This window comes from Pseudochelatococcus contaminans (assembly GCF_014195635.1).
Classification (GTDB): domain Bacteria; phylum Pseudomonadota; class Alphaproteobacteria; order Rhizobiales; family Beijerinckiaceae; genus Pseudochelatococcus; species Pseudochelatococcus contaminans.
The window spans coordinates 455,563-567,511 of the sequence record NZ_JACICC010000002.1; the positions used below are offsets into that span (position 1 = coordinate 455,563).

General features: G+C 62.5%; 102 protein-coding genes (1 of these 102 cut by a window edge). 32 read left to right on the forward strand and 70 right to left on the reverse strand.

Annotation, left to right across the window (positions count from 1 at the left end; translation table 11 throughout):
• Positions 1 to 1,067, reverse strand: the 5' portion of a protein-coding gene (locus tag FHS81_RS06090; RefSeq protein WP_183751148.1) for a PHA/PHB synthase family protein. It extends 748 nt beyond the left edge of the window; the window shows 1,067 of its 1,815 coding nt (coding positions 1-1,067); its start codon is at positions 1,065 to 1,067; its stop codon lies off the left edge, out of view.
• 406 nt (positions 1,068 to 1,473) lie between these two features.
• Here FHS81_RS06090 and FHS81_RS19255 point away from each other — a divergent pair, with 406 nt between their 5' ends.
• Both FHS81_RS19255 and FHS81_RS06100 read left to right on the forward strand, forming a co-directional pair.
• The gene (locus FHS81_RS19255) at positions 1,474 to 3,435 is read left to right on the forward strand and encodes a DUF47 family protein (protein ID WP_183751149.1); all 1,962 of its coding nucleotides are present in this window, start codon (positions 1,474 to 1,476) and stop codon (positions 3,433 to 3,435) included.
• On the forward strand, positions 3,432 to 5,018 hold the full coding sequence (locus FHS81_RS06100; protein ID WP_210281563.1) for a PEP/pyruvate-binding domain-containing protein: 1,587 nt from the start codon (positions 3,432 to 3,434) through the stop codon (positions 5,016 to 5,018). Before FHS81_RS19255 ends, FHS81_RS06100 begins: the two co-directional genes overlap by 4 nt.
• Before the next feature lie 21 nt (positions 5,019 to 5,039).
• Here FHS81_RS06100 and FHS81_RS06105 read toward each other — a convergent pair whose 3' ends face one another.
• From FHS81_RS06105 to pstS (FHS81_RS06130), 6 genes are all read right to left on the reverse strand, one after another.
• Complete coding sequence (locus tag FHS81_RS06105) at positions 5,040 to 5,780, reverse strand: hypothetical protein (RefSeq protein WP_183751150.1); 741 nt, start codon at positions 5,778 to 5,780, stop codon at positions 5,040 to 5,042.
• A gap of 638 nt (positions 5,781 to 6,418) precedes the next feature.
• Positions 6,419 to 7,441 (reverse strand): phosphate ABC transporter substrate-binding protein PstS, encoded by a 1,023-nt coding sequence (gene pstS, locus FHS81_RS06110; protein WP_183751151.1) that lies wholly within the window; start codon positions 7,439 to 7,441, stop codon positions 6,419 to 6,421.
• 10 nt (positions 7,442 to 7,451) lie between these two features.
• On the reverse strand, positions 7,452 to 8,273 hold the full coding sequence (pstB, locus tag FHS81_RS06115) for a phosphate ABC transporter ATP-binding protein PstB (protein WP_183751152.1): 822 nt from the start codon (positions 8,271 to 8,273) through the stop codon (positions 7,452 to 7,454).
• 21 nt (positions 8,274 to 8,294) lie between these two features.
• Positions 8,295 to 9,197, reverse strand: a complete 903-nt coding sequence (pstA, locus tag FHS81_RS06120) for a phosphate ABC transporter permease PstA (RefSeq protein ID WP_183751153.1) — start codon at positions 9,195 to 9,197, stop codon at positions 8,295 to 8,297.
• A gap of 11 nt (positions 9,198 to 9,208) precedes the next feature.
• On the reverse strand, positions 9,209 to 10,177 hold the full coding sequence (gene pstC, locus FHS81_RS06125) for a phosphate ABC transporter permease subunit PstC (RefSeq protein ID WP_183751154.1): 969 nt from the start codon (positions 10,175 to 10,177) through the stop codon (positions 9,209 to 9,211).
• A gap of 169 nt (positions 10,178 to 10,346) precedes the next feature.
• Positions 10,347 to 11,378, reverse strand: a complete 1,032-nt coding sequence (gene pstS / locus FHS81_RS06130) for a phosphate ABC transporter substrate-binding protein PstS (protein WP_183751155.1) — start codon at positions 11,376 to 11,378, stop codon at positions 10,347 to 10,349.
• A gap of 463 nt (positions 11,379 to 11,841) precedes the next feature.
• Here pstS (FHS81_RS06130) and mgtE point away from each other — a divergent pair, with 463 nt between their 5' ends.
• Positions 11,842 to 13,221 (forward strand): magnesium transporter, encoded by a 1,380-nt coding sequence (mgtE, locus tag FHS81_RS06135; RefSeq protein ID WP_183751156.1) that lies wholly within the window; start codon positions 11,842 to 11,844, stop codon positions 13,219 to 13,221.
• A 10-nt stretch (positions 13,222 to 13,231) separates the two neighbouring features.
• Here the strand turns inward: mgtE and bioB are convergent, their stop codons facing one another.
• The 5 genes from bioB to hemN form a co-directional block, all read right to left on the reverse strand.
• Entirely contained in the window at positions 13,232 to 14,287 is a 1,056-nt protein-coding gene (gene bioB, locus FHS81_RS06140; RefSeq protein ID WP_183751157.1) for a biotin synthase BioB, read from the reverse strand.
• Positions 14,284 to 14,883 (reverse strand): biotin transporter BioY, encoded by a 600-nt coding sequence (locus FHS81_RS06145; protein ID WP_183751158.1) that lies wholly within the window; start codon positions 14,881 to 14,883, stop codon positions 14,284 to 14,286. Before FHS81_RS06145 ends, bioB begins: the two co-directional genes overlap by 4 nt.
• 234 nt (positions 14,884 to 15,117) lie before the next feature.
• Positions 15,118 to 15,786, reverse strand: coding sequence for a GntR family transcriptional regulator (locus FHS81_RS06150; RefSeq protein ID WP_183751159.1), 669 nt, complete (start codon positions 15,784 to 15,786; stop codon positions 15,118 to 15,120).
• Positions 15,787 to 15,845: 59 nt separating this feature from the next.
• Positions 15,846 to 17,285 carry an aldehyde dehydrogenase family protein gene (locus FHS81_RS06155; RefSeq protein ID WP_183751160.1) on the reverse strand — a complete coding sequence of 480 codons (1,440 nt, stop codon included), beginning with the start codon at positions 17,283 to 17,285 and terminating at the stop codon, positions 15,846 to 15,848.
• A gap of 178 nt (positions 17,286 to 17,463) precedes the next feature.
• Complete coding sequence (gene hemN / locus FHS81_RS06160) at positions 17,464 to 18,816, reverse strand: oxygen-independent coproporphyrinogen III oxidase (RefSeq protein ID WP_183751300.1); 1,353 nt, start codon at positions 18,814 to 18,816, stop codon at positions 17,464 to 17,466.
• Between the two features lie 272 nt (positions 18,817 to 19,088).
• On the opposite strand from hemN, the gene FHS81_RS06165 reads away from it, so the two are divergent.
• The 3 genes from FHS81_RS06165 (at position 19,089) to FHS81_RS06175 (ending at position 22,242) form a co-directional block, all read left to right on the forward strand.
• Positions 19,089 to 20,357, forward strand: coding sequence for a glycerate kinase type-2 family protein (locus FHS81_RS06165; protein ID WP_183751161.1), 1,269 nt, complete (start codon positions 19,089 to 19,091; stop codon positions 20,355 to 20,357).
• 132 nt (positions 20,358 to 20,489) lie between these two features.
• Positions 20,490 to 20,945, forward strand: coding sequence for a DUF3775 domain-containing protein (locus tag FHS81_RS06170; RefSeq protein ID WP_183751162.1), 456 nt, complete (start codon positions 20,490 to 20,492; stop codon positions 20,943 to 20,945).
• A 283-nt stretch (positions 20,946 to 21,228) separates the two neighbouring features.
• Positions 21,229 to 22,242: a lipoprotein N-acyltransferase Lnb domain-containing protein gene (locus FHS81_RS06175; protein ID WP_183751163.1), complete on the forward strand. Its 1,014-nt coding sequence runs from the start codon at positions 21,229 to 21,231 to the stop codon at positions 22,240 to 22,242.
• Positions 22,243 to 22,282: 40 nt separating this feature from the next.
• Here FHS81_RS06175 and FHS81_RS06180 read toward each other — a convergent pair whose 3' ends face one another.
• A complete protein-coding gene (locus FHS81_RS06180; protein ID WP_183751164.1) occupies positions 22,283 to 23,044 on the reverse strand; it encodes a sulfite exporter TauE/SafE family protein in 762 nt (253 codons plus the stop codon).
• A gap of 133 nt (positions 23,045 to 23,177) precedes the next feature.
• On the opposite strand from FHS81_RS06180, the gene chrA reads away from it, so the two are divergent.
• Positions 23,178 to 24,398 carry a chromate efflux transporter gene (gene chrA / locus FHS81_RS06185; RefSeq protein ID WP_428982433.1) on the forward strand — a complete coding sequence of 407 codons (1,221 nt, stop codon included), beginning with the start codon at positions 23,178 to 23,180 and terminating at the stop codon, positions 24,396 to 24,398.
• A gap of 38 nt (positions 24,399 to 24,436) precedes the next feature.
• Here the strand turns inward: chrA and FHS81_RS06190 are convergent, their stop codons facing one another.
• Positions 24,437 to 24,994, reverse strand: coding sequence for an FUSC family protein (locus tag FHS81_RS06190; RefSeq protein ID WP_183751165.1), 558 nt, complete (start codon positions 24,992 to 24,994; stop codon positions 24,437 to 24,439).
• Positions 24,995 to 25,198: 204 nt separating this feature from the next.
• Between FHS81_RS06190 and FHS81_RS06195 the strand changes: the two genes are divergently transcribed.
• The 4 genes from FHS81_RS06195 (at position 25,199) to tenA (ending at position 28,475) form a co-directional block, all read left to right on the forward strand.
• The gene (locus tag FHS81_RS06195; RefSeq protein WP_183751166.1) at positions 25,199 to 25,729 is read left to right on the forward strand and encodes an acyl-CoA thioesterase; all 531 of its coding nucleotides are present in this window, start codon (positions 25,199 to 25,201) and stop codon (positions 25,727 to 25,729) included.
• Positions 25,730 to 25,936: 207 nt separating this feature from the next.
• Positions 25,937 to 27,067, forward strand: coding sequence for a polyamine ABC transporter substrate-binding protein (locus FHS81_RS06200; RefSeq protein WP_183751167.1), 1,131 nt, complete (start codon positions 25,937 to 25,939; stop codon positions 27,065 to 27,067).
• 228 nt (positions 27,068 to 27,295) lie between these two features.
• The gene (locus FHS81_RS06205; RefSeq protein WP_183751168.1) at positions 27,296 to 27,772 is read left to right on the forward strand and encodes an NUDIX hydrolase; all 477 of its coding nucleotides are present in this window, start codon (positions 27,296 to 27,298) and stop codon (positions 27,770 to 27,772) included.
• Between the two features lies 1 nt (position 27,773).
• Positions 27,774 to 28,475: a thiaminase II gene (tenA, locus tag FHS81_RS06210; protein ID WP_183751169.1), complete on the forward strand. Its 702-nt coding sequence runs from the start codon at positions 27,774 to 27,776 to the stop codon at positions 28,473 to 28,475.
• Here tenA and FHS81_RS06215 read toward each other — a convergent pair.
• Positions 28,456 to 28,812, reverse strand: a complete 357-nt coding sequence (locus FHS81_RS06215; protein ID WP_183751170.1) for a YbaN family protein — start codon at positions 28,810 to 28,812, stop codon at positions 28,456 to 28,458. The two genes, tenA and FHS81_RS06215, sit on opposite strands and share 20 nt — an antisense overlap.
• On the opposite strand from FHS81_RS06215, the gene FHS81_RS06220 reads away from it, so the two are divergent.
• Positions 28,811 to 28,966, forward strand: a complete 156-nt coding sequence (locus tag FHS81_RS06220) for a hypothetical protein (protein ID WP_183751171.1) — start codon at positions 28,811 to 28,813, stop codon at positions 28,964 to 28,966. The two genes, FHS81_RS06215 and FHS81_RS06220, sit on opposite strands and share 2 nt — an antisense overlap.
• A 124-nt stretch (positions 28,967 to 29,090) precedes the next feature.
• Here FHS81_RS06220 and FHS81_RS06225 read toward each other — a convergent pair whose 3' ends face one another.
• From FHS81_RS06225 to FHS81_RS06285, 13 genes are all read right to left on the reverse strand, one after another.
• Positions 29,091 to 30,290 (reverse strand): MFS transporter, encoded by a 1,200-nt coding sequence (locus FHS81_RS06225; protein ID WP_183751172.1) that lies wholly within the window; start codon positions 30,288 to 30,290, stop codon positions 29,091 to 29,093.
• Positions 30,291 to 30,448: 158 nt separating this feature from the next.
• A complete protein-coding gene (locus FHS81_RS06230) occupies positions 30,449 to 34,177 on the reverse strand; it encodes an AAA family ATPase (protein WP_183751173.1) in 3,729 nt (1,242 codons plus the stop codon).
• A 1-nt stretch (position 34,178) separates the two neighbouring features.
• Positions 34,179 to 35,420 (reverse strand): exonuclease SbcCD subunit D, encoded by a 1,242-nt coding sequence (locus tag FHS81_RS06235; protein WP_183751174.1) that lies wholly within the window; start codon positions 35,418 to 35,420, stop codon positions 34,179 to 34,181.
• A 67-nt stretch (positions 35,421 to 35,487) separates the two neighbouring features.
• Complete coding sequence (locus FHS81_RS06240) at positions 35,488 to 35,856, reverse strand: ArsR/SmtB family transcription factor (protein WP_246374784.1); 369 nt, start codon at positions 35,854 to 35,856, stop codon at positions 35,488 to 35,490.
• A gap of 13 nt (positions 35,857 to 35,869) precedes the next feature.
• Complete coding sequence (locus FHS81_RS06245; RefSeq protein ID WP_183751175.1) at positions 35,870 to 36,076, reverse strand: YgaP family membrane protein; 207 nt, start codon at positions 36,074 to 36,076, stop codon at positions 35,870 to 35,872.
• A gap of 99 nt (positions 36,077 to 36,175) precedes the next feature.
• Positions 36,176 to 37,387, reverse strand: coding sequence for an MFS transporter (locus FHS81_RS06250; protein WP_183751176.1), 1,212 nt, complete (start codon positions 37,385 to 37,387; stop codon positions 36,176 to 36,178).
• 128 nt (positions 37,388 to 37,515) lie between these two features.
• Complete coding sequence (locus FHS81_RS06255; RefSeq protein WP_210281564.1) at positions 37,516 to 37,854, reverse strand: hypothetical protein; 339 nt, start codon at positions 37,852 to 37,854, stop codon at positions 37,516 to 37,518.
• 95 nt (positions 37,855 to 37,949) lie between these two features.
• Positions 37,950 to 38,705: an HAD family hydrolase gene (locus tag FHS81_RS06260; protein WP_183751177.1), complete on the reverse strand. Its 756-nt coding sequence runs from the start codon at positions 38,703 to 38,705 to the stop codon at positions 37,950 to 37,952.
• 92 nt (positions 38,706 to 38,797) lie between these two features.
• Positions 38,798 to 40,477 (reverse strand): aspartate-alanine antiporter, encoded by a 1,680-nt coding sequence (aspT, locus tag FHS81_RS06265; RefSeq protein WP_183751178.1) that lies wholly within the window; start codon positions 40,475 to 40,477, stop codon positions 38,798 to 38,800.
• Positions 40,478 to 40,541: 64 nt separating this feature from the next.
• Complete coding sequence (locus FHS81_RS06270; protein WP_183751179.1) at positions 40,542 to 42,194, reverse strand: NAD-dependent malic enzyme; 1,653 nt, start codon at positions 42,192 to 42,194, stop codon at positions 40,542 to 40,544.
• A 398-nt stretch (positions 42,195 to 42,592) separates the two neighbouring features.
• Positions 42,593 to 43,918 (reverse strand): sigma-54-dependent transcriptional regulator, encoded by a 1,326-nt coding sequence (locus FHS81_RS06275; RefSeq protein WP_183751180.1) that lies wholly within the window; start codon positions 43,916 to 43,918, stop codon positions 42,593 to 42,595.
• Entirely contained in the window at positions 43,911 to 45,926 is a 2,016-nt protein-coding gene (locus tag FHS81_RS19260; RefSeq protein ID WP_183751181.1) for an ATP-binding protein, read from the reverse strand. The genes FHS81_RS06275 and FHS81_RS19260 overlap by 8 nt, the downstream gene beginning before the upstream one ends.
• A 41-nt stretch (positions 45,927 to 45,967) precedes the next feature.
• Positions 45,968 to 46,294, reverse strand: a complete 327-nt coding sequence (locus tag FHS81_RS06285) for a hypothetical protein (protein ID WP_183751182.1) — start codon at positions 46,292 to 46,294, stop codon at positions 45,968 to 45,970.
• On the opposite strand from FHS81_RS06285, the gene FHS81_RS06290 reads away from it, so the two are divergent.
• From FHS81_RS06290 to FHS81_RS06300, 3 genes are read left to right on the forward strand one after another with little or no spacing between them, the layout of a single operon-like run.
• Positions 46,293 to 46,979 (forward strand): 4Fe-4S dicluster domain-containing protein, encoded by a 687-nt coding sequence (locus tag FHS81_RS06290; protein ID WP_183751183.1) that lies wholly within the window; start codon positions 46,293 to 46,295, stop codon positions 46,977 to 46,979. The genes FHS81_RS06285 and FHS81_RS06290 overlap by 2 nt on opposite strands.
• A gap of 38 nt (positions 46,980 to 47,017) precedes the next feature.
• Positions 47,018 to 48,658, forward strand: a complete 1,641-nt coding sequence (locus FHS81_RS06295; protein WP_183751184.1) for an FAD-binding protein — start codon at positions 47,018 to 47,020, stop codon at positions 48,656 to 48,658.
• A gap of 5 nt (positions 48,659 to 48,663) precedes the next feature.
• A complete protein-coding gene (locus FHS81_RS06300; protein WP_183751185.1) occupies positions 48,664 to 49,908 on the forward strand; it encodes a complex I 51 kDa subunit family protein in 1,245 nt (414 codons plus the stop codon).
• Positions 49,909 to 49,954: 46 nt separating this feature from the next.
• Here FHS81_RS06300 and thiM read toward each other — a convergent pair whose 3' ends face one another.
• Positions 49,955 to 50,800, reverse strand: coding sequence for a hydroxyethylthiazole kinase (thiM, locus tag FHS81_RS06305; RefSeq protein WP_183751186.1), 846 nt, complete (start codon positions 50,798 to 50,800; stop codon positions 49,955 to 49,957).
• A 355-nt stretch (positions 50,801 to 51,155) separates the two neighbouring features.
• Here thiM and FHS81_RS06310 point away from each other — a divergent pair, with 355 nt between their 5' ends.
• Entirely contained in the window at positions 51,156 to 52,403 is a 1,248-nt protein-coding gene (locus tag FHS81_RS06310) for a dicarboxylate/amino acid:cation symporter (protein ID WP_183751187.1), read from the forward strand.
• A gap of 105 nt (positions 52,404 to 52,508) precedes the next feature.
• On the opposite strand, the gene FHS81_RS06315 is transcribed toward FHS81_RS06310, so the two are convergent.
• The 4 genes from FHS81_RS06315 to FHS81_RS06330 form a co-directional block, all read right to left on the reverse strand.
• The gene (locus tag FHS81_RS06315) at positions 52,509 to 53,924 is read right to left on the reverse strand and encodes an amino acid permease (RefSeq protein WP_183751188.1); all 1,416 of its coding nucleotides are present in this window, start codon (positions 53,922 to 53,924) and stop codon (positions 52,509 to 52,511) included.
• A 307-nt stretch (positions 53,925 to 54,231) separates the two neighbouring features.
• Positions 54,232 to 54,705, reverse strand: a complete 474-nt coding sequence (gene ybaK / locus FHS81_RS06320) for a Cys-tRNA(Pro) deacylase (RefSeq protein WP_183751189.1) — start codon at positions 54,703 to 54,705, stop codon at positions 54,232 to 54,234.
• A gap of 60 nt (positions 54,706 to 54,765) precedes the next feature.
• On the reverse strand, positions 54,766 to 55,365 hold the full coding sequence (locus tag FHS81_RS06325; protein ID WP_183751190.1) for a UbiX family flavin prenyltransferase: 600 nt from the start codon (positions 55,363 to 55,365) through the stop codon (positions 54,766 to 54,768).
• Positions 55,362 to 56,882 (reverse strand): UbiD family decarboxylase, encoded by a 1,521-nt coding sequence (locus FHS81_RS06330; protein ID WP_183751191.1) that lies wholly within the window; start codon positions 56,880 to 56,882, stop codon positions 55,362 to 55,364. Before FHS81_RS06330 ends, FHS81_RS06325 begins: the two co-directional genes overlap by 4 nt.
• A gap of 110 nt (positions 56,883 to 56,992) precedes the next feature.
• Between FHS81_RS06330 and ubiT the strand changes: the two genes are divergently transcribed.
• From ubiT to ubiV, 3 genes are read left to right on the forward strand one after another with little or no spacing between them, the layout of a single operon-like run.
• Complete coding sequence (gene ubiT / locus FHS81_RS06335; RefSeq protein ID WP_183751192.1) at positions 56,993 to 57,502, forward strand: ubiquinone anaerobic biosynthesis accessory factor UbiT; 510 nt, start codon at positions 56,993 to 56,995, stop codon at positions 57,500 to 57,502.
• On the forward strand, positions 57,493 to 58,470 hold the full coding sequence (gene ubiU / locus FHS81_RS06340; RefSeq protein ID WP_183751193.1) for a ubiquinone anaerobic biosynthesis protein UbiU: 978 nt from the start codon (positions 57,493 to 57,495) through the stop codon (positions 58,468 to 58,470). The genes ubiT and ubiU overlap by 10 nt, the downstream gene beginning before the upstream one ends.
• 4 nt (positions 58,471 to 58,474) lie before the next feature.
• Positions 58,475 to 59,449, forward strand: coding sequence for a ubiquinone anaerobic biosynthesis protein UbiV (gene ubiV, locus FHS81_RS06345; RefSeq protein ID WP_183751194.1), 975 nt, complete (start codon positions 58,475 to 58,477; stop codon positions 59,447 to 59,449).
• Positions 59,450 to 59,487: 38 nt separating this feature from the next.
• Here the strand turns inward: ubiV and FHS81_RS06350 are convergent, their stop codons facing one another.
• The 9 genes from FHS81_RS06350 to FHS81_RS06390 all read right to left on the reverse strand — a co-directional run bounded on the left by FHS81_RS06350 (position 59,488) and on the right by FHS81_RS06390 (position 68,215).
• Positions 59,488 to 60,180: a Crp/Fnr family transcriptional regulator gene (locus FHS81_RS06350; protein ID WP_183751195.1), complete on the reverse strand. Its 693-nt coding sequence runs from the start codon at positions 60,178 to 60,180 to the stop codon at positions 59,488 to 59,490.
• 45 nt (positions 60,181 to 60,225) lie between these two features.
• Positions 60,226 to 61,536: a dicarboxylate/amino acid:cation symporter gene (locus tag FHS81_RS06355; RefSeq protein WP_183751196.1), complete on the reverse strand. Its 1,311-nt coding sequence runs from the start codon at positions 61,534 to 61,536 to the stop codon at positions 60,226 to 60,228.
• 170 nt (positions 61,537 to 61,706) lie between these two features.
• Positions 61,707 to 62,387 carry an anaerobic ribonucleoside-triphosphate reductase activating protein gene (locus tag FHS81_RS06360; RefSeq protein ID WP_183751197.1) on the reverse strand — a complete coding sequence of 227 codons (681 nt, stop codon included), beginning with the start codon at positions 62,385 to 62,387 and terminating at the stop codon, positions 61,707 to 61,709.
• Entirely contained in the window at positions 62,344 to 62,547 is a 204-nt protein-coding gene (gene nrdD / locus FHS81_RS19160) for an anaerobic ribonucleoside-triphosphate reductase (protein ID WP_183751198.1), read from the reverse strand. Before nrdD ends, FHS81_RS06360 begins: the two co-directional genes overlap by 44 nt.
• Before the next feature lie 14 nt (positions 62,548 to 62,561).
• Positions 62,562 to 64,361, reverse strand: a complete 1,800-nt coding sequence (locus FHS81_RS06370; protein ID WP_183751199.1) for a ribonucleoside triphosphate reductase — start codon at positions 64,359 to 64,361, stop codon at positions 62,562 to 62,564.
• Between the two features lie 218 nt (positions 64,362 to 64,579).
• Positions 64,580 to 65,545, reverse strand: coding sequence for a quinone oxidoreductase family protein (locus tag FHS81_RS06375; protein ID WP_183751200.1), 966 nt, complete (start codon positions 65,543 to 65,545; stop codon positions 64,580 to 64,582).
• 47 nt (positions 65,546 to 65,592) lie between these two features.
• A complete protein-coding gene (locus FHS81_RS06380) occupies positions 65,593 to 66,798 on the reverse strand; it encodes an MFS transporter (RefSeq protein ID WP_183751201.1) in 1,206 nt (401 codons plus the stop codon).
• 59 nt (positions 66,799 to 66,857) lie between these two features.
• The gene (locus FHS81_RS06385; RefSeq protein WP_183751202.1) at positions 66,858 to 67,235 is read right to left on the reverse strand and encodes a carboxymuconolactone decarboxylase family protein; all 378 of its coding nucleotides are present in this window, start codon (positions 67,233 to 67,235) and stop codon (positions 66,858 to 66,860) included.
• Complete coding sequence (locus tag FHS81_RS06390) at positions 67,232 to 68,215, reverse strand: aldo/keto reductase (RefSeq protein WP_183751203.1); 984 nt, start codon at positions 68,213 to 68,215, stop codon at positions 67,232 to 67,234. The genes FHS81_RS06385 and FHS81_RS06390 overlap by 4 nt, the downstream gene beginning before the upstream one ends.
• 299 nt (positions 68,216 to 68,514) lie before the next feature.
• On the opposite strand from FHS81_RS06390, the gene rarD reads away from it, so the two are divergent.
• The gene (gene rarD, locus FHS81_RS06395; RefSeq protein WP_183751204.1) at positions 68,515 to 69,432 is read left to right on the forward strand and encodes an EamA family transporter RarD; all 918 of its coding nucleotides are present in this window, start codon (positions 68,515 to 68,517) and stop codon (positions 69,430 to 69,432) included.
• Between the two features lie 73 nt (positions 69,433 to 69,505).
• Here the strand turns inward: rarD and eno are convergent, their stop codons facing one another.
• Positions 69,506 to 70,786, reverse strand: a complete 1,281-nt coding sequence (gene eno / locus FHS81_RS06400; RefSeq protein WP_183751205.1) for a phosphopyruvate hydratase — start codon at positions 70,784 to 70,786, stop codon at positions 69,506 to 69,508.
• Positions 70,787 to 71,183: 397 nt separating this feature from the next.
• Here eno and FHS81_RS06405 point away from each other — a divergent pair, with 397 nt between their 5' ends.
• On the forward strand, positions 71,184 to 71,846 hold the full coding sequence (locus tag FHS81_RS06405) for a transglutaminase-like cysteine peptidase (RefSeq protein WP_343052434.1): 663 nt from the start codon (positions 71,184 to 71,186) through the stop codon (positions 71,844 to 71,846).
• A gap of 19 nt (positions 71,847 to 71,865) precedes the next feature.
• Here the strand turns inward: FHS81_RS06405 and FHS81_RS06410 are convergent, their stop codons facing one another.
• The 6 genes from FHS81_RS06410 to FHS81_RS06435 form a co-directional block, all read right to left on the reverse strand.
• Positions 71,866 to 72,273, reverse strand: a complete 408-nt coding sequence (locus FHS81_RS06410; RefSeq protein ID WP_183751206.1) for a DUF6691 family protein — start codon at positions 72,271 to 72,273, stop codon at positions 71,866 to 71,868.
• Positions 72,274 to 72,275: 2 nt separating this feature from the next.
• Positions 72,276 to 72,701, reverse strand: coding sequence for a YeeE/YedE family protein (locus FHS81_RS06415; protein ID WP_183751207.1), 426 nt, complete (start codon positions 72,699 to 72,701; stop codon positions 72,276 to 72,278).
• Between the two features lie 116 nt (positions 72,702 to 72,817).
• Positions 72,818 to 73,738, reverse strand: a complete 921-nt coding sequence (locus tag FHS81_RS06420) for a metal ABC transporter permease (RefSeq protein ID WP_183751208.1) — start codon at positions 73,736 to 73,738, stop codon at positions 72,818 to 72,820.
• 25 nt (positions 73,739 to 73,763) lie between these two features.
• A complete protein-coding gene (locus tag FHS81_RS06425; RefSeq protein WP_183751209.1) occupies positions 73,764 to 74,975 on the reverse strand; it encodes a metal ABC transporter permease in 1,212 nt (403 codons plus the stop codon).
• Positions 74,976 to 74,982: 7 nt separating this feature from the next.
• Complete coding sequence (locus tag FHS81_RS06430) at positions 74,983 to 75,798, reverse strand: metal ABC transporter ATP-binding protein (protein WP_183751210.1); 816 nt, start codon at positions 75,796 to 75,798, stop codon at positions 74,983 to 74,985.
• Positions 75,799 to 75,973: 175 nt separating this feature from the next.
• A complete protein-coding gene (locus FHS81_RS06435; RefSeq protein ID WP_183751211.1) occupies positions 75,974 to 76,135 on the reverse strand; it encodes a hypothetical protein in 162 nt (53 codons plus the stop codon).
• Between FHS81_RS06435 and mepA the strand changes: the two genes are divergently transcribed.
• Positions 76,134 to 77,111, forward strand: a complete 978-nt coding sequence (gene mepA / locus FHS81_RS06440; protein ID WP_246374786.1) for a penicillin-insensitive murein endopeptidase — start codon at positions 76,134 to 76,136, stop codon at positions 77,109 to 77,111. The genes FHS81_RS06435 and mepA overlap by 2 nt on opposite strands.
• 75 nt (positions 77,112 to 77,186) lie before the next feature.
• On the opposite strand, the gene msrA is transcribed toward mepA, so the two are convergent.
• From msrA to efp, 4 genes are all read right to left on the reverse strand, one after another.
• On the reverse strand, positions 77,187 to 77,846 hold the full coding sequence (msrA, locus tag FHS81_RS06445) for a peptide-methionine (S)-S-oxide reductase MsrA (RefSeq protein WP_183751212.1): 660 nt from the start codon (positions 77,844 to 77,846) through the stop codon (positions 77,187 to 77,189).
• Positions 77,847 to 77,875: 29 nt separating this feature from the next.
• Positions 77,876 to 78,331: a hypothetical protein gene (locus FHS81_RS06450; protein ID WP_246374788.1), complete on the reverse strand. Its 456-nt coding sequence runs from the start codon at positions 78,329 to 78,331 to the stop codon at positions 77,876 to 77,878.
• 61 nt (positions 78,332 to 78,392) lie between these two features.
• On the reverse strand, positions 78,393 to 78,821 hold the full coding sequence (locus tag FHS81_RS06455; protein ID WP_183751213.1) for an organic hydroperoxide resistance protein: 429 nt from the start codon (positions 78,819 to 78,821) through the stop codon (positions 78,393 to 78,395).
• Positions 78,822 to 78,972: 151 nt separating this feature from the next.
• A complete protein-coding gene (gene efp / locus FHS81_RS06460; protein WP_183751214.1) occupies positions 78,973 to 79,539 on the reverse strand; it encodes an elongation factor P in 567 nt (188 codons plus the stop codon).
• A 144-nt stretch (positions 79,540 to 79,683) separates the two neighbouring features.
• Between efp and epmA the strand changes: the two genes are divergently transcribed.
• Both epmA and FHS81_RS06470 read left to right on the forward strand, forming a co-directional pair.
• Positions 79,684 to 80,760: an EF-P lysine aminoacylase EpmA gene (epmA, locus tag FHS81_RS06465; RefSeq protein ID WP_183751215.1), complete on the forward strand. Its 1,077-nt coding sequence runs from the start codon at positions 79,684 to 79,686 to the stop codon at positions 80,758 to 80,760.
• Positions 80,757 to 81,878, forward strand: a complete 1,122-nt coding sequence (locus tag FHS81_RS06470) for a lysine-2,3-aminomutase-like protein (RefSeq protein ID WP_246374790.1) — start codon at positions 80,757 to 80,759, stop codon at positions 81,876 to 81,878. Before epmA ends, FHS81_RS06470 begins: the two co-directional genes overlap by 4 nt.
• A 66-nt stretch (positions 81,879 to 81,944) precedes the next feature.
• On the opposite strand, the gene arfB is transcribed toward FHS81_RS06470, so the two are convergent.
• From arfB to FHS81_RS06485, 3 genes are all read right to left on the reverse strand, one after another.
• Positions 81,945 to 82,367, reverse strand: coding sequence for an alternative ribosome rescue aminoacyl-tRNA hydrolase ArfB (gene arfB, locus FHS81_RS06475; protein ID WP_183751216.1), 423 nt, complete (start codon positions 82,365 to 82,367; stop codon positions 81,945 to 81,947).
• Positions 82,368 to 82,663: 296 nt separating this feature from the next.
• Entirely contained in the window at positions 82,664 to 83,230 is a 567-nt protein-coding gene (locus FHS81_RS06480) for an invasion associated locus B family protein (protein ID WP_183751217.1), read from the reverse strand.
• Positions 83,231 to 83,505: 275 nt separating this feature from the next.
• Complete coding sequence (locus FHS81_RS06485; RefSeq protein ID WP_183751218.1) at positions 83,506 to 83,757, reverse strand: hypothetical protein; 252 nt, start codon at positions 83,755 to 83,757, stop codon at positions 83,506 to 83,508.
• 414 nt (positions 83,758 to 84,171) lie between these two features.
• Between FHS81_RS06485 and FHS81_RS06490 the strand changes: the two genes are divergently transcribed.
• Together FHS81_RS06490 and trpE are read left to right on the forward strand one after the other, a co-directional pair.
• On the forward strand, positions 84,172 to 86,112 hold the full coding sequence (locus FHS81_RS06490) for a peptidylprolyl isomerase (RefSeq protein WP_183751219.1): 1,941 nt from the start codon (positions 84,172 to 84,174) through the stop codon (positions 86,110 to 86,112).
• A 121-nt stretch (positions 86,113 to 86,233) separates the two neighbouring features.
• Positions 86,234 to 87,742: an anthranilate synthase component I gene (gene trpE / locus FHS81_RS06495; protein WP_183751220.1), complete on the forward strand. Its 1,509-nt coding sequence runs from the start codon at positions 86,234 to 86,236 to the stop codon at positions 87,740 to 87,742.
• Positions 87,743 to 87,798: 56 nt separating this feature from the next.
• Here the strand turns inward: trpE and hmuQ are convergent, their stop codons facing one another.
• The 3 genes from hmuQ to FHS81_RS06510 form a co-directional block, all read right to left on the reverse strand.
• The gene (gene hmuQ, locus FHS81_RS06500) at positions 87,799 to 88,164 is read right to left on the reverse strand and encodes a heme-degrading protein HmuQ (RefSeq protein ID WP_183751221.1); all 366 of its coding nucleotides are present in this window, start codon (positions 88,162 to 88,164) and stop codon (positions 87,799 to 87,801) included.
• A gap of 8 nt (positions 88,165 to 88,172) precedes the next feature.
• Complete coding sequence (locus FHS81_RS06505; protein ID WP_183751222.1) at positions 88,173 to 89,480, reverse strand: HlyD family type I secretion periplasmic adaptor subunit; 1,308 nt, start codon at positions 89,478 to 89,480, stop codon at positions 88,173 to 88,175.
• A 112-nt stretch (positions 89,481 to 89,592) separates the two neighbouring features.
• Positions 89,593 to 91,470 (reverse strand): type I secretion system permease/ATPase, encoded by a 1,878-nt coding sequence (locus FHS81_RS06510; RefSeq protein WP_183751223.1) that lies wholly within the window; start codon positions 91,468 to 91,470, stop codon positions 89,593 to 89,595.
• A 552-nt stretch (positions 91,471 to 92,022) separates the two neighbouring features.
• Between FHS81_RS06510 and FHS81_RS06515 the strand changes: the two genes are divergently transcribed.
• From FHS81_RS06515 to FHS81_RS06530, 4 genes are all read left to right on the forward strand, one after another.
• Positions 92,023 to 92,445, forward strand: a complete 423-nt coding sequence (locus tag FHS81_RS06515) for a hypothetical protein (RefSeq protein WP_183751224.1) — start codon at positions 92,023 to 92,025, stop codon at positions 92,443 to 92,445.
• A gap of 180 nt (positions 92,446 to 92,625) precedes the next feature.
• Positions 92,626 to 93,195 (forward strand): helix-turn-helix domain-containing protein, encoded by a 570-nt coding sequence (locus tag FHS81_RS19340; protein WP_428982434.1) that lies wholly within the window; start codon positions 92,626 to 92,628, stop codon positions 93,193 to 93,195.
• 192 nt (positions 93,196 to 93,387) lie between these two features.
• Positions 93,388 to 94,716, forward strand: a complete 1,329-nt coding sequence (locus FHS81_RS06525; protein ID WP_183751225.1) for a glycosyltransferase family 4 protein — start codon at positions 93,388 to 93,390, stop codon at positions 94,714 to 94,716.
• 601 nt (positions 94,717 to 95,317) lie between these two features.
• Positions 95,318 to 95,911 carry a BA14K family protein gene (locus tag FHS81_RS06530; protein WP_246374792.1) on the forward strand — a complete coding sequence of 198 codons (594 nt, stop codon included), beginning with the start codon at positions 95,318 to 95,320 and terminating at the stop codon, positions 95,909 to 95,911.
• Positions 95,912 to 95,920: 9 nt separating this feature from the next.
• Here the strand turns inward: FHS81_RS06530 and ispG are convergent, their stop codons facing one another.
• Entirely contained in the window at positions 95,921 to 97,168 is a 1,248-nt protein-coding gene (gene ispG, locus FHS81_RS06535) for a flavodoxin-dependent (E)-4-hydroxy-3-methylbut-2-enyl-diphosphate synthase (protein ID WP_183751226.1), read from the reverse strand.
• Between the two features lie 81 nt (positions 97,169 to 97,249).
• Positions 97,250 to 97,888, reverse strand: coding sequence for a transcriptional repressor (locus tag FHS81_RS06540; RefSeq protein WP_343052435.1), 639 nt, complete (start codon positions 97,886 to 97,888; stop codon positions 97,250 to 97,252).
• Between the two features lie 531 nt (positions 97,889 to 98,419).
• Between FHS81_RS06540 and FHS81_RS06545 the strand changes: the two genes are divergently transcribed.
• Together FHS81_RS06545 and FHS81_RS06550 are read left to right on the forward strand one after the other, a co-directional pair.
• Complete coding sequence (locus tag FHS81_RS06545) at positions 98,420 to 99,205, forward strand: 3-hydroxybutyrate dehydrogenase (protein WP_183751227.1); 786 nt, start codon at positions 98,420 to 98,422, stop codon at positions 99,203 to 99,205.
• 2 nt (positions 99,206 to 99,207) lie between these two features.
• The gene (locus tag FHS81_RS06550; protein WP_183751228.1) at positions 99,208 to 100,101 is read left to right on the forward strand and encodes an HpcH/HpaI aldolase/citrate lyase family protein; all 894 of its coding nucleotides are present in this window, start codon (positions 99,208 to 99,210) and stop codon (positions 100,099 to 100,101) included.
• A gap of 41 nt (positions 100,102 to 100,142) precedes the next feature.
• On the opposite strand, the gene lpdA is transcribed toward FHS81_RS06550, so the two are convergent.
• The 9 genes from lpdA to FHS81_RS18685 all read right to left on the reverse strand — a co-directional run.
• Positions 100,143 to 101,543, reverse strand: a complete 1,401-nt coding sequence (gene lpdA / locus FHS81_RS06555) for a dihydrolipoyl dehydrogenase (RefSeq protein WP_183751229.1) — start codon at positions 101,541 to 101,543, stop codon at positions 100,143 to 100,145.
• Between the two features lie 96 nt (positions 101,544 to 101,639).
• The gene (gene odhB, locus FHS81_RS06560) at positions 101,640 to 102,863 is read right to left on the reverse strand and encodes a 2-oxoglutarate dehydrogenase complex dihydrolipoyllysine-residue succinyltransferase (RefSeq protein ID WP_183751230.1); all 1,224 of its coding nucleotides are present in this window, start codon (positions 102,861 to 102,863) and stop codon (positions 101,640 to 101,642) included.
• 112 nt (positions 102,864 to 102,975) lie between these two features.
• The gene (locus tag FHS81_RS06565; RefSeq protein ID WP_183751231.1) at positions 102,976 to 105,936 is read right to left on the reverse strand and encodes a 2-oxoglutarate dehydrogenase E1 component; all 2,961 of its coding nucleotides are present in this window, start codon (positions 105,934 to 105,936) and stop codon (positions 102,976 to 102,978) included.
• Between the two features lie 365 nt (positions 105,937 to 106,301).
• Positions 106,302 to 107,186, reverse strand: coding sequence for a succinate--CoA ligase subunit alpha (gene sucD, locus FHS81_RS06570; protein ID WP_183751232.1), 885 nt, complete (start codon positions 107,184 to 107,186; stop codon positions 106,302 to 106,304).
• Positions 107,186 to 108,385 (reverse strand): ADP-forming succinate--CoA ligase subunit beta, encoded by a 1,200-nt coding sequence (sucC, locus tag FHS81_RS06575; protein WP_183751233.1) that lies wholly within the window; start codon positions 108,383 to 108,385, stop codon positions 107,186 to 107,188. The genes sucD and sucC overlap by 1 nt, the downstream gene beginning before the upstream one ends.
• A gap of 175 nt (positions 108,386 to 108,560) precedes the next feature.
• On the reverse strand, positions 108,561 to 109,526 hold the full coding sequence (gene mdh / locus FHS81_RS06580) for a malate dehydrogenase (protein ID WP_183751234.1): 966 nt from the start codon (positions 109,524 to 109,526) through the stop codon (positions 108,561 to 108,563).
• Positions 109,527 to 109,810: 284 nt separating this feature from the next.
• On the reverse strand, positions 109,811 to 110,434 hold the full coding sequence (locus tag FHS81_RS06585; protein ID WP_183751235.1) for a TetR/AcrR family transcriptional regulator: 624 nt from the start codon (positions 110,432 to 110,434) through the stop codon (positions 109,811 to 109,813).
• On the reverse strand, positions 110,431 to 111,645 hold the full coding sequence (zapE, locus tag FHS81_RS06590; RefSeq protein ID WP_183751236.1) for a cell division protein ZapE: 1,215 nt from the start codon (positions 111,643 to 111,645) through the stop codon (positions 110,431 to 110,433). Before zapE ends, FHS81_RS06585 begins: the two co-directional genes overlap by 4 nt.
• Positions 111,646 to 111,737: 92 nt before the next feature.
• Positions 111,738 to 111,949, reverse strand: a 212-nt coding sequence (locus tag FHS81_RS18685) for a hypothetical protein (RefSeq protein WP_210281566.1), incomplete at its 5' end; no start/stop codon positions are given.

Below are 111,949 nucleotides of genomic sequence, written 5' to 3' on the forward strand. Positions count from 1 at the left end.
AGACGGTCGTCACCGGCGCGGGCCATGGCGGCAGCGGCGATGGACAGCAGCGTGCCGCCCAGACAATAGCCGGTAGCGTGAATCTTCTGGTCCGGAACGATGGCATTGATGGCCGCGAGCGCATCGACGATGCCGGACTGGCGGTAATCGTCGAGGGTTAGTGCGCGGTCTTTGGCATCGGGATTGCGCCACGAGACGCAGAACACCGTATGCCCCTGCTCCACCAGATAGCGGATGAGCGAGTTATGCGGCGACAGATCCAGAATGTAATACTTCATGATCCACGCCGGCACGATCAACACCGGCTCCGCGAACACCGTCTCGGTGGCAGGCGAATACTGGATCAGCTCGATGAGGTGATTGCGGTAAACCACCTTGCCCTTGGTCGCGGCGACATCACGGCCGACGACGAAGTTTTCCGCCCCCACGGGGGGCTGATGCGTCAACTGCCGGGTAGCGTCTTCCAGCCAGTTGGCGAAGCCCTGCCGGATGTTCTCGCCGCCGGTGTCCACCGTTCTGGCGATGACTTCCGGGTTGGTGAACGGGTTATTCGATGGCGCGAACACATCCAGCACCTGCCGGGCGATGAAGGACACCACCTCTTCGTGATGCGGCGTCACGCCCGGCACGTCGCTGGTCACGCCCTGCCACCATTGCTGATATGCCAGGAAGGATTGCGACCAGATCGAATATGGCATCGCCTGCCATGCCTGATCGCCGAAACGGCGGTCGCCCGGCTGCGGCTCGATACACGGCGGCGTCTTGGGGTCCACGGCCAATGCGGCGAGATATTTCAGCAGCTTGCCGTTTTCGCGCACGGCCTCGCAAGCCAGCTCAGCCTGCTTGCCGGGTGCATAGGCCAGATGGACGGCCCAGTCGAAGAAGGCCAGCGACAGCGCCGCCGGCGATATGCCACCCGTGAACTGCGCACCGAGCGCCTTGCGGATGCGATCGGCGGCACGGAACGCCTCGTCGCCCGAGGCTGGCTCGACTGTGGGCGCAAGAGACGCTTGCTGCCGGTCCGTCACCGGCGAGAATGGGACAGCGGTTTTCACTTCGACGGGCATCTTGACCTCCCGGACCTGTTTTGTTGGCCAGCGTGCGATCCCCAGCCCGCCCGCGATCTTCGCGGCAATATGGCCAAGCTGAATATCGACCGTCGTTGAGACTTGTCAATGCACGGTCGGTTTACGGCATCCAGTCTGGCGGCGATTTTCAATCCATGGCGACACCCGGTTCACGGATCACCGGCGACAGCATAGCGTGGCCGTTTGACACAAACCGTTCACAATCCGCCAATACTACTCCGGGCAGTCGTATGATGTGCTCACGCACACCGAAATGTGCACTTCCGGACGATTTCGACGTTTCATCAAGACGCGAGATCAGTCCAGTTTTTTCGATGTCGAGCGAATTTTTGTCGACCGGACGATTCCGTCTGCCAGGCAATCGCTCTGAGGAGGGGATCGGCAAGTGGAAAAAGCGGATGTCGTCGCCGCCCTTGGGCAATCCAAGCTGCTGCTACCGGCGCGGATCAAGGCTGCGCTCGCGGCGAACGATCGGATCAAGTTCGGTCTGACGGCGCTTCAGGCCGCAGCATCCCATGCCGCCGACAGCACCGTGCCGCCGCTGGACCTGCGCCACGATTACGACGCGGCGCACATGGACGCGCCCTGGATGCTGACCATTCAGGACAAATCCTGGCGGGAGAACGGCACCCTCCACCTTGAGCATCTGTCCAGACTGGCGGAGCGTTTTTCGGACGATCTGGGCCAGATGGCCCGCCCGCTGGAAGACAGCAGCGATGAAACGCATCGCGCACAGATGGAGCGCGTCACCCATTGGCGCCAATGGCTTGGCGAACTGAACGCGGGCACTCTCGACGCCGCGCAACTCGCCGCACTGACGAGCGGCCGCCGCGGCGCAGACGACACCTTTCACATTCTGGTCATGGATCTGCACAAAAGCCTGAACCACCTGTCGGCGCAGATGTCCGACGAGACGGTGGCCGGCGCGCATGTCTGGCAGATCGATGACAGCGACCGGCAGCGTATCGCGGCCTTCATGCGCGGCCTCAACCGCACCAAGAAGCTGAAGTTCGACCACCCCGGCCTCGACACCGCCGCCACGCGCGACGGCGACATTCTGCTGATCCAGAACGATATCGGCACCAACGACGTACACGTGCTCGTGGTCAAGGTGGAGGGGCTGGTCATCACCCTCACCTATTCCGATCTGCACGAACGCCGCTTTGCGTTCTTCCGCGATCTGCTGGCCGGTATCGGCGCGCAATGGTCGGATATCGGCACGCGCCGCAACGCAGGTCTCAATTTCGGCGACGATTACATCGTCGGCAACGCCCGTTTCGTCTGCGCGGACACGCGTGAACTCGATACGGCGCTGGACAAGCTGGGCGCACGCATCGTCTTCCTGATCGACTGGAACCGCGCCCGCAAACGCCTCAACCGGCTGGTGTCGAAGTCTCTGGCGGTGGATGTTCTGACGCAGGCGGCGCAGCGCGAAAGCGGGCATATGGGCTGGCTGCTGGCCGGGGCCGAGGAGCTTGTCTTCGACGCCATGGAAGCACTGTCGCCCGATCATTTCCACATGGGCGACCAGCTCGACACCGTGCTGGGGGAGGATGAGGCGAGCGAGTTCCTCGTGGACACACTGTCAATCGCCGCCGAGGCCATGCTGGCGGGCCAGACGAAAAGCCTCATCGCCGATCAGGTGCGCCTGCTGCTGTCGCGCCACGTCAACCGGCACAGGGATGAGTTCTCGCTGCTGGCCGAGCACGCCGCCTACTGTCATGCGCTGGCGGAAGGCGTCCGCGATGCCCTCGCCTATGGCCATGAAACCGACCTTGCAGTGGCCGAGAAGCTCGCTGAACGCGCCAAGGCGTGGGAGCGCAAGGCGGACCATCTCGTCATCCGCTTGCGCGAACAGGCGGAGGTGAACCCGCGCCGCCTGCCTTTCCTGCGCCTCATCGAATGCGCGGACGACGCCGCCGATGCGCTTGAGGAAGCCACTTTCCTGCTCTCGCTCATCGCGGAAAACCATCATCAGGGCTGGAACGACGACCTGCGGGCCGTATTGCGCCGGCTGGCCGACAAGGTGCTGGAAGCAGCGCAGGACCACGTGAAGGCGATCGCGGTGGCGCGCACGCTGACCGAGGCAAGTCTGGCGCAGGACCATGACGAATTTCTCGGCGTATGCTGGCGCGTCGTCAATGCCGAGCGGCTTTGCGACGCCCTGACGCGGGATACGCGGCGGCTGTTCGCGCGCCATGTGTCGGACGCCGCCTCGCTGACGCTGGGCACAGACTTCGCCGGCGCGCTGGAAGCAACCACAGATGCCCTGCTGAAAACCGGCTACGCGATGCGCGCCATCGTGTTCACCCGGGTTGGCGCGGAGAGGGAAGGAAGGCAGTCGTGACGGATACCGCACGGATCTACCGCGTCGGCGGCGGTGAGGCGCTGGAACCCGGCGCATCGCCGGCAGCGCTCGGTTTCAAGGCTTACAATCTCGCGCGGATGGCCGCGCTGGGTCTGGACGTGCCGCCCGCATTCGTGCTCGGCACGGGCTATTGCGCCGATCCCGGATCGGTAGCGGTGGCGACCTGGCTGGACGCTCTGTCGTGGCTGGAAAAGGCGACCGGCCTGCGCTTCGGCGACTCCCGCCGCCCGCTGCTGCTCTCCGTGCGCTCGGGCGCGCCGGTTTCCATGCCCGGCATGATGGAGACGCTGCTCAACATCGGCCTGACGGATGAGACGCTGCCCGGCCTTATTCGTGTCACCGGGCATCCCCGCCTTGCATGGGATGCTTACCGCAGGCTGATCGCCGGTTATGGCGAGGTGGTGGCCGGCATCGACGCCGCCGCTTTCGAGGAAGATCTCGACGCCGTCCGCCAGGGCGAGGATGAACGCGCGCTGGATTTCGCGGCGCTGCGCGACCTTGCCCAGCGCCATCTGGCGACCTACGCCCGCCTCGCGGACGCGCCTTTTCCGCAAAGCACGCAGGCCCAGCTTCAGGCGGCCATTCAGGCGGTGCTTCGCTCATGGTCCAGCGACAAGGCTATTGCCTATCGCAAGATGCGCGACATCGACGATGCCATTGGCACCGCCGTCACCGTGCAGCGGATGGTATTCGGCAATGCCGGCGGCGTTTCGGGCGCGGGTGTCGGCTTCACCCGCAACCCTAGCGACGGCGATCCTGCCCCGTGGGTGGATTTCCTGTTCAATGCGCAGGGTGAGGATGTGGTCAGCGGCCGCCGCAGCGCGCAGGGCCATGAGCGGCTTGCTGCCGTCGCCCCGGCTGTCTGGGACGAACTTGTCACCGCGACCAAGGTGCTTGAGCGCGAATTCGGTGACATGCAGGACTTTGAATTCACCGTCGAGAACGGCGAACTGTTCCTACTGCAAACCCGTGACGGCAAGCGCACACCGCAGGCAGCCGCCCGCATCGCGCTGGATCTGGCCGAGGAAGGGCTGATCGACACCGATACCGCCCGCGAGCGCACGCGCGACCTCGACGCTGCCGCACTCACCACGCATGTTATCGTGGCGCAGGACGGCGCCGCGCCGACGGTTCTCGGCCACGGCGCAACCGCCGCAACCGGCGTTGCCAGCGGCGCGGCCGCGCTAGACGGCGCACAGGTCGAAGCGTTCACCGCCGAGGGAAAGCGCGTCATTCTGGTGCGGCGCAACGCCGAAACCCACGATGTCTCGCTGCTCGACGCCGCTGACGGCCTTCTCACCTGCCACGGCGCGCGCACGTCTCATGCCGCCGTGGTGGCGCGGCAATTGGGCAAGGTTTGCCTTGTGGGCTGCGACGCACTGCGGATCGATGAGCAGGCGGGGCGCATCAGCTTCGGCGAAACACACCTCGAACCGGGGGCGCTCATCACGCTGGACGGCAACACCGGCACGGTCTACCTCGGCGCATTGAAAACCGAGGACAACGTGCCGAAAGAGTTGCTGGCACGTCTGGACAAGCTGCACGGACGCGGGGCAGCCTGAACAGTCGCAACCCGCGCGCCATCAGTGTCCAGCGCTGTCAGCGTCGGCGGTTTGGACGAGGTATGCGGGATCGGCGCTGTTGCGCATGAACTGCTCGATGCGGCCTGTCTCGCGGCGGATCGTCAGCGTCTGATCCCACCGTGAGCGGTCGATGTTCTTGCAGGTGTCCGCCACCTCGAAGAACTCCTTGTAGTCCTTCGCCGTGACCACCACCGGCGACAGCCCCTGCCGCACCAACGCATAGCTGGCGATCAGGGTAGCCGTGCGGCGGTTGCCCTCAATGTAGAGCTGCGGCGAACTGGTGATCAGCAGGAAAATGCCAGCCGCCACCGCCTCCGGCGTGCTGGTGCGATGACGCTGGAGCCATTCGATACGCTCGCCAATTCCTCCCTTGGAGTCATCGTAAAAGCGCTTTTCAGTCAGTTCGATGTGATTACGGAACTGCTCCCTCCGCTCAGGCGTGGTGCCGCAAAGAACGAGGTGATTCAGCTCAAGCCAATGATGCGAGTTGCCATACGTGAACAGATCCACGTCATCCCGCAGCAGATCGTTGACGTAGGCATAGCCGCTCATCATCCGCCGAACGATGTCGTCGGACATGGGCTCCTTGTCCTCGAAGTCCTCCGCATCATTGGATGCCGAGGCAAGCCTCAGGCCCGTCAGCGCATTCTCGATTTCCTGCAGGTTCATTAAAAACCGCACACTCCTGGCCGTCTGCTTGCCGGCCCCGGTGGCGCCGTTCGGATTATAAGCAGAGGACATAAGATTAGGTGCGCTGTTCATCATGTCAAGAACGCCATTCAACATGATGTAGAAGCCTTTGACGTTAAGACCGTCCAAGCTGTTCTGCAAAATCTTTTTATTAAAATTAATATAATCTTCGAAATAATTGGAACCAAAATTGAAGAACATACGCGAGGTGTTCCTCGCGGATGCTGCGCGGTTTTTCTGGTTGTCATCCGGCGAAGCGCGCGGGGGAAATTTGTTCGTCATGGGAAGATGAAAACTCATCGGTCACACGGAGATATCGGAACGCTTGTTTTGATGGAGCCACGACAGGCGCTCTATATTTTATACTTTACCACAACTTGCGATCAAGCAGATGGATCACCTTGAACGCAAATGGCTCTCATCGTCGGGACGCATTAAAAACAAAAGCATGCCAATAAGCAATGTAGGTTGGCTCGGATATCTCGTCACCGACCGCTGACTCGGCATACAATGAATGAACCGTGCAAATGAAAGAACCGGAACGGCCTCATCATCCGGATGACGCCGTCCCGATCCATGATAACAATATACTCTGGCAGGAAGGGCGCGAACGCGTCCTCACCTGAAAGCGTTTGTCTACAGCCACCTGTCTTCAGTTCGACGACAGTTCAGCCTGAACGCAAACGGCCCTAGCGCAATTCGGCCAGAATGGCCTTCGCCCGTTCGGCAACCGGAGCCGGAAGCGGGATGTAACCCAGCTTGTCGGACAGCGCCTGACCATCCGCAAGACCCCAGCCGAAGAAGCGCTTCAGACCGTCGGTAATGGCGGCATCAGCATTCTCACGGCGCAGCAACACCCAGCTGTAGGTGACGATGGGATAAGCCGTCTCACCTTCAGGATTGGGGATCGACTGGCGACCATCCGCCGGCATTGCATCCACGGTGGAAGCAAGTGCCGCCGCACCCGATGCAGCATCCGCACGCACGAACTGCCCCGACTTGTTCTCCACCAGCGCCGTGCGCAGGTTGAGACGAGCGGCGAACGAATACTCGACATAGCCGATCGAGTATTCCGCGATGGCGATACGCCCGGCCACGCCTTCGTTACCGGCCACGAGCTGGGCGGTCTTCGGCCACACGATGGTAGTGCCAACTTCCTTCCAGTCGCTGCTGACAGCGGCAAGATGGCTGGTGAGCGAGAACGTCGTTCCGCTCGAGTCCCTGCGGGCGACGAGCGCAATGTCCTTCGCCGGCAGGTTGGCGCCGGGATTGGCCGCCTGGATGACAGGATCGTTCCAGGCCTTGATGCGGCCGCTCAGGATGCCCGCAACCGATTCCTGGCTGAGACGCAGTTCCTTGTCCAGACCAGGAATGTTGTACGCGAACACGATCATGCCCGCTGTGGTGGGAACATGCAGAACACCGCCGGCGATGGCCTCAACCTGTTTGTCCGACAGCGGCCGTTCCGTTGCGCCGAAAGCGACCGAACCCTGGGAAAACTGGCGGATACCCTCGCCACTGCCCACCGCGCTGTACGTGACGGTGACGTCGGTGTTCGCCCGGTTGAACTCGCTGATCCACTGTTCGTAGAGGTTGGCGGGGAAAGTCGCCCCCGCCCCCTTGAGCTCGACGGCCCCCGCCTCGCTGGCGAAGCAAACGACCGCCGCAAGCGCTGCCTTCTGCAACGCTCCTCTCAGACCTGCGCGCCCCATGGCACCCTCCTCAGCTGAACTGACCGGATACGTATTCGCGCGTGAGCTGTTCGCGGGGGTTGCCAAAGACTTCGGCCGTCGGCCCCTTCTCCACGAGATAACCCGTGCGTCCGCCCTTGGAAACATCGACGGAGAAGAACGCCGTGATGTCTGCCACGCGCTGTGCCTGCTGCATGTTATGCGTCACGATGGCGACGCTGTAGTCGTTCTTGAGTTCCAGCATCAGCTCTTCCACGATGCGAGTCGCGATCGGGTCGAGCGCCGAGCACGGTTCGTCCATCAGCAGCACGGTCGGCTCGATGGCGATGGCGCGGGCGATGCAAAGACGCTGCTGCTGGCCGCCCGAAAGGGCCAGACCGTTCTGCTTCAGCTTGTCCTTCACTTCGTTCCAGAGGCCGGCGCGGCGCAGGGAACGTTCCACCTGCTCGTGCATGTTGCCCTTGAAACGGTTGAGGCGCAGGCCGAACGCCACGTTCTCGAAGATGCTCATCGAGAACGGGTTAGGCTGCTGGAACACCATGCCGATGTGGCGGCGCACCGACACGGGGTCGATGTCCTTGGCGTAGATGTCCTGACCCATGAAGTCGACCCGGCCTTCGAGGCGGAAGATCGGGATCAGGTCGTTCATGCGGTTGAGGCTGCGCAGCACGGTGGACTTGCCGCAACCCGACGGGCCGATGAAGCCGGTGATCTTGCCCTTTTCGACACCAATCACGGCATCGCGCACAGCAAGGAAGTCGCCGTAGAAGATCTTGTCGATCGACGCGGAGATTGCGTATTGCGGGTTGACAGCAGCCGCGGTCGTGGCAGGGGTGGAGAGATTGACAGACATTGGCCTACTCCGACAGCAGCGTTAGACTTTCCGGCTTCCGAAGAGCCGGCTGAGGATATTGAAAACGAGCACGATCAGCACCAGCACGAGCGATGCAGACCAGGCAAGCTGGATCTGGTTCGGGAAGGGCATACCCGAGAAGTTGTAGATCAGGATCGACAACGACGCGGTCGGCTCGACCAGGCTTTCCAGCCAGAAGCTGCTGAACAGCGCGGTGAACAACAGCGGCGCGGATTCACCGGCAGCCGAAGCGATGCCGAGCATGACGCCCGTCAGAATGCCGGGCAGCGCCGTCGGCAGAACAACCTTCCACACCGTCTGCGTGGAGGTGCAGCCAATGCCGGTCGCCGCGTCCTTCATTCGTTGCGGGACCATACGGATAGCCTGCTCCGAGGTCAACATAACCGTTGACAGCATGCCCATGGCCAGCGCGACACCACCTGCGAGCGCCGAGAAGGTTCCCATCGCCTGCACGAGAAGGCCGAAGATGAAGATACCGACGAGGATCGAAGGGAAGCCGGTGAGCACCTTGGCAACGAAGCGTATGCCGGCAGACAGCTTGCTGTCGGGAGCGATCGCGCCCAGATAGACGCCGCCCATGACGCCGACCGGGATGGCGATCAGCGCGCCGATACCCACCATCACCAGCGTACCGATGATGGCGTTACCGAAACCGCCGCCCTGCATGAAGCCGGCCGGAGGCAACTCGGTGAACAGGTCGAGGCTCAGCCGAGCGCCACCCTGGGAGATCAGCATATAGAGCACGGAGAACAGCGGGATCGCGGCGATGATGGCCAGGATCCAGACGAATGCGGTCAGCAGGAAGCTGCGCAGGTTGCGCGACTCGGTGAAGGAGCGGCGCATGCTCGGCGCCGTCCGGGCACCGATCGCGGCGCGTGAAATATCATCAGCAGTGATGGACATTCTAGGCCCCCTCAGGTCGTTTGCTGCTTGGCCGCGAACGACATGATGATCGTACCCGCGACGTTGACGATGAAGGTGATGAACAACAGGGCCAGCGCGGCGAACATCAGCGCTTCACGCTCAAGCTGGCCGGCCTCCGGGAAGGTCGAGGCGAGCAGCGACGCAAGGGTGTTGGCCGGGGAGAAAAGCGACAGGCTGATCTGGTTGGCGTTACCGATGATCATGGCCAGCGCCATGGTTTCGCCCAGCGCGCGGCCGAAGCCCAGAACCAGCGAGGCGAAGATGCCGTTCGCTGCAGTCGGGACCATGACCTTGAGAATGGCTTCCCACCGGGTGGTGCCCATGCCGTAAGCCGCTTCCTTCACCTTGTAGGGAATGAGGCGGAAGGCGTCCTGCGAGATCGCGGCGACCGTCGGCAGCACCATGATGGCGAGCACGATGACGGCCGGCGCCATGCCGGGACCGCCGAAGGAGGTGCCGAACAGCGGGATGAAGCTGAAATGCTCATGCAGCCAGTTCGCCAGCGGGCGGATGGCCGGAATGACGACGAAGATACCCCACAGACCGTAGACGACGCTGGGGATGGCCGCCAGCATTTCCACGATGGTACGGAAAACCTGCGCCAGCGCCGGGGGCAGAAAGTCCTGCGTGAGGAAGATGGCGATGGAGACGCCGAAGAAACCGGCGATGATCAGAGCGAGAATGGAGCTGTAGAGCGTGCCCCAGATTTCGGCCAGAATGCCGAACTCACCGCGACCGGGAGCCCAGACGGCGTTGGTCAGGAAGCCCAGCCCGTACTTGGAAATAGCGGGGGCGGCCTCGCGGCCGATAATGATCAAAATCGCGAGAAGCAGCAGCATCATGGCGAGGCCACAGGCAAGGGCAAGACCCCTGAAGCCGCGATCGCTCGCGTATTCTGCTCCGGAAGGATTTCGAGAAATGGACTTTTCGGACAGTGATGAAAGCTTGAGCTCAGCCATCTTGCGTCACCTTATGTGATGAACCATCGGCCACGAACAACCCGCAAAGGACAACCCGCCGTGCGGAAGCCGCACCGTCGCGGATCCGGCCGATCGACGCGTGACGCCGCCGGCACAGTTACTCCCGGACACAAAAGGCCCGGGAGCTGTTCGTCATGCCGCCATCCACTTACTGGATGTTGGCGGATTCCTTGATGACGCGCTCGACGACAACCTCGGGGAGCGGGATGTAGCCGAGTTCGTTGGCCATCGTCTGGCCATCGGTGGCGGCCCACTTCACGAAGTCGCGCAGAGCGGCAGCGATCGCGGGGTTACGGTTGTCCTTGTAGAACAGCAACCAGGTGAACGTGGCGATCGGGTAAGCCTCGGGGCTCGTCGGATCCGTCACCCAAATGCGCAGGTCTTCGCCGGAGAAGTCAGCGCTGGCAAGAGCAGCCTGACCAGCAGCGTCACCAGCCTTCACGAACTCGCCAGACTTGTTCTGGAGAAGAGCGAAAGGCGTGTTGGAGAGCTTGGCGAAGCCGTACTCGACATAACCGATGGCGCCGGGCGTCTGGGCAACGGTGGCGGTGATGCCGTCGTTACGCGGTGCGCCAACGAAGTTCGGCAGGCTCGGCCACTGAACGGTGGTGCCGAAACCGAGCTTGTCCTTGAAAGCCTGGCTGATGGCGCTGAGGTGCTGCGTGAACACGAAGGTCGTGCCCGAGCTGTCCGAACGACGCACGACGGTGATCGTCTGGTCGGGGAGCGTCACGCCGGGGTTGGCTTCGACGATGCGCGGATCGTTCCAGCGGGTGATCTCGCCAGCGAAAATCAGCGGATACACTTCGCGGGGGAGCTTCAGCTCCGGAACGCCCGGGAGGTTATAAATGAGAACGATTTCGCCAGCCGTCAGCGGCAGAACGACAACGCCACCCTCGACCTGCTTGATTTCCTCGTCGGAAATCGCAGCGTCGCTGCCGGCGAAGTTCACGAGGCGCTGGACAAACGAACGCACGCCGGCGCCGCTACCCGTGGACTGGTAGTCGATGCGGACGTTCGGGGTGATCTGGCTGTACTTCTGGAACCAGGCGGAATACAGCGGGAACGGGAAGCTTGCGCCCGCGCCGCTGATGCGGAGGTTCTGCGCGGCGGCCGGGGCGCTCGCAAGGAGCAGGCCCGCAAACGCGGCAAGAACATAACGGAAGAACTTGGATTTCATGGTCAACTCTCCAGGCTAGTTGCGGTGGATTATTGGACACGAGTTCGCGACAGATTGATTACAACCGCTGGTAAAAATTCGTGGAAAAATTTTTGTTCTTTTTGCATCAGACGCTTAACGTTATAAAAATTTTGGCGTCTAATATATTTAGATATTACGAAACAAACACCGCATCCATCGCATTTCCATTTCAAATATTATAATAATTTTACTGCAATATTTACAGTCTTGTGACATGGAACGAGTCAAAATCACAGTTTCATAACAATGCCTGTTATAATCATTATATGGATATCCACACGTTTCCAGCATCGGCTATCCACAGCCAGTAACGTCAATAAACTGCATCAGAACCCGGCTATGAGTCGGCAACCTCACGCTGGCGGCGCTGATGCCCGGATCCGCTCGCTCTCCCCGAAACCGGCCCTTTCGGGCCGATCGCCGGCCGATATGGAAAGAAACCATGCAGATTGAAGAATTGCGGCGCGCGTCTCAAGGCGAAGCGGAGCCTCTGGAGCATCTCAACACGCTGCTCAGGGACGGGCCAGAAACCGAGCTGGCGGCTGTGGCCGACCTGCTGCCCGCGGAAGTGGCGCGGCTCATCCTGCTGCTGCGGCCCAAGCGCGCCCGCGCGCTGCTAAGGCTTGTGCCGGACGCCCCCGGCCTCGCAGCGCTTGAGGAACTCGATCCCTCGATTCGCGAACGCCTGCTCGATGCCGAGGGCGAAAAGCGCATCGCGCGCATCGTTGCCAAGATGCCGGTGGCTGACGCCGCCGACTTTCTCGCCGACTCGCCGGACCATATCGTCGAGGCGGCGCTCGCCATCCACCCCGCCGCGGCGGAAATACAGGCCGCGCTAACTGCCTATATCGATGAGTCGGCCGGAGCGGTCATGCGCCGGCGCCTCGTGGCCGTACCGCAGGACTGGACCATCGGTCAGGTCATCGACGAAATCCGCAACAATGCCGATCTGATCGACCGTCTTTATGCCGTCTACGTCACCAACGGTGGCCGCCGGCTGGTGGGCTATCTGAAGATCCGCGATCTCGTCCTCTACCCCACCGATACCGTCGTCGGCAGCGTCATGCGCTCGGACATCGTGACGGTTTCTGCCGATACGGATCGGGAAGAGGCTGCGCACATCGCCGAAAGACAGCACCTGCCGGTGCTGCCGGTGGTGGATGCCGACGGCCAGCTCGTGGGCATCATTACCCCCACCGAGCTGCGTGAGATCAATTTTGAAGAAGCGCAGGAAGACATCAAGAAAATGGCCGGTCTTTCCGTCGCCGCCAGCGCGATGGACGGACCGCTCCAGATCGTACCGCGTCGCCTGCCGTGGCTGACCGCCGGCCTGATCGGATCGAGCATCGCGGCCCTCGTCGTCGGCGCTTATGAAGACGCCCTGACGGAAGCCGCGATTCTGGCCAGCCTTATCCCCATCGTGATGTCGCTGGCGGGCAACGCCGGCATTCAGGCCTCCACCATCACGGTTCAGGCGCTGGCGTCCCATGCGCTGTGGGTCGGCGATATTTCCGGCCGTGTCGTGCGTGAGCTGGCCGGCGCGCTGCTCAACGGTACCATCGTGGGCCTCATCATCGGCTGCGGCATCATGCTGATGTCCAACTTCGCGCCCATCGAGAATCCGCTGCTGCTGGCCGCAACTGCCTTGCTGACGCTTGTCGTGGTGACGGTGCAGGCGTCCGTCGTCGGATCGCTGGTGCCGCTGGCGCTCAAACGGCTGCGGCTCGATCCGGCGGTGGCCACGGGCGTCTTCATCACCACATCCAACGACGTCGTCGGGGTATTGATCTTCTTCGTCATCGCGACGTCGATCTACCTCTGACGCATCCGGTTCACACCAGCGCAGGCCCGGCGGCAACTTCCGCCGGGCTTGTGGGCGGCACAGCCGGTTTCTCAGCTGGTTCCGCGGCATGCATGCCCAGCCTGTCGAACAATGCGGCGTCACGATCACGAGCGGGATTGCCGGTGGTCAGCAGCGCATCGCCGGTGAAGATCGAGTTCGCGCCCGCCAGAAAACACAATGCCTGCCATTCATCAGTCATGGCGTCGCGCCCTGCTGACAGGCGCACGACGCTTTCAGGCATCATAATGCGCGCCAGCGCCACAAGCCGCACGAACGCAATCGGCTCGGCGGGTTTTGCCTTGTCCATCACCGGCGTACCCGCGATGGCGTTCCACATGTTCAGTGGTACGCTTTCGGGATGATGCTCTAGCGTGGCGAGCGTGACCAGCATGGAGATGCGGTCATCGACCGTCTCGCCCATGCCGACGATACCGCCGCAGCACACCTTAATGCCACCGGCGCGCACGTTGGCAAGCGTTTCCAGCCGGTCGTCCATGGTGCGCGTGGTGATGATCTCGGGATAGAAGCTGCGCGACGTGTCGATGTTGTGGTTGTAATAGTCGAGCCCGGCATCGGCGAGGCGTTCCACCTGCTCCGGTTCGAGCATTCCAAGCGTTACGCAGGTTTCCATGCCCAGCGCCCGCACGCCCTCGATCATGGCGCACACCTTGTCGAGATCGCGCTCTTTCGGCCCACGCCATGCCGCTCCCATGCAGAAGCGGGTCGCGCCACCCTCGCGGGCACGCCGCGCCTCGGCCAGCACCGCCTCCACCTCCATCAGCTTGGACGCCTTCAAGCCGGTTTTGTGACGCGCGCTCTGCGAGCAGTAGCCGCAATCCTCCGGGCAGCCTCCCGTCTTGATCGACAGCAGCGTCGCTGTCTCGACCTCGGTGGGGTCGAAATGGCGGCGATGGATAGTCTGCGCCCGGAACATCAGTTCCGGAAATGGCAGCTCATAGAGCGCGCGGGCTTCGGCTTCCGTCCAGTCAGTGCGCAGGCCGCTGGCGGAACAGCGGGGAGAATCGACGGCAAGCAGGGCGCTCATTCTCCCCTCCCCGCCTGTTTGGCGGCTGACGAAGCCAGATAGGCCTGCACGCCATGCGCGCCGATGGCCACCACCGCGATCTTCACGAGATCACCGGCAATGAACGGCGCGAAGCCAAGCGCGATGAGGTTGTCCGCCGGAACATAAACCGCCAGCCATGCGAGCCCGGCGGCGTAGATCACAGCAAGACCGGCGAGCATGGCGGCCACCTGACGCAGCGTGCGCCCCCAGCCCGTGCCCCCGCCTTGCGCCAATGTGCCCGTGATCCAGCTTGCGGCGAGGTAACCGGCAAGATAGCCGCCGGTCGGCCCCACCATATAGGCCAGCCCGATGCCCCGCTCTGGAGAGCCGGAAAACACTGGCAGCCCGACCGCGCCCGCCGCCAGATAAGCAACGAAAGCAGCGGTAGCGATGCGCGGACCCGCGCCAACAGCAAGCGCCATGACAGCCAGCGTGTGAAGCGTCATCGGCACAGGCCAGAACGGCACCTGAATGCGTGCAGACAAGGCGATGAGGGCCGCACCGGCAACGGCAAAGGCCAACGTCCGCAACGCGGGACGGCGGCTCGCGCTCGACAAGGTCAGAAAATGGCTCATGGTCGCAAGTTTTTTATAGATAACAGGATGCATGAGCGCTTAACGACCGATCCCCCGCCAGACAAAGCATCAGGGTTTGCACCGCACTTCGCCGAGAAGCGGGGCATCCAGACATCCAGATTTTTGGTTGGTTCTTCAGCAGGATATCTTGCCCGACCGGCAGCCGTGAGGGCAGTCACGAGAGCGCGTCGACAACCTGTCGCCGCCACGGACCTCCGGCGTGCCGCAAGCTGGTTATCCGACGATGGCGAAGGCTTTTCGTTGCCGGCCTCCAGCCGTGGGAACCGGGCGCTGGCCGACCCACTGCACATGCCGCGCCAGGGTGGCGCAGGCAGTCTCGACATCGCCCTTGCGAAGGGCTGCGAGGATGGCGCGGTGATCGTGATCCGTCCGCGCCTCCCAATCCAGCCGCCAGGCGGCGAACAGAAAACGCGCGCTGGCCGCGTGCAGGTCGTCGATGGCGGCAAGCAAACGCGGCATGCCGCAGGGCTCCACGATCAGGCGGTGGAAGCGGCGGTTCGCCTCCTCCCACGAGCGCACGTCATGCGAGTTATCACCGGCCCGGGTGGCTTCCTCCGCCGCATCGAGAATGGCGGGGGTAATGTTGGGCGCGGCATGGCGCAGCGCCAGCACTTCCAGCGCGGCGCGCATCTCCGCCACCTCGCGGACCTCCGACAGTGCGAAGGATGCCACGCGCACGCCCTTGCGCGGCTCGCTCACCGCAAGCCCCTGCGCCTCCAGCCGGCGAAAGGCCTCGCGCACAGGGACATGACTGGCGCCAAACTCCTCGGCCACGTAATCCTGACGCAGCCGGGTGCCGGGCTCGATCTCACCGGCGATGATCCGGTCCGCCAGGGTGCGGCTGATGCGCACCGCCAATGTGTCTTCTTTCCGCGCGTTCATGATTTTATCGATAATTTGACGCGCAGCTTTTGTCGATCAGTGAAAGCGCCCGCCAGACATCATCCCCAGCCGGGCACACCCTTGATTTCAAGAAAATCGTGGATACCCCAGTCGGCATACTCGCGGCCGTTGCCGGACTGCTTATAGCCGCCGAAGGGTGCATGCGTATCCCACTCCGGATAGTTCAGATAGATGGCCCCCGCACGAATCCGCCGCGCAACCTTCCGCGCATGCTCGATATCCTGCGACTGGACATAGCCCGCCAGCCCGTAAACGGTATCGTTGGTGATGCGGATGGCCTCGTCTTCGTCCTTGTAGGGCAGGATCGTCAGCACTGGCCCGAAGATTTCCTCGCGGGCGATGGCCATGTCGTTGGTCACGTTGCCGAACACCGTCGGGCGCACGTAATACCCGCGCGACAGCCCCTCCGGACGGCCGGGACCGCCGGCAACGAGCGTCGCGCCCTCACTGATACCGGCCTCGATGAGTTTCTGGATCTTGTCGAACTGCACCGCGCTGACCACCGGGCCGTGGGTGGTGTTTTCGTCACGCGGATCGCCCACCGTGACGCTTTCAACCACCTTGCGAGCGATCTCCAGCGCTTCCTCATGCCGGTCGGCCGGCACCAGGAGACGGGTCGGCGCGTTGCAGGACTGGCCGGAGTTGCCGTAGCATCCCAGCACACCCTTTTTGATCGCGACTTCGAAATCGGCGTCGGGCAGTACGATATTGGCGGATTTTCCGCCCAGTTCCTGCGCAACCCGCTTGACGGTGTCTGCCGCCGTCCGCGCCACGATGACGCCCGCCCGCGTCGACCCGGTGAAGGATACGAAATCGACATCCGGATGGCCGGAGATCACCTGCCCGACATCCTCACCCGTGCCGTTGACCAGATTGAACACGCCGGCGGGCACACCAGCGGCCTCGATCACCTCTGCGAAGATGATCGCGTTGAGAGGCGCAACCTCGGACGGCTTCAGAACCACGGTGCAGCCCGCCGCGATGGCCGGCGCGACCTTGCACACGATCTGGTTCAGTGGCCAGTTCCACGGCGTGATGAGACCGGCAACGCCGATAGGCTCGCGCAGGATGCGCGTCGTGCCGCGCTGTTCCTCGAATGTGAAGTTTTCCAGCGCTTCGATCGTGGCTTCGAGATGCCCCTGCCCGGACGCCACCTGCGACTTGCGCGCAAGCGTAATCGGCGCGCCCATTTCGCGGCTCACCGCCTGCGCGAGGTCTTCGGCGCGCTCATTATAAGCGGCGAGGATACGCCGCAGCAGCGCCAGCCGCTCCTCCCGCGAGGTGGTGGAGAACGTTGCGAAGGCGGCTTTTGCCGCCGCAACCGCCTTATCGACGTCAGCCGCAGCGCCAACGGCAATCGCGGCAAACGGTTCTTCCGTCGCGGGGTCTATGACATCCAGCGTGCGCGGCACAACCGGATCGACCCAGGCTCCGTCGATGAAGAACTTGAGGTTGTGACCGTTCGATACGACGCCCATGCTGTTTTCCTCCGGAAATAATGATGTCAGCCGGCCAACGATCTCGCCAATTGTGGCTTTGCCGTTCGCGGTTTCTGGCTCGAAATTCCGGCCCATTCTGCAACGGCGGAACGGGCCCGTCGCCTGGACTCTACAGGAGATGCCGGATCGGTGCCAGTTCCTCTATCCAGCCAAATCGTTAAGCAGCTTGACCGTGAGTTCTTGCCGTGCCGCCCAGATAGGCGTCGAAGCAGGCCGCGACGTTGCGGATCAAAAAGCGGTGATCGCCGCGCACGCTGACAACGCCAGCGTCGATGGTCACCACACCGTCAGCGCATAGCGCATCGAGCCTGTCGTTGTGCGCGATCAGGAACTCCGCATCCATGCCATGCAGACGCCCGGCCTCAGCGAGGTCAACGCGGAAATCGCACATCAGCCGTTCGATCACCAAGGCCCGCAACCGATCCTCTGCGGTCAGGACATAGCCTTTCACGGTGGCGAGATCGCCCGCATGGATGCGCCGTTGATAGGCGTGCGTGGAAACCTCGTTCTGGATGAAGCCTTGCGGCATCTGCCCGATGGCGGACGCGCCAAGGCCAATCAGCGCCTCGCTGGCATCCGTCGTGTAGCCCTGAAAGTTGCGCCGTAACCGCCCGGAAGCCTGCGCCTGCGCCAGCGAATCCTCCGGCAGCGCATAATGATCCAGCCCGATGCGCAGGTAACCGGCGTCGATCAGGGTCTGCGCGATGGCCTCTGCCTGTGCATCGCGCTCCCGTGCGCCGGGCAGGATGCTCTCGTCGATCAGCCGCTGATGCCGCTTGAAGGATGGCACGTGCGCGTAGCCGAATACGGCAAACCTGTCCGGGCGCATGGCGATGGCATCGCGGGCAGTATCGACGCAGGAACGCTCGGTCTGATGCGGCAGGCCATAGATCAGGTCGACATTGATACTTTGAATGCCCGCCCGGCGAAGATCGCCGATGGCGTCCGCCGTGCGCGCGGCGCTTTGGACGCGGTTGATGGCCTGCTGCACATGCGGATCGAAACTCTGCACGCCCAGACTGGCGCGGCGCACGCCGCCTTCCGCCAGCGCGAACACCATATCGCGGGTCAGCGTGCGCGGGTCGATCTCCACCGCGATGGTGGTATCGTCATGCAGGCGGAAGTGCCGGCGCAACGCCTGCATGACGTTCAGAAACGCCTCGGGCCGCATGATGGTGGGGGTGCCGCCGCCAAAATGCACATCGTCGACGATGGCATTGTCGCCGGCAAAGCCTGCGACACAGGCAACCTCCTGCATCATGGCGGCAAGATACGCCTCCACCGGCTCGTCGCGGCGTGTGATGCTGGTGTGGCAGCCGCAATACCAGCACATCTCGCGGCAGAAGGGCACATGCAGATAAAGCGCGGCGCGCGTATCGGGCGTCAGCGCCGCCAGCCATCCGGCATAATCGCGCGCATCGACGGCGGGAGAGAACAACGGCGCGGTGGGATAGCTGGTGTATCGCGGCAGACGGGCCGCGCCATATTTCTCCAGCAGCCGCGTCGTCATGTCATCATCACCCTGAATGCGCCGGAAGTCGCAAAGCCCCCGGATGAACGAAACCGTTTCGGGCAGGATGGATTCGCCCCTCCTCACCCGTCAAAGCCTATCCGGGATATTTACGCGCAAACGGCGGGCGATTCATTGAGCCAGCCCAATTTTCCGATCCCTGATCCGTTACCGGAACCGATTGTCCGTGCAAAACAGACGCCTTTTCGCGTAAGGACAAAACATAAAATCAAAAGGCTGCACACAGCCCTCGCAGGAAGGATACACCGTCCATGCCCATTGATGACCACGACGCACGCAAGGCCCTGCGCAGCATTTTCGATGCCGCCATCGCCAGCGCCGACCCGGCAAAAGCCGTGCTGCAGCATCTGCCGGAGCAGCCGCGCGGGCGGGTTGTCGTGGTCGGCGCGGGCAAGGCGTCGGCGGCGATGGCCGCAGCCCTCGACACCGCATGGCCGGGTGCCGACCTTTCCGGGGTGGTGGTGACGCGTGACGGTCATGCGGTTCCCGCCGGGCGCATCGCCATCGTGGAGGCGTCTCATCCCGTGCCGGATGAGCGCAGCGTGGCGGCAGCGGAAAAGATCCTCGCCGCCGTGCAGGGCCTTGGCCCGGATGACCTCGTGGTGGCGCTGATTTCGGGCGGCGGCTCGGCGCTCATGGCAGCGCCGGCGGGCGCGATGACCATCACTGACAAGCAGGCCGTCAACCGTGCATTGCTCGCCAGCGGCGCAACCATTGCCGAGATCAACACCGTGCGCAAGCGCCTGTCCCGAATCAAGGGCGGGCAGCTGGCGCTGGCAGCTCATCCGGCGCGGATCGTTACGCTCGTCATTTCGGATGTGCCGGGCGACGATCCGTGTGAGATCGCCTCCGGCCCCACGGTTCCGCACGAGACATCATCGGCGGATGCGCGCGAGATCATCGCCCGCTACGGCATCGACCTGCCGCCCGCTGCCCGCGCGGTGATCGACGGCGACGACAACAACTCCGACCTCAGCCATGTGCGCGCGGACGTGCGCATCGTCGCCGCGCCCAAACTGGCGCTTGAAGCAGCCGCGGCAGCCGCGCGCCGTCAGGGTTTCACGCCGCTGGTGCTTGGCGACGCGCTGGAAGGCGAATCGCGCGAGATGGGCTGCATCATGGCCGGCATCGCTGCTTCAACGCAGCTTCACGGCCTGCCCGTCGCAGCGCCCGCCGTGCTGTTGTCGGGGGGTGAAAGCACTGTGTCCATCGGCTCCGGCGCGGCGGGGCACGGTGGGCGTAATACGGAATTCCTGCTGGGCCTTGCCATCGCGCTCAAGGAACGGGCCGGCATCTGGGCCATCGCCGGTGACAGCGACGGCATCGATGGCGACAGCGATGCCGCCGGGGCGATTGTCACACCCGATACTCTCACGCGGATGCGCGCCGCCGGCGTCGATCCACGTGCCTTGCTCGCAGGGCACGACAGTTACACCGCATTCAACGCCATCGGCGACCTCGTTGTCACCGGGCCGACACTGACCAACGTGAACGATATCCGCGCCATTCTCGTTACGTGAAAACGGCGCATTGCCAGTGCCGCGCAGCTTGCGTTTCCGCCGTGTGGACCGCAGGTTACAGTAAAATGTAGAAGCCCGATCCCCGCATGATATGATGCGCAGACGGCTCAATGCTGAAGAAGGGAATGTTTCATGCAGGCCAGATCGCCCCAGACCGAAAGCGCCGAAAACGACGATGCAAGCGTGCTGACGATTTCTCCCGAGAAAGTCTGCTTCATCATCTTCAAGGCACGTGAGTTCGACGTGAAGGACGGCGTGACAGACCCCGATTCGGGATCGAACCCTTCCGATGACGGCGATATCTCCGTTCTGGAAGACCACAGCGACGATCCGGTCGAGGAGGAACTGACCTCGCTCATCCGTGCGCTGTCTGTCGACGAGCAGGTCGACCTCGTCGCGCTGACGTGGCTTGGCCGTGAAGACTACACCGCCGAAGATTGGCCGACCGTGCGCGCCGACGCCGCCCGCGCCCACAATCGCCGCACTGCCGAATATCTGCTCGGCACCCCGCTGCTGGGCGATTTTCTGGAAGAGGGGTTGTCGCTGCTTGGCTATTCCTGCGCGGAGTTCGAGGAAGACCACTTCTGAGCTGCCCATGCGGAACAGCCCGCGCCCATTGGATTCCTTTATCTGATCGGCGCATATTCCAGCGGCCCGCCGGCTGAGCACTCACGGCCTTTTGCACGCCGAAGTGTCACGGCAGATTCCGTGAAATGGGCTAAAGCGTTTTCAAGCAAAGTGGATACCGCTTTGCTTGAAGAAAACGCGTCAAACCAAGAAGATAGAGCATTTTGGCGTTTCAACGAAATGCCGAAATGCTCTATATCACGCTGCACCCTCTTGCTTTCGCGGCGCAAGGATAATGATGCCCATGATACGAAGCACGACCGGATTCTTCGCAAGGCTCGCGCTTATCGTGCTGGCCATCGCCGTGGTGGGCATCGCCTTGTTTGGCGGAATGGCGATCCATTATTGGCTCGGCTGGCCGGACTGGGTGCGCACCACCGGAAGCTGGGCTTTTCCCGTTGTCGTGCTTGGCTTGTGGTTCGTGCCTGGCCACAGGTTGTGGGGGCGCCGCATCGTGGCGCTGGCGCTGATCGCGGCTTTCTTCATCGCCTATGACGCGAAAGTGCCAATCGAGCGCGACTGGATTGCGCTTCAGGAGAAACGCCCCTTCGCCATCATCAATGGCGACGATGTCACCATTGTCAACTTCCGGGACGCTATCCACCGCTCGGGCGAGCAGCCCGAAGTGCGCTGGACCGAGGAAACCTTCAACCTGTCGCAGCTTGAAGGCGCGGACATCATCATCCAGCCCTTCGGCGGCGTGAAGGCGCTGGCGCATGTCATGCTGTCGTTCGGGTTCTCGGATGGCCGCCATGTCGTGGTGTCCATCGAGGCCCGGCGGGTCAAGGGCGGGCGCTTCGATCCCCTCGCCGGCCTGTTCCGGCATGAGGAAACCTATCCCGAACTCGGCACGGAGCGGGATCTGTTCTGGCAGCGGCTGGCCCGCACGCCGCCCGACGAGCTTCAGATCTACCCTGTCACTGCCAGCCGCGAGGCCGTGCGCACCTACTTCGAGCGCATTCTGGCATTCGCGAACTCGGTGAACGAGCGCCCGCGCTTCTATTCGACGTTATGGGAAAGCTGCATGACCACGCTGACGAATCTCGCGCCGGAAAGTTTTCTGTCCGTACCGTGGTATGACATCCGCCGCTGGGTGCCGGGTTATTCCCTGAGCCTGTTCCAGCAGGTTGGCCTTGTGGACGCCAGCCTTCCGGCAGAAGAGTTACGCCACACCCGCCGCCTGCGCGACAATGTCACCCCGCCGTGGGAGTTCCCCTCCGACGCAGCATGGAGCGCCTATGTCCGGCGCGATTTCTGACATCGCGCTCATGAAAAATCGCGCCAGTGAAAAATGCCCTCTAAGGCATTTGCCAGAAGAACCAGCCGGTCATGAGCACGCCGTAGATGATGATGGCGATGCGCAGCGCCTTGGCGGGAATGAGAAAAGCGTAGCGCGCCGCCACATAGCCGCCGACGGTAACGCCAAGCAGCGCGATGCTGCCGTTATACCAGTCAATCGCGCCGCTCCACGCGAACCGCACCACGGCAACGAGCGCGACCAGCGCCGAAATCCACAGCTTCAGCCCGTTCATGGCGTGGATATCGGTCAAGCCGGCGGTGGAGAAAAACGCCAGCAGCAGGATGCCGAGGCCGGCGTTGAAGAAGCCTCCATAGGCACAGATCGCGGCAAGGAAAACCCACAGCGCCACCGCCCCGGCCCGCCGCGCACCCCGACGCTCGCCGGACAGCGAGCGTAACCACGGGCCAATGCGCCCGCCGAAGACGAACAGCAGCACGGCCACCAGCATCAGCCACGGCACTATGGCGGCAAACGTCTTATCCGACACCACCAGCAGCAATTCCGCGCCCAGATAGCCGAACACCACCGCCACGACAGACCATCCGAGCAACTGGTGGCGATAGCGCCGGATCGAGGGCCAGAACCCGACCGCGCCGCTGACATAGCCAGGCATGGCCGCATAGGTATTCGATGCGTTGGCGAGCACAGGCGGCACCCCCGCCACGATGAGCGCCGGCAGCAGAATGAACGATCCGCCACCGGCAAGCGCGTTGACCGCGCCGCCAAGAAAGCCCGCGACGAGCAGAAACAGTTCCGTCATGCCGATGCCTCCCCGCCGCGCCACTCTCAAGCGCTATTTTTAGTATGATTCCAATATCATTCGATTCGTCTCGTATTATAGAGTGGCAAGGCTTTCAGGGCGGCAAGATATCGACACTCAAGCGGGGCTGATCGTGAAACAGAGCCGAGACATCGTGCGGGAGAATGGCGGCAGCCCGGCGGAAGTGTTCATCGCTTTCCTGCGGCTTGGCCTGACGTCTTTCGGCGGGCCGGTCGCGCATCTGGGTTATTTTCGCGATGAGCTAGTGCTGCGCCGACGCTGGATTGGCGACAATGGCTATGCCGATCTCATGGCGCTGTGCCAGTTTCTCCCCGGGCCTGCATCGAGCCAGCTCGGGTTCGCGCTGGGCGTGTTGCGCGGCGGCGGATTGCTCGGCGGTCTTGCGGCATGGGCCGGATTTACCTTGCCGTCCGCCATCGTGTTGTTCGGCTTCGCACTGGCTGCGGCATCCTTCACCGGGCCGTTGGCGGCCGGCTTCGTCCACGGGCTGAAACTCGTCGCCGTCGCAATCGTCGCACAGGCGGTTTGGGGCATGGCGAAAAGCCTTACGCCGGATCGGGAACGCGCCGGCATCGCGCTTGCCGCTGTCGCGCTGGCCACCCTCGTCGCAGGGGCTGCCGGCCAGCTTGGGGCTATCGTGCTGGGGGCATTCGCCGGCCTTTGGCTCTGCCGCAGCGCGCAAGCCGCGCCCGCCGGACACCTGCATTTTCCGGTATCGCGGCGCGCGGGCGTTGTGGCGCTGCTGCTGTTCGCGGTGCTGCTGGCGCTGCCGCCCGTCATCGTCGCGGCAACTGACAACGGAGCTGTGGCGCTGTTCGATGCCTTCTATCGCTCTGGCGCATTGGTGTTTGGCGGCGGCCATGTGGTGTTGCCGCTGCTCGAAGCCGAAACTGTTTCAACCGGCTGGGTGGACGAAAGCACGTTCCTCGCCGGCTATGGTCTGGCGCAGGCCGTGCCCGGCCCGCTCTTTACGTTCGCCGCCTACCTCGGCGCGGTAGCGGAACCGGCAATCGGGGGCGCTGCCGGAGCCGCAATCGCGCTGGTTGCCATCTTCCTGCCGGGCCTGCTGCTGGTTTACGGCATGCTGCCGTTCTGGGACGGCTTCTGCCAGCACCCGGCCGCGCAATCGGCGATGCGCGGCGCAAACGCGGCAGTCGTCGGCATCCTTGCAGCGGCCCTTTACGATCCCGTCTGGACCAGCGCCGTCACCTCGAAGCCGGATTTCGTGCTGGCGCTTGCCGGCTTCCTGCTTCTGACCATCTGGAAAACGCCCTCCTGGGGCGTCGTGTTGCTACTGGGCGCGGCAGGCACGCTATCTGGGATCGCCGGCTAACAATTTGCAGATAGCAGAATATCTGAACAGCGAGACTGTCAGGGATCTGAATGTCTCGCTTCCTTGACAGTCTCGTGGCGGTGGTGATGCCTCCGCCCACGCCAGCCCACGGGCAGATGAAGACGGCTGGCGACAGCTTCTGCCAGCCAGTGCAACGCCGCGCCGACGAGGCCGCCCAGCCCCACTTCCACCCCGCGCCAGAAGCCTGCTTCGGCAATCGGCATATGCTGGTTGTCAGACAGGTAAACGATGGGAACCGTCCACATAGCCACCTTCAGGTCCGGCCAGCGCCGTACACCTGCCGCGCACAGTGCGACGCCGCATCCAATCTGCACCGCGATATCGACAGACAGCGCCGCCAGCGCAGTACCGACTGCCACGGCGACCACGATGCCCGTCATCGTTCCCGCCAGCCGCCACAGAACCGCGTTCTGCGTTTCATTGAGGCTGGCCTGCGATACAATCACCGCAGACACCGACGCCCACACTGGATGATGCAGCCCAACCATCAACGCCAGTTCGTAAGATGCCATGGCGGCGAGGGAACAACGCAGGACAAAAGCGGCATGTCCGATCAGGGCGTTGCGGGTCGGCATGCGCAGGCTCCGTCTGCATCGGCGGGAGGGTTGGACCTTTCTGTCATATCGCTTTCCGGATTATTTTGCATGAATAGACAGGGGAAATATTCCCGACTAGACTCTTTCTGCATTTCGCGGAAAACGAAATCGCGTGAGCCCTAAAACGGTCGCGCTCCAGATCATGTTCAAGCCGACCGGCGGAACGGCGGCAGGGGATTTTTCATGCATACGGCCCGGCACCAGCTTTCCATGAGTATCCTCATGACACCCGACATGGCAAACTTCTCGGGCAATGTCCACGGCGGCCACATCCTGAAATATCTCGATCAGGTCGCCTTTGCGTGCGCCAGCCGCTATGCGGGTAGCTATGTCGTCACCCTCTCCGTGGATCAGGTGATATTTCGCCAGCCCATCCATGTGGGTGAGCTTGTCACCTTCTATGCATCCGTGAACTATACCGGGCATACCTCCATGGAAATCGGTGTGAAGGTGGTGACGGAGAACATGCGCGAGCAGCTGATGCGCCACACCAACAGCTGCTACTTCACCATGGTAGCCGTTGACGAACACGGCAAATCCGTTCGCGTGCCGCCTTATGCGCCCCGGACGGAGGTGGAGCGCCAACGCTTCGAAGCCGCGCTGGCAAGGCGGGCACTGCGCAAGGAAATGGAAACCCGCCACCAGCGCATTCGCGAGGAGAGCGGCCTGCCCCCGGTGGGCGAGGTCACCAGCACCGCCGGACCGAACGCATAACAGAGCGCCCCGGAGCCGTTTTCCGCAGGCAAGCTGATGAGCGCATACGGGTATCGGGCGCGTCAAAATTCGCTCAGCGTTATCGTTTGCTTCCGGCGTTTTTACATCACTGCCAAATTGGGCAGGTAAGGTAGCCGGGACGTTTCCAGCAGCTTCGATGCCAGATTATCGAGGCTGCGCCTTTCGCATGACGGGAGAAAGCCGGACATGATCCGCACCATCGCCAACCTCTTCGATGCCACGGCCGCGAGCCGGATCGCCACGGGCGCATCGCTTGCGCTGCTGATGCTCGCAACGCCCGCCGCCGCCCAGCAGAAGACGGTGAACGTTTACAACTGGTCGGACTTCATCGACCCGAGCGTGCTCAATGACTTCACCAAGGAAACCGGCATCAAGGTGGTTTACGACACCTATGACAACAACGAGATCGTCGAGACCAAGCTGCTGACCGGCAAATCCGGCTATGACCTCGTCGGGCCGTCCGGCCCATTCCTGCAGCGGCTGATCAAGGCGGATGTGTTCCAGCCCATCGAGCTGGAGAAGATCCCCAACGCCAAGAACCTGTGGCCCGAGATCGCCGAGCGCCTGGCCGTGTTCGACCCCGGCAACAAGTTCGCCATCAACTATATGTGGGGCACGACCGGCCTTGGCATCAACACCGCCAAGGTGCGCGAGCAGCTGGGGCCGGATGCGGAACTCAACACGTGGGATCTCGTCTTCAATCCCGAGATCGCGCAGAAGCTGAAGGGCTGCGGCATCTACGTGCTGGATTCGCCGGAGGACATGTTCCCCACCGTCCTCAACTATCTCGGCCTCGATCCGGACTCCAAGGACACGAAGGACTTGCAGAAGGCTGCCGACGCCATGTCCAAGGTGCGGACATTCGTGCAGAAGTTCCACTCGTCGGAATACATCAATGCGCTGGCTAACGGTGACATCTGCGTGGCCGTGGGCTACTCGGGCGATATCCTTCAGGCCGCGTCGCGCGCGAAGGATGCCGGCAACAATGTCGAGATCGAGTACCTCATCCCCAAGGAAGGCGCGATGGTCTGGTTCGACAACCTCGCCATGCCCGCCGATGCGCCGCATCCCGAGGAAGCCCGCCAGTTCCTCGACTTCCTGAACCGCCCGGAGATCGCCGCACGCAACGCCGATTTCGTCGCCTACGCCAGCGGCAACGTGGCGGCACGCCCGCTCGTCGACCCGGAAATCCGCGACAACCCCGGCATCTACCCCGATGACGAGACGATGAAGCGCCTGTTCACCAACACCGCCTACGACGACCGCGCCCAGCGCACCGTCACCCGGCTGTGGACGCGCGTCAAAACTGGACGATAAGCCGGCGCAATAACACGCCCGGACCACTCCGAGACTTATCGGATTGCAACACCATGAACCGGCGGGCCTTCCCGCCGGTTTTTTGCCGGGCGGATATCTGCTGCCAAGCCGACATTGCCGGAATTCCCTGTACCGCCTGCATTTTCGTGCTATGAAGATCGCGCACATAAGACTTCACTGTGAGCTGCCCCGGATATCCCTGCCGGATTATTTCAGGCCGAGGTTGCGTTGACCGACACTTCCCCGCCCCTTTCGAACGCTCGTCCTCGTGGCCCTATCGCCGCGGTGATCGCAGTGGTTCTGCATGAAGGCAGAACGCTGCTCGTGCGGCGGGCCAATCCTCCCGATGCCGGCCTGTGGGGCTTTCCCGGCGGCAAGATCGAGCCCGGCGAAACCATCGCCAATGCTGCCATACGCGAGCTGCTGGAAGAAACCGGCGTGCATGGCGAGGCGCTGCATCCATTCACTGCCCTTGATGCCTTCGATTGCAGTGCGAATGGCGATATTAGCCGGCATTTCATTCTTGTGGCCGTTCTTTGCCGCCTTATCTCCGGCGAGCCGGTGGCGGCGGATGACGCACTGGAAGCCGCCTGGTTCGCAACCGACAACCTCGTTCATCCCGATCTTCCCCTCAGCCGCGATGTCATTGAGGTGGCCCAGCAGGCCATCGGCATTATGCGTGGCCAATTTCTGAAGGAGTGCTGACATGTCCGTTTTTGCCCGCCTGAAGGCCGCTGCCCTCGACGACTGGAACTCATATGTCGATCATGCCTTCATCCGGCAGATGGAGGACGGCACGCTGCCGGAAGCGGTTTTCCAAAGTTATCTGGTGCAGGATTACCTGTTCCTCATCCAGTTCGCGCGCGCCAACGCGCTGGCAATCTACAAGAGCCGGACGCTCGATGACATGCGCATCGCACAGACGTCTCTCAACGTCATCATGAACGAAATGAACCTGCATGTGCGGTTGTGCGAGCGCTGGGGGCTTTCACCTGCCGATCTTGAAGCGGCGCCCGAGCACCGCGCAACAGTGGCCTACACGCGCTATGTGCTGGATTGCGGCGCATCCGGCGATCTTCTGGACCTGCACGTGGCGCTGGCGCCATGCGTGATCGGTTATGCGGAAATCGGCAAGCGTCTTGAGCCGGCATTGCTGGCGAACCCGGATCACCCTTATCGCGAATGGATCAGCGAATACGCCAGTGACGGTTTTCAGGAGGCGGCGCAGGCATCCATTGCCCATCTCGATCGGCTGGCGGAACTCTCCCTGACCGAGAAGCGGTTCGACGGCCTCACGGCTATTTTCGCCGCCGCATCGCGTCTGGAAGCGGACTTCTGGCAAATGGGCTATGACATCGCCGACGAGCGGCGCAACCACCCCGCAGGCATCAAGCCGTTGGGCGCGTGAAGACGAAGAGGATGCCGCCCAGCATCAGGGCGGCCACCGCCGCGATGGTCAGCGGTCCCGGATCGCTGGTCATCATGAACACCAGGAAGCCGAGGCTCGACCCCGCGAGCGCCATGTATTTCGCTTTGAGCGGAATCGCACCCTTCTCCCGCCATTCCCGCAGGACAGGCCCGAAGCGCGGATGATCGAGCAGCCATTTCTCGAAGCGCGGCGATGAGCGGGCAAAGCATGCGGCGGCAAGAATCAAAAAAGGCGTGGTCGGCAAAACCGGCAGAAAAGCGCCGATGAATCCCAACACCACGAAACTCCAGCCGGCGATGAAAAGAACCGCCCGCATGGCCACCTCAACCGTGAACGCAAGCGGGCACCGCGCCCACATCCGCCGGGCAAGAGTCGGCGATGCCGCGCTTGTCGCAGCACTCCTGTTCGCCCATGCGGCGAAACCTCTCCTGACACCAACCCGGCATGTTAATGGCGCTTCCCGACCGTGACGTGACGCTGATCGCAAAGTTACTAATCGTATGCGAATAGCGTTGCCTCCGGCGACATACAATAGCCACCGGGTGCAATATCCGTTACGGCGTTTATCGTGGCAGCGTCATCTTGCCGCAAGCGTTATCTGGTGGATGGCGCCAGACTGCTCCTGTTGATGGCCCACGCGCCTGCGGCAAGCACCATCATGACCACCGCGAATGCCGCGGCAGCGTTGGTCAGCCCCCATTCCAGCGCCAACGCACCGACACCAACCGCCGGGACTGTCAGGCCAAGATAGAAGCATACGAACAGAACCGACGTGACGCCGGCCCGCTCCGTATCGGCAACTGCTCCGCTGACATGGGCCAGCCCCTTGGCGAATGTCGCACCTTGCCCTGCCCCGCTGATGACACCGCCGGCAAGCAGCAGCACCCACGATTCGAACAGTACCGAGAGCAGCAGCACCGCCGCGCCGAGGGTGAGGATGGCGCAGCCGGCAACCATGGTGCGTGCCAGCGGCAAAGGCTTCACGACGAGCTGGGCGATGCAGGAAGCCGCGAAGACCGCAAATATCACAAGCCCCTGCTCTATTGCATCGGCAATGCCCATCTGCCGCATCAAATCCGGCGATACCGCGCCGAACAGGCCCAACGCCGCAAAGCCGGCGAAGCCCGGCACCGCCGCCTGAATGAACGGTCCGCTCACGCCTGCCGGCAAGGAAAAGCTCTGCGCCTGCGGCCGCGCGCCCGGCTTCACGCTCACCGTTTCCGGCATGCGCCAGACGATAAGCGCCGCGATCAGGAGGCCCGCCAGCAAAACCCAATAGACCGAGCGGAGAGGCGGCGGCACGGTCTCCATCATCACTCCGGCCAACAGCGGCCCTGAGCCGAGCCCGAGCACGTTCACCGCCGTCGAGATAAACGGAGCCTTATCGGCAATAGCCGGCGGCGCGAGTTCGATGAGGGCAGCAGTCGCCGCACCGACGAACAACCCCACCGCCAGACCGACGAACAGCCGCCCCACCAGCAGGATCGGCAAGCCGTAGGACGGGAATACATCGCTTGCCAGCATGCAGACGGTCGAAATCAGCCCCATGACGACGGCTGCACCCAACATCGGACGCCGGCCTAACGCATCCGACCAGCGCCCGAAGCCCAGCAGTCCCGCAAGCACGCCGACCACGTAAATGGCGAATATGACCGTGCCCATGAAAAGGGAAAAGTGCATGCGCTGCTGATAGAAAGGATAAAGCGGCGTCGGCACCGTGGTGGCGGCCATGATCAGCAGGTAAATGAACGAGACACCGACGAACGGAGCCAAACCTCTGGTGACGCCGGGCATGGCATTCATTTCCTTATGGTTTGCTGCTTGGAATTGATCGCTGGTTCAGCAGTGAAACTTATATTTCATAGCTGCATTTCTCTATTTTACCTGATTTAAACAGGAAAATCGACAGACATCAGCTTCGAAATACCCGATTCGGACATTTCGGATAAGTTTTACGGTGCCTGCAGCTTGATTTCACTTGCCCCGACACCGGAGCGCATCACTTTTATCTGCACCGGGATCCGATCTTTCATCGCATCGACATGCGAGATGACACCGATTGTCCGTCCCTGCGCCTGAAGCGCTTCCAGAGCATCAATGGCCACGTCGAGGCTCTCCGCATCCAGAGATCCGAAGCCCTCGTCGATGAACAGCGTCGCAGCCAGCCCGCCACGCGCGCCCATGCGCGACAGCGCCAGCGCGAGCGACAGCGATACGAGAAAGCGCTCGCCGCCGGACAGTGAGCGGGTGGAGCGCACTTCATCGCCCATATCCCGGTCCACGATATGAAGCGCGAGATCCGCCCCGCCCCGCGCCAGCCGATAACGCGGCTTGAGATCGGCAAGGTGCTGGTTGGCGCGCTCCACCAGCATCAGCAGCGTAACGCCCTGAGCGATCTGGGCAAACTTGTCGCCGCGCGCGCTGCCGATAGCGTCGTTCACAGCCGCCCACACATCGCACACCGTCTTTGCCTCGCCAATCCGGTGGTCGAGATCACTCAATTGCAGGCGCACGGCGTCATCCGCCGCCAGCCGCCCCTGAATCGCACCAGCGCGCTCCTGCTTCTGCGATCGCTCGGCTTCGCATTCCAGAGAGGCAGCACGCAGATCCGCCTCCGGCTCCTTCGGAACACCGGCATCCACCAGCGCCTGCCAGTCATCCGAACGCGCGCCGAGCGTCGTGCGGGCACGAACGAGATCGTCATCGACGGTCTTGAGACGTGCGCGCAGCCGCTCCGCCGCTGTCTTGCCCTCCGCCAGCAAGGCCTCAAGTGCATCGCGCTGCAAAGCTGCCGCCGCAAGCCCTGCATCGAGATTGGCAGCAGCAGCGCTGCTTTCCGCGCGGGCCGTCACGAGACTTTCGCGGACGCCCGCCAACCGTTCCTCGACACCGCGCTGCTCGCTTTTAAGGCTGGACAGATTCTCCCAGGCCTCGTCCCGCGCCTTTCCGGCCTCGATGCGCCACAGATTGTGCCGGCTGCGGTGCTCCTCCGTGCTTTCACCATCAAGCAGCTGGCCGCGTTCCTCCTGCAAAGCCGATAGTTCATGCCGGCGTGCATCGCGCGTTGCCGCCGCCGCATGCGCGTGGGCGATGGCATTGTCATGGTCCGTCCGCGCAGCGCGGATATCCGGCTCGGCTGCCACAACGGCATCGCGTGCGTTGTCCCGCGCCGCCAACCGCTCCCGGAACCAGATAACAAGCCGTTCGAGATCGTCCAGCCGATCTTTTGAGGCATGGTCAAAAGCCGCTGGCGTCAGCCCGACGCCTTCAAAGATGGGCGTCAATTGCCGGTCGATGGCCGCAAGCCGCTGGCCAGCCTGCTCGGCAGTCTGATCGGCAAGGCCAAGCGCGGTCTGGCTGTCGGTCCGGCTGGCTTCATCGGCGATGCGATCAGCCTCACGCCCTTCGATGGCTTTGCGCCTTTCGGCCACGAGCAGCCGATTGGCCTCGACCTCCCGGCGCAAGCCGTCTTCCTCATCGACAAGCGCGGCGATATCGATGCGGCGGCCTTCGATGCGGCTTCGCAGATCAACCAGTGTCGCCACGGCATCGGCCGGTTCCTGCGGCAGCCGCTCAAGCCCCGTGGTTAACGCCGCATGGCGGGCTTCGGCAAAAGCGGCCTGCGCCGCCGCAATCATTTTTTCCGCCGTTTCCCGGCTTTGCGCTGCGGCGTCCCGTGTCATTCGCGCCGTGTCAGCCTTGCGCCCGGCCTCGGTCTCGGCCCGTGTGGCCGCTGCCAGTTCCGTTCGGGCTGCCTCCAACTGCGCGCGCATGTCGGCGGCGATAGCGGCCAGCGCCGCATCGGCGGACACGGGATGCTGCGTCGCGCCGCAGACCGGGCAAGGCTCGCCGTCCACCAGATGCTGCCGCAGATGCTCCGCCGCCTCCGATGCCGCAGCTTCCGCCCTGTCCACCGGCGCGGCAAGGGCCTCCACCACGGCGGCCGCCCGGGCGATCCGTGCGCGCGCGTCGATACCCGAAGCCTCGGCTGCGGCAAGAGCCTCCTCTGCCGCAACACTGTCCTGCCAGGCTTTCTCATGCGTTGTCACGGCGGCAGCGTATTCCTGCGCGGCACGGATCATATCCTTGACAGCGGCATCGCCCTCTATGAGCCGCGTCATCCGCCGCGCGGGATCGGCCTTGCCGATGTCAGCCAGCCGCGTGCCGGCACTCGCGATGGCCTGTTCCAGCGCTTGAATGACGTCTCGGTCGGTCCGGTTGGCGATGTCGTGCTGCGTGATACGTTCCTGCGCCTCGGCAGCGGCGGTGCGGGCGGTTTCAGCCGCGCGAGCCGCATCCGTGATTGCACCGACAACGCCGGTCCGCTCTTCGATGAGCGACACCACCGTGTCCCACGCGTCCGACACGCGCTGCACCTGCGGTTTCTCTGCAAGATCCGCTTCAGCCGCGTCACGGGCGGCGGCATGTTCGTCCCGCCCGCGGACCAATCCTTCCAGTGCATCGCGCCGCACCGTCACCGCGCGCTCGGCGTCTTGCAAAGCAGTCCCGGCGCGGTCGCTCTCGGCCTCCGCCGTGCGGATGCGGCTGTCGAGGTCGGCGGCCAGCGTCCACTGCGGTCCCAGCGCCTTGAAACTGCGCTCGGCCTCTTCCAGCCCAGTACTGGCTTTCTGCCATGCCGCATCGGCCTCCTGCACGGCAGCAGCCAGCGTATCCTGACGCGCGATGGTTTCGTTTTCCGCCGTTACCAGATCGGCAACTGCCTTGTCGGCGCGCACCACGCGATCATGGATACCCGCCAGCGCCAGCGCCGCATCCAGAAGCGTCAGTTTTTCCCGATCCGCAGCCGCTGCCGCAACCGCTTCCTGCGCCAAAACAGCGACCTGCGTGGCGTCTTCGACGCGCTTGCGGGCAGCGGAGATTTTTTCATGCACGGCGATTTTTGCCGATAGCGCCGCCAGCACTTCAGCCACCTGCCCGATTGCCGCAACGAGACCGGCCCGCTCGTCGGCAAGCGCCGTGCGCTCTTCCACCGAAAGCGCCATGGCGCCTGACCGCTTGTCCTCAAGCGCCTTCAGCGCCGCCTTTGCCTCGCCGTAACGTTCGTAAACGCGCCGGGAAATGTCGCGGTAGATCCGCGTGCCGGTGACTTTTTCCAGCAGCGCGGCACGCTCGCCCGTGCCGGCAACGAGGAACGCGTCGAAATCGCCCTGCGCCAGCAGGACGGTGCGGCGAAACTCGTCATAGGTCAGCCCGGTGATGTCGACGATGCGCGCGTTGACCGCGGATGTCTGGCTTTCCAGCGTCTTGCCGTCGGACAGGCGGACGAGCGCACGCTCGATGTTCTGCAACCGCCCATCGGCCCTGCCCCGGGCACGGCGCGCCGCCCATGTGGCCTGATAGGCTATTCCGTCAGCGGCGATGAAATCCACCTGCGCGAAGCCTTGCGCCGCCCCCCGGCGCAGGATGGCGCGCGCATCCTTCGCCTTGATGGTATCGCCCGCCGCATCTGGAACATCGTCGTTGATGCCGCCGTGCGACAGGCGCGGACAGTCGCCGTAGAGCGCAAGGCACATGGCGTCGAGAATGGTGGACTTTCCCGCCCCGGTCTCGCCCGTGATGGCGAAGAGGCCAGCGGAGGCCAGCGGCTCGGCTGCAAGGTCTATCGCAAACGGATCGGCGAGGCTGGCGAGATTCGCCCCCCGGATGGCCAGAATCCGCATGTCAGCACTCTCCGGCGACGTCGCGGAAGGCAGCGATGTGGCTATCGTCGGGCGCAACGCCGTTCGCATCCACATAAGCCTGACGGAACAGCGATTCCGGTGTCGTTTCGGCGAGCGAGGCCACCGGCAGCGTCAGCCCCGCCCCCGTCTCAGCCGCGCGGCGAACGCGGATGCCCGCCGGGCGCACAGGGGCCTGCGCGAGCAGACGTTCCGCATCGGCCAGAATGGTGGCGGCCGGCCCCGTGGCCTCAAGCGTCACGTACACGAGGGGCCGCAGATCGGCCGGTGTTTCGGGATCGACATCCAGCGCCACGAGGGCCTTTTCAAAGTCCACAAGCGCCATGGCGCCGTTGCCGGTGAAGTCGTTTTCGGGAAAACGGATCACGCGCGCCGGCGACGCAATGGCGCGATGCCTGTGCCGGATGCCGTCCGGCTCCACATCGACAATCGTGACGCCATGCTCGTAACCGATCTCGGCGGCGGACAGCGGGAAGCACGAACCGGCGTAACGGATCCGCCCGCCGCCCAGCGTTTGCGGGCGGTGGAGGTGACCCAGCGCCACGTAATGGAAAGCATCGGGAAAGACATCCTCGGGCACGGCATGTTCCCCGCCGATCAGGATGCGCCGTTCCGCGCCTTCGCTCTCGGCTGCGCCCTGACAATGCAGGTGCCCCATGGCGATCAGCGGCAGATCACCGGCGATGCTGGCCGCGGCTTGCGCCATTTCGGCATGGAAACGCCGTGTGGCCGCCACGATGGGCGAGCCTCGGTCCTCGCCGGCGGTGAAAGTCAGTCCCGGCAGATCCGCCGCGCGCAGGAAGGGTATGGCACACACCCACGCGCCGATCTCTCCGCCCGATGCGGGCAGCGGGACCATGTGCGCGCGTGCATCGAGCCCGTTCGCGGTCCGGCGGACGGTGGCGATGACATGAACATCGAGACTCTCAAGCACCGCCCCCGGCGCTTCAAGCCGGCCCGCCGGATCATGATTGCCGCCGCTGATGATGGTGACCAGCCCCGGCCGCCGCTCCCTGAAGGCCCGCAGCGCACGATAGAACAGCCGCTGCGCCTCGCCGGACGGGTTGATGATGTCGAACACGTCCCCCGCCACCAGAAGCGCATCGACCTCCTCCTCGGCGATCACGTCGGCAAGGGCGGCCAGCCAGACCTCGTGTTCGGCATCCCGTGACCAGCCGTTCAAGGTTTGGTTGAGATGCCAGTCGGCAGTGTGAAGGAGGCGCATTCCCGCTGGCGGCTTTCAATTGGTAGGGCGTTGATCGGGTGTCCGGTCCATTATCATCGCTCGCATGTCATGGCTCGCGCGATCCCTCACGATTCTCGGACGCACCCGAGCAGAAAAGCGTGTGCAGGGTTTCGACGATGGTTCTCACGCGCGCATCCGCAAGGCGGTAGAACACCTCCCGCCCCTCCTTGCGCCCCTCGATCAGGCCCGCCGTGCGCAGTTCCGCCAGTTGCTGCGACAGGCCGGGCTGGCGGATGCCGAGCAGATCCTCGATCTGCCGCACGGACAGTTCGTTGTCCACCAGCGCGCACACCACCAGCAGCCTGTCCGGATTGGCCAGCTTCTTCAGAAATTGCGATGCATCTCCCACGCTGGCGCGAAGGTCCAGAACGGCCGGGGGAAGCTCACCGGAAACGGCGGATACCTTTTCGGTCAAGAACAGCTCTCGATCAGTTACGCTGTCCCTTCATCGGGCAGCTCGACAGTCCCAACAGCGAGTATAGCTGGCAGTTGCCTGTCAAGCCACTCACGAGCGGCGCAAGCCCGATCAGCCCCCACCACCGCGCGTTACCGTCCAGAATGAACAGGAGCGACAGCAGCGCCACGCCCAGGATAATACGCAGAGTGCGATCAATACCACCAACATTGCGTGTCATGAAACCCTCCAGACAACGACATTACCGGAATGGCAACCCCGTATCCCCCGCGCGGGTTGCACGGGGTCAGGCAGAAGTGGCCTCTTAACAGCAGGGATTTTAAGCTCCTCTGTTTTCGGCGCCGCGATTTTCGGCATCGCGCCGGGCAGCGCTCAGCAGCAGCGGTACCAGCACCACGGCCACGGCCGGGAAGATGAGCCAGTTGATCAGCTCCCAACCCGAGGCCGTCAGCAATGTGCCGGCGGAGAAGGATGCGGCGGCAACGGTGCCGAACACCAGAAAGTCGTTGAAGCCCTGCACCTTGCCGCGCTCTTCCGGCGTATGGCAATCCGTCACCATGGCTGTCGCTCCGATGAAGCCGAAGTTCCACCCGACGCCGAGCAGGATGAGCGATATCCAGAAGTGCGCCAGCTCAAGCCCCATGAGCGCGACGGCGCCCGAGGCTGCAATCAGCAGCAGGCCGACCGCCGTCACCCGTTCCTTACCGAAGCGGGCCATCAGGCTGCCGGTGAAGAAACTGGGCGCGAACATCGCCAGCACATGCCACTGGATGCCAAGCGCCGCTTCGCCCACGGTGAAACCGCAGCCGACCATGGCCATCGGGGCCGCCGTCATGACGAAACTCATCAGCGCATAGGACACCACCCCTGCAATAATGGCGAGGATCAGCCGCGGCATGCGCAGTATCTGCAACAGCGGACGCCCGCCGGACTGGCGCTCTCCCGGCGCGTTCTCCGGCGGCGCGCGCAATTGCATAAGCACCGGCAGCGCCAGCAGCGCCAGCGCCGCCTGGCTCAGGAAGCTACCGGCGAAAGGCGCTTGTGGAAAAGCGTCCCGCGTCCAGATGACGAGTTGCGAGCCGATAACCGCCGCCGCAAGCCCGCCGATCATCACCGATGAAATGGCGCGTGATTTCAGCGCGCCGGTCAGGCCATCGGCGGCGGCGAAACGATAGCTCTGGACGTAGGAACCGTAGAAGCCGGCCATGAAGGTGCCGAGGCAGAAGATGGCGAAGGCCGACGACACGATTCCGAACGTCGCCACCAGCCCCGAGAACGCGCCGATGGCCGCGCCCAGAAGATAGCCGCTGCGGCGTCCGAACCGGCGCATGATCAGCGCTGCCGGTATCGTGCCCGCCGCCACGCCGAGACTGTAAAGGCTGACAGGCAACGTCGCCAGCGTTGGATCGGGCGACAGCATCTGCCCCACGATGCCACCGAGCGAAATGATGATCGGCGGGCCAGCCGCCCCAAGCGACTGCGCGAGCGCGAGTACGATCGTGTTTCTGCGCGCCAGCGCTTCCCCCACCATGATGCTTCCTATGGCTGTTTTTCCAAAAGCGGACATGCCGCCGCGTCAACGGCGGTGAAATGCCCCTACAGCCATTTACCCATAAATCCGTGTGATTTCCACGTCGCGCATCGCAATCCGGCATTGCGTCATTTGCGACGCCGCCACAGCGCACGGACGACATGCGCCAGCACGACAAGGCACCAACCGGCAAGCGCCAGCGCTCCGATGGGAAGGGTGGCAAGGCCCAGCCAGCCCATCACAAACATCGTATAGAGCAATCTGCCAATATCGTGTCCGAAGACGATGCACGGGTTTTTCGAGCCTTCGTGCAGGACGCATCCGGCATTATCCGCAATCCAGGACGACACCATGACCGAAATGATGGGGAATCCCCCGGCGATCAGAATGATGCACAGCACGATGATGTAGCGAACGACGATGAGCCGCGTATCCGGCGCAGGTGATGTCTCGCGTTCCGGCGGCATCCCGTTCCTCTGTCCGATGCACGCCCGTCGCGTGCACGCGGGAAGAGATCACGCGGCCCGGAAAAGGTCAAGACGCACCCACGCGGCGCGCGGCATCAGTCCCGATAATGCAGGATGCTGTCCGTCACGGCGTCTGCAATGTCGATCAATTCCTGAAAATCATGGATCAGGCGATCCGGCGTCAGGTTGGCGACGGGAACGTCGGAATAGCCGAAGGAGGTGGCAACCACCGGAAGGCTGGCCGCGCGGGCAGTGGCGATGTCGGTGCGGGAATCGCCCACCATGAGTGCGCGTTTCGGGTTTCCGCCAGCCTGTGCAATCGTCAGCGTCAGATGGCGCGGGTCCGGCTTGTGATAGGGAAAGGAGTCGAAACCGCAGATCGCCGCAAACCTGTCGCCGATGCCGAGCAGATCGAGCAGCCGGATGGCATGGTCGGTGGCCTTGTTGGTGCAGACAGCCAGCATCCACCCCTGCACGCGCAGGTTGTCGAGCGTATTGACGACGCCGGGATAAAGCTGCGTCTCGCGCTTGAGGTTCTGGCCATAAAGGTCAAGAAAACGCTGGAACCGTTTGTCCTGCACATCCCGCGACCCGTCATCGGCGCCCACCTCCCGGAATGCCCGCTCGACCATGGCGCGGGTGCCGGAACCGAGGAAGCGTTTTGCCCTGTCCATCACGAGCGGCGGCAGTCCGTCCGCTTCGAGGGTGGCGTTCAGCGCCGCGATCAGATCGGGCGCGGTGTCGGCCAGCGTGCCGTCGAGGTCGAAGACGATGATGGGCTGGCCGTCCGAGGGATTTGCGGCGGCCGATCCGCCGTGACGATGATCGGACCCTGAAAGTTGATCGGACATGAGCGTATTCCTTCTCCAGCCTGCCTGTCACACCGGGTGTCAAGAAACGGCCTCGCCACGGCTGACCGTGGCGAGGCATATTGTGGGATCGTCTACATGACGTTCATGACGACGATGGTTAGCAGGGCCATCACAAGACGCGAGACGGCATAGCCGGTGGCGTAACCGATGACCGGGACATTGCTCTTGGCTTCCTGTTGCAGGGCGCCCAGAGCGGCGGTCGTGGAGCGGGCGCCGGCGCAGGCGCCGAGCATGATCGCCGGGTGGAACTTGAACACGTAGTGCCCCAGTATCAGGCCGACGATGAGCGGCATCAGCGTGACCATCGTGCCGGCGAGGAACAGCGTCAGACCATACTGTTGCAGACCACCGACGAAGCCGAGCGCGGCATTGAGGCCGATGCAGGCGATGAACCCGTTAAGACCGACGTTGTTGAACACCCAGATAGCCGGACCGGGAATGTAACCGAAGGTCCGCATGGTCGACCGCAGGTAACCGCAGATGATACCCGCCACGATGGCGCCGACAGCCGTGCCGAGAGACAGCGGAATGCCGCCGATGTGGATGGTGATCGCACCGATCAGGCTGCCGACCACGATACCGAAGGCCATGAACGCCATGTCGGACTTTTCAACCGGACGGTCGGCATAGCCCATTTCCTTGGCGATCTTCGCCACGTCGGCCTTGGCGCCGAGAATGGTCAGCACGTCGCCACGGTGAACTTCGGTTTCCTCACGCATCGGCATTTCGGTGTCGGAACGCGTCAGCTTGAGCAGGAACACGCCGCGGCCGGGTTCGCCGAACAGGGTGTGCAGAATCTCGCCGATCGTCTTGCCGGCATACACCTTGTTGGTGACGACGAGGTCGAGCTGTTCGGTCGAGAAGTCGAGCAGCGGCACGTCCTTGAGTTCGGGACCGAAGTCGTCGCGGTAGGCGAGCAGGGCCGCCAGGCCACCGGACACCGCGATGATGGCTCCGTCCGTCAGCACCGTGTCGCGCTTGCATTCCACGATGGGTGCATCTTCGCTGGCGCGCAGCCGGCGGACGAAGATCTCGTTCTTGAACATCTTCTCCACCTGCTCGACGGTCTTGCCGATGATCGCAGGGTTGGTGAGCCGCAGGGCGCGGGCGGAGTATTCGCGATAGGCCGTGGTGCCGATCTTGGCGCCGCCGTTGGCGCGTTCATATTCCGCGCTGACCTTGGCGAGATCGAAGCCGAGCAGCCTGGGTGCGATGTTGGCCAGCAGCACCGCCGAACCGACCGTGCCGAAGGGGTAGGTCACGGCATAGGCGACAGGCAGCAGGGCCAGAGACACCCGCAGATCCGCTTCCGACACGCCGGACTGGTTCATCAGGTCCGCCGCGACGCCAAGCACCGTCGAGTTGGTGTAACCGCCCGACAACAAACCCGCGGTCAGCGCCGAGTTGTAGCCGAGGAGCTTGCCGAGCACGATGGCCGTCACGGTACCGACGATACACAGGATGACCGCAAAAATGACCTGCGGCAGGCCATCGCTCTTCATCGCGCGGATGAACTGGGGACCGACGGCATAGCCGACGGCAAAGAGGAACATCGCGAAGAAAGTGGACTGCAGCACCGTTGGCAGCGTGATGCCGACCTGACCCACCACCAGTCCCGCCAGAAGCGTGCTGGTGACGACACCCAGGCTGAACTTACCGAAGCGGAGGTTTCCGAACACGAAGCCGATGCCGATCGTCAGAAAGAGCGCAATCTCCGGATATTTTTGAACAGTTGTGACAAAGTAACTCATGACGGATCCTTCGGATTGTCCGGTCGAGACAACCGATGTCATCTCGACCGGACGAAGAAGACGCTCAGTACGTCGGGTTGTAGAGCAGGCTTTCGATCCACGACCGGATTTCAACGGGCCGTTCAACCGTGGCCAGACCGGACTCGAACATGTATTCGACGATGCGGGTGGCGGTGGTGATTTCGGTTTCCACGATCTGATCCTGGCTCGGGAAGAGCATGCCCTTGGCCTGGAGCGACGGGCCGATCTGGTCCGCCGTGGCGTGAGCGGCGACGATGAAGCATTCGTCGTTCAGCAGTCTCGGGCGCGCGGCATAGGTCGCGAGACCGATGGCGGGGTAGATGTAGAAGTTGTTCGCCTGACCGGGACGGAAGGTCTTGCCCTCGTACTCGAACTCGTCGAACTGCACACCGGCTGCGAACAGCGCCTTGCCCTTCGAGTAGGTGTAAGCCTGCTCCGCCGTGCACTCCGCCTTGTGGGTGGGGTTCGACAGGGCGAAGATGATCGGACGCGCCGTGTGACGCGACATCGTTTCGATGACTTCACGCGTGAACGCACCGGCCTTCGTCGACACACCGATCAGCACGGTCGGCTTGAAGCGGTCCACGACCTCGACGAAGTTCTTGGAGGGAGCCTCGTCCTGCGCCCACAGCTTCTGCGTTTCCGTGAGGTCCGTGCGCGAAGACTCGATCAGACCGTTGACATCGAACAGGCGGATGCGCTTGCGGGCTTCGTCCTGCGACAGACCCAGCGTCTGCAATTCGGCGGCGATCAGCTTGGAGATACCGAGCCCGGCCGAACCGGCGCCGAGGAACAGGATGCGCTGATCCTGCAGCTTGCCGCCCGTCTGTTTCAGGCCTGCGGAGATACCGGCGAGCGCGACGGCGGCCGTGCCCTGGATATCGTCGTTGTAACAGAGCACCTTGTCCTTGTACCGGTCGAGCATACGGATGGCGTCCGTGCCCTTCCAGTCTTCGAAGTGGACGCAGATACCCGGGAACACTTCGTTAACGGCCTGGATGAACTCTTCCGTCAGTTCGTCAAGCTCGTGCTCCGGCACTGGTGGCTCGCGGGTGCCGAGGTAGAACGGATCGGCCCGCAGATGCTCGTTGGTCGTGCCGATGTCGAGGAGGACCGGCAGGAGGCCCTTCGGCGGAACAGCGGCGCAAGCCGTGTAGAGCTGGAGCTTGCCGATCGGGATACCCATGCCGTTGGCGCCGATATCGCCGAGGCCAAGAATACGGCCGCCCGTCGAGACGCAGACGAAGCGCACGTCCTTCTCCGGCCAGTTGCGCAGCACTTCGGCGATGCGCCCCTTCATGTGCCGGGTGATGTACATGCCGCGCGGGCGGCGATAGAGATTGCCGAATGCTTCGCAAGCATCCGCGACCGTAGGATCGTAGAGGATCGGGATGAAGCGCTTGGGATCCGACATGATGGCCTTGTAGAAGACCGTCTCGTTACGGGCTTCGAGATCCATCAGGTAGCTGTACTGATCGAGATCGTCCTTCACACGTGCAAGGTGGTCGAGCACGCGTTCCACCTGCCGATCAAGCGTTTCAACCGCATGCGGCAGCAAGCCCTCAAGCCCCCATTCGCGGCGTTCTTCGCGGGTGTAGGCGGTGCCCTTGTTCTGAACGGGATCGTGCAACAGTGCCACGCCAACTTCGTGGTTGTGGCCATCCGGTTGCGCATTGGTGACGGTGTTTGCAGCCATTGTGAGAATTCCTCTCCTGTACTTGTTCGTGAGCGCCAACAAGGTCCGTCGGGCTCGCGAATACCATTGCAACAGGAGTGCCAACTCATGGCGCATGTCATAACTTATTGAAAAACATTGGATTTACTGAAACATCGCTTTTGTTGAGCCGCGATAATGGCCGCTTTACCGAAAATCGCCCGGCTTCCGGTGACGGAGATCCGACCGCACCCCGCTGGTTGTGTAAAAACCGCTCGAAAACAGCCGAAAAAAGCGTGCCAGACCGGCCGATCAGGGGGCCAGACAGGCATCTGTGCCAAGATGTCGCAGGGGAGCGGCCGCCGTATTGGCACGGACACGAAAAAAGCCGCGCCCGGAGAGGACGCGGCCAGTGCCGTCACTGCATTGGTGCCGCTTGATCAGGTTTCGCGGATGCGGATGTCGTACTTGCGGATTTTGTCGAACAGCGTCGTCTTGGCGATCATCATCGCTTCCGCCGTGCGGGAGATATTACCCTTGTTGCGCTTCAGTTCCTCCTGAATCAGACTGCGCTCGAAGCTCTCGACGGCGGCGGTCAACGAGATCTGATCGGATTCCGCCTCAGCCCCGGGGCCGGATTTGAGGCCGAGCAGGAAACGCTCTGCCTGATTGCGCAGCTCGCGCACGTTGCCGGGCCAGTTGTGGGCCATCAACTCGCAGATGACCTGCTCCTTGATCGGCGGCGGCTCACGGTTGAGACGCAGCGCCGCCTGATTGACGAAATAATCGAACAGCAGCGGAATGTCCTCGCGCCGGTTGCGCAGCGGCGGCAGTTCCAGCGTGACGATATTGAGCCTGAAGTGCAGATCGCTGCGGAACTTGCCCTCATCGGCCAATTGCAGCAGATCCGCCTTGGTCGCGGCGATCACGCGGAAATCCACCGGGATCACCTTGTTGGAGCCGAGCCGCTCGATGACACGCTCCTGCAGCACACGCAACAGTTTCACCTGCATGGACATCGGCATGCTCTCGATTTCGTCGAGGAACAGCGTGCCGCCGTTAGCGTATTCGATCTTGCCGATCCGCTGTTTCGTCGCGCCGGAGAAGGCTCCGACCTCGTGACCGAAGATCTCGCTCTCGAACAGCGTTTCGGGCAGGCCGCCGCAGTTGAGCGCCACGAACGGGCCTTTGCGACCGGAAAGGTCGTGCAGGTAACGCGCGATCAACTCCTTGCCGGTGCCGGTTTCCCCGAGGATCATGACATCCGTGGGCACGGGCGCCAGCTCTTGCACCAGTTCGCGCAACTCGACGACGGCTTGCGACGTGCCGACGATCCGGCTGTCGATATCGCCGATGGCGGCAAGCTGGCGCCGCAACCGCCGGATCTCCATTGCCAGCTTGCGCTTTTCCAGCGCCCGCTGCACCACGCTGGCGAAATGCTGCGAGGCAAACGGCTTCTCGATAAAATCATAGACGCCGTCACGCATGGCCTGTACGGCGGTGGCGATGTCGCCATGCCCCGTGATCACGATGACGGGCAGGTCCGGATCTTTCTCCTTGAGCTGGGCGAAATAGCTCAGGCCGTCGATCCCCGGCAGGTTGATGTCCGAAACGACGATGCCGGCGAAGTCACACATCGGCGCTTTGGGCACATCCTCCACCGCCTCATAGCCAATGGCCTTGATATTATGGAGCGCCAGCGCCTGAAGGCAGCCGAGCCGCACGTCCTCGTCGTCCTCGATCACCACGACATCATGATCAAGCATTGTGTTTCTCCTGCGTATCGGCGAGAGGCATCGTGATCCGGAAAACAGCCCCGCCTTCGGGACCGTTCGCCGCCGTCAGGTCTCCGCCGAACCCACGGACGATGTCCTGGGAAATGGCGAGGCCGAGGCCGAGGCCGTTCGTTTTTTTGGTGGAAAAGAAGGGCATGAACAGCTTTTCGATAACGGTCGCGCTCAGGCCATGGCCATTGTCGGCCACTTCGATGATCGCCTTGCCATCCTTGGTGCGGGCACGGATGCCGATATAGGGTTCGCCGCTGCCTTGCAGCGCATCCATGGCATTGCCGATGAGGTTGACCAGCACCTGCTCCAGCCGCACGGCATCGCCAACGACGGTGATCGGTTTGTCGGGACGGCGGACGTCGATGCGCATTTTCTGCTTCTGCAGCCGATGGTTGAGAAGTGTCACGGCCCGTTCGATGGAGCGCTCGACATCGACGCTGCCCACCTCCCCGTCCGAACGCCGGGCGAAGGAGCGCAACTGCCCCGTGAGCACCCCCATGCGATGAACGAGGTCGCAGATGCGCGTGAGATTGTGCCGCACCGTGCTCAGGTCATTCAGTTCAAGAAAGCGCACCGCGTTTTCCGACAGCGTGGACAGCGCCGCCAGCGGCTGGTTGATTTCATGCGCCAACCCCGCCGAAAGCTGGCCGATCACCGCCAGATTCTCGGTGCGGATCATCTCTTCTTGCAGATCCTTCTGGCGCTGTACGGCCTGTATGCGTTCGGCCACCTCGCGCCGCAGATCGTCGTTGGCGGCGCGCAACTGGCGATTGCGCTCCTCGAACCGATCCGTCAGCCGGGTATAGGCTTCCTGCAAGGCGTCGCGCGTCAGCAACCGCTCCTTGATGACCAACCGCCGCTGGTTGACGATATAGATGCACAGCGCGACCGCGATGACGATAATGGCCGCGATCACCGCGGGCAGCGCGGCGGTGCGGGCTATGCCGGTGTAGGTGGATAGAACCGTCAGCGTCATCGACACATCGGGCAGGTAGCGCGAATCCGCAAGATAAATCCGGGTGCGGCCGTTCTCGGTTATGGAGACCATTCGGCTGCCGTCGGCAACCGAATCTTCCGTTTTCCAGTCGAGCGCCTTCAGGATATGACGGTTATACTGCTGCGTTTCGTTGAAGCGGGCGATCTTCTCCGGTTCAAGTGGTCCGATGCTGAGATATCTCCAGTCGTTCCGCGATGACAACAGAATGATATTGTTGGCGTCGCTGACGATCATGAGCGGATCGCTGCCGATCAACCAGTCATTGCCAATCCGTTCGAGATCGACCTTGACAGCGGCCACCCCCACCCTGCGGCCGTCTGCCTCGACTGGCGTCGCAAGATAGTAACCTGCCAGGTTATCGGTCGTGCCGATGGCGTAATATCCCGTCACGATCCCGGCTTTCTCTCCATATAGATAGGGCCTGTAGGATATGTCTCGTCCGATGAAGCTGTTTTCCGATTCCGCATTGCTGGATGCGACCATGACGCCGTTCGTGTCGACAAGGAACGCGACCATGGTGCCGGCCGCGTCGTTGACTCTTGCAAGATAAGCATTCATCGCCTCCAGCGAACCGGCGCGATCGCCCGAGGCGAGAAAAGCCCCCGTCTGTTCATTGGCGGCAATCGCCAGCGGCAGGATGTCGAACTTGCCGATTTCATGCTGAAGGCGCGCAACGGCGTGACGCAACCGTTCATCGCCCAGCACCTTCAGGTCCGCCAGCTCCCGGCGCTCCGACCAGACGAAAACCGCCCAGAAGCAGCCGATGGCGACGAGCGCCGTGAGCAGCACGAACAGAAACGTGTCCCTGCGCCGGTGGCGCATGATGCAGTGCTTCTCGCCGAAGGACTCTGCATTCAGCGGATAATCGTCGAACTGGTGGCAAACAATGCTGCAACGATCCGCATACCGGCACGGGATCGTCCGCGCGCCGGAGATATTGGCATCCCTGCTGTCGTTATCGGTCATATGACCGATCACTTCACTGACCACCTGCACTGTCCCTTTCGGCTTTGAGCCGGTTTCGCGGCCTGTCAGACGCGAATGCTTTGAACCAAAACAGCAAGCAAGATGGGTGCCAGTCGCAAGGGCTGGTCTTTTGCCTTGTCCTGCTGGGTTTTTTCCGCCGCCCTGCTTTTCCTGCACGGATTTCCGAACGTCATATTCCCGAACGCGTTCGGGAATCCGAACCGATTTCGTCCGCTGGCGAAAGACCGCACGCAAATCATGATCGTGCGCAATGAATTAGGAACGACTCTAATGTTGGCATGGCGCTTGCGACAATCCTTGCGAGGATCGCGGCGCACAGCCGGTGCGTACTCGCTTTCCGGCCAACAGAATTCAGGGAGTTTCCTTCTCATGTCAGATCGCATTCGTTTGAGTATAGACGGGCGGGAACTGGAGGTGAAGCCGCCTGTATCCCTGCTTCAGGCAGCGGCCAGCGACGGCACACCCCTGACTTCCAACGTCGGCTGCATGGGACAAGGCGTTTGCGGCGCGTGCCGGTGCATGGTGCGCCGCGAGGGCGAGAAGGCGGTTTCCACGGTGCTGGCCTGCGAGACGAGCGCGGAAGACGGCATGCAGGTGAGCTTCATCGATTATTTCAGCCCGCACAGGCCGCATGTCTATGACGTCGCCGCCATCACCGACAGCTGGCGCGTTGCCGATGCCGTGCGGGATATTTTTCCCGAGGCGGAACACTGCCGCCATTGCGGCGGATGCGACCGGGCCTGTCCGAAGGGCCTTGAGGTGCAGAACGGTGTGGCGCTGGCGGTGGCCGGCAATCTCGCGGATGCGGCGGATGTCTTCGACCAGTGCGTGATGTGCAATCTGTGCACGCTCGCCTGCCCGGAGCACATCTGGCCCAACCATCTGGGCCTCATGGTTCGCCGCGCCGTCACCGCGCTCACCCTGCGGCCCGTCGACCTCATCACGCGGCTCGACGAGATCGAACGCGGCCAGCAGCCGATCACGTTCTCCGGCGAGGACGACGACGATGCGGCGGATCGGACCGCCAATCGCGCCGGCACACCCCGAAAAGGCTGATGCCGCGTGAAGACGAATGCCGCTGAAAGGTTCGTATCGTGACAACTGCAATCGCTTATGCAACGGCCGTGGAAGCACTGGCCAAAGCTTCACCCGATGGTGATGCCGAATTGCCCCTGCGCCCCGGCCAGCTTCCGCGTGCGGAGCTGCTGGAAGCCTATCATCCCGATGCCGGCGCGCAGGCGCGCGTGCCGCTCCGGATCGGCCCCAACCGGGGCGACCCGTGCCATCCGGCGCTGGCGCGCATCGTGGAAGGTAACGCGCTGATCGGCGACGTCGACCTCGCCGCGCTCGCCCCGACGAGCACCGACGTACTGGTGATCGGCGGCGGTGGTGCGGGAGCAGCGGCGGCCCTTGCGGCGCGCACCGCCGGGGCCAAGGTCACGATCGCCTCGAAACTGCGGATCGGCGACAGCAACACCGTGATGGCAGAAGGCGGCATACAGGCCGCCGTGGGCGAGGACGACAGTCTTCAGCGCCATTTCGACGACACCATCAAGGGCGGTCATAACGTGGCCGATCCCGCGCTGGTGGCGCAGCTCGTGGGGGATGGGCCGGATGTCATCCGGTGGCTCATCGGGCTGGGCGTCGGCTTCGATCTTGCCGGCAACGCAACCGGCGGGGGTCGCCTCATGCGCAAGCGCGCGGGCGGCACCACGGCGGCGCGTATCCTCAGCCACAAGGATTTCACGGGGCTGGAAATCATGCGCGTCGTGCGCGAGGCGGTGGAACTCGACAGCGGCATTACGGTACTCAACCGTGCGCCCGCCGTCGAGCTGCTGTCGGACGACCACGGCCGGTGCGCCGGCGCGGTGCTTTACGACACGGACCACCGCACGTTTCAGCTCGTGCATGCGGCAGCCGTGGTGCTGGCCACCGGCGGTGCGGGCCGCCTGCATCTGACGGGTTTCGCCACGTCGAACCACTACGGCGCAACGGCGGATGGCCTGGCGCTGGCCTACCGCATCGGCGCCCGCCTGCGCGAAGTGGATTCGTTTCAGTATCACCCCACCGGCGTCGCGCATCCGCCGCATCTGGTCGGACAGCTCATTTCCGAGGCAGCGCGATCGGTGGGCGCGAAGCTGGTGAACGGGCTGGGCGAACGCTTCATCGACGAACTCGCCCCCCGCGACGTGGTGACTGCGGCCATCCTGCGCGAATGCGCGGAAGGGCGCGGCATCGAGCGCGATGGATCGGTGGGAGTGTTTCTGGACACGCCGCACCTGTTGAAGGACCGCCCGGAACTGCTGGAAAAGCAGCTCGTATCGCTGAAACACCTAGCCGACAGATGCAAGGTGGATCCATACGAGGAGCCTTTGATGGTCTATCCGACGCTGCATTATCAGAACGGCGGCGTCGCCATTGACCGCAACTGCGCGACCAGCGTCGAGGGCCTCTACTGCGCCGGCGAGGTCGCGGGCGGCATCCACGGTCGCAACCGGCTGATGGGCAATGCCCTGCTCGACATCTTCGTGTTCGGCAGGCGTGCCGGCATCGCCGCCGCGCGGCAGGTGCAGGCGCCGCGCGATCAACACCGGATCGGCCTCGGGCATGTGCAGCGGTGGCAGCGCGAACGGATGCGCGCGGGCATCACCGATCAACTGCTGTCCCCCGTGCTTTATCCTGACTACGGCAATTTCGAGCTGCGCAGCCATATGGCGGCCGGCAGAGAGGGATGACGATCATGACCCGTCTCAACTCGGTTCTTCTCAACCCCCGGATCGGGGTGGGCGCCGATCTCGCCGCGTGGCGGAAAGCCGGCGGCGGCGAGGGCCTTGCGCGGGCGCTCGAACGGCCGGAAGATATCATCCCCACCCTGCGCGCGGCGGATCTGCGCGGCATGGGCGGCGCCGGTTTCCCAACCTGGCGCAAATGGACCGCCACGGCTGACGCCCCCGGCGACGAGAAATATGTCGTCTGCAACGGCAACGAGGATGAACCCGGGACGTTCAAGGACTGTTACCTGCTGCACCGGACGCCGCATCAGGTCATCGAAGGCGCGCTGATCGCCGCCGCCGCCGTGCGGGCGGCAACGGTTGTCTTCTACATCAACCCGCACCAGACGGACGGCATCGAGGCGATGCGTCGCGCCGTCGCCCAATGGGCGGGCGACAGCCAGATCGCGGCGCTGGAAAGGCTGATCGGCCAGCCCATGCGGCTGACGGTGACGCCAAGTTCGGGCCGCTACATCGGCGGGGAGGAATCGGCGGTCGTGCGCTGGCTGAACGGCAGCTTTCCCTTTCCGCGCCGCAAGCCGCCCTTCCCGTTCGAGCAGGGCGTGAACGACAAGCCGACGCTGATTAACAACACCGAAACCCTCTCCAACATCTCGCATATCCTCAAAAACGGGGCGGACTGGTATCGCGATCTTGGAATTGGCGGCGCGAGCGGCACGAAGCTGTTCTCGCTTTCCGGCGACGTTCTGGAACCGGGCCTCTACGAGTTGCCGATGGGCACGAGCCTTCAGGAGCTGATCTTCACCCACGGCGGCGGCATGCTGGGCGGGCGCGCGTTCAAGGCCGTGTTTACCGGCGGCCCGTCGAACACGCTGCTGACGGCGCGCGACCTCGATGTCGCGCTCGATTTCGACTCCGTGCGCGCCCGCCAGTCGCGGCTCGGAACGGGCGCGATGATCGTCATCTCGGAAGGCACCAGCGTCGTGCGCAAGGTGGCCGAATATGTCGAATTCTTCGCCAACGGCTCATGCGGGCAGTGCCCGCCGTGCAAGTGCGGCACCTTTCAGATGTCGCGCCTGCTCGACCGCATCGCCACCGGGCGCGGCACCGAAGCCGACAGGCGGGCGCTGCGTCACCTCTGCCAGATCCTGCCGGGAAGCGGACGGTGCGCACTGATCGACGGCGCGGTGACAGTCGTGCAAAGCTCGCTTCAGACGTTTCCCGAGGAATACGCCGCGCCCGCCTCCCGGTAACGCCGGCGTGCGCGGACGTCGACATCTGCCTTGGCCTGATAACGCCTCAGGCCAGGGACGGCGCGGATAGAGAGGATGGTGCGGATGCAGGCTGCGCTTCCACGCGCGCGTCGAGCGCGTGGCCGTCGAGGTTATAGAGCGCATCGAGAAATGCCACAGCAAACGAACCCGGCCCGCCCGCACCGCTCGCCGCTGTTTCGCCCGCCTCCGCAAAGGCGGCGAGCGCGGCAACAGTGGCCGCGAAAGGTACATCCGGTGCAACCGCCAGAAATGCCCCCACCGCGCCCGTCAGCGAACAGCCCAGCGCCGTGACCCGCGGCATGAGGTCCGAGCCGCCGACAATCCGCGCGGCCTGTGCGCCATCGGTGACGAAATCAGTCTTTCCCGTCACGGCAACGACAGCGCCTTGCGATATGGCCACCCGCCGCGCCGCGTCCTCTGCCAGTTCCACCGGATCGCCGCTGTCGATGCCGCGCCCCGCGCCTTTTTCACCCGCAAGCGTGATGATCTCAGACGCATTGCCGCGAATGACCGTCGGCCGCAAGGCGAGCAGTTCCGCGACGGTCTTGCGGCGAAAGCCCGTGGCGAAATGCGCCACCGGATCCAGCACCCATGGTTTGCCGGCGGTTTTCGCCCCGGCCACCGCTGCCTTCATACCGGACACCCACACAGGGGAGAGGGTGCCGATGTTGACCGTCAACGCGCCGGCAATAGCGGCAAACTCTCCCGCCTCCTCCTCCGCGTGCACCATAGCCGGCGACGCGCCAATGGCCAGCAGCGCGTTGGCCACGATGTTCATCGCCACATAATTGGTGATGCACTGAACCAGCGGCGCATCCGCATGCACGCGGGCCAACAGGGCTGAAGGAACCGTCACCGAAAGTGCTGTCATCGTTCAATTCTCCTGCCCGGTAAGCTGCAATTCTGGCGATGTTGGCGCAGTTTCAGGGCGTTTTCGCTTTATAGGCTGGCGCATCCGGGCGCGAAAGAACCCCGATGACAACAGCATTGTCGCAGGCGCATGCGGCGAACGCCACCGGCTCGCAGCCGCCAGACCAGAGTTCCGAACGGTTCCTGCCCGCCGTGTTCGGCCATCCGAACGGCCATAACCATCCCCGCCTAAATAGGCCTTATATTACAAGGATTTATATTTACTGCAACGCATTTTCATTCTGGCATCGGCATTGCTTCAGTCCTGCATCAGCACCCGCGAAACAAGGGGAACTCTGTTGAAGCAAAAATCCGGAATGAACAAGCAAACAACATGGATATTGGCAGCGATGGTTCTGGGAATCATCGTCGGTTACATCTGCCACAACCTGTCAGGAGGTCCGGAACAGGCCAAAGCCATCGCCAGCTACTTTTCCATGGGATCGGAAATTTTTCTCCGGCTCATCAAGATGATCATTGCCCCGCTGATCTTCGCAACCCTCGTCGCCGGGCTGGCCAGCATGGGCGATGCCAGCACCGTGGGCCGCGTCGGCGGCAAGGCGGTCGGCTGGTTCCTGATGGCGTCGCTGATATCGCTGGTCATCGGGCTCATTTTCGCGAACCTGTTGCAGCCCGGGGCGAATATCAGCATCCCCTTGCCGCCCACGGACACCGCAACGGGCCTGAGCACAGGCTCGCTGAACCTGCGGGATTTTGTCGTCCACGTTTTCCCGAGCAACATCTTCGTCGCGATGTCGAAGAACGAGATCCTGCAAATTCTGGTGTTTTCGCTGTTCTTCGGCATTGCGCTGGGGCAGATGCGCGAACTCGGCGCGCGGCCGCTCTCCGAGGCCATCGAGGGCGCTGTGCCGGTGATGCTGAAGGTGACGGATTACGTGATGCGCTTCGCGCCCATCGGCGTGTTTGGCGCGGTCGCCAACGTCATCACCATCCAGGGGCTCGGTATTCTTTATGTATACGGAAAATTCGCCGGCGGCTTCTTCCTCACGCTGGGAATATTGTGGCTGATATTGATCCTCGCCGGCTTCCTCGTGCTGGGCAAGGACGTATTCCGCCTTGTGTACACCGTTCGCCAGCCCATGCTCATCGGGCTTTCCACGGCTTCGAGCGAAGCCACCTATCCGCGCATGATGGAGAAGCTGGAAGAGTTCGGCATCAACAAGCGGCTGGTCGGATTGGTGATGCCGTTGGGCTACTCGTTTAATCTCGACGGATCAATGGTCTATACGGCCTTCGTCGCGATCTTCGTGTCGCAGGCCTACGACATGCCGCTGGCGCTCGATCAACAGATCATCATGCTGCTCGTGCTGATGGTCTCCAGCAAAGGCATTGCCGGCGTGCCCCGCGCGGCGCTGGTGGTGGTTGCCGCAGTGCTGCCGATGTTCGGCCTGCCGGAAGCCGGGGTGATGCTCATCATCGGCATCGATCACTTCCTCGACATGGGCCGGACGGCCACGAACGTTCTGGGCAACGCCATCGCCACCGCCGTCGTGGCAAAATGGGAAGGCGGCGTGAGCAAGACTCCTGAAGGCGTCCGCTCATAAGGGGAAAGCTCAGGGGCTTGCGTTGAAATGGCCCCGCTACAGACACAAAATCCGGCGGATGTCTCCATCCGCCGGATCAATCTTGCAGTCGGGATCAAAAGCCTGTCAGCTCCGGAAGCCGGACACCTTGCCCCTGAGCTTCAGCACGACATAAGCAACGCCGAGCAGCAGGAACCAGAAGGGTGTGATCTCCAGTGCGACCGCCGTATCCTCACGTTGCGCCAGCGCCCACAGCACGAAGGCGAAAAACACGAACACCATGATCACGACAGGGATGCCACCCGGCAGCTTGAAGGTCGACTTCGCGTGCAGTTCAGGCCGCTTGCGGCGATACTGGATGTAGGACGCCAGAATGATCGACCACACGAAAATGAACAGCAGCGCCGAAATCGTGGTGACGATCGTGAACGCCTCGATGATGCTCTGACCCGCGTAAAGCAGCACGACGCCGGACAGCAGGAAGATGCACGAGAAGAACAGTGCGTTGACCGGCACCTTGCGGCTGTTGAGGCGGCCGAGGGCCTGGGGGGCCAGACGGTCGGTCGCCAGGCCGAAGATCATCCGCGAGGTCGAGTAGATGCCGGAGTTGGCGCTCGATGTCGCCGACGTCAGCACGACGAAGTTCACGACGCTGGCGGCAACGCCAAGCCCGGCCAGCGAGAACATGGCCACGAACGGGCTGCTGCCGGGATCGACCTGATTCCACGGAATCACCGTGATGATGACGAACAGCGCGCCGAGATAGAACAGGACGATACGGATCGGGATGGAGTTGACGGCCTTCGGCAGGTTGCGCTCCGGATCCTTGGTTTCAGCAGCGGCCGTGCCGACGAGTTCGATGCCGACGAATGCGAAGACGGCAATCTGGAACCCTGCGACGAAGCCGGAGAAACCGTTGGGGAAGAAGCCGCCGTATGCCCAGAGGTGGGAAACCGAGGCCGGCACACCGTTCGGCGGCGTGAAGCCGGTGGACAGCATGTAAACGCCTGTCACGATCAGGGCGATGATGGCGATGATCTTGATCAGCGAAAACCAGAACTCGATCTCACCGAAGTTGCGGACGCTGGGCAGATTGAGCACCAGCAGAACGACGATCAGGCCGAGCGCCGGTATCCACAAAGCCAGTTCAGGGAACCAGAAGGAGAAATAACCCGCGACGGCGACGACATCCGCGATGCCGGTGACGACCCAGCACAGCCAGTATGTCCACCCGGTGAAGAACTGCGCCCACGTGCCGAGATAATCGCCGGCGAAATCCGCGAACGAACGGTACTGGAGATTCGAAAGCAGAATTTCTCCGAGCGCGCGCATCACGAAGAACAGCATGAACCCGATGATCGCATAAACCAGCAATATCGACGGGCCGGCAAGCGAAATGGTCTTGCCCGAGCCCATGAAGAGGCCGGTTCCAATGGCGCCGCCGATTGCGATCAACTGCAAATGGCGGTTGGAAAGCTTGCGGGCAAGGTGAGGTTCCTCTGCCGTCTCCTGCGGAGAAGGCGGTTTATTCGTGCTGCTCATGACGAATTATTTCCTCCAGCTGTTATTTCCAGATAGAAAATCTCTAAAATCGGCCATTATTGGTGGCGATAGTTGCGCATGCTATTATATGTTTTGTCCTAAAATTTACGTATTTTCTAGTTATCCACTACAATGTTACCTTTTCGGCACGCGCACCTGCTTGACGTTCACGACGACGCAAACATCAAAAGCCTATTCAACTTTAGTTTTTTCTAAAATTTTCCTATTCTAATTTTCCACCAGGAAAAATAAAAGCAACCTGAAGCATAATATTATTTCCTTTACTACATGGGAAATCCCGACATTTTTAACGGACAATATCCGTAGCTTCGCAATTTAATATTCGGGCCAGATCGTCGGGAGCGATGCGTATTTGCAGGCCGCGCTGACCGCCGTTGATGAAAATGCCGTCGTAAAGCACGGCCAGTTCGTCGAGCACCACGGGCACGGCCTTCCGCTGCCCGAGTGGGCTGATGCCACCCACCTTGTAGCCCGTCAGGCGTTCGGCGTCGGCGGGTTTCATCATGCGGGCCGACTTGCCGCCCAGTGCAGCGGCCAGTTTTTTCATGTCCACTTCCCTGTCGGAAGGAACGATGGCGCAGGCAGGCTTGCCATCGATCTCGACCATCAGCGTCTTAAACACCTCGCAGGCCTGAACCCCCATGGCCTCCGCCGCCTGCAACCCGACCCGCTCGGCGTTGGGATCGTAATCGTAATTCGCAACCGTGAAAGGAACGCCGGCCTCAAGGGCGAAGCGGGTGGCGGGAGTACTTTTGGACATAGCGCGTTTCTCAAGTTCTGATAGTGGCGTTTGATGATGGACCATGCGACAGGACGGTTGTCAGGTCAGGATGCATTCGGATTCTACGTCCGGATTCCATGCGCGGGCGAGCGGCGGGATGGGCAGCCCGAGCAGGTCGATAGCGCGGGCTGCGATCTGATCGACAATCTCTTCCACGCTTTGCGGCCGATGATAGAAGGCCGGCACCGGCGGCATCACGATAGCGCCCATTTCAGTGACGGCGCCCATGGTGCGCAGATGCCCAAGGTGCAGCGGCGTCTCGCGCGCGACCAGAACGAGTTTGCGACGCTCCTTCAGATGCACGTCCGCCGCCCTGATGATGAGGTTATCGCCGATGCTGTGCGCGATGGCGCCAAGCGTGCGCATGGAACAGGGAGCAACAATCATCCCAGCCGTGGGCACCGAGCCGCTGGCGATCGACGCGCCGATATCGTCATGGGCGTGGTTGACCGTGGCCAGCACGGTCATGCGCTCCAGCGCTCCCCGGTCCGTCTCATGCTCCAGCGTGCGCAACGCCGAGGGCGATACGACGAGATGAATCGCAAGCTGCCCCGTCTCCGCCAGACGCTCGACAATGCGCACGGCAATCGGGGCACCGGAAGCGCCCGTCACGCCAACCACGACATTGATCCGGTTCATAGCTGATCTCCCAGCCCGATCTCATGCCAGAGCGCATCGACGCGCTGCGATATTTCCGGCGTCATGGCCAGCACCTGCCCCCATTCCCTGTCCGTCTCCGGGGCTATCTTGCGGGTGGCGTCCAGCCCCATCTTGCCGCCGATGCCGGGCCGGGGAGAGGCGAAGTCGAGATAGTCGATGGGTGTTTCACCGACGATCATGACATCGCGCGAGGCATCGAAACGCGTCGACAGCGCCCAGACGACATCGTCCCACTTACGGACATCGATATCCGGATCAACGGCGACGATCAGCTTCGTATAGTTGAATTGCGGCAGCATGGACCACAGTCCCATCATGATCCGCCGCGCCTGCCCCGGATAGCGCTTGTCGATGGATACGACGATGGCACGGTATGAGCAGGCCTCGGGCGGCATCCATAGATCGGTGATTTCCGGAAACTGACGTTTGACCAGCGGCACGAACAGTTCCAGCATCGCCTCGCCCAGCCGCGATGGCTCGTCCGGCGGGCGGCCGGTGTAGGTGGAGAGGTAGACCGGGTTGCGGCGCATGGTGATGGCGGACAGACTCATCACCGGAAACCGCTCCACGGCGTTATAATAGCCGGTGTGGTCGCCGAACGGCCCCTCCTCCGCCGTTTCGGTGGCGGACACCGTGCCCTCCAGCACGATTTCCGCCTGCGCCGGCACGGGAAGCGGAACGGTGATGGCCGGAGCGACCCGTGTGCGCGCCCGGCGCAACAGGCCAGCGAAGGCCAGCTCACTGACATTTTCGGGCAGCGGCATCACGGCGGCAAGTATCGTGGCGGGATCTGCGCCGATGACGACGGCGACGGGCATGTCACGCCCACGCTGCTGCCACTGGCGATGGTGGCGCGCCCCGCCGCGATGTGCCAGCCAGCGCATGATGAGCTTGTCCCGCCCCAGAACCTGCATGCGGTAGACGCCGACATTGATATCGTTGGGATCGTCGGGCGAGCGGGTGATGACCAGCGGCCAGGTGACGAGCGGTGCCGGCTCGCCCGGCCAGCACCATTGCACCGGCAGGCTGCGCATGTCGATGTCGCCGCCCCTGCGCACGATCTGCTGCACCGGCGCGGAGCCAACCTGCCGCAGCCGCATGGAAAGCGCCACGCGCAGCAACGGCATTTTGGCGCACACCTCACCGGAGGAAGCGGGCGGGCTGGGATGGCGCAGGTCGGCCAGCATCGCGGCAAGCCCAGCGAGGCCGCCGCTTTCGACGCCGAGGCCCCATTCGATTCGCTCCTGCGTGCCGAACAGGTTCGTCAGCAGCGGAATGTCATGCACGTTGCCAGATGCATCGACGGGCTTTTCGAACAACAGCGCCGGGCCGCCAGCTTCCAGAACCCGGCGATGGATTTCGGTGATCTCATGCACCAGCGACACGGGCCGCGATATGCGCCTGAGACATCGGCGCCTTTCGAGCGCAGTAACGAAACCTTGCAGATCGGTGGTGCGCAAGTCGGCGCCGGAGGTGGCTGTCGTGCTGTCTTTCATCGTCATTCCGATGTGGGCTTCGAGAGTGAGTTTGTCTTTGTGCTGGCACAAACACACCCGCACGGCAGGGGCGTAGGGTATGGCCACGTTACATTTCAACAGAAACGACCATGAAACCTCTGCCAGATATACTGTCCACGCTTGCCGAATACATGCCGATTTCTGTCGCGCAACACATATCGGCGTTGTTGATGGCGCAGATCATGCGGCGGCATCGCGACCTTTTCGAAAGGCTTGGCGAGCACCGCTGCAAGCGCTTCGCGTTCGCGCCGTCCGATCTGCCGCTGGCTTTCGTCGTCTCGCCCAATGGACCGTCCGTAACCGTCTGCCGCAAACCGCCGGTGCCGGAGGCGGATGCCGCCGTCGAAGGACCGCTGTTCATGCTGCTGGCGCTGCTGGAAGGCCGGCAGGATGCCGATGCGCTGTTTTTCTCGCGCGATCTGACGGTGACCGGCGACATGGAAGCCATGCTGGCGCTGCGGAACGCACTCGACGACAGCAACATCGATCTGCCGAACGACCTTGGCGCGATGGCCGGGCCGTTGGCGCCGCTGGTCAGCCGGGTCGCCTGCGGCGTTCGCAGCCGCGTTCTGGCCGAAGGAGAGGCATCATGGAGCTGATCTGCCCCGCCGGCACTCCCGCCGCGTTCAGGGAAGCGGTGGATGCGGGCGCGGATTCCGTCTATTGCGGATTTCGCGACGAGACCAACGCGCGCAACTTTCCCGGCCTCAACTTCACGCGTGATGAAATGGCGGAGGCGGTGTCCCACGCGAGGCAACGCGGCGTCAAAACGCTGGTGACGCTCAACACTTTCATGCGCGCCGGGCAGGAGGACATCTGGTATCGCGCTGCCGATGACGCGGCACGGATCGGCGTCGATGCCGTCATCGTTGCCGATTTCGGCCTGATGGCCTACTTCGCCGAAAAATGGCCGGCGCAGCGGCTTCATGCATCCGTGCAGGCTTCGGCCTCAAGCGCCGCGGCGGTCAATTTTCTTGTCGAGGCTTTCGGCGTCCGGCGCGTGGTGCTGCCGCGCACGCTGACCATCGACGATATCGCCCGCGTCTCGCGCGACATCCGCACCGAGATCGAGATCTTCGTGTTCGGCGGTCTGTGCGTCATGGCCGAGGGGCGGTGCTCGCTGTCGTCGTATGCCACCGGCAAATCGCCGAACATGAACGGCGTCTGCTCGCCGGCCAGCCACGTGCGCTATCGGCGGGAAGGCGACGAGCTGGTGTCCATACTGGGAGATTACACCATCAACCGTTTTCCTGACGGAGAGGCGGCGGGTTATCCCACTCTCTGCAAGGGCCGCTTCCACGTGGGCGAGCAGGACGGCTATGCTTTCGAGGATCCAGTCTCCCTCGATGTGATGGACCAGATCGACCGGCTGCGCGAGGCCGGCGTCAGCGCGCTCAAGATCGAAGGGCGGCAGCGGGGCAAGGCCTATGTCGCGGAGGTCGTCTCGACGCTGCGGCGCGCGCTGGACGCCTCGGCCTCCGAGCGCCCCGCCATTCTTTCCCGGCTGTGCATGCTGAGCGAAGGCAACCGCACCACAACCGGCGCTTACGACAAACGGTGGAGATGAGACCATGAGCGCCGGCCACGCACAATTCACACGCGCAACACTGACACTCGGCCCCGTTCTCTATCTGTGGGAAGGAAGCCGGTGGCGCGATTTCTACTATCGCATCGCAGACGAAGCGCCGGTCAGTCACGTCTGCATCGGAGAGACGGTCTGCTCCAAGCGGCAGCACTTTTACGAACCCTATCTCGCCGATGTCATCGACCGGCTGGAAAGCGCGGGCAAACAGGTGATCGTTTCAACGCTGTCACTGATCACCGCTGAACGCGAAAGCCGCTATGCGCGCGCCATGATCGGCGACGGCGGTTATCCCGTCGAGGCCAACGATCTGGCGACGCTTGGCATGCTGGCCGGACTACCGCACATCATCGGCCCGACCGTGAACGTCTACAACAGCGCCACCGCGCGTCTGCTGGCGGCGCGGGGATGCGTGGCGATCTGCCTGCCGCCGGAACTGCCCACCGAATCTGTGCGGCGCATCGTCGCCGAAACGCCGGAGGTAGCATTCGAAGTTTTTGCCTTCGGCCGTGTGCCACTGGCGATTTCCGCCCGCTGCGCTCATGCCCGCTCGAAGGGCAACATCAAGGATAACTGCCGGTTCGTCTGCGGCGAGGATCCGGACGGCCTGCCGGTGCACACTCTCGACCGGCAGCCGTTTCTGGCGATCAACGGCGTGCAGACCGTCTCCTACACCTGCCAGTCCATGCTGGCGGATATGCATGACCTGATGGCGGCCGGCATCGCGCGTTTCAGGCTGTCTCCGCAATGCTGCGACATGGTCGCGGTGGCGCAGGTTCATGAGGACGTGCTGGCAAACCGGATCGCGCCGGAGGAAGGCATCGCCCGTTTGCGCGCGATCTATCCCTCCGCGCCATTCTCCAACGGCTTCCACCACGGCAAGGAGGGAGCGGCATGGATAGCGCGGCAGGCCGCCGCCACCGCGCCATACGCTGACCACGAAACGGATATGGCAGTGTCATGAAGCACCGAGCGCCAGAGACATACGCCGACACAACCGCTTTACGGATGGCCTTCGGCGATCTGCATCAGGCCCGCCGGGTTGCAGACCACGAGCTTCTGCCGGCCGCTGCCGACGATTCCCTGCACTTCCCACGCGGACATGATGCGCGAAACCGTGTGAAGCGTGCTGCCCGTCATCTCGGCGATATCCTGCCGGGTGATGGGAAAATCGATGCAGATGCCATCGGCCTCTTTCCGGCCTGCCTTGCGGGCAATCCGCAGGACGGTGTGGGCGATGCGGCGCTCCACCTCCTGGGTGGACATCTCGCACAGACGCGTATGGGCCTCGTCGAGCCGCTCGCCCACGATGCGCATGGCGTTGATGGCGACGCGGGGCGTGGCCTCCACCACGGCATCCCATGCCGTCAGCGACCAGCCGACGACGATGCTCTCCACCGCCGCCCGCGCGGTGACGGGATAGTCCCGGCGCGTGGTGGCGCGCGCGAAGCCGAAAATATCGCCCGGATGCAGAATGCGCACCATGATCTGCCGCCCCTCGGGCGTGAGCTGGGTGACCTTCAACCTGCCGTTCAGCAGCAGGTAGAAGGTGTCGGCATCCTCGCCCTGCTCGAACACCGCATCGCCCCGGTCCACCCGCCGCGCCGTGGCGTGCATCATCAGCCGGGTCAGTTCGGCGTCACTCACGTCGCTGAACAGCGACAGCGTGCGGACCATAAAAATATCGATCTTCATGCCTGGTTACGCTCGTTTCCTGACGATCATCACTGCTTCCCGATCTCAACCGGCGGTGTCGGCGGCGGGTTGCTTCTCGCCCTTCAGCGCGGCGTGCAGGCGGGTCTGGTCGAGTTCACCCTCCCAGCGCGCCACCACGAGACATGCCACCGTGTTGCCGATGATATTGGTCAACGCCCTGCACTCGGACATGAAACGGTCGACGCCGAGAATCAGGGCCATGCCCGCGATGGGGACCGAGGGCACGACCGAAAGCGTCGCGGCGAGCGTGATGAAGCCTGCCCCGGTGATGCCGGCCGCTCCCTTGGAACTCAGCATCGCCACCAGCAGCAGCATGATCTGGTCGCCAAGCGGCAGATCGATGCCGACCGCCTGCGCAATGAAGAGCACCGCCATGGTCATGTAGATGTTGGTGCCGTCGAGGTTGAAGGAATAGCCGGTCGGGATGACGAGCCCCACGACCGACTTGGTGGCGCCGGCGTCTTCCATCTTCTGCATCAGCGTCGGCAGGGCCGCCTCGGACGAGCTGGTGCCAAGCACGACGAGCAGCTCTTCCTTGATGTAACGCAGCAACGCGAAGATCGAAAAGCCGTTGAGCCGGGCGACGAGGCCAAGCACGACCACCACGAAGAAAGCCGCCGTGAGGTAAAACGTGACCACCAGCATGAACAGGCTGCTGATGGACTGGACGCCGTATTGTCCCACGGTGAACGCCATGCCGCCGAAAGCACCGATGGGCGCGGCGCTCATCAGGATCGAAACGAGCTTGAAGATGGGCGCCGTCACCGCCTGAAGAAATTCGAGCACCGGCCTTCCCCGCTCGCCGGAAGAGGCCAGTGCGATGCCGAACAACACTGCGATGAACAGCACCTGCAGTATATTGCCGTCGGCGAAGGCCCCCATCATGGTGGAGGGAATGATGTTGAGGAGAAAGTCCACCAGCGTACTGTCGTGCGCCTCGTCGGCATAACCGCTCACCGCAGCACCGTCGAGCGTTGCCGGATCGATGTTGAGGCCGGCGCCGGGCTGGACGACATTGCCGACGACGAGGCCGATCGCCAGCGCGAGAGTGGAAAAGAACAGGAAGTAGATCATGGATTTGCCGACCACGCGGCCGACTTTTCCAAGATCGCTCATGCTGCCGATGCCGGTGGAAACCGTGAGGAAAATCACCGGCACGATGATCATCTTCACCAGCTTGATGAAGCCGTCGCCGAACGGCTTCATCGCCGTGCCGACATCCGGCCAGAAATGGCCAAGCGCGATACCGATGATGATCGCCGCTATGACCTGAACATACAGATGACGATAAAAGGGGGACTTGCGTATCGGTTTTGAGGCTTGCGATATCAACATTGGCTCCTCCCTGAGACCATCGCTGTCCCGCTATGCGGGGCTTTTCTGCGTGATCTCATCGCAAGCCGCGTGCCAATGTTATAATTTCAGCAAATACAACATGTTACTGTTACAAAACCGCTGATAACGGCTTTCCATGTCCGAAAAGCCGTCGATCGTCTCCGTGCCTTTTACGGTTTCCCGGACATGCCGCCCGACGCGTAACGCGTGCCGGTGGTGCGGAAGGTTTGCAGCCGGTGCGGCAGGTCGCCCCAGCGGGCGAGATCCGCGCACAAGCGTTCCACCGCGTCCTCCGGCAGCACGTGAGGGTCGACAGTCGTGCGCAATTCGAAATCCACGCCGCTGGCTAGCAGATAATGCAGGCTCTCTCTGGCCCGGTCGCCGCTGCGCGGCACGCCCGTCACCCGCTGGTATTCACCGAAGGCCGCCTTGATATCGAACCCGACCCAGTCCACCAGCGGCAGCAGGGCGGCAAGACGCGCCGGATAAGCACCGCCCGAATGAAGGCCGATGCGATATCCCATGGCGCGAACCTGACGGATTGCCGCCGGGAGCTGCTTTTGCAGCGTGGGCTCGCCGCCGGAAAAAACGACGCCGTCGAGCAAGCCTCGCCGGCTTTCCAGAAACGCAACGACGTCCGCCCACGGGATCTTCGCCTCGCTTCTGGCCGGTAGCAACTCAGGGTTGTGGCAGTAGCTGCAATCCCACGGACACCCCTGGCAGAAAATGGTTGCCGCCAGTTGTCCGGGCCAGTCGCAGAACGACATGGGCTCCAGCCCGCCGACCCGGATGAGGTTTTCGCACGGCTCAGTCGCGCCGGGCGCGTTCCTCTTTGAAGTACACCCGTTCATGGAACTCACCCTTTTTGCCGCGATTGAAGGACGAAACCGGACGGTGATATCCCATCACCCGGGTCCAGACCTCACAGCGCTGGCGCTGGTCATCGGGCAGGGCCACGGTATTCGGCCGGTCGGCTGTTGGCGTTACATCGGCATTCGTGACGTTTTTCATGGTGTTTCCTTTCCTCAGGCGGAAGCGCGCAGCCGCTGTTCCAGAATTTCGGCATCGCACTTGGGACAGAACTCATGCTCACCCTCGATGTAGCCATGCTTCGGGCAGACCGAGAACGTCGGGGTGACGGTGATGTAAGGCAGGCGGAAGTTCTCCAGCGCGCGGCGCACGAGCCGCGCGCACGCATCCGCCGAGGCAAGGCGCGTGCCCATGTAGAGGTGAAGAACGGTGCCGCCCGTATATCTGCACTGCAATGCATCCTGCCGCATCAAGGCCTCGAACGGATCGTCCGTGAAACCGACGGGAAGCTGGCTGGAGTTGGTGTAATAAGGCTCATGCTCCGTGCCGGCTTGCAGAATATCCGGATACCGCTTGCGATCCTCGCGGGCGAAGCGATACGTCGCGCCCTCTGCCGGAGTCGCCTCCAGGTTGTAGAGATGGCCGGTTTCCTCCTGAAAACCGACAATCCTCCGGCGCACGTGATCGAGAAGGCGCAGGGCGAGATCGTAGCCCCGATCGCTGGTGATATCCTCCTCGTCGTCAGTGAAGTTGCGGATCATCTCGTTGATGCCATTGACGCCAAGTGTCGAGAAGTGGTTCCGCAGGGTTCCGAGATACCGCCGTGTGTAGGGAAGCAGGCCGTCATCGATGAGCTGCTGCACGAACCGGCGCTTGATTTCGAGGCTGTCGCGGCCAATGGCCAACAGCGCGTCCAGCGCATCGAAAAGGCCCGCCTCGTTACCTTTGTGGAGATAGCCCAGCCGCGCGCAGTTGATCGTGACGACGCCGAGCGAGCCCGTCTGCTCCGCGCTGCCGAACAGGCCGTTGCCGCGTTTCAGCAACTCGCTCAGATCGAGCTGCAAGCGGCAGCACATGGACCGGACCATGTTCGGCTTCATGTCCGAGTTGATGAAGTTCTGGAAATACGGCAGCCCGTATTTGGCCGTCAGCGCGAACAGACGCTGCGCATTCTCGCTCTCCCACGGAAAATCCGGTGTGATGTTGTAAGTCGGAATGGGAAAGGTGAACACCCGGCCGCTGTTATCGCCCGCGGCCATCACTTCCATGTAGGCGCGGTTGATCATGTCCATTTCGGCCTGCAACTCGCCGTAGGTGAAATCTGCTTCCCGTCCGGCGATCAGGGGCCGTTGCGCGCGCAGATCCTCCGGGCATGTCCAGTCGAAGGTGAGGTTCGTGAACGGTGTCTGCGTGCCCCAACGCGACGGCACGTTGAGGTTGTAAATCAGCTCCTGCATGCACTGATGCACCTCGCTGTAACCGAGACCGTCGATGCGCACATAGGGCGCCATGTATGTGTCGAAGGAGCTGAACGCCTGCGCCCCGGCCCATTCGTTCTGGAGCGTGCCGAGAAAATTGACGATCTGCCCGACGGCACTCGACATATGACGCGGAGGGCCGGCCTCCACCTTGCCGGGCACGCCGTTCAACCCCTCCTGCAGCAACGTGCGCAGCGACCAGCCGGCGCAGTAGCCCGACAGCATGTCGAGATCGTGGATATGCAGCGCGCCGGATCTGTGCGCCTCTCCGACAGCCGGCGGATAGACGTGCGACAGCCAATAGTTGGCCACCATCTTGCCGGACACATTGAGAATCAGGCCGCCGAGCGAATAACCCTGATTGGCGTTGGCGTTGACGCGCCAGTCCGAGCGGTCGAGATATTCGTTGATCGCCGATATGACATCGACCGTGACAGCCTCATCCTTCCCGGAATGCCGCGATGGCGACCCCGCATCGGGGAACCATTCGTTACCCGTCGCGGACGCGAGCGGGTTCGGTGTGCTGGCAGCGTGCATCCGGATGCTCCATCATGGGTGAGCCGCCACCGCAGGTGCTGATACCCCTATATGTGGCGATATTTGATGATAGATGCACTATATATTGATTCTATCGCGAATACTCTGGGACAAAACGACACTCCCGCGCATGGGCTGCATGCGCGGGAGTGTCGCGGGGAGTAACGGGGGGTGGGCCGGAAATACCGACCGGGAGAGGCTCAGCTCATGGAATCAGCTCATGGAATCAGCAGCAGGCTTCCCGTCGTGCGCCCGGCCTCCAGATCGGCCTGCGCCCGCGCGGCATCGCCAAGCGGATACTCGCCACCGATTTCAGCCACGATCCCATTGCGCATGGCCGCGAACAGAGCCGCGGCGGCAGGCCTGTATGTCGCCTCGTCGGCGGCATATGCCATCACGCTGGGCCGGGCCAGCGAACGGGCAGGACCGATCTCCTCCACCGCCAGCGGTGGAATCGGCCCGGCAGCCTGACCGATGCTGGCGACCGTGCCGAAACGGCGCGTGCAGACGAGGCTGCGGACCAGCATGTCGCCGCCGATACCGTCGATGGTGTAGTCCACGCCGATCCCGCCTGTCAGAGCGGCGACTTCGGCGGCAAGATCAGCGTTCCGCCCGACGATGACGTGATCTGCGCCATATGCGCGCGCCACGTCAGCCTTCACCGCTGAACCCGCCGTGCCGATGACGGTCGCACCCAGATGCTTCGCCCACCGCACGAGCATCGACCCCAGCCCACCGGCAGCAGCATGAACCAGCAGCGTCGTCCCCGCCGCCACCGGATAGGTCCGTGTCAGCAACATATGGGCGGTCAACCCTTTGAGCATCGAGGCGGCGGCGGTGCTGAACGCGATGTCATCCGGCAAGCGGATGACCCGCCCGGCCGGCAGCGTGCGGGCCGTCGCATAAGCGCCGAGAGGCGCACCCGCATAGGCCACGCGATCACCGATGGAAAACCCGGTGACGCCATCGCCAAGCGCCTCGACCACTCCTGCCGCCTCGACGCCGGGAACGGCGGGCAGAGACAGCGCATAAAGGCCGGTCCGATGATAAATGTCGATGAAGTTGACGCCAACGGCGGCATGGCGAATGCGCACCATACCCGGTGCAGGCTGTTCGGCCGGCACTTGCACAACCTCCAGGTTATCGACGCCGCCGACGCCGGTCAGACGCACTACAGTATCCATCGCAGTCTCCTGAAATCTGGTTCGCGAGATTTGTTGCGGTGATAACCCTATGCGGCAGCGTGTTCCGATGGCGCTCGCGAGGCTGTGGGAGCTGGCAAAAGGGCAACGGGTATCAGACTCGCAATCAGCACGACCGCCGCAACCGTCATGACCCCGGCAAGACTGGTGAGTGAGATAACAACTGCGCCCAGCAACGCACCCGCACCGATCGCAGCGTTGAAGATGGCGACATAAATCGCCGATGCGGGAAGCGCTGCATCGCCCGCCGCCTGGAGAATCCATGTCTGGAAGCCGACAAATACGGCAGCCACACCAATCCCCCAGCCAACCAGCAGGATACCGATGCCGGCCACGCCTGCATCCGCCCCAAACAATCCGATTCCGCCTAAGGATAGCGCCATCACCGCCAGCGCTCCTGAAACCAGCGGCTTCAGGTAGCGGTCCACGAAAGCGCCCGTCAGCACGTTACCGAGAAGACCAGCGACGCCGAAGGTGAGAAGGAGCGCATACAGCGCGTTCGGCGGCATATGCAGACTTTCGGAAAGCACAGGCTCAATGTAGGTGAATGCGGCGAAATGCGCTGTGATCGCACATGCTGTCGCAGCGTAGATACGCAGGAAAATCGGATTGCGGACAATGGCGGCAAGCGCTTTGCGCCCCACCGGCGCGGCAGCCGGAACGCGCGGCACCGAAAAAGCAATGGCAGCGGCGGTCAGAAAAGACAGGCCGGCAATGCACGCAAACGCCGTTCGCCAGCCGTCGAGATGGCCGATGATTCCCGCCAGAGGAACCCCAAGAACACTGGCTGCGGACACACCTCCGAAAATGATGGAAGTTGCAACGCCGACGTGCCTGGCTGGAACGATCTGCGCGCCAAGCGTTCCAATCATCGCCCAGAAGACGCCATGGGCAACAGCGCCGATAACTCTGGCGCCGAATAGCGCCGGGAAGGTCGTGGTCATCGCGGCGACGGCGCTGGACAGCGCCAGCACCAGCATCAGCGCGACAAGAAGCGGTTTGCGTGGCACCCGTCCCAATGCCATCGCCGAAATCAGAGCGGCAGCGGCAGCGATCCAGGCATAGCCGGTCACGATCAACCCGACCTTCGCTTCCGTTTCGCCAAGATCGCCTCCTATCGACGTCAACAGCCCGATGGGCGCCAACTCCGAGGTGACGATAGCGAACGATCCGATCCCCAGCACGCCGACAGCCAGCCAGCGTCGCCACGAGGCGCGTTCTTCCTGTTCTTGCATTTGGATTGAACCTTGAATTGAGAAAAGTCCGGCAGCCACTCACAAGCAGGCCGGAGATGTCAGACAGCTTGAGCGGCGAAAGCTTTTTTGGCGGCGGAAATGCCATTCATGCAGGCGGGAACACCGGCATAAACCGCTATCTGAAGCAGGATTTCGATGATCTCTTCGCGGGTGACACCCGTATGCAGAGCAGCAAGGATATGGAACTCCAACTGTTCAGGCGCCGTCCCCATTGCCATCAAAGCCGCGACCGTCAGCATCTCTCGCGTGCGAAGATCGATACCCGGACGAGACACAACGTCCGCGAATGAAAAACCGAGAACGATTTCAAGAAAATCATCCGACAGTGCATCCAGATTGGCGGCAACACGCGCTGGCGCGTCGGGATCAAGCTGCTCAAGGACTGCGAGAGCCTTCGCACGGCGATCCAGGGTCATGCGTTGACCCCTTTCATGCCTTCGGCGGTGTAGCGCTCTCCGGCGACGGCCAGTCCGGCGATGGCGTGTTCGAGCGTCGTGCGTTCCTCGTCGCTCAGCCGTATGCCAGCCGCTGCCGCATTCTCTTCAAGATATTTGATGCGCTTGGTGCCGGGTATTGGCACGATGTCGTTGCCCTTGGCCAGCAGCCACGCCAGCGCAACCTGCGCGGGGGTGCAGCCCCTTGCGTCGGCGATGCCGCGCACCACCTCCACCAACGCGCCGTTGGTCGCGGCATTGTCCGGGGAGAAGCGCGGCAGACTGGCGCGGAAGTCGCCATCCTCGAACGATGCCCCGGCCTGAAACCGCCCGGTGAGAAAGCCTCGCCCCAGCGGGGAATAGGCCACGAAGCCGATACCCAGTTCGCGGCAGGCCGGCAGGATCTCGGCTTCCACGTCGCGGGTCCAGAGCGAATACTCGGTCTGCACCGCCGTCACCGGATGCACGGCGTGGGCACGGCGCAATGTTTCGGCGCTCACCTCGCACAGGCCGATATGGGCGATCTTGCCTTCCTGCTTCAGCGCAGCCAATCCCTGCATCGTTTCCTCAATGGGGCGCTCGCGCTCGATGCGGTGAACATAATAAAGGTCGATCCGCTCGACACCCAGCCGCTTGAGCGATCCCTCGCAGGCCCAGCGCATATAATCCGCGCTGTTATCGATGCTGCGCGCATATTCGCCGGGCTTGCGCACGATGCCGAATTTGGTCGCGATCTTCACCCTTGCGCCACTGTCTTTCAGAAAACGGCCGATCAGCTCCTCGTTATGATGCGGACCGTACATGTCGGCGGTATCGAAAAAATCGATGCCCAGATCGACCGCACGCCGCAGCACCGCCATCGATTCCGCATCGTCGCGCGGGCCGTAGAACTCACTCATTCCCATGCAACCGAGTCCGATCGCCGAAACCGGAAAATCGGCGCCAAGCACCCGCTCAGGCATTTGTTCAAGCATCCGTTGCTGCATTGCCATGCTCCTTGCTCATCAAGATCAGGAGGAAGGATGCTTTTCTTTTTAGGGCAAGAAAACCGCCGCAAACCGTAATCCGTTTTCCAAAAACGGAAACTACCGGGGCGAGAGACGGGTGCAACATTGCGAGGGGTTGAAGCGCGGAGCGTTTTCCCCCTCTCCGCCCGCTGTTTCGGCATGGGTGCCCTGACATGGAGGCCGTAGCGCCCATGCAGCGGCGCACGCATACTGCATCAAAGGCTCGGAGGATAACGAGTCAGCGGGAACAAAGAATGAGCAGTCCTTCCATTTCCGCCCGGCCCGCACCCGATGTGCTGCTGGGTTTTTCGTGTGCGCTCTTCACCTATCTGTCGTGGGGGCTGCTGCCGCTCTACATGAAGCAGGTCGCGCATGTGCCGTTCGCGGAGGTCATCGCGCACCGCATTCTGTGGGCGCTTCCTTCCGCTGCGCTGCTGCTGCTGGTGATGGGCGGTATGCCATCGATGCGCCTTGCCCTGCGCAGCCCGCGCATCATCGGCATGGCCACGGTGACGGCGTTGCTGATTTCGTGCAACTGGACTGTCTACACCTGGGCCGTCATCAACAACCGCACGCTCGATACGGCGCTGGGTTATTACATCAACCCGCTGGTCAGCGTGCTGATGGGCGTGGTGCTGCTGCGCGAGCGGATCGCCCGGCCCCTGGTGATCGCCGTGGTGCTGGCTTCCATCGCTGTGGGTATTCTCACCGTACAGGCCGGCGGCCTGCCGTGGGTGTCGCTGGTGCTGCCGGCCTCTTTCGCCACCTACGGCTATTTGCGCAAGACGCTGCCGGTGGAAGCCCTGCCCGGTTTCACGCTGGAGGCACTGATCCTGTCCTTGCCGGCGGTGGCTTACGTGGCCTGGCTCACGGCGAGCGGCAGCAGCCATTTCGGTATCGACGCCACCGATACTTTCTGGCTGATCATGGGCGGGCCGATCACCGCCCTGCCGCTGGTGACATTCGCGATTGCCGCCCGCAACCTGCGACTGAGCACCGTCGGCGTGATGCAGTTCATCGCCCCCACCATCGCCTTCCTGATTGCGGTATTCGTTTTCGGGGAGCCGTTCTCGCTCACGCGCGGCATCGCGTTCGGCTTCATCTGGGCGGGGCTGATCATCTATAGCTGGTCTGGCTTCGTCAACGCTCGCAAGCATCAGACCCGGCGATAAAAAACGCCGCCCGGCTGACGGGCGGCGCTCGGATCGTGGCCTCGTTTTACTGCAACGCGAAGCGGAATGCGCCTTAGCGCAGCTTCAGCGCCGCCTTGCCGGCGTAAAGCGCATAGGGGCCAAGCTCTTCCTCGATACGGATGAGCTGGTTGTACTTGGCGATCCGGTCTGAGCGGCTGAGCGAGCCGGTCTTGATCTGGCCGGCGTTGGTCGCGACGGCGAGATCGGCAATGGTCGCATCCTCGGTCTCGCCCGAACGGTGCGAGATGACGGAGCGATAGCCGTTGCGGTGCGCCAGATCGATGGCGGCAAGCGTCTCGGTGAGCGAGCCGATCTGGTTGACCTTGACCAGAATGGCGTTGGCGACGCCCTTGTCGATGCCTTCCTGAAGGCGCGCGACATTGGTGACGAACAGATCGTCACCGACCAGCTGCACGCGGTCGCCGATGCGTTCGGTAACCTGCTTCCAGCCTTCCCAGTCGTCTTCGGCAAAGCCGTCCTCGATGGTGACGATGGGATAGTTGCCGACCAGCTTCTCCAGATAATCGACCTGCTCGGTCACGGAGCGGGTCTTGCCTTCGCCGGCATAGACGTACTTGCCGTCCTTGTAGAACTCGGTCGCGGCCACGTCGAGGCCCAGCACCACGTCGTCGCCGGGCTTGAAGCCAGCCTGCTCGATCGCCTTGACGATGAAGTCCAGCGCTTCTTCCGCCGACTGCACGTTGGGTGCGAAACCGCCCTCGTCGCCCACGCCGGTATTGTGGCCGGCGGCTTGCAGGCTCTTCTTCAGGGTGTGGAAGATTTCAGCGCCGACGCGCACCGCCTCGCGGATGGAATCCACGCCAACCGGCAGGATCATGAACTCCTGAAAATCGATGGGGTTGTCGGCATGGGCGCCACCGTTGATGATGTTCATCATCGGCACGGGGAGCACGCGCGCGGAGGTGCCGCCGATGTAGCGATACAGCGTCAGCCCGGAAGAATCGGCGGCGGCCTTGGCCACGGCGAGCGAAACACCGAGGATGGCGTTCGCGCCAAGGCGGGCCTTGTTCGGCGTGCCGTCGAGCGCAATCAGCGTCTCGTCGATTTTCACCTGCTCCTCGGCATCGAAACCGCCGATGGCCTCGAAGATCTCGCGGTTGACCGCATCCACAGCGTTCAGCACGCCCTTGCCGCCGTAACGGTCGGCATTGCCGTCACGCAGCTCGACAGCCTCATGGGCGCCGGTGGAGGCGCCGGAGGGCACGGCCGCGCGGCCGACGGACCCGTCCTCAAGCACCACGTCCACTTCCACGGTAGGGTTGCCGCGGCTATCGAGAATTTCACGTGCGATGATATCAACGATGGCAGTCATCAAGGGCTCCTTGCGCCGGCTTCGATGCAGACAGGCAAGGCCGCACCATGCGGCCCGCAATCTCTCAACACAGCGGCTTTTACGACAAAAACCGCGCGCTGAAAACGAACTTGGCGCGCGGAACACCGATACCCGGTTGAAAACGGGCAGCGGCGTCACTGTGCCGCCACGCATTCGGTTGTAAATACGAGTAGCTGTAAACTTTTCATTAACCTTAACGCGGCCAAGACGTCTGTAATTCTCGATAACACACTGAATTACAAAACGAATTGCCGCGAACACCCGAAGTGCGCAATCGGCGTCGTCCGATACGGATTAGTTAACGGAATTTAACCTCTCTTGCCAGCCAGACGCAGATGGTCAAAAGCTAACGGTAAGTTAATGATGAGGTTCAATCGTGAGCAGCGCCCCGTTTTCCGCAGTCGCCATCATGATCGGTTTCGCCGCCTTGCTGCTTGGCACCCTTGATGCCGGTGTAGCGCGGGCACGCCCCAGTGCGATCGTGCTGCCGGTTGCGGCAACGACGCAGGAAGCTTGGCAGAAAGAAACAGGGCTCACCGCCCACCCCATCGGCTGGGAAAACTTCTGCGGCAAGAATCCGGCAACCTGCCGCGAGCGCGATGACCGTCATGGCATCATCGCGCTGGATGCTGCCTCGTGGGCGCTGATCCTCAAGACCAACATCGACGTCAACGCCGCCATCACCCCCATGTCGGACGAAGAACAGTGGGGCGTTGCGGAATCCTGGGATTTCCCGGACAGCGGCTATGGCGATTGTGAGGATTACGTGCTGCTGAAGCGCCGCCTGCTGCACAGGGCCGGCCTGCCGCTGGCCGCGCTGATGATAACCGTGGTGCGGGATCTGGAAGGGGCTGGCCACGCGGTGCTGACGGTGCGCACGGACCGCGGCGATTTCATCCTCGACAACAAGCGCAACCGCGTGCTGCTCTGGAGCGAAACCGGCTACGGCTACATCAAGCGTCAGGCCAATCTCAACCCCATGCGGTGGGTTTCGTTAGGCCCGGCTGCGCCCGGCATGGCCGCAACCGCAGCACGGTGATGTGGCGAGCCGGTCGCTGTCAGCGTCCGACCCGCCGCGCAGCCCACATACCGACCAGCATGGCAGGCACGAAAACATAGGTGCCGGTCGCACCTACGCCCAGCGACGCGAATGCCGGGCCGGGGCAAAACCCGCCCAGCCCCCAGCCGATGCCGAAAAGCGCCGCTCCGAGCACGAGCGGATTGTCGATATCCCGCTTCGTGGGCAGATGAAACGCGGTGTCGAACACCGGCCTTCCGCGCGCCAGCACGAACCGGAAGCCGATAAAGGCCACCAGCACCGCGCCGCCCATGACAAAGGCCAGCGACGGATCCCAGGTGCCGAAGACATCGAGAAAATTGAGCACCTTGGCCGGATTTGCCATGCCGGACACGATCAGGCCGACACCGAAGAGCAGGCCAAGCAGTAGATTGACGATCACCGGCATGGTCAGCCTCCGATCACATGGCGGACGATGTAAACCGTCACGAACGCCGTCAGCATGAAGACCAGGGTCGCCACGATCGAGCGCGGCGACAGGCGCGACAGACCGCACACACCGTGGCCGGATGTGCAGCCCCCGCCGAGCACAGCGCCGAAACCGACCAGCAATCCAGCGACAACCAGCAGCGGATAATTCGATGATACGGCCTGAAGAACCGGCTCTCCAGTCACCGCCTCAACGAGCGCGGGCGACAGGACGAGGCCCAGAATGAAGGCAAGACGCTCCTGAAAGTGCGAATCGGTCGGGGGGAACAGGCGGCTGGCAATACCGCTGATGCCGGCGATGCGCCCTTCCAGCGCCAGCAGCAGCACAGCGGACAGGCCGATGAGAGCGCCACCTATAAATGAGGCAATGGGAGTAAACTCGGTCATGGTCATCCTTTCGCGCCGGCAAGCGTGCGGCAGCGGTCGATCCTAACCATGTTATTGTCGCGCAAATGGATGCCGGATACCAGCCACTGCCCAAAGCTCACCGCTTAAGTTTTGCTTCAGGCCACCTGCCCTGCGCGACGACGCCGGGGGCCAAAGAGACATGCGGCGGCGAAAACCACCCCGGCGACCGTCGCGATCATGCCCGCGGCGCTCAAAGCGTGGCTGAAACCGAACCAGGATGGTGCAAAAGCCGCCAGGCAATAGCCGACGACGGCCGAAATCACCGCGAAGGCAACGCTCCAGAGCAGTTGCGGAAAAAGGCGGTCCGTCATGAGCCGCGCCGCGCCCGCGGGGCAGATGAACATGGCCACGACGATGATCGCGCCCACGGCATCGAACGCCATCACCGCCACCACCGCCACCACGACCGCAAGGGCCAGCCCGACGAGACCCGGACGCGCACCGACGGTGGCTGCGAAACCGGGGTCGAACGTGCCGATGAACAGCTCTTTCCAGAACACGGCGATGAACACGCAAACCGCCAGCAGCGTCAGCGCGAGACGCGGCACCTGCGGCGGCAGTTGCGCAAGGGCTGCGGAATCGAACAGCGAATGCCAGCCCTCGCCGTCGAACCAGACGATGCTCTCCAACGAGCCATAAAGCGCATGCTCGACATCGAGATGCACATGGCCGGTGTTCGTCTGCTCCAGCAGCAGGATGCCGCCCGCGAACATGGCCGTGAACACCACACCCATCGCGGCACCCGGCTCGATACGCCCGACGCGGCGGATAATCTCGATCAGCACCAGCGATCCGACAGCGGCAAGGCCCGCGCCCAGCAGCATCGGCCCGGCCGCGACCGATCCCGTGATGACGAACGCCAGCACGATGCCGGGCAGCACGACATGGCTGACCGCATCGCCCACCAGCGCCTGCCGGCGCAGCACCAGGAAATTCCCCGGCAGCGCGCAGCACACCGCCGTCAGCACACCCACGACGAGCGGCGGCAGGTTGAGCATGACGAAATCGCTATTCATCTGGAAATCTCCGTCCGGCCAGCCATCAATGCACCGCCACGCGCGCTTCGAGATCGCGCACGATATCGGAAGGCAACGCATCGTTGATGGGCGTCAGGCCGTGATAGCCCCCTGCCGCTGCTTCATCCGGAAACAGCCGTCGATAAAGGCTCCACAATGTTTCCTCGCGCTGCGCCGCCTTCGCGGCTGCATGGCCGGCGGGCGTCGGCACGCCATCGGCGCGGATGAAGCCCGCACGGCGCAGCACGCGTAAGGTCATGCGGTCGTAGACGGGTTCGTCGCGCGCCATCGCCAGCAGACCCTGCCGCTCATGCACGCGCGCACGCAGCGCCAGCATCTCCATCTGCCCCGCCAGCAGGCCGCGCAGGGGGGAAAACACAAGCGACACCACAAACACCGCGAACGACACCAGCACGATCAAGGCCCCCGTGGGCAACCCCGGCCCCAGCGATGAAATCACCGCTCCGGCATAGGCGGAAAACGCACCGACCGCCGCCGCGATGAGCGGCAACCTGCCGGGGCGATTGGTCCAGAAGCGGGCGATGACCGGCGGCAGGATAGTGAGAGCAACAATGAGCACCAGCCCCGCCACCTTCAGCCCGATGACCGTCACGATCAGCGCCAGCGCCAGCAAGGCAAGGTCAGTCATGCGCACGCTGATGCCCTGCGTCGCAGCATAGGCCGGATCGAAGCTGACCAGCGTGAACGGCCGGCGCAACACGTACACCGCCACGCCGCACAACGCGGCAGCGACCGCGATCAGTTCCGCCTCCGAACGCAGCATGCCGGCGGTCGAGCCAAGCAGAAAGCCGCCGATGCCCGCCCTACGCCCGGTGTCCATCACCTGAATGACGGTCAGCAGCGTCACGCCAAGGCCGAAAAATACCGACAGCACCGCGCCGATGGCGACATCCTCGGTGAGCCGGGTGCGCCGCGTCACCCACTCCAGCGCCAGCAGGCCAAGCCATGCACTCAACGCCGCGCCCAGCATGAGGCCGGGCATGAACCGCCCGTCGCCAGTGGCCAGCGCCATGACGATGAACGCCAGCGCCAGCCCCGGCAACGTGGCATGGGAGATGGCGTCGCTGACAAGCGAGCGCTTGCGGAGCATCATGAAGGCGCCCACTGCTCCCGCGCTCGCGCCCAGCAGCGCCGCGCCGATGGTGACCAGCGTGGTATTGTAACCGGCGGAGAAAAACAACGCGGCCATCAGCTTCTGATCAAAAAGTGCGTCCATGACTGTCTCACGCACCTGCGCCCTGAACGGCCACCAGCCGTCCGCCATAGGTTTCCTGCAACTTGGCGGGCGTGAACGTCTCCGCCACCGGGCCGGAGGCGATGCGGCGCACGTTCAGCAGCAGCACATGGTCGAAGTAGTCCTGCACCGTGCCAAGATCGTGGTGCACGCAGATGATGGTTTTACCCCGCGCCTGCAAATCCTTGAGCACGGCCACGATGGCGCGCTCCGTCACCGCATCGACGCCGGCGAAAGGCTCGTCGAGAATATAAAGATCCGCATCCTGCGCCAGAGCGCGGGCGATGAATACGCGCTGCTGCTGGCCGCCCGACAACTGGCCGATCTGCCGCGCGGCGAACGCCGCCATGCCCACGCGCTCAAGACAGTCGAGCGCCTTCTGCCGATAGCGGTTGCCGGCCAGCCGCAGCAATCCAAGCCGGCGATAAAAACCCATGCTGACGACATCAATCACCGTTGCGGGAAAATCCCAGTCGATGCTGGCCCGCTGGGGCACGTAGGCAATGCGCGCCATGGCACGCTCCACCGGCGCGCCAAATACACGCACTTCGCCCGCGATGCGTGGCACGATGCCGAGCGCCGCCTTGATGAGCGTGGACTTTCCCGCGCCGTTCGGGCCGACGATGGCAACCATGGCCCCGGCGGGCACGGTAAAATCCACCGATAGCAACGCTGGTTTTCCACCGTAGCTGACCGTGAGGCCGGTAATGGCGAGCGGGCTGTCGACGTCATGCGCGGCGCGCTCCCCTGCCGGGGGCGTCTGGCCAGCGCCGACGACGCGAAGAGGCTTTACGCTATCGAGCATGATGACGTGCATTCCCTTATGGGTCAGGCGCGGCCCCCGAGCGAGACAGACTGTCGCGAAAGGGAGAGACCCGTACGAAAGGCGAAAAATCGTGCGGGAGGTCAGAACGAAGACCACACCTGCCGGATATGAAATGCAATTTAATGCAATTGCGAATTATATGCAATAAGCATCATTAACGGCGCTTGCAGATGATTGGCGAGGCTTGCGGATGGCTGGTACGGCTTGCGGACAACTGGCGAGTCTGGCAGCGTGCGCTGGTGCGGTCATGCGCGCCATGATACGCAAGCCGCATGATACGCACCCAGCATGCCCCGCGTCCGGACAGGATCATCATGCCAGCTTTCTCCATCTTCGCGTTACCCATCTCTGCGTTACCTATGCCCGCATTCCTGCACACGCGCCTTGCCGCCTCGATTCTCGTCGTCGCTTCCGTGCTGGCCTGCGGATCGACGGCCATCGCCCAGGACAACGCCAGCCAGGAAGCCGCCCGCCGGCAGACCGTGCTGAAGTCCCTGCCGCAGGACGCAGCCCGCCGCCTCTTCGGCTTGACGCAAACGCCATCGCAGACCGCACCACAGGTTTATGGCTTTTATTCAAAGGGCTGTGTGGGGGGAGCCGTGGAACTGCCGGCTGATGGCGACAACTGGCAGGTGATGCGCCCATCGCGCAACCGGGCCTTTGGCCATCCGGTGCTGATCGATTTCCTGAAGGATATTGCCGCCAGCGCCCCGCAGGCCGCAGGCTGGCCGGGGCTTCTTGTGGGCGACATCGGTCAGCCACGGGGTGGGCCGATGCTCACGGGCCACGCCTCGCACCAGAACGGCATCGATGCCGACATCTGGCTGACGCCAAGCCCCACGCGCCGCTTCACACAGCAGGAACGCAACAACATTTCCGCCGTCAACGTGGTCGCCAAGGACTGGAACGATATCGACCCCGCCCGCTGGACGCAGGCGCATCACAGGCTTCTGCGGCATGTCGCGTCGCAGCCGCAGGTCGCGCGGTTGTTCGTGAACCCGGCGATCAAGAAGGCTTTATGCCGGGAGGCCACCGGCAACCGGGCATGGCTGTCGAAAGTGCGGCCGACCCCCGGTCATAATTACCACTTCCACATTCGCCTCGCCTGCCCCGGCGGCAACCCGGTCTGCCGCGATCAGGATCCGCCGCCGAAAAACGATGGTTGCGGCCCGGAGCTTGACTGGTGGTTCTCGGAGGAAGCAAGGCGTCCGAAGAAGCCGACACCTCCGCCGCCGCCACTGACGCTCGCAGATCTGCCGGCCCAGTGTGCGCAAGTGCTAGCCGCTCCTTAGGGCACTGGCCGTGCCAAAAAACAGGCCCCCGTCTCGATAAAACGGGGGCCTGGCGGTGTCAGCGGCTGGAATGGTTTACACAACCGAAGCCGGCACAGCGCAGGTGACGCCCGTGCCGCCCAGCCCGCAATAGCCGTTGGGATTTTTCGCCAGATATTGCTGATGATAATCTTCGGCAAAATAAAGCGGCTGCGGGCCGCCGATCTCGGTGGTTACAGCGGGAAAGCCCGCGCGCGCCAGTGCGTTTTCATAATCGGCACGGGAGGCGAGCGCCGCAGTGAGCTGCGCATCGTTCGACACATATATCGCCGAGCGATACTGCGTGCCGATATCGTTGCCCTGCCGGTTGCCCTGCGTCGGATCGTGACTTTCCCAAAATGCCTTGAGAAGACGCCCGAAGCCATCATCAGCCGGATCGTAAGCGACGAGCACGACCTCGGTATGTCCGGTGCGGCCGGAGCAGACTTCCTCATACGTCGGATTAGGCGTGATGCCGCCAGCGTACCCCACTGCCGTAACCCACACGCCGGGCAGTTGCCAGAACAGCCGTTCCGCGCCCCAGAAACAGCCAAGCCCCAGCAGCACGGTTTCGGTGCCTTCGGGATACGGCCCCTTGAGCGGCCTGCCGTTGACGAAATGCGTTTCGGCGGTCGGCAGCGGCGTCTCGCGCCCTGGCAGCGCGGTGTCGCGTGTCGGCAGGGTCAGCTTGGCCGACAGATCCTTGAATAAAGCCATAAGCCACCTCCATCAGCGACGGCATTCTCTCATCTCAGGGTGGAGAAGCCGATCGGTTCAGCCGGTCGCTGGCCGAGCCACAGCAGGATCGCACCCAGCACGAGAGCGGCAGCAAAGGCCGGAGCCTCGAAAACGTTAACCAGCACAGGATCCCATAGGTAAGGGCTGATCGTCTCCACCGCAAGCGGCTCGATGCGCGGATAGAACGACGGCATCAGCCACGCCAGCACCGGCCCCAGTTGCGTGAACGCCAGCCGGTCGTCGGCAATGGCGCGCACGCCATCCACTACGAACGTGACAAACCCGGCGGCAATGAACAGAAAACCGGCAAGACGAAGCAGAAACCGCATGAACCCGTTCCACGATCCGGCACGGCGGATCGCGATACCGCCGGTTGCACCGGCGCAGCAGATCGTTTCAGCGAAACGACGCCCCGCGCCAGCTTTGATGTGAGCTGATGACGCCGCAACATCGGACATACTCATCCGCGCGGCGGCATCCTGAAAATATCAACCTGCGGCGTTGCGGACAAGCCCGCGCCCGCTATCAGACGATGTTGATCGTCACATCGACATTGCCCCGGGTCGCATGGGAATAGGGGCAAATCTTTTCGTGGGCCGTGTCGACGAGTTCGCGTGCTTTTTCGGCATCGACGCCGTCCAGATGCGGTTCGAGCTTCACGGTAATCTGGAAGCCGCCGGCATCACGCGGACCGATGCCGACATGCGCCGTCACCGTTGTATCGGGGCCAAGCTTGACACCAGCCTCGCGCGCGGCGAAACGAATCGCACCCTCGAAGCAGGCGGCATAGCCGGCCGCGAACAGTTGCTCGGGATTGGTGCCGGCACCGCCGGGTCCGCCGAGTTCCTTCGGCACGATCAGATCGGCCTCAAGTACACCATCGGAACTGCGGATATGGCCCTCGCGGCCGCCCTTGGCGGTGGCGGTCGCGGTGTAGAGAACTTTCCCGGTCATCACAAACCTCCCGCGCCATCATCGGATCGCGGAGCACGACCGCATGAGACGCGGGGGAACTATGACCCAGCCAGCCGTCACAACCAAGCCGGAACGTAGCCGCAGTGAGAACGACAACGGGGAATCACCGATGGTCATTCCCCGGCGATCATCAATCCTTGGCGCGCTCGACGTAGCTTCCGTCTTCCGTCTGCACGACGATGCGGGTGCCTGTGGAGATGTGCGGCGGCACCATGACGCGCACGCCGTTGGACACGATCGCAGGCTTGTAGGAGGACGAAGCCGTCTGGCCCTTCACGGTCGGCTCGGTCTCGGTCACTTCCAGCACCACGCGGGCAGGCAGTTCGATGGCCACGGCGTTGCCCTCGTAGATCGAGAGCTTCACGACCATGCCTTCCTGCAGATACACGGCCTGATCGCCGACCACATCAGCGGTAACCGTGAGCTGCTCGAAGCTTTCCGGGTTCATGAACACGTAGGCTTCGCCGTCCTGGTAGAGGTAGGAGTAATCAATATCCTCGACGAACGCGCGTTCCACCTGCTCGGTGGTCTTGTAGCGATGCGACACCTTCACGCCGTCGGAGATGCGGCGCATGTCGATCTGCGTCGTCGGCGTACCCTTGCCCGGGAAGAAGCTTTCGGCGGAGAGAACGACGCACAGGTGGCCATCGACCTCAAGGATATTGCCTTTACGAACGGAACTCGCGATAACCTTCACGTGTCGAACCTCTGATTGTCATCTGTCTGAAAAAGGCGCGCCCACCGAAGCCGGTGGATTTGCGGCAGTTGCGCGCCACCTTACTCATCCCGGCGACAATTGCCAGATACCCGAGACCAGATTTTAATGGCCGAACCCGATTCAATGACCGAATCCGGCAATTTTTTCGCTCCGGAAATCTTCACGCCCGCAAACCATGCCGCCCGCCGCCCCCGCCTCATGGTGCGACAGCGCATTATGGCCGCGCTGCGCGCGTTCTTCGAGAACGAGGGCTTCATCGAGGTCGAGACACCTGCCCTGCAGCGCTCACCCGGCAACGAAGCACACCTGCACGCCTTCCTGACGCATTTTATCGAGGGCGATGCGGAGCGTCCTCTTTATCTGCACACGTCGCCCGAATTCGCCTGCAAGAAGCTGGTCGCGGCCGGCGAATCGCGCATCGTCAATTTCGCGCGCGTCTACCGCAACCGCGAGCGCAGCCCCCTGCATCATCCCGAGTTCACGCTGGTCGAATGGTATCGCGCCCACGCCCCCTATGAAGCGCTGATGGACGATTGCACCGCGATGCTGCGTCTTGCCGCCAGAACGGCGAACGCCGCCGAGCTGCGTTTTCGCGGCATTATCGCCGATCCCTTCGCGGAGCCCGAGCGCATCAGCGTGGCGGACGCCTTCACCCATTTCACCGGCATCGATTTGCTCGCCACCATTCCGGACGATCCCGCCGCGCCGCCGGATCGCGATGCGCTGGCGCAGGCCGCCGCTGACATCGGGGTGCGCATCGTTGCGGACGATACGTGGTCGGACGTGTTCAGCCACATCCTGAACCAGCGTATCGAGCCGCATCTGGGCCATGGCCGTGCGACGTTTCTGGATGCCTACCCTGCCCATGAAGCCGCTCTTGCCCGCCGCCAAAGCGCGGATCCGCGCCTCTCCGAGCGTTTCGAACTTTTCGTCTGCGGCGTCGAGCTGGCCAACGGTTTCGGCGAACTGACCGACGCGGTGGAGCAGCGCCGCCGCTTCATGCTGGAAATGGACGAGAAGCAGCGCGTCTACGGCGAGCGCTATCCCCTCGATGAGGCCCTGCTGGCGCTGCTGCCGGCCATGCCGCCGACCAGCGGGATCGCACTCGGCCTCGATCGGCTGGTCATGCTCGCCACCGATGCCGCGCGCATCGAAGACGTGTTGTGGGCGCCCGTTTCCATTCCGGAAGACCGGCCATGACGCATACCGTGGTTCCGATGCCGGTGGAGGAACTGCCCTTCCGCGAGGGCAAGCCCCGGCCCGCCCCCCTGAATGCGCACACCCTGCGCCACGCGGATGAACTGGCGGACGCCGGACTTGTCGCCCCGCAGCAGCAGGCGGACATCGAGCGCGTCGCCGCCCGTTATGCCGTCGCCATCACGCCGACGATCGCCGGGATGATCGACGGCGACAACCCCGACGATCCGCTGGCCCGCCAGTTCGTGCCCGATGCGCGGGAACTCGTGCAGACGCCGCAGGAGCGGGATGATCCCATCGGCGACCACGCGCATTCGCCCGTCGAGGGCATCGTGCACCGATACCCGGATCGCGTGCTGCTCAAGCCGGTGCACGTCTGCCCGGTCTATTGCCGTTTCTGTTTCCGCCGCGAGATGGTCGGCCCCGGCAAGGAAAGCGCGCTCGGAGCCGAAGCACTCGATGCCGCCATTGCCTATATCGCCTCGCGCCCGGAAATCTGGGAGGTCGTTCTGACCGGCGGCGACCCATTGATCATGGCCCCGCGCCGTATCGCGCACCTGATGAGCCGGCTGGCAACCGTGGACCACGTCAAGGTAGTGCGCTGGCATACGCGCGTGCCGGTCGTCGCGCCGGAGCGCATCACCCCGGCGCTGGTGGAGGCGCTGCGTGTGCCGGGCAAGGCCGTCTACGTGGTGCTACATGCGAATCACGCCAGCGAATTCGGACCGGAAGCCCGCGAAGCGTGCGCGCGCCTCGTCGACAATGGCATCGTCATGTTGAGCCAGTCGGTGCTGCTGCGCGGGATCAACGACGACGCGGAAACGCTCGGCGCGCTGATGCGCATCTTTGTGGAGAATCGCATCAAGCCCTATTACCTGCACCATGGCGACCTTGCGCCCGGAACAAGCCATTTTCGCACCTCGATTGCCGGGGGACAGGCGTTGATGCGCGCGTTGCGCGGCCATTACTCCGGCCTGTGCCAACCCACTTACGTCCTGGATATCCCCGGCGGCCACGGCAAGGCCGCCATCGGTCCATGCGAGGCCGTTGCGCAAGAAGATACTGACGATTGGCGCGTTCGCGATTTTCGCGGCAACACCCATCGCTATCCGCCGGCGTGAGCCAATCGGCAAAACAGCAGACAGCAACACCGCCAGACCAGCGCAGCGCGAGGCTTCACCCGAATCTTAATCCACCGGCGGACGATTGCCGCGCATAGCCTTGATGCCCGACCGGCGCGACTTTTCCTCAAGCCGCCGCCGCGTTGATGCCTTCGTGGGCTTGGTGGGACGACGTATAGCTGGCCGTTTCGCCGCCTCGCGAATCAAATCAACCAGACGTTGCAGAGCATCGGCCCGGTTACGCTCCTGCGTGCGGAAATTCCGTGCAGTGATGACGATCACGCCGTCGCGCGTCAGCCGCTGACCAGCCAATGCCATCAGGCGCTCGCGCACGTCTTCGGGCAGGTTGGGCGAGTTGCGCGCGTCGAAGCGAATCTGCACGGCAGTAGCGACCTTGTTGACGTTCTGCCCGCCGGGGCCGGTTGCCTGAATGAAGCTTTCTGCAACCTCGTCTTCGTCAATCGCGATGAAATGGGTAATGGAGATCATGGTCGCATCCGGTCACCGGCGCGCACCCCATTGCTTTCCGGCTTTTGTATGAAACTCCGGTAAGCGACAGATTATGATTGAAGTGGCTTCAGACAAAATGGCATCTGCCTCGCCTGAAGTTCCTCCATGCTGAATGCCGACGCGCGATCCGGCACCCACGGGCTTTACGATGCGCCTTATATCAGCACGCGAGGCCGCCACGCCAGCGCAATGACCAAACCATGCACGTCACCAGAACCGATCAGGCGGTCAAGGCTGACCGTCTGATCGGTTTCGTCTGATCGGGAGCAGACCGTTCAGCTTCCGGCCACGCGCTTCAGCGCCGCCGCGGAACCGTCGAGCGGGAACTTGAACTCGGCTGTGCGGCCATCGATGAGCGTGATCGTAGCGGTTGCCTCGGCACCGGCGGTCACTTCTTTGACGAACGGCGCATCAGCGGGCAGCGTCGCATCGCACTGGTTCGGCGAGCAGGCTGTGTATGCGAGCTTGCGGGCGGCTGCGCTGCCGACCTTGAGGCTCACGCCCGGCGCAAGCTGGACGCCGGTCGGCGTCTGGATGACGGAAGTCAGCTTGTTCGCCTGATCCTTACCCACGACCCAGACCAGAACGATGTTGCCGCTGTCTTTGTCGGCCACGCGCAACATAGCCGCGCAATCGTTCTTCTTGTCCTCAAGGTCGCGGCAGGTCACGGTCCACGCGTTGTAAACCGTGGTCTCGACGCGCTGGGGTGTGGTCGGTGCCGCGGCATTCTGGTCCTGCGCAGCCGCGTATCCACCCCCGATTCCGGCGGGAAGCAACAACCCGCCTGCAAATGCCACAACAGCCGCCGCACCGGCGGTCAATGTCTTTACCAAATCGTTCATCGCCCAGCCTCTTGATGGTCACATTCTGCCGTTCGCGCCATCATATGCAGCAATTCTGAATAATACGTCGCGAATCGCGACATATCTATCATGCTTTGCACTGTATGCGATAAAAAAGAGAGCGCCGCCAAAGACGACACTCCCGCAATCGACAATAGATATATTGCCCGGCAAAATAGTTTTAACAATTCTGAAAAGAATCGTGAAACAACCGGCAAGCAATCGCAACGCGCGACTTTGCGTCAGCTTGGCCCAAACTCGGCCCAAACCCAGCCTCAGCGTGTCGGAACCTTCAGACCCGTCGACTCGCCAGAAAGATAAGGCCGCTCGAAGCGACGCCGATCATTCTGATCGAATGGCTGACCCTTGGCCGAATCGGCCACATAGTTAGGCACCCGGCCACCGCCGGAAGGCGGCGCGGCATGAAGGAAGCTGTCATCCTGCCCGCGGGACTGCCCGGCAGGTCCCGCGGCGAAAACGGGGAATGCCGTCAGGGAGACGGCCATGATGATCACTGCACGAACCATTTCTACATTCCTTACCTGGAATTTCCGGATAACAGGGCCCTGCCCTCTCCGCGAACATGACGCTGCATCATACACGTTGCACCATGAGAGGCGATACCGTGTTTTCGTGTCCCGTCAACAACAATGCCTCCACACGCAAAGACTTGACGCAAAAGCCTGGGACATAAACTCCTCACCTGGACTCTCTTCCGGGCTGTCCTCACTACTCGTTGGGTTATCCTCACGTGGAGTTGCCATATGGACTCGCTACACGGGCTTGCGGCAAAGGCTTTTCCCCTTTATCGCTAGAAATCGCGCGAGCGGCGCTTCGCGGCTCCGGAACGCGGTCCGGCCGGGCCTCGCACCGGGCGGCGGCGTATCGTCTCGCACCTTCGTCCTCGTCCACCCCCTGTGCCCCGGACCCCGATCGAAACCATGCTGCAACTCCTCCGCAACTCCGGCCGCCACTGGCTCGGCAAGACCGTGACCTTTGTCCTGTTCGGCCTGCTCATCCTGTCGTTCGCGATCTGGGGCATTTCAGGCTGGTTCATCTACCCCGTCGCAACCCAGGTTGCGGAAATCGGGGACAGGACCATCACCGTGGAGGAGATGCGCGAGGCATATCTGGCCCGCCTGCAAGCTCTGCAGCAGCAGTTGCGCATGCCCATCAGCACAGAGCAGGCGCGCGCCATGGGCCTCGATCAGCAGGTGCTCGGCCAGCTCGTGAGCCAGGCCGTGCTCGATACGATTGCCGACGATCTGCGCCTCGCCGTGCCGGACGAGACGATTGTCGCCGTCGTCACGCGTGAGCCGCAGTTCCGTGACAGCGCCGGCAACTTCAACCGCGCGGCCTTCGATTCGGCCCTGCGCAATGCAGGAATCACGGAACAGGCTTTCGTCGCCGAGCAGCGCGCGGTTCTGCCCCGCCGTCAGATCGCGGAAAGCATCGCGGGCGACATCGCGCCGTCGCGCGCCATGCAGGCTGCTTTCCACCGTTATGGCACGGAGCGGCGCACCGCTCAGTACGCCACCTTGGCGCCGGCTGCCGCCGGCCCCGTCGCCGATCCCGATGACGCCATGCTTGAAGCATGGTTCAAGGAGAGGCCGGAGCTGTTCCGCCTGCCCGAGTTCCGCAGCCTCTCCGTGCTGGATATCGAACCCGAGACGCTGGCAAAGCCGGAGGCTGTAAGCCGCGAGGCGGCACTGGCCCGTTACGAGGCCGAAAAGGAAAACCGCTACGGCACCCCGGAAACGCGCCACGTGCAGCAACTCGTCTTCCCGACGCAAGCCGATGCCGACGCAGCCTATCGCCGCCTGACCGACGGCGGGGCCGAAACCTTCGAGAGCATCGCCGCCGAACGCAACGTGGCTGAAACCGATTACGATCTTGGCCTTGTGGCCCGCGATGCGGTGTTCGACCCCGCCGTGGCGGAAGCCGCCTTCGCGCTTGTGGAGCCCGGCGTGAGCCAGCCGGTTCAGGGCCGTTTCGGCACCGTCATCACCCGTGTAGTGTCGATTACGCCGCCATCGGTCCAGTCCTTCGGTGAGGTGGAGCAAGCTGTCCGACTCGCCATTGCCATCGATGAAGCACGCGCAGCCGTCGAGGCCCTGCACGACAGCATCGAGGAAGCCCGTGCCGCCATGCGGCCACTTTCCGAGATCGCCGAGGAAAAGCAGTTGCCGCTGCGCACGATCCCCGCCATCGACCGCGCCGGGCAGGACAGGGACGGCGCGCCGATCACCGATCTGCCGGAAGCCGCCGCGCTGATCACCGCTGCCTTCGCCTCGGATGTCGGCGCCGATAACGCGCCCCTGCGCCAGCAGACCAGCACCGGCACCGGCTATATCTGGTACGACGTCACGGATGTCTCTCCGGAGCGCGACCGCACCTTTGAGGAAGCCCGCGCCGATGCGCTGACACGTTGGCGCGAAGAAGCCGCCGCGGACAAGCTGACGGCAGTGGTCGGTGAGCTGGCCGCGCGCCTTGATGGCGGCGAGAGCTTCGAGACGGTGATCGCCTCGCTGCCGCAGGAGGCTGTCGTCTCACCGCTCACGACCGCTTCCGGCATCGCCCGGTCCGGCGAGACCGCTGGTCTGCCGCCGGCTGTGGTGCAGCAGGTGTTCGCAACGCATAAGGGCAAGGCAGGCTCGGCTGCGGTTTCCGCGGGACGTGTGCTGTTCCAGGTGACCGAAGTAACGACACCGCCTCTCGACATTGCGGAGCCGCGCACCGCCGCCGTGACCGAGCAGCTCAGCTCCGTGATCGCCGACGATCTGCTGACGCAATATATCGGCAAGCGTCAAGCCGAGCTGAAGCCGACCGTCAATCCCGAGGCGCTCAGGGCAGCGACCGGCCTCGACACCGCAGGGCTGTGACGCTGCTTTCAACGATCGAGGCTTCTTGAGAGACGTCCGGGGCGCTGCGGCGCCCCAGGCATGAAAGTCCATACGCGAGCGGTTGCAAACCGCAAAAAGCTGGTTCGATAAGGTGGGAAATATGGCTGACACCGCAATCCCGGCGGAATTCACCGACCGTTACAACGCTGGTGTGCCTGACGTCGTTTCCGTCACGCTGGTCGCGGATCTTGAAACGCCCGTGGCGGCATATCTCAAGTTGCAGGCCATTGCCCGCGGCCCGTCATTGCTGCTCGAATCCGTTGAAGGCGGTGCAGCGCGCGGACGCTACTCCATCATCGGCCTCAACCCGGATATCATCTGGCGCTGCAACGATGGTGCGGTCGAGGTCTCGCGTGATGGCCAGCCGCCGGAAACCGACACCCGCCCGCCGCTGGACAGCCTGCGCGCGCTGCTGGCCGAAAGCCGGCTCGAATTGCCGCGCGGCCTGCCCGCGATGGCCGCCGGCGTGTTCGGCTATCTCGGCTACGACATGGTGCGCCAGATGGAGCGCCTGCCGTCGCCGCCGCCCGATGCGCTCGGGGTGCCGGATGCCGTCATGGTGCGGCCCACGCTGCTTGCCGTTTTCGATTCGGTGACCGACGCGCTGTCACTGGTGACACCTGTGCGGCCCCGCCCTGGTGTCAGTGCGCGCCAGGCCTTTGAAGCCGCGCTCGCCCGTCTCGACGAGGCTGTGCTGGCGCTCGAATCTCCGCTGCCGCACGATGCGCCTGTGGACCCCGGCACCATCGCCGCGCCGGAGCCGGTTTCGAACACCCCGCCGGATACGTTCCGCGCCATGGTGGCAAAAGCCAAGGAATACATTGCAGCGGGCGACATCTTTCAGGTCGTTCTGTCGCAGCGGTTCGATGCCCCCTTCCCGTTGCCGCCGCTGTCGCTATACCGCGCGCTGCGGCGCTCCAACCCATCGCCTTACCTCGCCTATCTCGACTTCAACGATTTTCAGGTGGTGTGTTCCAGCCCCGAAATTCTGGTGAAGGTATCGGATGGCGAAGTCACCATACGCCCCATCGCGGGCACGCGCCGCAGGGGAGAGACGCCATCGGCAGACGCCGCGCTTGCAGCCGAACTGCTCGCCGATCCCAAGGAGCGGGCCGAGCATCTGATGCTGCTCGACCTTGGCCGCAACGACGTGGGCCGTGTGTCCGAAATCGGTTCGGTACGGGTGACGGACAGCTTCTATCTCGAATATTACAGCCAGGTGATGCACATCGTGTCGAATGTGGTCGGCAGGCTCGATTCGCGCAGCGACCTCATCGATGCACTGGCGGCAGGCTTTCCGGCCGGCACCGTATCAGGCGCACCGAAAGTCCGGGCGATGGAAATCATCGATGAGCTGGAGCGTGAGAAGCGTGGGCCATATGCCGGTTGCATCGGTTATTTCGGCGCTGGCGGCGAAATGGACACCTGCATCGTTCTGCGCACGGCCGTTATCAAGGACGGGAGAATGTCCGTGCAAGCCGGCGCGGGCATCGTGCACGATTCGGATCCCGAGAGCGAATTGCAGGAATGCATCAACAAGGCCCGCGCACAATTCCGTGCTGCCGACGAAGCCGTGCGCTTCGCCACGCAAGCCCGGCGGGGGCAATAATAGAAAGCCGGGATCTACCCTGACAGGACAGATCCCGGCTTTTTTAACTCCGGATGTTATTCGGCGGTGCTGTTTTCGCGCCTGCCATCGCTGAACACGGTCTGCAAAACCTCGAAGCCCTCGAACTGCGGCGGCCCGGCATAAAGCGGATTATGCCCACCGGCATTGCGGTGGCTGGCGCGGAAAGCGTCGGATCGCGTCCACGCTTCGAAATCGGCCTTGGACCGCCAGACGGTGTGGGAGGAATACAGCGTATGCTCCTCCCCCTGCGGCCCGCGCAACAGATGGAACTCGATAAATCCCGGCACCGTGTGCAGGTGAATATCGCGTTCAAGCCACACCTGCTCAAATGCCTCTTCATTCCCCTTCAACACATTGAAACGGTTCATGGCGATGAAGGGAACCGGGCGATTATCGGACATGGACAACCTCACTTTTCACGGAACGACGACGTCACTGCTTCTGTCAGCGGCCGGGTGAGGTAGTCAAGCACGGAACGCTCGCCGGTGGGGAAAATCACGTCAGCCGGCATGCCTGGCCGCAAACGCTGCTTGAGGTCCGGCGGCACGTCGGTATCCCGCACGGCCACCAGCGCCAGGAAGTACGGTGCGCCGGTCTTCTCATCGGTCAGGCGGTCGCGGGAGATGTCCTGAAGCGTGCCCATGATCAGCGGTGTGGTGCGGCTGTGGAAGGCGGGGAAGCGCACTTCCGCCGGCAGGCCGGAATGGACACGGTCGATATCCGTGACTTCGATATGCGCCTCGACAACCAGATCGTCGTCGTCAGGCACGATTTCGAGCAATGTCTCGCCAGGGCGGACAACGCCGCCCAGCGTGAATACCTTGAGGTTGTGAACGATGCCCGCACGCGGCGCGACCACATCGATGCGATGGCGCACATCTTCAACCACGCGGATGCGCTCCTGCAGATCGCCCAGCTTGAGCCGAACATCGGCGAGCTGCTCGCTGACCTGTTCCTGAAACTGCTGCTGCGCCTGACGAATCTGGATATCGATCTCGCCGATGGCGTTCCGCGCCTTGGCGCTGTCAGCCTGGTTGCGGCCGATGATGCCGTCGAGGCGGGCTTTTTCGCGCTCCAGCGACGATTCGCGCGTCTTGGAAACCAGCCCCTTCTTGGCCAGCGCCTTCACGCCGACCAGTTCGTCGTCGATGAAGAAAAGCTGCTGTTCGGCAGACTGGTGCTCACGCTCAAGACCTTCGATCTCGGACTGGTACTGCGTGATGCGATTTTTCATCACCGCGATCTGCCCTTCCAGCGACGCACGACGCTCACGGAACTGCGTGACCTGGTCATCGAGGATGCGCTTCACTTCGGCATCGCCGGCGCGAGTCATCAAAGCTTGCGGAAAAACCATCTCTGCCTGCGTATCCCGCTCGGCGACGAGACGGGCTTCCATGGCCAGAGCCATGTCGAGCTGATGGCGCGTGGCCGCGTAATTGGCGTCCGAAGAGGTCGCATCGAGACGGAAAAGCACTTCCCCGGCATCAACGCGGGTGCCATTGGTGACGTTGATTTCCCGAACGATACCGCCCTCAAGATGCTGCACTGCCTTGCGCTTGCTCTCGACCGACACGACACCGCTGGACACAACCGCGCTGTCGATATTAGCCAGCGCAGCCCATCCGCCCAGCAAACCGAATGTCAGAACAATCACCGCATAGCCCACCCGGGCGACAGGGCGATAATCACTGGAGATTTTCGGGGCTACTTCATTCATCTTCTGTCATTCCCGTCACCAAGGAGACCTATTTCCAGCAATTGATACCCCTAATTGGGACCAATCAAGGCGAACCGCAAGCGGCGCCACTGCAAAGTACGACCTTATGGCGCTAACCTTGAGCTGTAATTGGCCGTGCCTGCCGCGCGCCGCCGTCCGCAACTGCCGGCTGATTCACCACGCGTGGCCCCATGACGCGCGCCAGAACTTCGTCGCGCTTGCCGAAAGCCTGGACAGTACCATCCGCGATCATCAAAACAGCGTCGCAGAGGGTCAGAATGTTCGTTTTGTGGGTGACGAGTACCACGGTGCGGTTTGCATCTTTCAGCGCGCGGATGGTGTTCATCAGCGTCTGCTCGCCGGCCGCGTCGAGACTGGCGTTCGGTTCGTCCAGCACGATGAGGGCCGGCATGCCGTAAACGGCACGGGCAAGGCCGATGCGCTGGCGCTGGCCGCCGGAAAGCGTCTGACCGCTATCGCCGATTTCGGTGTTATAGCCCTTCGGAAGGTGCTGAATCATCTCATGCACACCCGCCATCTGCGCGGCCTGCACGATCTTCGCTTCGTCGATGACGTCGAAGCGCGCAATGTTGTCGGCCACGGTGCCGCTGAACAACTCCACGTCCTGCGGCAGATAACCGAGCGAACGGCCAAGCTGGTCAGGATCCCAGTGCTTGAGGTCCGAACCGTCGAGGCGAACGGAACCCGACAACGCGGGCCAGACACCGACAATGGCGCGCGCCAGGCTCGACTTGCCGGCGGCGCTGGGGCCGATCACGCCCAGAACCGTGCCAGCCTGAATGGCGAAGGACACCCCCTTGAGCACCGGCAGGTCACGACCCGGAGCGCGAACTACCAGCCCTTCCACGGAAAGGTTGCCCTGGGCATCTGGCAGCAGCATGCGCTCGCCCGGAGGCGGCGCGAGGCGCAGCAGCGACTGCACGCGCTTGAATGCACCGCGCATCCCGACGAAGCCCTTCCAGTTGCTGATCGCCACCTCGATCGGCTGCGTGCAGCGACCGACGATAATGGACGCTGCGATCATCATGCCCGGCGAAATCTCTCGATTAATGGCGAGATAAGCGCCGATGCCAAGCACGAGGCTGCCGGAGAACATGCGGTGAAACTTGCTCGCCGCCATCAGAAAGCCGGCGCGATCGGAGGCGTTGGCCTGCCAGCCGAGCGCCGCGTCGCGGTTCTCCTCCCAGCGCTGACGCAGCCTGCCAATCATCCCCATGGCCTGCAACACCTCAGCGTTGCGGAAGGTCGCTGTTGCCTGACCATTGGCGACGATGGAGGCGCGGGTGGCGTTTTCCAGCGTGGATCGTGTGGCGCGGTCGTTGGCGACCGCGATAATGGCGGAGATGACGCAAGCCGCAATGGCGAAGAATCCATACAGCGGGTGCAGCATGAATGCCACGGCCACATAAACCGGCACCCATGGCAGATCGCAGCAGGCTATGATGCCCGCGCCGGTAAAGAACTCGCGCACGGTGTCGACGTCACGCAACGCCTGCGTATGGCCCTGCGACGGCTGATGGATGGTCGCGCGCTGGACAGCATCGAACGCTTCCGTCTTGACCTCGCTATCGAAAGCGATTCCGCCACGTACGAGCACCTTGGTACGCACGCTTTCCAGAATCGCGCCGGTGGCGAGCAGGAGAGCGACAATGAGTGTGAGCAGTACAAGGGTGGTGATGTTGCGGCTGGACAGGACACGGTCGTAGACCTGCATCATGTACAGCGGCCCCACCAGGCCCAGGATGTTGATGAACAGGCTGAAGAAAACAGCGGTGAGAATGGCCGGGCGTGCGGCAAGGAGCGCGGCATTGAGCGCGCTCTCACCCTTATGAAGAGACGCTTTGCCGGAATCCCCCGCGGCAACGAGCGCATCCTCTTTTTCACCGAAAACGCGTCCCGCCACGGCGCTCCATGCCTGCCCAAACCATCGGGCAGCCTGTCCCCGTAACCCTGCGATATCACTTGTCATAAGGAACGCACCCGTCGTCCAGATTCCATCGGATCACCCTTCCCGACCACCGCCGGAGAGCATTCCGCTTTTTTGCTCCGCATCCTGCCTGGATCAACAGATCTCATGCAGCAGGAGACGCTCTTGTCGACATATCGACGGCCAGCACCACAGCGGCACCCAGCCTTCGCATCTATATCAAATAACAATCCATACCTGCAAGCCCACAGCTCGATACGCACAAGTGCACACTTTGCTATAATATTTATATATTAATACATTTACAAATGCATAATAATAAACTAATAACCTACACTTGATGCGAGATTTTTAAGTTTTAAATTCTTTGTAAAATTTTTGCGAGTCATATTGCAATATAAAATATATATAGTTTCCCTATGATATATATATTCAATTGTATTTATATATAAAATTTTAAACTGCATTGAATTTTGTTTTTAAATATTAGCATTATATTATTTTGCAAATTTAACGGAAGCATAAAATTTCAGACGCTTTCCTGTTTTATGAAAATTGACTGAACAATATCAAAAAACAAGGAGACGGGAGCCTATGATGTCATGGGGTGAATGCGGCTTATCGACATCGACGACGATGCGTTCATCTGGATGGGATGAAGATGAACTCGCTATTTTGCAACATGCTGCGAAGCTGCTTGAACAGAATGGGGTTGTTGCCGAAATCGGCTGGGGTATGTCGGACGAAGCCGATCCATGGTTCTCCGTGACGGATCCATTCACAGACGACGTCCTTCTTCACATAACATGCTTCAACTGGTCATTCATCGCCCTTTCAGATGCGATCAGCCGCCCTTTGCGTGGAGGCGATCTCTACATGGTGGCCACCGAAGCAGTCAGCCGCGTTATTCGTCTGCGCACGACAACAGATCGCATGCCGGATACAGCCGCAGATGGAATGCTTCAGCAGCGGCGAAATATTCCACGATTGACCCAAAAAAGCATCCGAATCAAATGACTTGCTATGTTCACAAACTTGAAGTAATATGTGAATAATAAATTTTAATAATACAACTAAATTTATTAACTTTAACTTATAAGCAACAAATATATATAACATATATAAAGAATTTTTATTATCTTTTTTATTTTTCTCTAACACTATTTGTATATTTTTTTATTTAATTATGGTGATTTCATGTATACGAACCAAAGGCAGACAAACGAAACGAAAGAGCTTCGCCGCCTTGGGGGAAGATGGCTCAAGGAAAGGCGTGAGCGCGCCGGCTTATCGCAACGACAGTTGGCCGAAATTCTTGGTGTCGAATATTATACCTTCATTTCCCAGATCGAAACCGGACACGGTCGCATTCCGCCGGATCGTTACGCAGCATGGGCGGAAGCCATTCGGGTGGATCTGTCGGATTTCGTGCGCGAGATCCTGCGCTACTACGATCCGGTGACATTCGCTATTCTGTTCGACAAATCGGAGGATGAAGACAGCACATCGCAATCGAGCCGGCAAAATGCCACGCACGACATGACGGTTCTCACGAAAGAGCTTCAGGACCTGCAGGAGCAGGTGCATGAGTTGCAGCGCCTGCTGGGCAAAAAGACCATGGAGCTTGAGCAGATGCGCGAGACACTGAAGCATGGCGGGGAGAGTTCTTCCGAACGGCAGGATGGCCGCCGACTGAATGCAAAAGGTCGCCGGCCGAACGGCCGCAAGATCCCCGTCAGCGCAGTCGCGGCGTCTCTGGATACGTAGACCGCGGATACTCTGAACAGTTCCGGCGCGATACAGTGTGTGAAGGCGTCAAACAACCCTCGCCTTTTCCGTTTCATGTTGTAGTGTGCGAGAGATCAATCGGTATTCACTGTCAATCGTCGCCGGATGACAGGTTGAGCAACGTTTTCCTCACTCACACGACCATCCGGCGCTTCACCTGAAGCACTACGCATGAACGACAAGCCTCGAAACACGGGCAACGCGCCGGATTCGCTTTCATGGACAAAGCAGACTTTGCGTCTGGTGCCGCAATTATGGTTCCGGCTGGGTCTGGTGCGTTTGTGGCGTCTTATCCCCCGGCGTCTGCGCCGGCGGATCGTAGCGCGGATCATTCCCTTGCCGCGCCGCACAGGGCAAAGGCTGCAAGCGCCGCAGGCGCCTGTCTTCATGTGTGGTTTCCTGTCGAGTCCGCTGGGGCTTGGCTGGAGTGCCCGCCTCACGCGGGCGCTGGTGGCTGAGGCCGGCGTACCGATCCGAGACTTCGACATCGGCCATGCCTTCGCAACAGGCGAGAAAACCAGCGAAATGCCGGATGCCTCGGGGCCAGGCACGGTGATCTTCAACTTCAATCCGGGACAATTCGGCTATGCCTTGAATTTTCTGCCGGCCTCTATTCTGGCGGACAAATACATCATCGGCTATTGCGTCTGGGAACTGGCGCGTATTCCCGAGGACTGGCTGGAGCCGCTGTCGCTGGTCGATGAACTGTGGGTGCCAACAGAATTCGTGCGCACAGCTTTTGCCGACGCAGGCGTGAAGGTGCCGATTCGGATCGTTCCTCATATTATGAGCGCGCCAACCGATCTCGTGGCAGATCGAGCACGCTTCGGGCTGCCGGACGGTACTTTCGTCGCAACCGTCGTGGCCAGCCTTCGCTCCAGCCTGGCGCGCAAGAATCCGCTTGCGGCGGTGGAAGCCTTCCGGCGTGCCTTCGGCAAGGACGACAATGCCGTGCTCATACTCAAGCTCGGCGATGCGCATCTGGAAGCGCAGGCGCTGGCTGACGTCCGCGCCTTCATCGGCGACGATCCACGCATCCGGCTGCTGCTGGATACGCTCGATGACAAGGCGATGTGGTCGTTGTTCGCATCGTCCGACGCCATCGTTTCGCTGCACCGGGCTGAAGGCTTCGGCCTGGTGCCCGCGCAGGCGATGCTCGCAGGGCGCGCGGTTGTGGCAACGGGCTGGTCGGGCAATCTCGATTTCATGACCGAGGACAGCGCGTGCCTCGTTCCGTCGCGCCAGATTCCGGTCCACGATCCCAGCGAGCTTTATGTCGCGCCGGGACTGACGTGGGCCGATCCGGACATCGACGCCGCTGCCGCCGCATTGCGCCGCCTTTACGATGACAGGGCGTTTTGCGCTGCTCTTGGACAACGCGCGCGGCAGCAGATCACGCGTTACTTTGAGGACGCAAAAACACCCGTCGTGGATGCGATCCGGCAATACCTCCCCGCCGGTGGAACCATCCAGCCGCTGAAACCGTTTCTGCAAAACTGACCGTCTCCGCATTTCGATGAGAGCGGCGAGAGGTTGTCGATGCCAGCTCGGCAGGCTTTGACCGGTTGGCTTGCAAACCTGAAACGTCAGGTCAGTACATCTGGAGCGCTGGAACGACATCCATGATCGTTACGGCGCCTTTCGCGCCTTTTGACAGGACAATCATTGCATTTTTTGTAACATTATGGACGAAAGCTGACAAGAAGCAGCCTTATTGCAGACACAGGAGACTGGCCAAATATCAGTCAGGACTCGTCGGGCACGAGAATCGTGGGGGATAAACAGCAGCAGCTCGATGGCGTTGTGAGTCTGTCGTTTCACAAGTCTGTCAGTCGGGGGCCTTTGCCGGGTGATCTTTGCATTCTCTCGACATGCGAAACCAGCCTGACTTTCCGATTGTGACTCAAGGCTTGCCGATAAGATGCATCCATCTGATCGACAGGCAATTTAGAGCTTCAGATGTTCAGATAGAATTGGGACTTCGGCTCTAAAACCTTACATTCTACTGCGACTTGCGTTCAACACGATCAATCGGCCCGAACGCAGACTGCTCTAACGCTTACCGTTTCCCGATGGAAACGGACAGGAGGTCAATAACGCGATGTCCGTTCTTATGCACGACCGTTCCGGCCTGCGCCGCCCATCGCAACCGCTGCTGCAGCGCATGACCCGGATATGCCTCGCCATCGTCCCGGCGGTGGCCATGTCGCTGGTGCCGCTGGCCCAGGCCAGCGCCCAATCGGCCAGCGTGCCGGTTCAACCGGCCGTTTTCGACGGCGGCGAAGCCTCACCATTTGTGAATGTTCAATATTACGGGCCTTATGGCCCGCCGCCGCCGCGCTATCGCCCACACAGGGGGCCGCCGCCCGGCTATTACCGCGGACCGCCGCCCCCGCGGCATTATCATGGCTATCGCCGCCCGCCGCCTCGGGGTTACTGGGGACCGCCGCCGCCACCGCCGCCGCGTTATTATCGCGGGCCGCGGTACTCTTACGATCCCGGTGCAGCAGCTGCGGCCGGAGCGCTGGGATTGGCGGCTGGCGCGATCATCGGCGGCGCACTCACAGCCCAGCAACGGGCCGCGCCGCAGCCGAGCAATTCATGGCTGGCCTATTGCGCCAACAAGTATCGCTCATTCGATCCGGCATCGGGCACCTATCTTGGCTATGACGGCAAGCGCCATCCCTGCCAGTAAAGGGCGGGTTCAACCGAAACGACGCTCGATGTAATCGTTCACGAGCGTCTTGAACTCATCGGCGATGCCGGCTCCCTTGAGCGTCATCGCCTTTTCGCCATCGATGAATACAGGCGCCGACGGCGTTTCGCCGGTGCCGGGAAGCGAAATGCCGATATCGGCGTGTTTCGATTCTCCCGGCCCGTTGACGATGCAGCCCATGACAGCGACATTGAGATTTTCCACGCCCGGATAGCGCGTTTTCCATTCCGGCATGGATGACGTGATCCAATGCTGAATGTCGCGCGCCAACTCCTGAAACACTGTGGATGTCGTGCGCCCGCACCCCGGGCACGCGGCGACCAGCGGCACGAAGGTCCGAAACCCCATCGTCTGTAGCAGCTCCTGCGCGGCGCGGACCTCCAGCGACCTGTCACCGCCGGGTTCCGGCGTCAGCGAATAGCGGATGGTATCGCCGATACCCTCTTGCAGCAGAATGCCGAGCGCGGCAGATGAAGCGACGATGCCCTTCGATCCCATGCCGGCTTCCGTCAGCCCCAGATGCAGGGCGTAGTCGGACCGTCGCGCCAGATCGCGATAAACGGCAATCAGATCCTGCACCGCCGAGACCTTCGCCGACAGGATGATGCGATCACGGCCAAGCCCAATTTCCTCCGCCCGCGCGGCAGAAATCAGCGCCGATTGCACCAACGCCTCGCGCGTGACGGCGCGCGCCTCCAACGGGGCATCGCTTTTCGAGTTCTCGTCCATCAACCGGGTCAGCAGTTCCTGATCGAGCGACCCCCAGTTGGCGCCGATGCGCACCGGCTTGCCGTATTTGGCGGCAATCTCGACAATGGTGGAAAACTGCTTGTCGCGCTTGTCCTTGAAGCCGACGTTACCGGGATTGATGCGGTACTTCGCCAGCGCCTCGGCGCAGGCGGGATGATCCGTCAGCAGTTTATGGCCGATATAGTGGAAGTCGCCGACGAGCGGCACCTCAATGCCCTTCACCATCAGCGCATCGCGGATATAGGGCACCGCGCGGGCGGCCTCATCACGATCGACGGTGATGCGCACCAGCTCCGACCCGGTCCGCGCCAGCGCCGCGACCTGCTTGACGGTGGACGCAACATCAGCCGTATCGGTGTTGGTCATCGACTGGACGACGATCGGCGCGCCGCCTCCCACGACAATACCGCCGACATCGACGGCGACGGTGCGGTGGCGGGCGGCCGGACGAGCCTCGGCAGCGACGGAAACGGGAGCAACGTTCATCGGCGATGGAGCCTGCTGGGAAACCTGTCTGCGATCATTCGGATCGGGAGCCGGAACCGCGAAAGTATCCGGCCATTCGCCTCATGTATCGCTCATTCGGGCGGGCTCGGCAACCGAATCGTCGCCCACGGCTGCATGGCCGCAATGCGCACACACCCCGCCGATTTCCACCACACGCGTACGCGGCGCGAAGTCGGCATGCGAGAGCACATCCGCCATCGCCCTGCTGAAAGGCAGGGACGACACCTCATCGACACCACCGCAAACATCGCAAATAAGGAAGGCGACCAGTTCTCCCGGCTCATGCGCATGGGGGCAGGCGATGAATGCATTCCGGGTTTCCAGTTTGTGGATGAACCCCTGCTCCAGCAGAAACTCAAGCGCCCGATAGATGGTGATTGGCGCCACGCGCCGCCGTGTCTCCCGGGCCATGATTTCCGCGATGTCATAGGCGCCGAGCGGGCGGTGAGTGGTGTAAAGCGATTCCAGCACATCGCTGCGGATCGGCGTCAAGCGCACGCCGCGTTCCACACACGTCGCTTCGGCCAGCGCCATGGCATCGGCGGCGATGGCGGCGCGTTCCGTTGCATGCTCGCAATCGCCGTCGTGCTGATGAACGTGCTGCCCGTCATCATGATGGGCGCCGCCGCGTGAGGCGTCGCCTTGAACTTTCGGCCGGCCAGCGCCGGTTGAATTGCCATGGACGGGGTGGGCGCTCACGCCTGTCTCCTTTCCCTGTCAACATTCCTGTACACAATAATCCGGCCACCGGCCGGTATCGGGCATACATCGTGTTTCCATTGTAACACAATTCCCTGTCCTGTGCCGGCGATTGATGCAAGTGTCACATAAGGAGGAGAAAACCGGCCTATGATGGCTGGCCGCCAATCGTGCGCGGCGGGTCTTCGCCGCCACCGGCGTCGCATGCGAGGGAGTTTCGTTTTCGGCCATGCCCGGTCATCTTCATACGGGCCGTGCCGCCCCGGACACCCGTGGTGGCGTCACCGCTTGCGGGACCACAATCCACCGCGCACACTTTCGTCAGCGCATGATCCGTGGAGTTTTTTCCACTCGGAGAAAACCAGCGGATCAATAAGAGTTGGTTTCGGGAGTTCGCTCCAAAAGCTCGCTCACAGTCAACAACCCGGACTATTTTGGCATTTCGAGGAAAGGTGAAAACAGTCCGGCCGGAATCAGCTTCTGCATTCCGGAATTACGTTCCCCCAAGGCAAGCCAAGGAGGCTTTCGCTCATGTCCCTGAAATCGCGTACTGCCGTCGTTACCGGCTCCACCAGCGGTATCGGCCTCGCCATCGCCCGCGCCTATGCGCGTGAGGGCGCGAATGTCGTCATCAACGGTTTCGGCGACGCGGCCGACATCGAGAAAGAGCGCCTCGGCATCGAAGACGAGTTCGGCGTGAAGGCATTCTACTCCGCCGCCGACCTGTCGAAGGCCGATGAAGCATTCAACCTCGTCGTCGAAGCGGAAAAGACTTTCGGCAGCGTCGACATTCTCGTGAACAACGCCGGCGTGCAGTTCGTCTCGCCGGTGGAAGAGTTCCCGGTCGAGAAGTGGAACCTGATCATCGCTCTCAACCTCTCGGCGGCTTTCCACACCATCCGCGCCGCTGTGCCGGGCATGAAGCAGCGCAAGTTCGGCCGCATCATCAACACGGCCTCCGCTCATGCCCTGGTGGCTTCGCCCTTCAAATCCGCCTATGTCGCGGCCAAGCACGGCATCGCCGGCCTGACCAAGACCGTGGCGCTGGAAACGGCCACTTTCGGCATCACCGCCAACGCCATCGCACCCGGCTATGTCTGGACGCCGCTGGTCGAGAAGCAGATTCCCGACACCGCCAAGGCTCGCGGCCTGACCGAAGAGCAGGTGAAGAAGGACGTGCTGCTCGCAGCGCAGCCGACCAAGGAATTCGTCACGGTCGATGAAGTGGCTGCCCTTGCCTTGTTCCTCGCATCGGACGAAGCCCGCTCCATCACCGGAACGGTTATCCCTGTCGATGGCGGCTGGACGGCTGCGTGACCATGGCTGTCAAGCCACGCCGGAGCCTGCTGTTCGTTCCGGCCTCCAATACCCGCGCGCTTGAAAAAGCGCGCGGCCTCTCCAGCGACGGTGTCATCATCGATCTGGAAGACGCCGTCGCCCCGGGCGTCAAGGATGCGGCGCGGGCGCAAGCCGAACAAGCATTGCGGCAAGGCTTCGGCGGACGCGAAACAGCGTTGCGCATCAACGCACCAGACACACAGTGGTTTGAGGCCGATCTGGCACTCGCGGCGCGTGTTGCGCCGGATGCAGTGGCCATACCTAAAGTATACTCCCCCCAGACCATTCGCGATATTGCTGCACGCCTCGATTCACTTGGTGCGCCGGCAAAGGTGCGCCTTTGGGCCATGATCGAAACGGCACGCGGCGTGCTGAATGCGGATGCAATTGCCAGCACTGCCAGTGAGCCGGCAAATCGTCTCGATCTTTTTATCGTCGGCGCCAACGATCTGGCGCGTGAAACCGGCGTCAGACCCGGCCCCGCGAGGGCATCCCTCATTCCGTGGCTGCAATCGGTTGTGCTTGCAGCGCGCGCCAGCGGGTTGGCCGTCATCGATTCCGTTTACAACGATTTTCGAAATGCGGATGGATTTGCCGCCGAATGCACCCAAGGGCGAGATTTCGGCTTTGATGGCAAATCACTGATCCACCCGGCGCAAATCGACGCCGCCAATGCAGCCTTCGGTCCCACCGCCGAAGAAATTGCCGAAGCTCAGGCAATGATTGCGACATTTTCAGCGCCTGAGAATGCCAGCAAAGGCGCGGTTGCGTTCGAGGGGCGCATGATCGAAGAATTGCACGTGGCCATTGCCCAGCGAACACTCGACTTGGCTCATGCGATAGCAGCGATCCACGACAACAAAAACGCCGGCTAAAAATAGCCGGCGTTGCTGCATATCATCACTTTTCCGAACAATCAGATGTGAATGGCGCGCTTGTCGACTGCCAATGCCGCTTCCTTCACGGCTTCCGAGCGTGTCGGATGGGCATGGGTGGTGCGAGCCAGATCTTCGGCCGAGCCGCCGAATTCCAGCAGCACGACTGCCTCGTGAATAAGCTCACCTGCTTCGGGGCCGATGATGTGAACGCCAAGCACGCGGTCAGTCGCGGCATCGGCAAGCACCTTCACGAAACCTTCCGACTGATGATTGACCTTTGCACGCGAGTTCGCCGTGAACGGGAATTTGCCAATGTTGTAGGCAACGCCGGCTTCCTTCAGCTCTTCCTCGGTGCGGCCAACAGAAGCGACCTCAGGGGTGGTGTAGATGACGGCAGGAATGACGCCGTAATTCACGTGGCCTGCTTTGCCGGCCAGAATTTCGACGGCGGCCACGCCTTCTTCTTCAGCCTTGTGCGCAAGCATCGGACCGGCAATAACGTCACCAATGGCAAGGACGCCCGGAACGTTTGTGCGATAGTGATCGTCCACCACGATGCGGCCGCGTTGATCGAGCGCCACACCGATTTCCTGCAAGCCAAGACCGGCGGTGTAGGGAACGCGACCCGTTGCCACGAGCACGACATCCGCCTCGATCACCTCGGAAGCGCCGCCGGCGACGGGCTCGACGGTGACTTTTGCGCCGGAGCCGGTGTTTTCAATGCCAGTCACCTTCGTACCGAGCTTGAACACAACGCCCTGCTTGGTGAGAATGCGCTGGAACTGCTTTGCCACCTCACCGTCATTGCCGGGGATGATACGATCCAGGAACTCGACAACGGTCACTTCCGCACCGAGCCTGCGCCACACCGATCCCAGTTCGAGGCCGATGACACCGGCACCGACAACGACAAGCTTTGCCGGCACCTTATCAAGCGCGAGCGCGCCGGTCGAGGACACGACGACCTTCTCATCGATCTCGATGCCGGGAAGCTTCGCAACATCAGAACCCGTGGCGATGAGGATATTCTTCGCCTCGACGGTCTGGGTCGATCCGTCTTCCGCCGTCACCTCAACCTTACCGGCAGCGGCAATGCGGCCAGTTCCATGGAAGACATCGATCTTGTTCTTCTTGAACAGAAAATCGATACCCTTGACGTTGCCGTCGATGCCGTCCTGCTTAAAGGCCTGAAGCTTCGCGACATCGATCTCGGGCTTGGAAACCGTGATACCGAAGTCGGCAAACGAGTGTCCCGCTTCCTCGAACTTCTCGGAAGCGAACAGCAGAGCCTTGGAGGGAATGCACCCGACATTGAGGCAGGTGCCGCCATGCGTCTTGCGTTTTTCGACAACAGCGGTTTTCAACCCAAGCTGGGATGCGCGAATGGCAGCAACATAGCCGCCGGGTCCGGTGCCGATTACCACGAGATCATATGACATGGGTTTTTCCTGTCTGCCGCGCGCCGGTGCGCCGCGGCCCTGCCGATCGTTCGATTGAAATGCAATGGTACGCGCCCCTTTCGGGGCGCGCCGGGATCAAAGGTCGAGCACGAGACGCGCCGGATCCTCAAGGTTTTCCTTGATACGGACAAGGAAGGTCACGGCTTCCTTGCCGTCGATGACGCGGTGATCGTATGACACCGCCAGATACATCATCGGACGGGCAACGATCTGCCCCTTGTACACAACCGGCCGCTGCTCGATGCGGTGCATGCCGAGAATACCCGACTGCGGCGCGTTCAGGATCGGCGTGGACAGCAGCGATCCGTACACACCACCGTTGGAGATGGTGAACGTACCGCCCTGCATTTCCTCGATCTTGAGCTGGCCATCGCGGGCGCGGCGACCGAATTCAGCGATTTTCTTCTCGATGCCGGCAACCGACAGCTGATCCGCATCCCGCACAACCGGAACGACAAGGCCCTTCTCGGTGCCGACAGCCACGCCGATGTGGTAGTAATTCTTGAAGATCAGGTCCGTGCCGTCCAGCTCGGCGTTAACGGCTGGAACGTCTTTCAACGCCTGCACGGTCGCCTTGACGAAGAAGCCCATGAAGCCCAGCTTGACGCCGTGCTTCTTCTCGAAGGCATCCTTATACTGCGAGCGCAATTCCATCAGGTTCGTCAGGTCGACATCGTTGAACGTGGTCAGCATGGCCGCGTTCGACTGCGCTTCCTTGAGGCGGCGCGCGATCGTCTGGCGCAGCTTGGTCATGCGCACGCGTTCCTCGCGCGCCTCGTCGGTAGCGGGGACTGGCGCACGTGCTACGACAGCTTGTGCGGGAGCAGCGGCAGGCGCCTGAGAGAAGGCAAGGATATCGCCCTTCGTCACGCGTCCATCCTTGCCGGTGCCAGGCACGTTGGCAGGGTTGATGCCCGTTTCGGATGCAATGCGCTGAACGGCGGGGCCATTTTCCAGACCACTCTTTGCGGGCGCGGCGGGGGCCGGAGCAGGCGCCGCGGCAGGAGCAGGGGCGGCCTCAGCTTTCGGCGCAGGGGCCGGAGCGGCAGCAGCCGCGCCAGCGCCGGCGCTGAAGGTGCCGAGCAGCGCCCCGACCTCGACCGTCTCGCCTTCCTTGACTGTGATCTCCGCCAGCACGCCATCGGCGGGGGCGTTGACTTCCAGCGTCACCTTGTCCGTTTCCAGTTCCACGAGCGGCTCGTCGGCCTTGACGGCGTCGCCAACCTTCTTGAACCACTGGCCGATAGTTGCCTCGGTGACAGATTCGCCCAGCGTGGGCACGCGGATTTCGGTCGCCATGATCTTTTACCCATTGAGGCCAGCGGCCTGTTACCTGTTACAGTCCCGCTCGTGCGAGGGACCGGCTGATTTGTTGTCGAGAGGCTCGGCCTGACGGCCGAACCTCGAAAGATTAGACGGCAAATGCCTCGTCGAGGAACGCCTGCAATTGCGCCAGATGCTTGGACATCAGGCCCGTCGCCGTAGCGGCGGAAGCGGCGCGTCCAACGTAGCGCGGGCGGCTCGCCTTGATGCTGGAATGACCCAGCGCCCATTCGATGTAGGATTCGACGAAGCCCCACGATCCCATGTTCTTGGGCTCTTCCTGGCACCATACGACATCGGCGTTGCGGAAGCGCGACAGCTCATTGATGAGCGACTTCACCGGGAACGGGTAAAGCTGTTCGACACGCAGGATATAGACATTATCAATGCCGCGCTTTTCGCGTTCCTCGTAGAGGTCGTAATAGACCTTGCCCGAGCAGAGAACGACGCGACGGATCTTGTCGTCCTTGACGAGCTTGACCTTTTCTTTGTTCAGACGCTCGGCGTCGTCCCGCAGGATGCGGTGGAACGAACTGCCTTCCGCGAATTCCTCCAGCCGCGATACGGCGCGCTTGTGGCGCAGCAGCGACTTGGGCGTCATCAGGATCAGCGGCTTGCGGAAGTCGCGCTTGAGCTGACGGCGCAGAATGTGGAAGTAGTTAGCCGGCGTTGTGACATTTGCCACCTGCTGGTTGTCCTCGGCGCACATCTGCAGAAAACGCTCCAGACGTGCGGAGGAGTGCTCCGGACCCTGCCCCTCATAACCATGCGGCAGCAGCACCACGAGGCCCGACATACGCAGCCACTTGCGCTCGGCAGAGGAAATGAACTGGTCGAACACCACCTGCGCACCGTTGGCGAAGTCGCCGAACTGGGCTTCCCACAGCGTGAGCGTGTTGGGTTCGGTCAGCGAGTAACCGTACTCAAAACCGAGCACAGCTTCTTCCGAAAGCATCGAGTTGATGACTTCGTAATGCGCCTGACCTTCAGAAATATTGTTGAGCGGAATGTACTGACGCTCATCCTTCTGGTCGACGATTACCGAATGCCGCTGCGAGAAGGTGCCGCGCTCGACATCCTGCCCCGAAAGGCGCACCGGCTTGCCTTCCTTCAGCAGCGAGGCAAATGCCAGCGCCTCGCCTGTTGCCCAGTCGATACCTTCACCCGTCTCGATCGCCTTGCGGCGGTTGTCGAGGAAGCGCTGAATGGTGCGATGGACGTTGAAATCCTCCGGCACCGTGGTCAGACGCTCGCCGAGCAAATGCAGATCGTCGTCAGACAGGCCCGTCGCGCCGCGGCGCGGATCGTCTGCGTCCTCGCGCACGGCTTTCAGCCCGGCCCAGCGCCCGTCCAGCCAATCGGCCTTGTTGGGCTTGTAGGCCTGACCCGCCTCAAGCTCTCCTTCCAGATGCGTGCGCCATGCCGCGCGGCGTTCCTCGATCTCAGCCTCGGTGATCACACCCTCGGCGATGAGCTTCTTTGAATACAGCTCCAGAACCGTCGGATGGTTGCGGATTGCCTGATACATCAGCGGCTGGGTGAACGCCGGTTCATCGCCTTCGTTGTGGCCGAACCTGCGGTAGCAGAACATGTCGATGACAACCGGCTTGTTGAACTGTTGCCGGAACTCCGTCGCGATCTTGGCCGCGAACACGACGGCCTCCGGATCGTCACCGTTGACATGGAACACAGGCGCTTCCACCATCTTCGCCACGTCGGACGGATAGGGCGACGAGCGCGAGTTGCGCGGGTTCGTCGTGAAGCCGATCTGGTTGTTGATGATGAAATGGAGCGAACCGCCGGTGCGATGCCCCTTCAGGCCGGAGAGGCCGAAGCATTCCGCCACCACGCCCTGACCCGCAAAAGCGGCGTCACCGTGCAACAGCAGCGGCATCACGGACGAGCGTGCTTCGCGATCGCCGAGCTGGTCTTGCTTGGCACGCGCCTTGCCCAGAACCACCGGGTTGACAATCTCAAGGTGCGACGGGTTTGCCGTCAGCGACAGGTGAACCTTGTTGCCGTCGAACTCACGATCGCTCGATGCACCGAGATGGTACTTCACGTCGCCCGAACCCTCGACGTCATCAGGGGTGAACGAGCCGCCCTTGAACTCGTGGAACAGGGCACGGTGCGGCTTGGCCAGCACCTGCGTCAGCACGTTGAGGCGGCCACGGTGGGCCATGCCGAAAACGATTTCCTTCACGCCCAGGTTGCCGCCGCGCTTGATGATCTGCTCAAGCGCCGGAATGAGCGACTCGCCGCCATCAAGACCAAAACGCTTCGTGCCGGTGTACTTGATGTCGAGAAACTTCTCGAAGCCTTCCGCTTCGATCAGCTTGTTGAAGATCGCCCGCTTGCCCTCGGGGGTGAAGGTGATTTCCTTGTGCGGACCTTCGATGCGCTCCTGAATCCAGGCCTTCTCGGCAGCATCCGAGATGTGCATGAACTCGACGCCGAGCGTCTGGCAGTAGGTGCGCTTCAGGATCGCCAGCATCTCGTTGACGGTGGCGAACTCAAGGCCAAGAACCTTGTCGATGAAAATTTTGCGGTCGAGATCGCCGGGGCCGAAACCGTAGCTCGACGGCTGCAACTCCTCGTGATCAAGCGGCTGACCAAGCCGCAGCGGGTCGAGATCCGCATAAAGGTGGCCCCGCATGCGGTAGGCGCGAATCATCATGATGGCGCGCACGCTGTCACGCGCAGCCTGCTGAAGCATTTCAGGCGACAGCTCGACGCCGCCCTTCTGGGCCTTTTGCTTGATCTTGTCGCCGACGCCCTTTTCAACCGCCGACCAGTCGCTGTCCAGCACGGACACCAGTTCGCCGTTGGCATGAACCGGCCAGTTGGAACGCTCCCAGGAGGCCCCCTTCGCGTTCTTCTCGACAACAGCCTTGTCTTCGCTCAGATCGGCGAAGAAGTCACGCCACTGGGCATCGACCGACTGAGGATCCTGCTCGTAACGCGCGTAGAGCTCATCGAGGTAAGCGCCGTTGCCGCCGTAGAGAAAGGATGTTTGAGCAAATGCGTCGTTCAAGTCCTGACGTGCCATGACCCTGTATCCTGCACCCTGTATCCTGCCGGAACCCGGAAATACGCCCGGGCGAGGCGGCCTGCCGGCCCCGACCCATCGCCCCCGGGAAATGGCGACGGACCGGATGAGCCGCATGATCTGGCGACATGCAGACTCAGAATTACAAATCCGGATAAATGTTTTTAGCCGGACCGGAGGCCGTCAGCCGGAGAGCGCCAGTCTTCACCGGATGACAATCATCTTCCGCCATAATCCATGCCGCCCGATTGCGTCCTGAAAGTGGCAAAAGCTTTTTCAACAACACCATAGCAGAGCCATGGGACAACTTGGCAACAGTGTCACTGCGGCGGAAGCCCGGTTGGATTCCGCCGCAGAAACGTCAATTAACCCTTAAGAACGTCGACCAGCGTCTTGCCCAAGCGTGCCGGCGAGGGAGACACGCGGATGCCTGCTTCCTCAAGCGCGGCGATCTTGTCTTCCGCGCCGCCCTTGCCGCCGGAGATGATCGCACCTGCATGGCCCATGCGGCGGCCGGGAGGGGCCGTGCGGCCGGCGATGAAGCCAACCGTGGGCTTCTTGCGGCCGCGCTTGGCTTCGTCCTTGAGGAACTGTGCAGCTTCTTCCTCAGCCGAGCCACCGATCTCGCCGATCAGAATGATCGACTCGGTTTTGTCGTCGGCAAGGAACAGCTCCAGTATGTCGATGAACTCGGTGCCCTTGACCGGATCGCCGCCGATGCCGACAGCCGTCGTCTGACCAAGACCTTCCTGCGTCGTCTGGAACACTGCCTCGTAGGTCAGCGTACCGGAACGGGACACGATGCCAACCGAACCCGGACGGAAGATGTTAGCCGGCATGATACCGATCTTCGACTCGCCGGCCGTGACGACGCCGGGGCAGTTGGGGCCGATCAGGCGCGACTTCGAGCCTTCGAGCGCGCGCTTGACGCGAACCATGTCGAGAACCGGAACGCCTTCGGTGATGGCGACGATCAGGGGGATCTCCGCATCGATGGCTTCCAGGATGGCATCGGCTGCACCTGCCGGGGGCACGTACACCACGGATGCATCCGCGCCGGTGGCCTCACGAGCCTCGATCACGGTGTCGAACACCGGAAGGCCGAGGTGCTTGGAGCCACCCTTGCCCGGCGACGTGCCGCCGACAACCTGCGCGCCATAGGCGAGCGCCTGTTCGGAATGGAACGTGCCGTTCTTGCCGGTGAAACCCTGGGTGATGATCTTCGTCGACTTGTCGATCAGGATGGACATCAGGCTGCTCCCTTGACAGCGTTGACGATTTTCTGCGCAGCGTCATCAAGGTCGTCGGCGGGGACGACATTGAGGCCGGATTCGCTGATGATTTTCTTGCCAAGCTCGACGTTCGTGCCTTCGAGGCGCACGACGAGCGGAACGGTGAGGCCGACTTCCTTCACGGCAGCGATGACGCCTTCCGCGATGACGTCGCACTTCATGATGCCGCCGAAGATGTTGACGAGGATGCCCTTCACGTTCGGATCGGACGTGATGATCTTGAACGCCGCCGTCACCTTTTCCTTCGAGGCGCCGCCACCGACATCGAGGAAGTTCGCCGGCTCTTCGCCGTAGAGCTTGATGATGTCGAGCGTTGCCATGGCAAGGCCTGCGCCGTTCACCATGCAGCCGATGTTACCATCGAGCGCGATGTAGGCGAGGTCATACTTCGATGCCTCGATTTCCTTTGCGTCCTCTTCCGTCTCGTCGCGCAGGGCGACCACGTCCGGATGACGATAGAGAGCGTTGGAGTCGAACGACACCTTGGCGTCGAGCGCCACGAGCCGCTCGTCAGTGGTGACGATCAGCGGGTTGATCTCCAGCATGCTGATGTCCTTGCCGATGAAGGCAGCATACAGATTATCGACCAGCTTGCCGGCCTGCTTCGCCAGATCGCCGGAAAGACCCAGCGCCTTGGCGACCTTACGGCCATGGAAAGGCTGCACGCCCGTCGCGGGATCGATCGAGAAGGTCTCGATCTTCTCCGGGGTGTTGTGCGCCACTTCCTCGATGTTCATGCCGCCTTCCGTCGATACGACGAAAGCCACGCGGCTGGTGACGCGGTCGACGAGCGCCGAGAGATAGAACTCCTTGGCGATGTCGGAGCCGTCCTCGACGTAAATGCGGTTCACCTGCTTGCCGGCCGGACCCGTCTGCTCCGTGACCAGCGTGCGGCCGAGGATCTGGTTGCTGAACTCGTGCACTTCCTCAGCCGAGCGGGCAAGGCGGACGCCGCCCTTGTCACCGGCCTCGGGCTCCTTGAACTTGCCCTTGCCACGGCCACCGGCATGGATCTGCGACTTGACGACCCACAGGGGGCCGCCCAGCTCCTGCGCTGCGGCAGCGGCCTCATCGGCGGAGAAGATCGCGACGCCGCGCGATACCGGAACCCCGAATTCCTTTAGCAAGGCCTTGGCCTGATATTCATGAATGTTCATTTCGTCGCCCCAAATGGCTTGGCAAGTCGCTTAATTGGCAAGTAGGTCAGCAAGTTGCTTGCAAGTAGCTTTTCAGCAAATGACTTTTCGGCAAGTACAGCATGAAATGCCGTCGATTGTCGTCAAGTCCGGGATGGCGAAACGGCGGCTCTCGGCGAGCCGCCGTTCTGAAAGATCAGTCGGCGAGCGACGGGTTGATCTTCCTGGAAGCTTCGATCAGCGTCTTGACGGACTCGACCGACTTGTCGAACTCAGCCTTCTCGCTGTCCGAGAGCTTGATCTCGATGATGCGCTCGACGCCGTTCTCACCGATCACAACCGGCACGCCGACGAACAGATCCTGCTGGCCGTATTCTCCCGACAGCGATGCGGCAGCCGGCAGAACACGCTTCTGGTCCTTGAGGTAGCTCTCGGCCATGGCGATGGCGGACGCAGCCGGTGCATAGAAAGCCGAACCCGTCTTGAGCAGGTTGACGATCTCGCCGCCGCCCTTGCGGGTGCGCTCGACGATGGCGTCCAGCTTCTCCTGCGTGGTCCAGCCCAGCTCGACGAGGTCGGGCAGCGGAATGCCTGCAACCGTCGAATAGCGCGTCAGCGGCACCATGTCGTCGCCGTGGCCGCCGAGCACGAATGCGGTCACGTCCTTCACCGACACCTTGAACTCGTCAGCGAGGAAGTGGCGGAAGCGCGCGGAGTCCAGCACGCCGGCCATGCCGACGATCTTGTTCTTCGGCAGGCCGGAAGCCTTCTGCAGCGCCCAGACGGCGGCGTCGAGCGGGTTGGTGATGCAGATGACGAAGGCGTCGGGTGCGTTCTCGCGGATGCCCTGGCCAACGGACTCCATCACCTTGAGGTTGATGCCGAGCAGATCGTCGCGGCTCATTCCCGGCTTGCGCGGCACGCCGGCGGTGACGATGATCACGTCAGCGCCCTTGATGTCGGCATAGGAGTTGGCGCCCTTGAAAGCTGCATCGAACCCGTCGACCGGAGCCGACTCGGCGATGTCGAGGGCTTTGCCCTGGGGGGTGCCTTCAGCGATGTCGAACAGAACGACATCTCCGAGTTCCTTCAAACCAGCGAGATGGGCGAGCGTGCCGCCGATCTGTCCGGAGCCGATCAAAGCGATCTTCTTGCGGGCCATTGAAACCAATCCTTGAACTGGAGGGACGAAAAACCCCGTTAGCGCCGACTACTTGACTCAAAGTGTCGCAGCCTTCAAGCGGGCCTCCGGGGGGTGAACACGACGCAGACAGGGCCACAATGGCGTGCCCGTCGTGAAACCGTTTGTAATCTCCCTTCACCATCAACAGGTTGAGCGAGATCATGGGCAACCGGCCGGGCATTTTTGAGCCTCGGCCTGGTGTGTTTCAGTTTTAGTTTTTTGTAACTTTGCCGCGAAAGCCCCTTCGCGACAAATCAGTCTCCCTAGACAAAACCGTTGATGAGCGTGCGCAACGCAACGCTGATCAACATCGAAAACCGCTGTTCCATCACCTCCCGCGGCCGCGCGAGATCGAGCAGGATGGCCGAGGGATGGGAAAAGCGAAAAAAGATATCCGCGAGGAAGGACATGGCCACTTCCCGGTCCCGCAGGCGGAAGATGCCGATGGCAGCCCCCTCGTCCACGACCCGCTCCACGAACATGAAGACGCGCCCCCGGTGCCTGCGGGCGACGGAACGATTCTGCGCGGCGATATCGGCATAAAGCGCGAAGATCGCACGGTCCCTGTCCGCCAGGTCGCGATAGGCGTGCGCCAGCGCCAGGGTCAGGCGTTCGAGCTTGTCGTCGGCCGGGTCCGGCGCGCCGGCGATATCCGCCATCATCAGCTCGACCGGCTTCAGCGCATCCGCCACAACGGCATCGATGAGCGCTTCCTTGGAGGGGAAATAGCGGTAGACGTTGGCGTGCGTCATGCCGGCTTCCTCGGCGATGCCGACCACCGTCACCCTGCGCACGCCAGACCGCCTGATATGCTCGGCGGCGATGGTCACGAGGCGCACGTCCACCCGCTCGGGCACCGGCTCCTGTGTCCTGCGCAGCTGGTTCATGTCTCGACCAGCCCGGAACTGTCGCCGGATGCCAGCGAGTCGCCCCGCCCGTGCGGCAGCGCAAGATAATCCTCCGACCGCATCTCGATAAGCCGCGACACCGTGCGGTCGAACTCGAACGCCTCGCGGCCTTCTTCAGCCAGATAAAGCCCCGTCGCATCCGCCTCCGCAGAGGCGACGAGCTTGACATGGCGATCATACAGCGCATCGATCAGGGTGATGAAGCGCTTGGCCTCATTGCGCCTGTCCGGATTCAGCACCGGGATATCGTCGAGCACGATGGAATGGTAATGCTTCGCCAGATAAAGATAATCGGAGGCGCCCAGCGCCTGTGAGCACAAGTCGGCAAACGAAAACCGCGCGACCCCTCCGGCCGCCAGCGGCACGTGCAGACGATGGCCCTTCACGTCCAGATCGATCGGGGCAGCGGGAGCCCCGCCCGCCAGACGCCGGAACGCTTCATCAAGCGCCACTCGTGCTTTCGCATCGTTTGGCGTGTGATAGACGTCGGCACCGTTCAATTTCTCGAGTCTGTAATCCGTGCGTGAGGACAGCTCCACGACGTCCATCCGCTCCAGCAGCAGCGCGATGAACGGCACGAAAAGCGCCCGGTTGAGGCCGCCTTCATAAAGCCGGTCCGGCACCACGTTGGATGTCGCAACGATGGTAACACCAAGGCCAAAGAGCGCCGAAAAGAGCCGCCCGAGAATCATGGCATCGGCGATATCGGTGACGGTAAACTCGTCGAAGCACAGCAGCGTGGCTTCCGCCGCCAGTTCCGCCGCGACGCGGGGAATGGGGTCCGTATCCTTTTCGCTACCGTCCTTCACCCGCTGGCGGAAACGGAAAATGCGCTCGTGCACATCAGCCATGAAATCGTGGAAATGCGCGCGCCTTTTGCGCTCCACCGGAGCAGCCTCGATGAACAGGTCCATGAGCATGGTCTTGCCGCGCCCGACCGATCCCCAGACGTAAAGCCCCCGAACAGGCTCCGCTTTCGCCTCGCGACCGCCGCCGAGAAACCGGGCCAGACGCCCTGTCTTCGCTGGACGGGGAGATGCGGCAAGCGCAGCGACCACGCCGTCGAGCCGCCCCACCAGTATTTCCTGGGCTGGATCACGTTCGATTGCGCCTGATGCAACCAGCGCTTCGTAGCGCTCACGCACCGGACCGGACAAGGTGGATTGCGGTGCAGGAACCGTGGCCGTCATACGACAACCCTCGCGACAACCCTCGCCGTCATGCTTGTTGCTGCGTCCATCGCCACAGTTGTCCTCTCCCACGCAACCGACACTGGAACCATTCAAGCCTGCGGACTTTCTGAAATCTTGAAAGGCGCAAGCACCTTGCATGTCTTCGATGATGCCGCCTTTGCGGCACCTGTCCGTCTATTGTCGCCCGTCTGCTGTAAACCTTTGCTCCCACATTTCCCAAGTAAGGCGCTGATTTCGCTGTCCTGACCATTATATTTCCTATATAAAACATGGTGTTGAAGGCTGCGAGGGGCGCGTTTCA

What these genes read in the sequence shown, in the direction of transcription:
- FHS81_RS06170 (WP_183751162.1), top strand. Translation starts at nt 20,490, where the DNA reads ATGCAGGCCAGATCGCCCCAGACCGAAAGCGCCGAAAACGACGATGCA.
- FHS81_RS06385 (WP_183751202.1), bottom strand. Translation starts at nt 67,235, where the DNA reads ATGACCCTGGATCGCCGTGCGAAGGCTCTCGCAGTCCTTGAGCAGCTT.
- FHS81_RS06150 (WP_183751159.1), bottom strand. Translation starts at nt 15,786, where the DNA reads ATGAACGCGCGGAAAGAAGACACATTGGCGGTGCGCATCAGCCGCACC.
- pstS (WP_183751155.1), bottom strand. Translation starts at nt 11,378, where the DNA reads ATGAAATCCAAGTTCTTCCGTTATGTTCTTGCCGCGTTTGCGGGCCTG.
- FHS81_RS06480 (WP_183751217.1), bottom strand. Translation starts at nt 83,230, where the DNA reads ATGAACGATTTGGTAAAGACATTGACCGCCGGTGCGGCGGCTGTTGTG.
- rarD (WP_183751204.1), top strand. Translation starts at nt 68,515, where the DNA reads ATGAGCAGTCCTTCCATTTCCGCCCGGCCCGCACCCGATGTGCTGCTG.
- pstA (WP_183751153.1), bottom strand. Translation starts at nt 9,197, where the DNA reads ATGTCCATCACTGCTGATGATATTTCACGCGCCGCGATCGGTGCCCGG.
- pstB (WP_183751152.1), bottom strand. Translation starts at nt 8,273, where the DNA reads ATGTCTGTCAATCTCTCCACCCCTGCCACGACCGCGGCTGCTGTCAAC.
- FHS81_RS06190 (WP_183751165.1), bottom strand. Translation starts at nt 24,994, where the DNA reads ATGCCGACCCGCAACGCCCTGATCGGACATGCCGCTTTTGTCCTGCGT.
- FHS81_RS06260 (WP_183751177.1), bottom strand. Translation starts at nt 38,705, where the DNA reads ATGTCCGATCAACTTTCAGGGTCCGATCATCGTCACGGCGGATCGGCC.
- FHS81_RS06255 (WP_210281564.1), bottom strand. Translation starts at nt 37,854, where the DNA reads ATGCCGCCGGAACGCGAGACATCACCTGCGCCGGATACGCGGCTCATC.
- FHS81_RS06235 (WP_183751174.1), bottom strand. Translation starts at nt 35,420, where the DNA reads ATGCGCCTCCTTCACACTGCCGACTGGCATCTCAACCAAACCTTGAAC.
- zapE (WP_183751236.1), bottom strand. Translation starts at nt 111,645, where the DNA reads ATGACGGCCACGGTTCCTGCACCGCAATCCACCTTGTCCGGTCCGGTG.
- hmuQ (WP_183751221.1), bottom strand. Translation starts at nt 88,164, where the DNA reads ATGTCCGATAATCGCCCGGTTCCCTTCATCGCCATGAACCGTTTCAAT.
- FHS81_RS06155 (WP_183751160.1), bottom strand. Translation starts at nt 17,285, where the DNA reads ATGGGCGTCGTATCGAACGGTCACAACCTCAAGTTCTTCATCGACGGA.
- FHS81_RS06455 (WP_183751213.1), bottom strand. Translation starts at nt 78,821, where the DNA reads ATGACCGGGAAAGTTCTCTACACCGCGACCGCCACCGCCAAGGGCGGC.
- FHS81_RS06415 (WP_183751207.1), bottom strand. Translation starts at nt 72,701, where the DNA reads ATGACCGAGTTTACTCCCATTGCCTCATTTATAGGTGGCGCTCTCATC.
- FHS81_RS06285 (WP_183751182.1), bottom strand. Translation starts at nt 46,294, where the DNA reads ATGAGAAGGAAACTCCCTGAATTCTGTTGGCCGGAAAGCGAGTACGCA.
- FHS81_RS06485 (WP_183751218.1), bottom strand. Translation starts at nt 83,757, where the DNA reads ATGGTTCGTGCAGTGATCATCATGGCCGTCTCCCTGACGGCATTCCCC.
- eno (WP_183751205.1), bottom strand. Translation starts at nt 70,786, where the DNA reads ATGACTGCCATCGTTGATATCATCGCACGTGAAATTCTCGATAGCCGC.
- mgtE (WP_183751156.1), top strand. Translation starts at nt 11,842, where the DNA reads ATGCAGATTGAAGAATTGCGGCGCGCGTCTCAAGGCGAAGCGGAGCCT.
- ubiU (WP_183751193.1), top strand. Translation starts at nt 57,493, where the DNA reads ATGGAGCTGATCTGCCCCGCCGGCACTCCCGCCGCGTTCAGGGAAGCG.
- hemN (WP_183751300.1), bottom strand. Translation starts at nt 18,816, where the DNA reads ATGACGACGCGGCTGCTGGAGAAATATGGCGCGGCCCGTCTGCCGCGA.
- arfB (WP_183751216.1), bottom strand. Translation starts at nt 82,367, where the DNA reads ATGATCTCCATTACCCATTTCATCGCGATTGACGAAGACGAGGTTGCA.
- FHS81_RS06355 (WP_183751196.1), bottom strand. Translation starts at nt 61,536, where the DNA reads ATGTTGATATCGCAAGCCTCAAAACCGATACGCAAGTCCCCCTTTTAT.
- FHS81_RS06375 (WP_183751200.1), bottom strand. Translation starts at nt 65,545, where the DNA reads ATGGATACTGTAGTGCGTCTGACCGGCGTCGGCGGCGTCGATAACCTG.
- FHS81_RS06310 (WP_183751187.1), top strand. Translation starts at nt 51,156, where the DNA reads ATGAACAAGCAAACAACATGGATATTGGCAGCGATGGTTCTGGGAATC.
- FHS81_RS06290 (WP_183751183.1), top strand. Translation starts at nt 46,293, where the DNA reads ATGTCAGATCGCATTCGTTTGAGTATAGACGGGCGGGAACTGGAGGTG.
- ybaK (WP_183751189.1), bottom strand. Translation starts at nt 54,705, where the DNA reads ATGTCCAAAAGTACTCCCGCCACCCGCTTCGCCCTTGAGGCCGGCGTT.
- FHS81_RS06430 (WP_183751210.1), bottom strand. Translation starts at nt 75,798, where the DNA reads ATGCTCGATAGCGTAAAGCCTCTTCGCGTCGTCGGCGCTGGCCAGACG.
- FHS81_RS06315 (WP_183751188.1), bottom strand. Translation starts at nt 53,924, where the DNA reads ATGAGCAGCACGAATAAACCGCCTTCTCCGCAGGAGACGGCAGAGGAA.
- FHS81_RS06380 (WP_183751201.1), bottom strand. Translation starts at nt 66,798, where the DNA reads ATGCAAGAACAGGAAGAACGCGCCTCGTGGCGACGCTGGCTGGCTGTC.
- aspT (WP_183751178.1), bottom strand. Translation starts at nt 40,477, where the DNA reads ATGAGTTACTTTGTCACAACTGTTCAAAAATATCCGGAGATTGCGCTC.
- FHS81_RS06195 (WP_183751166.1), top strand. Translation starts at nt 25,199, where the DNA reads ATGCATACGGCCCGGCACCAGCTTTCCATGAGTATCCTCATGACACCC.
- FHS81_RS06330 (WP_183751191.1), bottom strand. Translation starts at nt 56,882, where the DNA reads ATGAAAGACAGCACGACAGCCACCTCCGGCGCCGACTTGCGCACCACC.
- FHS81_RS06165 (WP_183751161.1), top strand. Translation starts at nt 19,089, where the DNA reads ATGCCCATTGATGACCACGACGCACGCAAGGCCCTGCGCAGCATTTTC.
- sucD (WP_183751232.1), bottom strand. Translation starts at nt 107,186, where the DNA reads ATGTCCATCCTGATCGACAAGTCGACGAAGATCATCACCCAGGGTTTC.
- FHS81_RS06370 (WP_183751199.1), bottom strand. Translation starts at nt 64,361, where the DNA reads ATGCACGCTGCCAGCACACCGAACCCGCTCGCGTCCGCGACGGGTAAC.
- FHS81_RS06565 (WP_183751231.1), bottom strand. Translation starts at nt 105,936, where the DNA reads ATGGCACGTCAGGACTTGAACGACGCATTTGCTCAAACATCCTTTCTC.
- ubiV (WP_183751194.1), top strand. Translation starts at nt 58,475, where the DNA reads ATGAGCGCCGGCCACGCACAATTCACACGCGCAACACTGACACTCGGC.
- thiM (WP_183751186.1), bottom strand. Translation starts at nt 50,800, where the DNA reads ATGACAGCACTTTCGGTGACGGTTCCTTCAGCCCTGTTGGCCCGCGTG.
- FHS81_RS06300 (WP_183751185.1), top strand. Translation starts at nt 48,664, where the DNA reads ATGACCCGTCTCAACTCGGTTCTTCTCAACCCCCGGATCGGGGTGGGC.
- FHS81_RS06505 (WP_183751222.1), bottom strand. Translation starts at nt 89,480, where the DNA reads ATGAATGAAGTAGCCCCGAAAATCTCCAGTGATTATCGCCCTGTCGCC.
- FHS81_RS06515 (WP_183751224.1), top strand. Translation starts at nt 92,023, where the DNA reads ATGATGTCATGGGGTGAATGCGGCTTATCGACATCGACGACGATGCGT.
- FHS81_RS06220 (WP_183751171.1), top strand. Translation starts at nt 28,811, where the DNA reads ATGGCCACCTCAACCGTGAACGCAAGCGGGCACCGCGCCCACATCCGC.
- FHS81_RS06350 (WP_183751195.1), bottom strand. Translation starts at nt 60,180, where the DNA reads ATGAAGATCGATATTTTTATGGTCCGCACGCTGTCGCTGTTCAGCGAC.
- FHS81_RS06200 (WP_183751167.1), top strand. Translation starts at nt 25,937, where the DNA reads ATGATCCGCACCATCGCCAACCTCTTCGATGCCACGGCCGCGAGCCGG.
- sucC (WP_183751233.1), bottom strand. Translation starts at nt 108,385, where the DNA reads ATGAACATTCATGAATATCAGGCCAAGGCCTTGCTAAAGGAATTCGGG.
- FHS81_RS06450 (WP_246374788.1), bottom strand. Translation starts at nt 78,331, where the DNA reads ATGAGTATGTCCGATGTTGCGGCGTCATCAGCTCACATCAAAGCTGGC.
- tenA (WP_183751169.1), top strand. Translation starts at nt 27,774, where the DNA reads ATGTCCGTTTTTGCCCGCCTGAAGGCCGCTGCCCTCGACGACTGGAAC.
- bioB (WP_183751157.1), bottom strand. Translation starts at nt 14,287, where the DNA reads ATGAGCGCCCTGCTTGCCGTCGATTCTCCCCGCTGTTCCGCCAGCGGC.
- FHS81_RS06425 (WP_183751209.1), bottom strand. Translation starts at nt 74,975, where the DNA reads ATGGACGCACTTTTTGATCAGAAGCTGATGGCCGCGTTGTTTTTCTCC.
- FHS81_RS06270 (WP_183751179.1), bottom strand. Translation starts at nt 42,194, where the DNA reads ATGGCTGCAAACACCGTCACCAATGCGCAACCGGATGGCCACAACCAC.
- nrdD (WP_183751198.1), bottom strand. Translation starts at nt 62,547, where the DNA reads ATGAAAAACGTCACGAATGCCGATGTAACGCCAACAGCCGACCGGCCG.
- FHS81_RS06215 (WP_183751170.1), bottom strand. Translation starts at nt 28,812, where the DNA reads ATGCGGGCGGTTCTTTTCATCGCCGGCTGGAGTTTCGTGGTGTTGGGA.
- ispG (WP_183751226.1), bottom strand. Translation starts at nt 97,168, where the DNA reads ATGAACGTTGCTCCCGTTTCCGTCGCTGCCGAGGCTCGTCCGGCCGCC.
- FHS81_RS06175 (WP_183751163.1), top strand. Translation starts at nt 21,229, where the DNA reads ATGATACGAAGCACGACCGGATTCTTCGCAAGGCTCGCGCTTATCGTG.
- FHS81_RS19340 (WP_428982434.1), top strand. Translation starts at nt 92,626, where the DNA reads ATGTATACGAACCAAAGGCAGACAAACGAAACGAAAGAGCTTCGCCGC.
- FHS81_RS06420 (WP_183751208.1), bottom strand. Translation starts at nt 73,738, where the DNA reads ATGAATAGCGATTTCGTCATGCTCAACCTGCCGCCGCTCGTCGTGGGT.
- ubiT (WP_183751192.1), top strand. Translation starts at nt 56,993, where the DNA reads ATGAAACCTCTGCCAGATATACTGTCCACGCTTGCCGAATACATGCCG.
- mdh (WP_183751234.1), bottom strand. Translation starts at nt 109,526, where the DNA reads ATGGCCCGCAAGAAGATCGCTTTGATCGGCTCCGGACAGATCGGCGGC.
- FHS81_RS06545 (WP_183751227.1), top strand. Translation starts at nt 98,420, where the DNA reads ATGTCCCTGAAATCGCGTACTGCCGTCGTTACCGGCTCCACCAGCGGT.
- FHS81_RS06325 (WP_183751190.1), bottom strand. Translation starts at nt 55,365, where the DNA reads ATGAACCGGATCAATGTCGTGGTTGGCGTGACGGGCGCTTCCGGTGCC.
- mepA (WP_246374786.1), top strand. Translation starts at nt 76,134, where the DNA reads ATGCCAGCTTTCTCCATCTTCGCGTTACCCATCTCTGCGTTACCTATG.
- pstS (WP_183751151.1), bottom strand. Translation starts at nt 7,441, where the DNA reads ATGGGGCGCGCAGGTCTGAGAGGAGCGTTGCAGAAGGCAGCGCTTGCG.
- FHS81_RS06360 (WP_183751197.1), bottom strand. Translation starts at nt 62,387, where the DNA reads ATGAACGGGTGTACTTCAAAGAGGAACGCGCCCGGCGCGACTGAGCCG.
- trpE (WP_183751220.1), top strand. Translation starts at nt 86,234, where the DNA reads ATGGCTGACACCGCAATCCCGGCGGAATTCACCGACCGTTACAACGCT.
- FHS81_RS06470 (WP_246374790.1), top strand. Translation starts at nt 80,757, where the DNA reads ATGACGCATACCGTGGTTCCGATGCCGGTGGAGGAACTGCCCTTCCGC.
- FHS81_RS06145 (WP_183751158.1), bottom strand. Translation starts at nt 14,883, where the DNA reads ATGAGCCATTTTCTGACCTTGTCGAGCGCGAGCCGCCGTCCCGCGTTG.
- FHS81_RS06390 (WP_183751203.1), bottom strand. Translation starts at nt 68,215, where the DNA reads ATGCCTGAGCGGGTGCTTGGCGCCGATTTTCCGGTTTCGGCGATCGGA.
- FHS81_RS06435 (WP_183751211.1), bottom strand. Translation starts at nt 76,135, where the DNA reads ATGATGATCCTGTCCGGACGCGGGGCATGCTGGGTGCGTATCATGCGG.
- FHS81_RS06530 (WP_246374792.1), top strand. Translation starts at nt 95,318, where the DNA reads ATGTCCGTTCTTATGCACGACCGTTCCGGCCTGCGCCGCCCATCGCAA.
- FHS81_RS06275 (WP_183751180.1), bottom strand. Translation starts at nt 43,918, where the DNA reads ATGCTTGATCATGATGTCGTGGTGATCGAGGACGACGAGGACGTGCGG.
- FHS81_RS06245 (WP_183751175.1), bottom strand. Translation starts at nt 36,076, where the DNA reads ATGACACGCAATGTTGGTGGTATTGATCGCACTCTGCGTATTATCCTG.
- FHS81_RS06585 (WP_183751235.1), bottom strand. Translation starts at nt 110,434, where the DNA reads ATGAACCAGCTGCGCAGGACACAGGAGCCGGTGCCCGAGCGGGTGGAC.
- FHS81_RS06490 (WP_183751219.1), top strand. Translation starts at nt 84,172, where the DNA reads ATGCTGCAACTCCTCCGCAACTCCGGCCGCCACTGGCTCGGCAAGACC.
- lpdA (WP_183751229.1), bottom strand. Translation starts at nt 101,543, where the DNA reads ATGTCATATGATCTCGTGGTAATCGGCACCGGACCCGGCGGCTATGTT.
- epmA (WP_183751215.1), top strand. Translation starts at nt 79,684, where the DNA reads ATGACCGAATCCGGCAATTTTTTCGCTCCGGAAATCTTCACGCCCGCA.
- FHS81_RS06250 (WP_183751176.1), bottom strand. Translation starts at nt 37,387, where the DNA reads ATGGTGGGGGAAGCGCTGGCGCGCAGAAACACGATCGTACTCGCGCTC.
- FHS81_RS06410 (WP_183751206.1), bottom strand. Translation starts at nt 72,273, where the DNA reads ATGCCGGTGATCGTCAATCTACTGCTTGGCCTGCTCTTCGGTGTCGGC.
- FHS81_RS06225 (WP_183751172.1), bottom strand. Translation starts at nt 30,290, where the DNA reads ATGCCCGGCGTCACCAGAGGTTTGGCTCCGTTCGTCGGTGTCTCGTTC.
- FHS81_RS06180 (WP_183751164.1), bottom strand. Translation starts at nt 23,044, where the DNA reads ATGACGGAACTGTTTCTGCTCGTCGCGGGCTTTCTTGGCGGCGCGGTC.
- FHS81_RS06550 (WP_183751228.1), top strand. Translation starts at nt 99,208, where the DNA reads ATGGCTGTCAAGCCACGCCGGAGCCTGCTGTTCGTTCCGGCCTCCAAT.
- pstC (WP_183751154.1), bottom strand. Translation starts at nt 10,177, where the DNA reads ATGGCTGAGCTCAAGCTTTCATCACTGTCCGAAAAGTCCATTTCTCGA.
- odhB (WP_183751230.1), bottom strand. Translation starts at nt 102,863, where the DNA reads ATGGCGACCGAAATCCGCGTGCCCACGCTGGGCGAATCTGTCACCGAG.
- FHS81_RS06230 (WP_183751173.1), bottom strand. Translation starts at nt 34,177, where the DNA reads ATGCGGATTCTGGCCATCCGGGGGGCGAATCTCGCCAGCCTCGCCGAT.
- FHS81_RS06525 (WP_183751225.1), top strand. Translation starts at nt 93,388, where the DNA reads ATGAACGACAAGCCTCGAAACACGGGCAACGCGCCGGATTCGCTTTCA.
- msrA (WP_183751212.1), bottom strand. Translation starts at nt 77,846, where the DNA reads ATGGCTTTATTCAAGGATCTGTCGGCCAAGCTGACCCTGCCGACACGC.
- FHS81_RS06105 (WP_183751150.1), bottom strand. Translation starts at nt 5,780, where the DNA reads ATGTCCTCTGCTTATAATCCGAACGGCGCCACCGGGGCCGGCAAGCAG.
- FHS81_RS06510 (WP_183751223.1), bottom strand. Translation starts at nt 91,470, where the DNA reads ATGACAAGTGATATCGCAGGGTTACGGGGACAGGCTGCCCGATGGTTT.